Source organism: Citrobacter telavivensis (assembly GCF_041807075.1).
Taxonomy (GTDB): Bacteria; Pseudomonadota; Gammaproteobacteria; order Enterobacterales; family Enterobacteriaceae; genus Citrobacter_A; species Citrobacter_A telavivensis.
This window is the reverse complement of record NZ_JBGUBF010000002.1, coordinates 345,015-460,357: the sequence shown is the minus strand read 5'-3', so window position 1 is coordinate 460,357 and position 115,343 is coordinate 345,015. Positions and strand designations below refer to the sequence as shown.

The following is a 115,343-nucleotide window of genomic DNA, read 5'->3' as shown; positions in this document are numbered from 1 at the left end:
CACCCGCTGACAAAGCCGTGCGACCACGCTCAGATCGTGCGTGATAATGACAATACCCATACCCGATTTTTGGTTAATGTCCTCCAGCAAATCGAGGATTTGTGCCTGAATGGTGGCGTCCAGCGCCGTGGTGGGCTCATCGGCAATCAGCAACGACGGTGACGTCGCAATGGCCATTGCAATCATCACACGCTGACGCATACCGCCAGAGAGTTCATGCGGCCAGGCACCCGCGCTGCGGGCAGGATCGACAATACCAACCTGCGTCAACAGGCTGATAATTTTCTGCTGACGCTGCGCTCGATTCAACGAGGTATGCAGCCGCAGGTTCTCATCAATCTGCAAGCCAATGGTCATCACCGGGTTCAGGCTGGCGAGCGGGTCCTGAAAAATCATCGCCATTTCATGCCCGTTTCGCTGACGGCGCGCTTTCGCCGACAGCGAATGCAATGCTTTTCCTGCCAGCGTTACCTCACCGTGAACCCGACAGGTACGGGGAGACAGTAGCCCCATCAGTGCCTGCGCGGTCACGCTCTTACCGCAGCCGGATTCACCAATAATACCGAGAGTCTCATGTGTGTTAACCCGAAAGGAGACGCCACGCACCGGAGAGACAACGCCCTGCCGGGTAGCGAAATGAACCTCAAGATCCTTCACGTCAAGCAAGATATCAGCCATGGCGACCTCCTTGTTTTAACCGCCGTAACACGCGACGCGGCAGAGGCTTCAGGCTGGGATCGGCATTATCTCTCAGGTCGTCGCCTATGATATTCAGCCCCAGGATCAGCAGGACAATGGCAACCCCTGGAAAAAAGGTCATCCACCACGCGTTAAAGATAACGGCCTTACCTTCCAGTAACAGGTTGCCCAGGCTGGGCATTGGTGCAGGCACGCCGGAGCCGAGAAAGCTCAGCGCCGCCTCGGTAAGAATGGCCACCGAAAATACCCAGCTCACCTGCACGATAAACGGTGAGATGACGTTAGGCAGCAGGTGCAGCCAGATAATGCGCGAAGCGTTCGCCCCCTGCGCGCGCAGGGCTTCGATAAAATTCTTCTCTTTAATGACCATGGCCGCACCGCGGATCACCCGGGCTATCGACGGTACGTAAACCAGCGACAACGCCAGCACCACGTTGGCGATATTCGGCCCCAATACCCCCACAATGGCGATGGCAAGCAACAGAGATGGAAACGCGAACAGACCATCGCAGACACGCATTAACACTCTGTCGACCGGACGATACCAGGCACACAGTAAACCGATGATGATCCCCGTGACGCCTGCAATCAGCGCCACCGCAGCACCCACCGAGAACGACACCCGTACCGCAAGCGCCACGCGAACAAAAAGGTCTCGCCCGAAGTTATCGGTACCAAACCAGTGCTCAACGGAAGGGGGTTTCAGGCGGCTTAACGGATCGATGCTGTAGGGATCGTAAGGGCTCACCAGGCTGGCAAAAAACGACAGCAGTACGATCGCCACCAGTACGGCGGGCCAGATCAACAGCGTCGGATTTCTCGACAGGTTCATTTTTCCCCTCCGTCTATAGACAGTCGCGGATCGGCCAGATAGCTCAGCAGATCCACCGCCAGGTTGATCAACACGTAACAAACCGTGATCAGTAGCACCACGCCCTGGATCACCGTCACGTCACGCCGTTCGATCGAATCCACAATCAGCGAACCCACGCCCGGAATACCGAACACACTCTCGATAACGAGAGTGCCGGTCACCAGCGAGGCGAACGATTCGCCGCAAATGGTCAGAATCGGGATCAGGCTGTTTTTCAAAGTATGCCGCAGCAGCACCAGCCGCTCCGGAACCCCCTTTGCCCGTGCGGTGTTGATAAAAGGCTCCTGCATGACATCCAGCATCACAGCCCGGGTCATACGGGCTATCAGCGCGGCAATGCGCAGTCCCAACGCGAATGCGGGCAAGGTTAAATACCAGACGTTTAACCAGAAAGAGTCGTTGGTGGAGCGATAGCCCACCACCGGAAACCAGCGCAGCTGAACGGCAAAGAAAAAGATCAAAAACAGGCCAAGCAAAAACCCCGGCACCGACATGCCAAACGTCGCCAACATACGAATGATGCGATCCGCGATGCCGCCATGTTGCCAGGCGCTTACCACGCCGCCCGCCAGCCCAAGAATGAGCGCGATGAGCTGGGCGTATAACGCCAGCGCCAGCGTCGGCGTCAGATGCTGTAAAAACAGCGACATGACGCTGGTATTCAAAAACAGTGAATGCCCCAGATCGCCGGTCAGTATCTCGCCAAACCAGCTAAAGAACTGCACAAGCAACGGCCTGTCCAGCCCCATCTGCTGGCGCAGCGCGGCAATATCCTGAGGACTGGCATCGTTCCCCAGGATCACCAGCGCCGGATCGCCCGGCGCCAGGTGAATCAGACAGAACACCACCACCGACACCACCAGCAGCACCGGTAGCAGTGCCAGCAGGCGGTGAAAAAGGTATCTTTTCATCGCCTTTCTCCATCAGGGTTTCGTCACGCTAACGTTCCACAGTACGGGACCTATCAGATCCTGGTAGCCTTTCACATTGCTTTTGATCGCCACCGCATCCGGCGTAGTACGGCCCAGCACGATAACCGGCAGATATTGCCAGCTCAGCGTGTTCAGTTTATCCACCAACGGTTTGGCCGCTTTCAGTGACGACGCTTGTTTAATCTGATCCAGCACGTTGTCAATTTCCGGGCTGTTGCTCAGGCCGGGGAATTTCGCCCGGGAATCCAGGAAAGGATACTGATGCAGTACCTGACGCATAGAGAATTCCAGCGCGCAGAGATCGAAGTTTTTCGGATCCTGGCGGCGTTGCAGCACCGTCGGCCAGTCGTACACGTCCAGCCGCGATTTCACGCCAATCTGTTTCAGCACCTGTTGGGCCACAATCGCCAGGTTATACAGTTCGGCATACTCTTTAGTGGCAATGATCACCACCTCTTCACCCTTGTAGCCCGAGGCCTTCACCAGCGCACGAGCCTCGTCCAGCTTATGTTGATTCCAGAAGGGTTTGCCGGCTTCGCTGTACCAGTCCACCTGATCCGGGAAGCCCAGTGAGGGATCTTCTTTGAAGAAACGCGGATCGCTGTAACCCGCCAGCAGCGTCTGATGAACGTCGAGCGCCAGGTTAAATGCCTGCCGCAGCTTCACGTTGGCGAACGGCCCCTGGTTTTTATTGAACAGGTAGGTAATGAGCGAGCCGCCGCTTTGCGGCTGAAACAGCGACAGATCCGGCGCGCTGCTAAGCGTGTCGATATTGTCCTTCGGCAACTGGAATACCAGATCGTATTCACCGGTCATCGCCCCGGCCAGGCGCGTGGATTCATCGGTTATATAGCGGAACCAGATGTCCTTCACGTCCGCTTTCTTTTCGCCCGACAGGCCGCTCGCCGGTTCGGCGCGTGACTGGTACTGGTCATAGCGGGTCAGATGCAAATAATCACCAGGCTTGAATTCCGCCAGCTTGTAAGGGCCGGTGCCTATCAGCTCGGCGATCGGCTTCTTGCTGCTGTTGGTCTCGTCGACAATGCGTTTCGGCATAATTGCGGCAATGTTCTTCACGTCCGCCAGCACGTTGAGTGTAATGAGCGACGGAGCAGGCAGCGTAAAGGTGACTGTTTTATCATCCACCTTACTGAACTGCACGCCGGGGAGGTTGGCTTTCCCCTGCGTGGACACCGCCAGCCAGCGGTTCATTGACGCCACCACGTCATCGGCAGTCAGCGGTTGTCCATCATGAAAATGGATCCCATCGCGCAATACAAAGGTGTAGGTCTTGCGATCGTCGCTCAGGGTATAGCGTTGCACCAGCTCCGGTACGGGCTCAAATTTAGCGTTGATGGTGAACAGCGTTTCGAAAATATGCCTGTCCACGTCTGAGGTGGCGTTGTTGGTCGTCAGATAAGGATCCAGCGTGCCCGGCCGGTTTCCGTAGGCAATATTCAGCGAAGCGTTACGATCGACGTTCTCAGCCTGCGCGCTTCCCAGGGGTAAAACCGCCGCCAGCAGGAGTGCGGCGGCAGAAAACAGCATTTTCATTGTTATGATACTCCGGCTAAGGTCATGCGGCTTGCGTGGCGGCGGTTTGCCCGGCAAATTCGTCTTTCGCTTCCTGCAGCAGTGCGGCATCGGTTAACAGACGCAGCCCGGTTCGCGCCAGCACTTGTGCCCCCGCGATCAGCGCGTCATATCCCTGCACTGAGTTCGCGGCTTCGCGAAACGCCACGGTGTGTCCAATCAACTCATCGGGGCCAATCTTGATGTACGGATGTGCGGTCGGCACTGCGTGGCTGATATCGCCTGCGTCGGTGGAGCCCAGCCCCTCTTTTTCCTTCAGCTCGACGTTTTCTCCTGCGGCGGTGAACTCGTCCAGCAGCACGCCGTTCAGCGTGTGGTTGATATTGAAATCTCGCGGCCCGACCTGGTGCTCAATTTTCACCGTGGTGCCGGTTGCCAGCGCAACACCTTCCGCAATCGCGCGGATGCGCGGTTCCAGCGCTACCACCTCTTCACGGGTATGGGCGCGGATGTAATAGTGCGCCGAGGCATACTCCGGGATCACATTCGGCGCCTGGCCGCCGTTGGTAATAATGCCGTGAACGCGGATGCCGTCCGGCAGTTGCTGGCGCAGAACGCTGATCCCGTTGTAGAGCAGCACAAGCGCATCCAGAGCATTCACGCCTTTATGCGGCGAGCTGCCCGCGTGGGACGGTTTGCCATAAAAATGGAAGTACAGATGATTGTTTGCCAGCGACGGGCCAGACAGTCGCGTTTTACCCGCCGGGTGGATCATCAGCGCCGCATCGACGTCCTTCAGGAAACCGTGCTCCACGAACCGGGCCTTCACATTACCATTCGGGCCGCCTTTACCCCGCAGTCCGCCCTCTTCCGCAGGCGTACCGAGTACCACTACCTTACCCCCTGTCGTGTCCAGCGTTTCGCTAAGGGCAACCGCTGCGGCGATACTGGTGACCCCAATGATGTTGTGCCCACAGGCATGGCCAATATCAATAAGCGCATCGTATTCCGCGAGGTACGCGATAGTTGGACCGGGTTTGCCGCTCTCCTTTACCGCATAAAAAGCCGTTTCATGGCCGGCGACATTGAGGGTGACAACAAAGCCGTGCCTTTCCAGCAGTTGAGTCAGCAGGCCGCTGGCGTAAAACTCGTTGTTGCCCGTTTCCGGGTGGGCGTGAATATCTTTGGCGATGGCCACATATTCATCCCGGTGCTGTTGAATACTGGTTTCAAGACGGTCTCGTAATTCGCTGTTGCTCATTGCTTCCACCTCAGTCATGACGGTTGATTCATTCCCGACACCGGGAACTACGTTTAAGATAAGTGCCGTTTCGCCTCCTGGCGCACCCGATGCAGAACGTGATGTTTGATCTCGCTGTAGGCGGGGTGTTCGGCAAGCGTTTCGATATCCCGATCGCGGCCAAAGGGCAGAACGATCTCATCGACGATTTTTCCGGGTTTTGCTGACATGATCAGAATGCGATCGGCGAGAAACAGCGCCTCTTCGACATCGTGAGTGACGAAGAGCAGCGTGGTGCCGGTGGAAAGCCAGGCCTCACGCAGCAGTTCCTGCATCATCAGCCGGGTTTGGGCATCCAGTGCGCCGAACGGCTCATCCAGCAGCAGCACTTCCGGGCCGGGAAGCCAGGCACGTGCCAGCGCCACGCGCTGCTTCATGCCGCCTGAAAGCTGCCAGGGGGCGTGATGTTCAAAGCCTTTCAGCCCTACTCGCTCAAGCCATGCCTGCGCCTGTGCGTTGGTTTCATCCTTGTGGTGTTTGCCCAGACGTGGGCCAAAGGTGACGTTTTCCAGCACCGACAGCCACGGGAACAGGTTGGGTTGCTGGAAGATCATCCCGCGATCGGGACCAGGCTGTCGTACCGTTTTGCCGCCAGCCACCACTCGCCCCCGATCCGGTTTACTAAACCCGGCGACCAGGTTCAGGATGGTGGATTTACCACAGCCAGACGGCCCAAGCAGGACCACAAACTCGCCGCTGTTGAGGCTCAGGTTGATATCTTCCAGCACCGTAAACGGCTGCGGTTTCGCCGCAAAAGAGAGCGACACATTTTCCAGGTTAATAGCACTCATTATTCTTTCCCCGCCCAGGGCACCGTCAGGCGCTGTAACCCCAGCAGCAATAAATCCAGGAGATAGCCAATACCGCCCAACAGCAAAATACCAAGCATGACAATATCGGTGCGCAAGTAAGCGCTGGCGTTGATCACCATCCAGCCCAGACCAGAGCTGGCAGCGACCATCTCTGCGGCAATCAGCGACGTCCAGCCGATGCCAATGGAGAGCCTGACGGTGGTAAAGAGATCCGGCAGCGCATCCGGCAACACCACGCGCAGGAAGATTTGCCTGCGTGATGCGCCCAGCGTCTGCGCCACGCGGATGCGCGAACGACCAATACGCTCAACGGCCGCCGATGCACCCACCACCACGCTCAAAAATGTGGCGATGAAAATCAGGAAAAACTTGGAGGCCTCGCCAATCCCCAGCCAGACGACGGCCAGCGGGATCAGCGCAATTTTTGGCAAAGGACGCAGGAACTGCACGAAGGGATTAAGCACCGCCGCCAGGCCATCAGACAGCCCCATCAGTAAACCCAGCGGAATACCGATGATAATCGCCACGGAAAATGCGCCAAGTGCACGCGCGAGGCTCACCGCAATGTGTTCCCAGAGCGGTACCTGGCGATAGCCATCGGCCAAAAGCTCTTCAGTCGTCAAACCGATGTCCGTCAGCGAAGGTAACAGCAGCGGATCGACCCACTGCTGCGTTGCCGCCACCTGCCAGACGATAAAGAAAATCGCCACCGACACCACGCTGATGGCGATATGCTGACTCAATCTCATTGCGCCGCCACCGCCGCATCACGAATGTAGCGGGAATCAATCGCGGTATCCCAGTTGGCGGGAATATCACGCTTGCGAATCTCACCGATGTCGGCAAGGAAGCGGGAGGTTTTGGTCAACGCTTTGCCAATACCACTGTCTGTGGTTTGGGTGCCATTTCCCAGCCAGTCAGCCGTCCCTTGCTGGGCCAACGTGGGATATTCCAACCCGCCCAGCGTATTGGCGGCGGTGGTGACCGGAGCACCCACTTCTTTCGCGACAATGGCTGCGGCACGTTCCGGATCTTTCCTGAACTCATCCACTTTCTGCTGGTGTACGCGCAGGAAGGCGGTCACCGCTTCCGGATACTGTTCGGCAAAGGCTTTACGCACCACATAGTTGTTGTAAATCAGGTAACCCTCTTTCTGCAGATCTTTGGTCGCAAAGACCTGATGGCCACCCGAGGCCTCCAGCTCCTGCGCAAACGGCGCCCAGACATAACCAGCATCAATGTCACCACGTTTCCAGGCCGCCACCATTTCTGCCGGACGCAGCGGCAGCAGCGTAATTTTGCTGCGATCCAGTTTGTTTACATCGATCGCGGCTTCGAGAGCGTACTGTGCCGTTGAATTGGGTGGATAGGCGACACGCTTGCCCTCGATATCATTGATTTTCACAATGCCGTCTTTGCCGATCAGTCGCTCATAGCTGGCAATCACGCCCGAAACGCCAATTATTTCGACCGGTAATTTACGCACAATACCCGCTGTCGCCGGGCTGGAACCAAAATTGGCAATATCGATCGCGTTACTGGCGAAATAATTCAAAGCATCTGCACCAGAGGCAAATTGCACCCATTTCACTTTGCTGTTTAACGCGGTATCCAGAGAGCCGTCGGCTTTTGCCAGCATTAATACCTGGGAACCGCCGCTATAGGCCACACGAACTTCAGTTAGCGTTGCAGCAAAACTTATATTTGCCCATACCCCACCCGCTGCAATTAATAAGCAGAGACTTTTCTTCATTTTATTTTCCCGTGATTGTTCTGAATTTATCGTCCGTTATCGCACCGGACAGCGTTCTAATTAAACTGTGCGTAGGTTTGCCATAATTGTGAACATCGCTCTGCCAGTGCCTGAGCCGGATCCCAGGTGAGATGGAGGAAAGGCGCATTGGCCGCTTCCAGCGCAACCGGCACTTCGGTACAGGCCAGTACTAACTTTTGCGCACCCCGGGCAAACAGTGCGTTGGCCTGCAACGTCAGTAATTCCCCACCTTCATTTAGCGAACCCCGTTTTACTGCGTAGCAGCCCGGTACAAACCAGTGATCCAGTTCCTCAGGGACTGGCACGATTGCCTCAATACCCAGCGCTGCCAGTCGCTCCTGATACCAGCCCGCCTCCAGCGTGCCTTTGGTGGCGATCACCCCCACCCGCTGAGGCTTATCCTCAGCCTGTGACAGCGCATCCAGCGTGGCATCAACAATGTGCAGAATGGGCGCATTACTGGCTTCACTCAGCGCGTCGTACCAGTGGTGCGCCGTGTTGCACGGTATGGCGATATGGCTTGCCCCCGCCTGGTTAAGCTTCTCAACAGCGTAAAGCAACTGCGGCAGGGGCGATGGCCCTTTGCCCGCCAGCGCGTCCTGGCGATCGACAATTTGCGGCACATTCCAGACGACCGTGGGGATCTGCTGTTGATCGCTCTGTGCGGGCGTGACCTCCAGCAGGCGGCGCTGAAAATCCAGTGTTGCCAGCGGCCCCATACCGCCCAGTACGCCAAGCAGGAAAGGCTCAGACATGCTCCAGTACCTGACGATAACCAAACAGACCCGCCGCGCCGCCGGTATGGATAAACACGATGTTTTCATCCTGACGGAAATGGCCTTTACGGATGAGATCGATAAGCCCGGCCATGCCTTTGGCGGAATAGACCGGATCGAGCAGAATGCCTTCATGGCGGGCGAGCAGCGCCAACGCTTCCAGCGTGCCTTCTGTCGGCAAACCGTACCCATCACCGACATAATCACTGTTCGCCACCACCGCATGACGCGACAGTTCCCCCGGCACACCGAGCAGATCCAGCGTCCGCGAGGCCAGATTCCAGACGTTCTCTTCCTGTTTTGTTTTTGGCGCCCGCACGCTAATGCCAAGTACTGGAATATGGCTGTTGGTGGCGGTAAAACCGGCGACTAACCCAGCTTGCGTGCCGGTACTGCCGGTGGCGTGAACCACATGATCGATGCGCAGACGGCGCTCTGATGACTGGTACAACAGCTCTTCCGCGCAGGCCACGTAGCCCAGCGCGCCGATCGGGTTCGAGCCCCCGCCGGGGATGATATACGGCGTGTGCCCCTGTTCACGCAGCGTCGCCGCGTATTCCTCCATCGCCTGTTGCATATCGGTACCGCCCGGCAGGTGGGCGACGATGTCGCCGCCGAGCAGCGTATCCAGCAATACGTTACCTGAACGCTGATAATCTTCACCAAAATCGGTAACGCGTTTTTCCAGCAGCGCCTTCGCTTTCAGCCCGAGACGTGCGGCGCCCGCGATCGTCTGGCGCACGTGGTTTGACTGCGTCGCCCCCTGGGTAATGACCACATCGGCTTTTTTCTCCAGCGCATCCGCCAGCAGGAATTCCAGCTTGCGGGTTTTATTTCCGCCCGTTGCCAGACCGGTTGCGTCGTCGCGTTTAATCCATATTTTAGGTCCGCCTAATAATTTGCTTAAATTATTCAGCGGCTCCAGCGGCGTGGGAAAATGACCAAGTGAAATTCGTGGAAACCGGGCCAGATGCATAAATGCTCCTTGCTAATAAAAAGGGCTTTATAAAAGTGAAATTCACTATACACATCTGCCAGATGGGGCCAATCAAGAATAATAAATAACGATTACCGAAAAATGAATAAGCAGAAAAAGAGTGGCTGACAGGATAAGATATATTCTGTTCTGGAATGGCTTGCGGCAAAAAAGAATAACGCCTTCCTTCCGCAAAGCGTTACAGGAAGGCTTACTTCATAGAAATCATGCGTTGTTTAAAAGGTCAATAATTTAAATGGTCAACAAACAGGGGGACATTCCTCCCCCCTGATGTTTACTTCACTCTTTGACCGGCATCATTAACCACTGTCTCGCCATCTTCTTTCGCGAACGCGCCTTTTTGCGCATCAGGGAGAATATCCAACACCACCTCTGAAGGACGGCACAGACGCGTTCCCAGCGGCGTCACCACAATCGGACGGTTAATCAGGATCGGATGCTGAAGCATAAAGTCGATTAACTGATCGTCAGTAAAGTGATCTTCCGCAAGCCCCAGTTCTTCGTAAGGCTCAACGTTTTTACGCAGCAAGGCCCGGACTGAAATGCCCATATCTGCAATGAGTTTGACCAGCTCATCGCGTGACGGTGGAGTCTCAAGGTAATGAATAATCGTCGGCTCAGTACCGCTGTTGCGGATCATCTCCAGCGTATTACGCGACGTGCCGCAGGCTGGGTTGTGATAAATAGTGATGTTGCTCATATCAGTATCTCATTACAAAGTGAAAGAGAGACGTAGCGCCAGCGCGGCCAGCGTTACAAACAGCACGGGTAGCGTCATGATAATCCCGGTGCGGAAATAATACCCCCAGGTGATGGTCATGTTCTTCTGTGAAAGGACATGCAGCCAGAGCAGCGTTGCCAGACTACCAATAGGGGTAATTTTCGGCCCCAGGTCGCAGCCAATCACGTTGGCGTAAATCATCGCCTCTTTGATTACGCCGGTTGCGGTGCTGCCATCAATCGAGAGCGCGCCAACCAGCACGGTAGGCATGTTGTTCATGATGGAAGACAGGATTGCCGTCAGGAAGCCCGTACCCAACGTCGCGGCCCAAAGTCCTTTATCTGCCAGCACGTTCAGCACAGCGGAGAGATATTCCGTTAGCCCGGCGTTGCGCAGGCCGTAGACCACCAGATACATCCCCAACGAGAAGATGACGATTTGCCAGGGCGCACCGCGCAGCACTTTACCGGTATTAATGGCATGGCCTCGTTTCGCCACCGCAAACAGGATGACAGCGCCAACAGCCGCAATCGCGCTGACCGGAATACCGAGCGGCTCAAGGACGAAAAAGCCAACCAGCAGAAGGATCAACACTATCCAGCCGGTTCTGAAGGTTGCCAGATCTTTAATCGCATTCGCCGGTGCTTTCAGGAGAGCCAGGTCGTAAGTCGGCGGAATATCTTTGCGGAAGAACAGATGCAGCATCACCAGTGTGGCGATAATGGCGGCGATATCCACCGGCACCATTACCGACGCATACTCAGTAAACCCCAGTCCGAAGAAATCAGCAGAAACGATATTCACCAGGTTTGACACGATAAGCGGCAGACTGGCCGTATCGGCAATAAACCCGGCAGCCATAACAAATGCCAGCGTAGTGCCTTTACTGAACCCTAATGCCAGCAGCATGGCGATAACAATCGGCGTCAGAATAAGCGCTGCGCCATCGTTAGCAAACAGCGCCGCGACCGCTGCGCCAAGCAGAACGATATACGTAAAGAGCAAACGGCCATGACCATTTCCCCAGCGCGAAACGTGCAGTGCCGCCCATTCGAAAAAGCCGGATTCATCCAGAAGCAGGCTGATAATAATCACGGCAATAAACGTTGCCGTCGCATTCCAGACGATATTCCATACCACCGGAATATCGCCCACGTGTACAACGCCCGAGATTAACGCCAGCACCGCGCCCAACATCGCACTCCAGCCGATCCCTACTCCCTTCGGCTGCCAGATAACCAGAACAATGGTCAGGATAAAAATAGCACCTGCCAGTAACATACATCCTCCAGACAGGGCGACTCCGCCGCCATGTATATCCAAAAAATTAACCCACTAAATCCCTGAGTTTTTCGATGCCAGTGGGTTCTGAGGCCAGAACCGGAACAAGTGCTATACGGTCAGCATGCTGATGCTTAACAACCTCAATCTGTGGTAGTTCCTGCTGGGCGAGCTGGCAAAGCAGTGGTGAGTGAGTATCGGCAATGGAAAGACTGTTATTGATTATCCAGCCCCAGGGGTGGATCCCCGCGCGTTCCAGATCGGCCTGCAAATTTGCCGCTTCCAGCACAGGTGTGGTTTCAGGCAGAGTGACAAGCAGAACTTTGGTACGTTCCGGATCCTGAAGCTGCATCATCGGGGTGGTAAAATGACCCTTGTCACCCATTTTCTTAGCAATCTCACGGTGATAAGCCCCGGTTGCATCCAGCAGCAGCAGCGTATGCCCGGTAGGTGCCGTATCCATGACCACGAACCGTTTACCTGCTTCACGGATCACGCGTGAGAACGCCTGAAACACCGCAATTTCTTCTGTGCAAGGGGAACGTAAATCCTCTTCCAGTAGCCGTTTCCCTGCTGCATCCAGATCTCTGCCCCTGGTCTCAAGAACGTGCTGGCGATAGCGTTCGGTTTCATCATGAGGATTGATTCGGCTGACCTGCAGGTTTTTGAGGCTGCCATTGAGCGTTGTACTCAGGTGTGCAGCAGGATCTGAGGTAGTGAGATGCACATCAAAACCCCTGTCCGCAAGTCGTACCGCAATTGCCGCAGCCATCGTGGTTTTACCCACCCCGCCTTTGCCCATCAGCATAATCAAACCGTGTTCACTGCGGGCGAGATCATCGACCATGACAGACAGAGACATATTCTCTGGCTTGTATTGTGCGCGCTGTTCAGGAAGCCGTGCTGGCTCAGCGCATTCGTTGAGCAGCCCTTTCAGGGCGGACACGCCAACCATGTTCAGCGGCTGAAGGAATAGCGTGTCTGTCGGCAACTCAGATAACCCGGCAGGAAGATTTGCCAGTGCCTCCTGCTCCCGTTGCCATATCGCAGCGGCCAATACGTCGTTTTCCGTTTCGGTTTTGGGCAGAACACCATTAACAACCAGATACTGATTTTTCAGGCCAATGGCTGACAGTTCATCATGCGTGCGGGCGACTTCCTGCAGCGTGGATTTTTGTAGGCGTGCGACCAGTACCAGGCGTGTGCGTTCGGGATCGGATAACGCCTCAACCGCATGAGCATACTGCTCGCGCTGCTTTTGCAGCCCGGCCATCGGCCCAAGGCAGGAAGCACCCTCCGGGTTACTTTCAATGAAACGACTCCAGGCGCCGGGAAGCTGGAGCAGACGAATAGTGTGGCCCGTTGGGGCAGTATCAAAAATGATGTGATCGAAGCGGGTCAGCAGAGTGGCGTCTGTCAATAAGCCGGTGAACTCATCGAATGCCGCAATCTCCGTCGTACAGGCGCCCGAGAGCTGTTCGCTGATACTGTTTACGACGTCGTCGGGCAGAAGGCCTTTAACAGGATCAACGATTCTGGCCCGGTATTGCTGAGCGGCTTCTTGTGGGTCGATCTCCAGCGCTGAAAGACCGGGCACAGCAGCCACGGGTTGGATCGTATTACCGATAGCCTGATCGAATACCTGACCGACATTGGAGGCGGGATCGGTACTCACCAGCAAAACCCGCTTGCCCTGCTCTGCCAGGCGGATAGCCGTTGCACAGGAAATGGAGGTTTTACCCACGCCGCCCTTACCGGTAAAAAACAGGTAAGGCGGGATATTGTGTAAGAATTTCATATGTCCTCCTGACATACTCAACAACAGGACGTATTACCACCACAACAGCGAGTGGGAGCTACCCCCACTTTCTCCAGCGGAATACCGAACCAACGAGCCAGCTCAGCGCGCTTTGGGTATCGCCCCGCCATCACCATTTCACCGTCCAGCAACAGCAGCGGAAGCCCTTCAGCTCCAGATGCGTCGAGGAATGCTTTCGCCTTCTCGTTCTGAACAAAGCTCATGGGCTGCTGCGCCAGGTTGTAACGTTCAACCTGCACGCCACGCCCTTTCAGCCATTGCACATCCGCAGAAAAATCGACCAGAACCTGATCGACATCGGAACCACAAACGCCGGTACTGCAGCACATCGCCGGATCAAACACCGTTAACGCCTTCATCTTTAACACCTCACATTCGTAAAAACATATATGTACAGGCAAATTTTTTAGATACAAACAGCTTTACCGCTACCAGAGCAGTTAGCCGATGCCAGCTTACGGGCGATGGCCTGCACGTCGTCCTGCTGGCTTAGCCAGGCCTGCTCAATCACCTGCGCAGCCCAGGAAGGAATATGCGGAGATAAGCGGTAATGAACCCATTTCCCCTGCTTGCGATCCAGCAATAATCCACTTTCCCGAAGCATTGCCAGGTGACGGGAGATCTTGGGCTGGGACTGTTCCAGCGCCGTGCAGAGATCGCACACGCACAGTTCCCCCATCTCCCTGAGCAGCAACACGATGCCCAGACGGGTTTCATCGGAGAGGTTTTTGAAGAGTTGTATTGATGATAATTGCGGCATAAGCCCTCCTGCTTCTGTCTGGCAGTCTCTCTCTGTAACCATAAAATGTCAAAATTATATTTGAATTTTCATATGTGAAATGAGAGATGATTGAATACGCCGCCACACCGTTGACTGGCCTTTCAGCTAAACCGTACTCCCACATTCAGGCTGATCCTGAGGGAGCAAGAAGGGTTGGACTCAATTGATGAATAGAATTTAATGACTCTTTATTTATCAAGGGAAAGTTGAGAGTGGTGATGTTTTGAGAAACAGAGTCTGGAGCGGGCGACGGAAATCTCCACGCTCCAGACAGCTCGTAATTTCATGGATTTATTAACAAAAGCGCGATGCTTTGTAGGATGCGCTACAACGACTTACACACCCTTTCACTCCAGAACGCTGATAAGCTTAAGCGCATCATTTCTGACAGAATCTTGTATTCGCCCAGAGTCGGCAACCAACGTCAACGCTTCAATACTTAAACCATCCCTGATCACTTTTCGCGCTTTACTGAGACGGGTCCGGCAACTTTTCTCTGTATACCCCTCACGTGAGTGCATTTGCTCAATAATGTCAGCGCTTGATAAATTTGAATCGGCAAAACGATGGTAGTAGTTTACGAAACACTCCATCCCGATAGCCTTAAGGCGGTCTGTCAGCGTAGTGCGGCTTGTTATCCTCTCTTGCTGATTCAAAACGTCCGCCATGGCGTTAAGCGGAGGGTTTTGGGAAGAGACTTCATTTACTGAAACTGAATTGCTGACAATCAAGTTTTCTTTGATGGACATAACGCGGGGATCGGTAAGAATCGCGCCCTTGAGGTTAATGATGTGTGCGTTAACATGAACACTATGCCGAGCATAATCTCGTATTACTTCATGCGGGATTTTGTAACTATCAAGAATGTTGTAATTTTCATCAAAAATAACCGCAATTAAATAATCAAAATCGGCGGCCTCATAGTTTCGCAACGCACTCAGTTGCCGGGAAGGATTATCCGGCGTCACTCTCCTCGCTTTGATCTGCACTTTCATGCCATCAGCATCGATGGCATCAGCCCCCGCTGACGAATTACTGAGAAGAGTCATACCTAGCGCTTTAGAAACCAACCATTCGGCGTAATCACCTACAGGATTATTCTTGGTGCGTATAACCTCTCTCGAACGTAATACTGTCAAAATTTTGGAATGAAGTGACAGTAACTCAAGATTACTCAACGAGGCCAGGTAACCATCTGATATTAAATTTATATTTTTCATAATTTTTCGCCCTGACTGAAGTGAAACGCCACTGTAACGCCTACGTAGCGCATCTGTATTTTGATTTTTTATAGACACTTATAGCTATCAGTTTTAGATAAGGCAGACAATTATTATTCGCACCCGGTATCTGTTTACCCATCCCGTAATTAAAACTCAGAATATGACATCTACTCTATTGTTTCAGCCTATCTTATTTGAGCGCAGATACGATACCTCAATGACCATTGGTATTGGGCCTGCACCGCTTTGCGGTCCCCATACTACGTACAACAGCGACGTGCTAATCCGCACCGTTCAGCAAAAGCTTTCTGACGCATTCCGGTGGCAATGCACAATGCTTTTACTCGTTGTCCAAACAGGGTTCGAAGGGACTTTTTCATCGCTGAATTTGCGCAGATGACCACTAAAGAGCCACTCACTTATCGTGATATTATGAATCAAACGTTTATTATGTTGTTAGAAACACCGCATGGGTGGATTTCGAGGAAAGAACAACATGTTTAAAGAGCAGATTAGAAAAACAGGCTTTATGTGCAAGGCAGCGTTAGGCACTTTACTCATCACAGCGTCAACATCATCCTACGCAACCGAAAGCATTGATCAACTGGCTACACGTATCGGAATGGATCACTTCCGTGAAGCGATAAAAAAGGGCGACCGCAACGCCTACAAAACCCTACCGGCAAAAGGCTATAAAAACGGTTTAACCGGGTTATTGGTTAAAACGAATACTTACGTTAATCCCGAATACAGCTTTGCCGATTGCGACACGGACACGGTGATAGTTTCTGTTCAGGAAAACAAAACGCTGCCCGGTTGCCGAATCTCATTAAAGCTCGCAACCAAAGACGCAGATGGCAGTTATCACGATAATGGCATTCGCATCGAATACGGTATTGCCACTGGCTCCAAAAAGTTTATCGCCAACAATTCAGCGTGGGCGCAACATGTCATTAGTGGTGATAAAGTGCTTGAAGGTGCCCTCCACCCGGATAAAGCGAGTAGCGACAAAGATCAAATGTGCATGGGTATGGCTCAATTTACCGCAAACGTAACCGAAGGCCGAAACGGTGGAATGACCAAAGGAGAATATTATCAGCGTCTCGATAATATGAATGGCAAGTCCGAAGTCACTCCCCAGATGATTACGCTCTATAAGACTTTCGTTGACTACGTATATGAACACCCGAAACAGGATGCTCAGGTTTCAGCGAAATTCATTTACACTAACTGTATGAATAACTTTTAATTCTTTGTTGATGCAATAGTGCGACGATAGTTGCTCTGGAAATATCGTATTCACGCGGTAACGCGCTGTCACTGGCTTCTGGAGCGATTATCAAGGATTTTCCCCGTTTCTTACCTTCGGCTTTTGCTCGTGATAGCCCCACCTCTGCGCGTTCAATCAGCAGATCGCGCGCCATCTGCACAACCGCTACCAACATTGACAGCAGGACCTTACCGGTAGCAGAGGTGAGATCTATCGTACCAGACAGGTGGACGATAAACTTGATATTTCGGTTTGCCAGATTCGGGAACGCTGATAATAAATCACTCTTTAATTTACTGATAGAGAAGACTTTTAAGGCGGTGAAGGAATTAGAACTAACAGCTTAATCAATTGAAAGTAAAATATTATTAAGTAATAAGCTAACTTATCCCCCAAAGCAAAGATGCTTTGAATTCAACCCGTTATCTCGTATCGATAAACCAGAAAATAGCATGAACGCCTATCAAGGGGTGAATGTGAACGGTGATGTGCAAAAGGTAAAGGATAACCTCGCTGTAGTCAGTTTCATGCTGCCGAAAATGCCGGATCCCCGATCCAGGTCATATTCGGCAGGCCGGGCCGACAATTGCCTTCAGTACATCTGACTCCTGTCTGTTGAAGCATTACTTTCTCGCCATTTCAGCGGGACGAAAAAATATATTAGCCTTAGTTATCATATGCACAAAATCAATAATGTTATTTACAAAATCTTACTAATGCCTTATTTTCTAGAACAATTTTCATACAATTTTTTACTTAAGGACAAGCAATGGGCAGGAAGCCAGTACGCGGTTTTTCCGTCGTCACGCGCCTCTTCTGTATCACCATTCTGGCGGTAGCGTGCGTGCGTGCCACAGCGGCTCCACTCTCTCCAGCTGACCGCGATACCATTCAACAGCAACAACAACAGCTGCTTGAACAGAACCAGCGTCAGCGTGATGAACTGGAGCGCAGCACACCGCTACCCCGCTCATCTGCACCTGTCGTGCCCCCGACCACTGAAGGCCCGTGCTTTACCATTTCCCGTATTGAAGTGCGTGATGCCACCCTGCTCTCTCCACGCGACGCCGCCACCGTTACCGCCCCCTGGCTGAATCAGTGCCTGGACATGACCCGGCTGACGCAGGTCACTAACGCCGTCTCTGACTGGTATATCAGCCGGGGTTATATCACCAGCCGTGCCTTTCTGACTGAGCAGGACCTCTCCTCCGGAGTGCTGCATCTGACGGTGCTGGAAGGCCGGTTACAGCAAATCCGCCTGGAAGGTGTACCGCAGCGGACGCTCGCCATGACGTTCTCCGGGCTGGAAGGAAAAATCCTTAACCTGCGCGACATCGAACAGGGTATGGAGCAGTTAAACCGCGTGCGGCAGGTTCCGGTGGAAATTGAAATCCAGCCTGGCGACAAACAGGGCTGGTCAATTGTCAACCTTACCGCCGCCCCGGAATTTCCGCTCAGCGGCTCAGTGAGTTTCGACAACAGCGGGCAGAAAAGTACGGGGACCGGCCAGTTCAGCGGTGCGCTGACCGGCAATAACCTGCTTGGGCTGGCGGATAAATGGTTTATCAGCGGCGGACGCAGCAGCGATTTTTCAAACTCGCATGATGCGCAGAATTTTGCCGCGGGTGTCAGCGTGCCGTATGGCTACGGTCTGCTCGATTACAGCTACAGCTGGAGCAACTACATCAACACCATTGATAACAATGGCTGGCCGTGGCGCTCCACCGGCGACAGCAAAACGCACCGGCTTATCGGCTCATGGGTGGTGTTTCGCAACGGCGATATCAAAACCGGTCTTACCACCGGCATCACCCACCGCATCAGTCGCAATTATCTGGATGACGTGCTGCTGGGATCCAGCAGCCGTAAGCTCTCCAGCGTGATGTTCGGCATCAATCACACGCAAAAAATGTTCGGTGGCGTGGCGACCCTCAACCCATCTTTTACCCACGGCGTACCGTGGCTGGGCGCGGAAGACGATCACGACAAATATGGCGATGTGCCGAAAGCGGAGTTCCGCAAATGGAGCTTCAACGGCAGCTTCCAGCGACCCGTCGCAGCCGATCTCTGGTGGCTCAGCAGCATTTACTTTCAGTGGTCACCGGACCGGCTTTACGGATCTGAACAGCTCACACTGGGTGGAGAAAGCTCTGTCCGCGGTTTTAAAGAACAGTATCTCTCCGGCAACAATGGCGGTTATCTGCGAAATGAGCTGAATTACTCGCTGTTTACCCTGCCGTGGATGGGGCAGATCAGCGCGATGGCGGCGCTGGATGGCGGCTGGCTGAAACAGGACGACCAGGACCCGTATGCCAGCGGCACGCTGTGGGGCGCTTCAGTCGGGCTGACCAGCGCGAACCGCTGGTTTTCGACACAGTTTACCGTGGGAACGCCTGTGAAATACCCGGACTGGCTGGCCCCGGATCATCTCATTATTTATTACCGCATGGCGGTGGCGTTTTAAGGGACAAAAACGATGGATAACAATCAGACCCGTTTTTCTCAGCGTGTACTGAGCTGGCTGCTGAGTACCCTGCTGGCAACGCAACCGCTGCTGCCCGCGGTGGCAGCGACCGTCACCCCCACCGGTAACACGACGATGGACAAGGCCGGAAACGGCGTGCCGGTGGTGAATATTGCCACGCCCAACGGAGCGGGGATATCCCATAACAAATACGGTGAGTATAACGTCGGGAAGGAAGGTTTAATCCTTAACAACGCCACCGGTAAGCTGAACCAGACGCAACTGGGTGGGCTCATTCAGAGTAACCCGAACCTGAAAGCCGGACAGGAAGCGAAAGGTATTATCAACGAAGTCACCGGCGCTAACCGTTCACAGCTTCAGGGTTATACCGAAGTGGCGGGCAAAGCGGCGAACGTGATGGTTGCCAACCCATACGGTATTACCTGTAACGGCTGCGGATTTATCAACACTCCTCAGGCGACACTCACCACGGGTAAACCGGTGATGAACGCCGACGGCAGTCTGCAGGCGCTGGAGGTCACGAAAGGCAGCATCACCATCAATGGCGCAGGTCTGGACGGCAGCCAGTCAGATGCCGTGTCCATCATTGCCCGCGCAACGGAAGTGAACGCCGCGCTGCACGCGAAAGACCTGACGGTCATCAGCGGAGCTAACCGCGTCACAGCGGACGGTCGCGTCAGCACGCTACAAGGTGAAGGCGAGGTGCCGAAAGTCGCCATTGATACCGGTGCCCTCGGCGGGATGTACGCCAACCGTATCCGCCTGACCTCCACCGAAAATGGCGTCGGGGTGAACCTCGGCAACCTCAACGCCCGCAGCGGCGACATTACGCTGAACAGCGCCGGTAAGCTGGTCCTGAAAGACAGCCTTGCCAGCGGCAACACAACGGTCAGCGGGACGGAGGTCACACTGTCCGGGGATAACAAAGCTGGTGGCAATCTTAACGTTACCGGGACAACCGCGCTGACGCTGAATCAGTCCCGCCTGGTGGCGGATAAAAATCTGGCGTTGTCCTCGTCCGGGCAGATTACCTGGAACGGCGGGGAACTGACCGCCGGACAGAACGCCACGCTCAGCGCACAGCGCCTGAACCAGACCTCGGGGGCAGTGAATGCCGCCGGAAATGTCACCCTCACCACCACGGGTGACGCCACGCTGAAAGGCCGCACCGTTGCCGGGAAAACGCTTACCGTCAGCACCGGCAGCCTGAACAACAGCGGCACGCTCGCCGCCGGGGCTGATGCTGCAGTGAATACCGGTGCGTTGACGAACAGTGGCACCGTCCAGGGCAACAGTCTGAAGGTCACAGCCACCGACCTGACCAGCACCGGCAATCTCAAAAGTGCCTCAGCGCTGAATATCAACGCCCGGGACATTACGCTGTCCGGCGAGACCGTTGCGGATGGCTCCGTGACCGTGAAAGGCAACGGTCTGACAACCACCTCCACCGCACTGACCCAGGGCAACAGCATCAGCGTGGAGGTACAGAACGCGCAGCTTGACGGGATACAGGCCGCCAGAGACGGCTTCACGCTGAAGGCCAGTGACAGTCTGACTCACGGCGGAAAATCGTCAGCCTCCGTGCTGGACACTGAAAGCGGCAGCCTCAGCAACAGCGGTACACTGACCGCCTCCACGCTTGCGATCAACAGCACCACGGTTGTCAACAGCGGCCTGATCCACGGTGAACGGACGCTCGCACTGGTCTCCCGTCTGCTGGACAACCGGGAGAACGGTGTGGTGTACAGCCCGGCCGCGCTCTCCCTTTCAATACCTGAGCTGAAAAACGCCGGGATTATCACCAGTGATGCCGCGTTGTCCCTGTCAGGAGCTCAACTGACCAACAGCGGAGAAGTAAGCGGTGCTTCACTCGATGTTGATTACGGCACGCTGAATAACAGCGCGGGTGGTCTGCTGCTGGCACAGGGGGCGAACCGCATCACGGTGCAGTCACTGTCGAATGCCGGCAGCATCGCGGGTGACACGCTGACGCTGACTGCAGACCGTCTCACCAGTTCTGGCCTGTTACAGGGTGATACCACCCTGTCGCTGACTGGCGGAATACTGGATTTACTGGCAGGCTCCCGCACGCTCACGGGCGGGGATCTCACACTTTCAGGCACCACGCTGACCACCGCAGGACAGACTCAGGGGCAGAACGTCAGCGTTAATGTCCGTGACTGGCAGAACAGTGGCAGCGGGCTTGCAACCAGTAACCTTACCGCTTCGGCAGCCGGGATGCTCAGCAATACCGGCGATCTGATGAGTCAGGGCGACATCACACTGAATGCCGCCACAACAGACAACCGGGGCAGCCTGCTTTCGGCAGGCGACCTTTCCCTTTCGGGTCATTCTCTGGATAACCGCGGTACTGTCCAGGGTAACCATGTCACGGTTCGTCAGGACAGTATCACCAACAGCGGAACGCTCACCGGGGTCGCCGCACTCACGCTGGCCTCACGACTGGAGATGGCGGCACCATTGCTGACGCTGGCAAATAGCAGTGGTGGAAAGTTACTCACGACCGGTGATCTGAATATCACCGCAGGCACCACCAGTAACGTGGGCCAGTGGCAGGGACAGCGGATACTGATTAACGCCGGAACACTGACAAACAGCGGTGCAATTCAGGCGTCAGAGCGGCTGGATGCGCAAATCAGCAACAGCCTCACCGGCCTGTCCGGCAGCAAAATCACCTCAAACGGAGAGCTGGCGTTATCGGCACTGACGCTGAGTAACAGTGGACAATGGATTGCGCAAAACCTGACGCTGGATGCGGATTCGCTGACGAACAGCGGTGAGATAACCGGCGTGGATGCGCTTGCGGTCACCCTGAACCAGACTCTGAACAACCAGGCCAGCGGTAAACTGCTGAGTGCCGGTCATCTGACGCTCAACGCGAGCGATATCACGAACGGCGGGCAACTCCAGGGCCAGACGACCTCTGTCACCTCGGGGCAACTGACCAACAGCGGGCGGCTTCAGGGTGAAGCGCTGACGCTGGCAGTCTCCGGGGGACTGAGCAACCATTCCGGTGGCGTGTTACTGAGCCAGAATGCACTGAATATCACCTCAACGACACTGAACAACCAGGGCACAATACAGGGCGGTGGCGAGTCTTCCGTGAAGGCCACCACCCGCCTGCAGAACGACGGCAAAATCCTCTCCGGCAGTAAACTCACGCTCACTGCACCAGAACTGGCGAACAACAGCAGCGGACTGGTGCAGGCCGTCACGCTGTTGCTGGATGTGGTGAACGCCGTGAATGGCGGACGCGTACTTGCAACCGGCAGTGCTGAACTGCAAGGCACATCGTTTAATAACAGCGGCACGCTTCAGGGCGCGGACCTGCTGGTGAACTACCGGACGTTCGGCAACAGCGGTACCACGCTCGGGACAACTGCCCTGACCGTTAAGGGTGATGCGCTGACGCAAGCCGACGCCGGTCGGCTGTACAGCGCAGGTAATCTGTTGCTCGACGAGCGGGACTTCAGCGGACGTGGTCAGGTAGTGGCGCTGGGAGATGCCACACTGAAACTGATTACCGCGCTCACTAACACCGGCACGCTGGCGGCCGGAAGAACGCTTTCCGTCACCTCACAGAACGCCGTTACCAACAACGGTGTGATGCAGGGGAATGCAATTACGCTCAGTGCCAGTGGCGCATTTACCAATAACAAAACGCTCACCACGGGTAGTGGCAGCAGTACCTTCAGTGCGCAGAACCTCCTGCTGAATGCCTCCGGTTCGCTCCAGGCGGGCGGCGATGTACAGCTGACTTCGCGTGGCAATATCACCGTAAACGGTTTTACCGGGACGGCGGGCAGTCTGACGATGACGGCCGCAGGCACCCTGATTAATACTGCGCTGATTTACGCGGGTAACAACCTGAAGCTGTTTGCTGACCGCATTCATAACACGTATGGCGATATCCTGGCCGGAAACAGCCTGTGGATGCAGAAGAATGCCTCCGGCACTGCGAATACCGAAATCATCAACCGTTCGGGCACCATAGAGACCACTCGCGGTGATATCACCATAAAGACAGGGCATCTGCTGAATGAGCGTGACGGACTGACGGTGACGGAAACCAGTACAGACAACAGTTCGCTGATCCCGGGTATGGGGGATGCCCTCCTTTATGTCGATATCAGTCAGCTTAAAGACGGCAGTTACGGACTGAATAAATACCGGGATTATCATGAACAATGTATCGGAGGTGCCAATGGCAATGATCATTGTGTGATAACCGAATGGGACCAGTACTATTACACCATGGCGGAGTCGGCGGCTGAACAACGCTTTATTCAGACGCAGCATCGTATTGATGTGACAAGTCGGGGGGGCGCTTCACGTATTACAGCCGGACGGGACCTGTCAGTCAGCGCATCCAGTCTGAATAACCTCGCCAGTCTGCTGATGGCCGGACGTAATGTGACGCTTTCCGGTAATAAGCTGAATAACCAGTCCTGGCAGGCAGGGACCGATACCGTGTACTGGTTGTACCAGTATGTTCCGTATTCTGACTGGACAGTAAAAAGTCCGGGTTATGCCAATCCGCTACTGGAATTGTCCGCCCCCTGGCCATGGGATGGCGTCGGGAGATCAGTGCGATCCCCTCGGTCTTCCACTATCAGATTTGTTTATCAGGGAAGAGAAACCGAAACGGCTGCCGGAGAAATTTTTCGCTCTGCCATCAGCGCAGGTGGTAATGTCTCTGCAAACTTCACAAATAACATCAGCAACACCACAACCACCGCAAACGCAGGGGGGGTCAGTAACACCATTACTGCGCCTGTGCTGAACACGCTCACACCGGCGAGGGTCGGCGGTGGTCTGAACAGTGAATCACTGACCGATGCCGGCAACGTGAATGTCAGTGCCCCCGGCTGGCAGGATAGCATCGCGGACGGACTGAAAGAAATCACCAGCGGCACGTCACTTTCCGGTCAGAGCGGCAACGGCGGCAACTACCCTTTACCTTCCGGCAACAATGGCTACTTTGTGCCCTCCTCCAACCCCGACAGCCCGTACCTGATTACGGTGAACCCAAAGCTGGACGGTCTCGGGAATGTGGACAACAGCCTGTTTGACGGGCTGTATGGCCTTCTCGGGATGAAACCCGGCCAGGCACCGCAAGCGGATACGCGCTGGAGCGATGAAAAACAGTTCCTCGGCTCATCATACTTTCTTGATCGCCTGGGCCTGAAACCGGAGAAGGATTACCGTTTCCTCGGGGATGCGGCCTTTGATACCCGGTATGTGTCAAATGCGATGCTGAACCTGACAGGTTCACGGTATATCAATGGCCTCGGTTCAGACCTTGAGCAGATGCAGTACCTGATGGACAGCGCCGCCAGCCAGCAGAAGAATCTCGGACTGCAGTTCGGCGTGGCGCTGACCGCTGACCAGGTGGCACAACTCACGGGCAGTATTCTGTGGTGGGAATCCGCGACCATCAATGGTCAGACCGTGATGGTGCCAAAGCTGTACCTTTCCCCGAAAGATATCACCCTTCATAACGGCAGCGTTATCAGCGGGAACAACGTGCAGCTTGCGGGCGGTAATATCATCAACAGCGCAGGCAGCATCACTGCACAGAACGGTCTCTCGCTCGACAGTGCCAGCAATATCGACAACCTGAATGCGGGGCTGATAAGCGCGGGCGGCAGCCTGGACCTGAGCGCCATCGGGGATATCAACAATATTGGCTCAGCCATCAGTGGTAAGACGGTAGCGCTGGAGAGTATCGGCGGCAGTATTAACAATGTGACCCGGACTCAGCAGTGGAGCGCGGGCAGTGATGGTCGTTATGGCAGTGTGCATGTCAGCGGTACGGACACCGGTCCGGTGGCGACCATTAAAAGCACTGATTCACTCTCACTGGATGCAGGGAAAAACATTAACATTACCGGGGCAAATGTCTCGTCTGGCGGCTCCCTTGGAATGTTTGCGGGTAATGATATCAACATTGCCGCAAACCAGATAAGCGGGAGCAAAAGTCAGTCCGGTTTCTGGCGCACTAAAGACAACAGTTCATCATCCACCACCTCACAGGGCAGCAATATCAGCTCTGGCGGAAACCTGGTGATGGTCGCAGACAATAACCTGAATGTCACCGCATCGTCCGTCTCCGCCGGTAACAGCGCCCTGCTTTCTGCGGGTAACGACCTGAACCTGAACGCGACGCGGGAAAGCAACAGCAGTCGTAACGGTAAATCAGAGAGCCACGAAAGCCACGCGACCGTCTCCACGGTGACAGCCGGGAACAACCTGACCCTGGCTGCCGGACGTGATATGAACAGCCAGGCCGCCGGTATTGCAGCGGAAAACAACGTCGCCCTCCAGGCCGGGCGTGACGTAAACCTGATGGCAGAGTCTGCCAGCGCCGGCGACAGCTATACGTCGAAGAAAAAGAAAGCGATTAACGAGTCCGTTCGCCAGCAGGGAACGGAAATCACGTCCGGTGGAAACACCACCATCGTGGCCGGACGGGATGTGACAGCACAGGCCGCTGACGTGTACGCGACCGGTAACACCGCCGTGGTGGCCGGACGGGATATCACCCTCACCACCGCTACTGAAAGTGACTATGAATACCGGGAGAAGAAGAAAACCTCCGGTGGCATGTTCAGTAAAAAGACCACCCACACCATCCACGAGGAAAACCACACCCGTGAGAAAGGCACACAGCTTTCCGGGGAAAACGTGGTGCTCAGCGCAGGTAATAACCTGACGGTACAGGGTTCATCCGTTGCCGCTGAACGCGACGTGGCACTGAAGGCCGGAAACAACGTGACCGTGGAAGCCGCCACCAACACCGACACGTATTACGACATGAAGAAGACGAAGAAATCCGGCATCTTCTCCAGTGGTTCGGGTCTCGGTGTGACCATTGGTTCGCAGTCGTCAAAAACCACCCGCCAGGGCGCGAAGACCACGCAGAGCGATGCACGAAGCATGGTGGGCACTTCCGGCGGTAACGTCATTATCAGCGCAGGAAATCAGGTCACGTTAAGCGCCGCCGACGTCATTGCCGGACGGGCAAAGGACGACACGTCCCGTGCCACCGGGCATATCGATATCACCGGCAGTGACATTGCCATTATCCCCGGACGGGATACGGTCACCGAATCGGTGAAACAGGAGACAAAATCCTCCGGCATCACCGTCAGCGTGAAAGCGCCGTTTGAGGACACGGTACGCAATGTGCGCGACACCGTGCGCGGGAAAGACGGCAGCGGTAACAGCACCGTTGATAAGGTGAAGTCGCTGGGTGCGGAAGGTGCCGCCCTGGCCCTTGATGGTCCGGGACAGATGGTCGCCGTCTCCGCAGGCAGCAGCAAGTCGTCCTCTGAATCACACTACCAGGGCGAATTTAACAGCGGAAGCCAGCTTGCAGCAGCAGGCAATATTCAGATGACCGCCACCGGCAAACAGGGCGGCAACAGCGGCAATATCCTGATTGCAGGCAGTCAGGTGAATGCCGGTGAAGCGGTGATACTGGATGCGAAGCGTGATGTGAACATCACCACCTCCACGGATACCGAAACCTACAGCAACAGCAGCAAAACCAGTGGCTGGAACATCAGCTCAGAAATGCCGACCGCAGGCAGTGCCACCCGTGCCACCACCGGGGGCGGCAAACACGGCAGCCAGCTTCTGCCGGGCGGGATGAGTCAGTCTGAAAGCAACAGCAGCGGTACCCGCACGACGGAAAACGCATCCGTCATTCAGGGTTCGGATATTTACGTCAACAGCCGGGAAGGCAGCGTGAACATCAGTGGCAGCCAGCTGACGGCCACAGAAGACCTGATGCTGTCAGCGGTAAAAGGCGACATTAACGTGACCGCCGGACGTGACACATCTCACAATGAAAACAGCGGCAGCAGCAAAACCATCGGTACGCTGGGGGGCGATGGTTACAGCGCCACGGCAGGCTACAGTCGTGAGAAACACAGCAGCCGTGATGACGCGTCCACCGAAAGCGGACAACGCAGTCAGTTAACGAGCACAAACGGCAACATTATTGCCCAGGCCGGAGGCGATCTGTCCCTTTCTGGTACGGATGTCAGCGCCGGTAAGTCGGTTTCACTCAGCGGCGAAAATGTCCTGTTTGACGTGAGCCGCGACACCCGTGACGGGGAAGCCCACAGCAGCAGTTCACAGTACGGGGTGACCGCCTCTGCCGGTGGCTGGGCTGTTGATGCGGCAAAGGCGGCTGAAACGGCTGCCCGCAGCGCGGAAAACGGCGACGATGCCCGACTCACTGCCATTAAGGCGGGTCAGGCGGGCACCACCGCCGCACAGGGTATGATGACAGACTCGGCTGTTGTGAAGGGCAAGGTTTCCGTCACGGCAGGTTCTTCCTCACAGGACAGCCGGTATCACAGCACTGACACACAGGGCACTACCGTCAGCGCCGGTGAGAACGTCATCATTAACGCCCGTAACGATATCGCCGGTCAGGGCGTACAGATTGGCGGGAAACAGGTGGTACTGGATGCGGGGCGGGATATTCTGCTTACCGCCTCACAGAACACGCACAACAGCCAGAGTAAAAACAGCGGCAACCAGGTCAGCGCCGGCGTGGGTGTCAGCCTCATCGGTTCACAGAACGGTATCAGTATTGAACTGGGCGCCTCACAGCAAAAAGGTAAGGAAAACAGCCAGTCACAGAGCAACACCAACAGCGTTATCCGTGCCGAAGAGCAGCTGACCGTGAACAGCGGACGCGACACCACCCTGAAAGGGGCAGAGCTTGCAGGCAACCGCGTGGTGGTGAACACCGGGCGCGACCTGACCATCAGCAGCGTCCAGGATACCGCCTCTTACGACAGCAAACAGTCCTCTTCCGGCGCGGGCCTGAGCCTGTGCGTCCCCCCCATTTGCTATGGCGCGTCTTCCGGTAACGTCAACACCTCGGGCGAAAACATCACCCAGAGTGGTAAGAGCGTCACTGACCAGAGCGGTATTTATGCCGGAAAAGGCGGTTTTGATATCACGGTCGGAAACCACACCCAGCTTGATGGCGCGGTGATTGCGTCCACGGCAACGGACGACAAAAACAAACTGGATACGGGAACGCTTGGCTGGACCGATATTCACAACGAGAGCAAAACCTCCGGTGACAGCCACACCGTGGCGATTTCGGGCAGTGCAGGCGGCAGCGGAAGCAGTGAAAACCGCAACGTGGCTCCGGCCATCGGTACCGGTCATGCAGAAGAGAGCAGCAGCGGCACCACGTCGTCAGCCATTAGTAACGGCACCATCATCATCCGCGACAAGAATAACCAGAAGCAGGATATTGCAGACCTGAGTCGTGACACCGACAACGCCCACCATGGTGTGGATGTAAACGGTGATGTACAGAAGGTGAAGGATAACCTGGCAGTACAGAGCGAAGGTGCGGCGCTGGCAACCTCTGTGCTGGATGTGTACGGCAAGTATGCAGAGCAGAAGGCGAAGGAATCCAACGCCGCACTGGAAGCGAAGCTGGAAGCCGAAGGCGCGTTCGCGGGGATGTCGGAGGCACAAAAGCAGGCGGCACTGGAGAAAGCGGAAGGCTATCAGAACACTGATTACGGTCCGGGGAGTGAATTCTGGACGAAGGGCAGCGCGGCGGCAGGACTGCTGGCCGGTGCGCTCGGTGGCAACCTGAAAGCAGGCGCGGCAGCCGGTGCGGCCCCGCTTCTGGCCTCGCTGGTTAAGGATGTGGATAACGATGTGGCCCGTGCGGCCCTGCACGGTATTGTGGCAGCAGCACTGACGCAGGCGAGTGGCGGCAGTGGCTCTGACGGCATGAAGGCCGGGGCCATTGGTGCTATCACTGCATCGGCCATGACGGAATATCTGGTACGGGGCCTGTACGGCGATAAAGCCATCAGCGAACTCACCGCCGATGAAAAACGTCTGGTGAGCAGCCTGGTGACGATTGCGGGCGGTCTGGCAGGGGCAGCGAGCACGGATGGTGACCTGTCGATGGCAGCAATTGCGTCGAGCACAGCGAAGGTGGAAGTACTTAACAACTCCACTTCCGGTGATAACGCCCGTGATTCGGTAAAACAAAGTGCAGAACACGTAAAAGACAAAATCCGGGATACGCTGGGTAACGGTACAACTTCATCGATCGCAAACGGAATTGTAAATGCGCTGGCAGATTCAGGCGACTCGCTTATTGGTGGGGCTGATTATGTTGCTGATACAGCAATGGCACTTGCAAGTTGCGCAACTGGCGACAGCTATTGCGATAAAGCACTAAGTGATTTAGCGGGTAAAAATCAGGCTGCCGCGGATTCAGTCAAGGCATTGATGAAAACGGAAACTTGGTCAGCACTGGCCAACAATGTAAAACAGGCATATGGTGGGAATCAAGCTGCGCTGGAAGGTATGGGAGGAATAATCGCAAGTATCTTCCTGCCAGGTAAGAAGCTTCCTGATGTAGGGGGGATAGCCAAACCATCAGTACCAAAAATTACCATTCGGGATCATTATGAGCATCACACCAGCATGGTTACAGATGTAAAAGATCAGCTCACCCAGCAAGGTTATGATGTATCTCTCAGAGAAGCTTCATTTGGTAGTTCCTGTAGCTCTGGAAGGTGCCGCCCTGATATCATCGCGAAATCGTCTGATGGTTCAATCAGAATTATTGAGATTAAAACTGGAGATGCTGATTTAAGTATACGTCAGAGTGAAATTTATCCGCAAATCTCGAACGGAGATTCAATACCACGCGGCAAGGTTGCTAAAGAATTCGGACTAGAAGTTGGTATCCCATTGAAAGATCAGGGTTATCCAAATGGTATTCCTATTGAAATTATACGTTTTCCCGGAGCACAAAAATGACAACGATGCGCGACGTAATCAACTCGTTAACTCATTTGGGATGGAGTCTTAAAAGAGATGAAGTAGGAGACTTGTATGGTATCTTGCAATTCAGGAATCGAACGCTGCAGATCATTCCCACTATACAAAAAAGATCCGATCATTACAGAGTTTTCTGGATGCCCTCAGTATCAACTATTTCGTTTAATAATGCTCGGGGTTTTATAAAGGGCGACGATGACAAAGGGCATGTACCTTTGATCAGAAAAAAAGAACAGGTACATATAGTTAATGATCTTGCTGAAGTCAATACCGAAACGGTTACACAACAACTAATTGAATGGGCAAACGAGCAGGATACAGTTAAGCAAATCGAATTTCTTAGTTCGCTTTCAACGGACTCAAAGGGCACTATGCCTGTTTACCATTTGGCTGCATTAGCTTTACTTGGAAACATTGAAAAGCTTGAGTATTATCTTGCAAGTTTCCATAATGGCAATCGTCTAGGATTTGTACCTTATATTAAAGAAGATATGTTGGAAAGAGCAATACAGATAGCAAAAGAAAATAGCCAAGATTAATAAACTCATACAAATAGGTCTGTTCAGTAGACCTATTATGTATAATATGAAACCATATTGAACAGTTTCTGGTGGTTATAATGAGTTACGACTTAATGGTGTTTGAAGAATCAGTTGCTCCAAAAAACAGAAAAGAATTCATGGAGTGGTATTCTGCCCAGATTAAATGGTCAGAAAAACACGGGTATGATGATCCCTTTGTAACTTCTCATAATTTAAACAATTGGTTTATGGAGGTTATAAAGAAATTCCCCCCCATGAATGGGAGTGGGATTTTACAAGAGGAAATGGATATAATATTTGAAAGCGGTAATGAGTCATATCTTACGGATTACACAATTGGAACAAAAATTATTTATATTAGTTTTTCTTGGACAATAGCCGAAGAAGCTTATGAAACTGTAAAAATGCTTGCAATAAAAAATAGCGTAGGTTTTTTTGATGTCAGTTCTTCTAAGGGTGATATCGTATTTCCTGATGGAATTATTATATGAGCAGATAAACCTGATTTGGTAGTGCCTCCAATCAGTAGAATATGTACTTTTCAATGAAGGAACCGATGACTTTTTCGAGGATCTCGACGGAACGCGAGAAGCAAATCATTTTATGTATCAACCGCTTGATGCGGGTGCGGAGGGTCAGGTTATTACGCTCGATACGTTGCGTGAAGATTTTACCAGAAAGTATATAGACTATCGGATCAACAAAAAAAGAGAGAGGATGCCTGGCCATGAAGACCGGACATCCGGGGATTACGGCATGGCTTACGTTTGATTTAGCGGATGGATTATCTGCCTGATTATTTCGCTCCAACAACATCAGGATGTGCGAACTCATAAGGTGTTACTTAGCCTTCACGGTTTGCATCCAGAAAATCAGCCCACCATTGCAACTATGCAGTTTTGCCAAACGTCCCTTTAATAATAATGTTTCCTGATGCCAGATCATCAATGTTATCAGCGTGATCTCCTCCCAATATCAGAGCCAGGCTAAATCAGAGATCTTCGTCTTTCCGGAGACTGCGGATGAATTCAGCCGGAGTCATGTCATTTAATGATGAATGCGTCCTTTCATGATTATATTCCCTGCGCCAGCTGTCGAGTTTGTCCTGCGCATCTTCCAGTGACAGAAACCAGTGAATATTCAGGCACTCATCCCGCAGACTGCCGTTAAATGACTCAATAAACGGGTTATCTGTCGGCTTCCCGGGGCGCGAGAAGTCCATGGTCACGCCGTGTTCATACGCCCATTTATCCAGATTTTTTGAGATAAACTCGCTGCCGTTATCTGTCTGAATACGTACCGGCAGGCGCTTACCCAGCACCCGCAACCCTTCCATCACACCGACCACATCCTCGCCTTTCCTGCATGGATCGCCAGACACTCCCGACTAAAATTATCGACTACAGTCAGCGCCCGGAAACGCCGTCCGTTAAACAGATTATCCGACACGAAATCCATACTCCAGCACTGATCGATATGGGTCAGGACCGGACGTTGCTGGCGATGTGCTGCACTGACATGTCTGCGGGGGCGCTTTCTGCGCAGGTTGAGGCCTTCCAGACAGTAAATCCGGTGTGTTTTCTTATGGTTAACAAGCCAGCCCTCCCGCCGCAGCTGGATATCAATACGCGGACAACCATACCGTATCCGGGTTTCCGCGATCTCCCGGATACGCAGGGTTATCGCCCGATCGTCACGCCGACTCTGCCAGTGGTAGACAGTTCTGCTTTGCATCAGCAACCCGCATCCCCGGCGGACACTGATACGGTATGCTTCCTGCAGGAAATGTACCGCCTGGCGCTTCTGAGCCGGCCTCAGAACTTTTGTTTCAGTACCTCCTGCAGCATCTCCTTATCCAGACTCAGAACGGCCACCAGTTTCTTCAGCCGCTGATTTTCATCCTCCAGTTGCCGCAGACGCCGCAGTTCCGTCACGCCCAAACCAGCAAATTTCTTCTTCCAGTTGTAAAAGGTGGCCTCAGAAATTCCCATCTTTCTGCAGACTTCCCCGACGCGGGTGCCGGTTTCGGCCTGTTTCAACGCAAACGCAATCTGTTCTTCGGTATAACGGTTTTTTTTCATGGTAATAAGCCTTTCTGTGAGCAGGAAGAAAGACCGGAAACTTCAGTTTAGACTGGTACTGTTTTCAGGGGGAGATCAGGAGTACTATTGAGTTCAATAGACTAATAGAATGCTATAACTGCTGATTTATCAAGGGAAAACTGAGTTGGGTAGACTTCAGGGGAGTTGAGTTTGGAGCGGGCGAAGGGATTAGAACAAGCTGCTCAATAACTTGAAAAATATAGAATTTTCAAGTTATATCTTAACTTATACCCCCAAAGATACCCCCAAAGCACAGAGGCTTTGAATTCAAGTAATTACCTTTGTCGATAAATCAGCAGGAAGCGAGATGATAGCAAATGGCAGGCATACTCGAAAGCAGCGATACCGTTAGCATCAGACTAATTACGATTCATTAAACCCAGATCGCGACGGGCCCTCATGATATCAATAATCGTGAGATATGGCGTTTGTTCTTGCCAGCTAAACCCTCTGCGATCGATACGAACCAGTTCGTACTTTTCCACTAGAAAGTTAATGGCATTAGCGAGAGTGATACCGGCATCGATATGTTCCTGTATGACGGTTTCATCACAGAAAGGTGTATCGTTTAGTGTCAGGCCATAATGCTGTTCCAGCAGACGACTAAGTAGCATTTGCCAGACTGCAACGGGCGACAGACATGGCTCCGCCGCCCGCATGTTTCTTGCAGGTAGAAATTTCATTTTTGCTCTCGTGTATTTAATTAGCGTTGAGTGGGATAAATGGCGATGTATACGTAGCCACAACTACCAAGCGTATCGGCTTCGCAGGTGAGTCCGTTGTGATAGAGGGTGACACAGTGCTGATGGCGGGGGGAGAGTTCTCCGCTGGTGAGTATCAGCTCCAGTTGTTTGAGAATCAACGGAAAGGCCTGATCCAGGTATAGCGCGTCATCGTCGCAGAAAACACCGTTAAATCCGGCCCGATCAGCAAGAAAATGCAGGCGGTCGCCTTCTTGCACCAGCCGAGCTCCAAAACAGGGTGTGATCTTACTCTTTAGCCCCCAATGCTGGCAGGGGGGATTCTCCGGTATGGCACCAGATTCTGAGTGATAGTTCATTATTGTTCCTGATTAAAGTGAAGGATTAATTGAGAGTGACGCTTCGAAGAATGACATAGGGACCATTGCGGTCCTGACGACGTTCAGCAAACACGGCCAGAACGCCGCGTATGTCCTCCACCTCGCGGCCAGCATAATGGCAGATACTGCCTGACCATTTATATTTGCCCGTACTGAAGCGAAACAGTCGGGAGCCAGGATGCTGCCGGTACAGAGCCATGGCCCGGCGTTTACTGATGATTTTCATATCCAGCCTCGCTCAGCAAACGACACAATGCCATCCCGACCGACAACAAGATGATCGAGCGTTTTCACATCGACCAGTGCTAACGCTTCTTTAAGCCTGCCCGTAATGTTGCGGTCGCATTGGCTGGGCTCCGGGTCGCCGGATGGATGGTTATGCGCCAGCACGACAGCGGCAGCATTGAAGCGAAGCGCTGACTTCACTACTTCGCGGGGATGGACCTGGACATGGTTAACTGAACCGGCAAACAGCGTTTCGCTCTCCAGTAAACGATGCTGATTATCAAGATAGAGCACCATAAACACTTCTCGTTCTTGTCCCGCCAGCTGTAACCGAAGCCAGTCACGGGCAGCAGCACTTGAGGTAAAATATATGCCGGGCTGGCGCAGATATTTATCCAGCAGATTGATAGCCCGGCGAATGGTCCGTTGGGCATAGGGTGTCAATCCGGAAGTCGCGGGAAGCAGGCAACCATGTTGAGCCATAACCGCCAGCGGAAAGAGTTCAGGCTGTGATGGCAATGGGGATAACGCGGTACTCATGCTTGGCTCTCCTCAGTCGATGAGATGCATAATGGAGTTGCACTCTGGATGGTTCAGCGCGAAATCGCGTAAGCGATAATAGTGCTCAGTCATCGCATCACACTCGGTGCGACAGGCGTGGTGACTGTAAGTCATCAGACAGGCGACCATCCCTGCAGCTTCACTGGTAAGCTCTGCGCCATTGCCGTTCATGCTGTTGAACAATGTCCACTTCTCATCGTGCTCTGACTCGGGAGCCATAAAAGCGCCGCCGTTGCTGAGCGTCGAAAAGCGCCAGATACCACCGTGGTAATCGGCACACAGCCGATCCATCCAGGCGAAAATGCTAGGTTCAAGGGTTTTCCATTGTGAGATGGAGCCAAAGTGCTGCGGCCAGAAACCGATGCGTAACTCGTCAGGGACCACCAAGGCAGTAATTGCTGCCTGCTCAGCGAACTCAAAGTTTTGTGTATTCATTAAACTATTTCCTTATGCCGGAGCGGTTGTTTAACGCCCGAAAAACTCGAGCATGTTTTCTGCCATAACCCACAGAGCGCGATTGAGCTTCACATCACCATCAATACCGGTAACAGCACGGGTGCGGCTGCTTTTCCCCTGTGCGGTTCGCCCTGACAGACCTCCTTTCATCAGGTTCTCCTGCACGCGCTGGTATACGGTCCACAGGTCATCGCTGTAGTCCTCCCGACGACGTGGGGTCAGCAACTGCGATACCGTGATCGGCTGGTAGTCCTCACCAAAGCGATACTTCAGTGCGGCATTCGCCAGCGCGTGACGAGCCGGAGCTGGCAACGCCAGTGACTGCATTGCATCGCGCCTCTCCTCTACCCGGTCAAACACCCCGAGTACTGCGTAAGCCCCCTCAATCACCTTTTCGACAACATTACCCTTATGCGGCACCCGCACTTCGCCAAATGACTGGCCGCAGACCAGGCCGTTGGTACAGACGCCTCGAAACAGCCCCGGCAACATCTGGTAGCTTGATGAGCCGTCATGGCTGTTAAGCAGAATGATTTCCGGCACCTGATGCCCGGTCAGTTGACTGGCACGACGCAGGCGAAGCATGTGCTTAGTGTGCTCCCGCTTGCTCTGGTCCCGAACCTTCGTCTGGCAGGCAAAGAACGGCTCAAAGCCTTCACGCTGCAGGCTTTCAAGGATGGTGATAGTCGGGATGTAGGTGTACCTGTCTGAACGAGATTCATGTTTGTCACTCCCGAACACGCTGGGGACATGGCTCATCAGCTCTTCGTGGGTCAGAGGCCGGTCACGGCGTATCTGGTTTATACGGCCAAAGCGGCTGGCTAATCGCATGGCTAACTCCTTATCTGATAATGAAATAAAAACAAAAAGGCCATGTTCCCGAAGGAGCATGGCCTGTTGCTATCTGGTGTTGGTATGTTGTGAGGTGGAGAGGTCTGAAATGTAAGTAACTAATCGCTGTAGTGTGTGGTCCGGCACTCACTGAGGTCAGACAGCTCTTTTTGCGTATTCTTCAGCCCCGGACTGAAGGTGCCGACTTTTTTATCGTTGACGTAAACATCAAAATTCGCAGCCTGGCTCAGGGCGTCAATAAATGACACCCAGGCATTGTCACCGTTTCGCCAGCCGAGGAATGACGGTAACGGATACTGACTGTTATCCATGACGACCGTTATTTCCGTCCCGTCGTCATGAGAGCTTACTGATGTTCCATCAGGCAGGGTGAGATCAACACCGTGTTGCAGAATATTCTGCGCATCCGGATTGCCAGTGCAGTTCAGATTAAACACCACCTTATCCGGGCTGGTAATGATATATTCGGTCACGCCCATCCCAAAACCACTCGTCCACATATTGGGAATAGCCTGTGCTGTTGATACAGAAGCCAGCATAGCTAATGTAACTATTACGTAAGGCAGTCGCATAATGTTGTCCTCAAATCATGTAATAAAGCTTTTGTTGTTTAAAACAATAAAGTAATGAAAAAACAGTTGGATTATTTTATTTGTTTGTAGCGAAACGCTTCTTTTCCGGCATAAATCCCGACAAGATCGTCATAACGAGGGTCCTTTTTATTCGGGCGGAACGTTACTTTCATATCGGGACTGCACATATCCTTCATGGTGAGATTGAATTCTTTACCTGGCGTAATGGTATACCCTGTTGCCACATCGTCTTTACTGGGAGTGATCCACCCCCATATTCCCCCCGGACAATCTCTGGAAGGTTTCGAGCGAACAACAATAAACCATCCCATTGAATCCACTTCCGTCGCTGTACACAGTTTTCTGACCTGTCGATGGGCATCACACCAGAATATATTCCCACTTTTATTATTCACTGCCGCAGGCAGGAACCCGCTATAAGGACGTGCTGCGTGAGCATTACCTGCGATAAGTAAGGGAAAAAACATGACTGGCAGTAAAGACATTAATTTCAATTTTTTCATTAGATTAACCTTACATTCAATTGTGGAGACCATCTCTAATCAGTTTGTCCGGATTGCCCCCGACTTTCTGATGGAGAAAATGAATTCAGCGACTGCTGAATAAAACGGAAATGAGGTAAGGCAGAGATAAAATGTTTGTCCTCCGACAGCTGATAGAGAAGCTCACTGCGAATAAATGTTTCCCGCGATGGCCTTACCAGATGAATCTCATCCAGCCGGAAGACACGTAATTGCCTGTTATGTTCAGCGACAAGATACCAGTAACCGTCAAGAGCGATTAGCCGGTAAGGTGCGATGGCCTCATGACGCTCCCCTTCAGTCAGAACGGTGATGCGCTGACATCCCGAAATAGCTCTGACCAGCCTGTAGAAGCAGAGCTTTCCTGCCGGGGGATGAGGTCTGTCCTGATGCCATACCAGACAGGGTCGATCATCACAGTCCAGCAGGCTGCTGATCAGTCGCCGGTCAAAGCCAGGGAAAACCCCGGCCAGCCCCGTGCGGTGAGCAAAGGTCAGAATATCTATTTCCTGCCGCGTACTGTGAATATCCGAGCGCAGACTGCACTGCCCCTGGTAATAATCCAGGTCGAGATACATCAGACGTTCCCGAAAGTCACGACGCAGCGTGCGCTCTGACACCCCAAATTCAGTTGCCAGTTTGCGAATAAACAGAGTTTCACCGGACACCAGGCGGCTGATAATCAACGACAACCTGACAGCAAGCCGGTCATGTCGCCGCTCCTGAAGCGTCATGAAAGATTTCTCCTGAGAAGTTAACTCTCTGAATTAATACTGATTACTTTAAAGGAAGGAGTGGACAGGGTATGGACAACATCGGAACTATTTTTTATGAGCAGTCCAGCCTTGTGGGCGCTCGTCTGACAGACAATGATGCTTCGCCTGATTTAATTGATGATAAAACGCACTGGAAAGGACATGTCCACAATCAACAAATCATTAACAACCAGTTCATCATTCGCAGAGAAAATTGCGATATCAGAAGAATATCCAGTCCCAGACGGCCCGTGCGACCGACACCACCGCATCACGCACGCTACGAATCACCGTTTTCAATGGCGCAGGCAGGAATGACGATGACTCAGCCGTATCGAAAACACGGCCCACAGCGTCACCGAAACTGTCACGGGCCTGCGACTTTACCGGCTCTGTGCAGAGTCTCCCTTGCAGTTGTGTCACCACCGGGCTGGCGGCGCGGTCAGGCAGACAACACATCATGTTTGCCACCATATCCTCAATGCCCCATCCAGTCCTGGCGGACACCACACAGACCGGATGATGCGGTTTAAACATTGCCATAATTGCAGCCTGCTTCGCTTTAAGATTTCCCAGTTGGTGCGGTGAAGGCTTGCTGGTGAGAGTATCCCATTCATGACAGGGTTCGATTTTGTCAGCCTGGTTAATCACAAACAGTACCTTTTGCCTGTAAGGTTGCATCACACCGTGCCAGAACTGCTCGTCCACGGTTAGTGCCCGATCATCGGCCTTAATGACCCACAGCACCAGGTCCAGCTCCGGCAGCATACGACAGTACAGAGCACGGTATTCTTGATCCTGTAGTCCGTTTTCACCTACCCCCGGTAAATCGACAATCACCAGACTGTGACGACCGCTGCGCAATCGGAAGCGCAGTACGTCGCGAGTACAGGCGTTCACGTCACTCACCGGGGACACCTCGCCCCGGAAAAGTTCGTTGCAGAGAGAGGATTTACCAGCACCACTTTTGCCCATGATGCCAATCACCGGCTCGTAATGGGTCAGGTTCTGGATACGTTCAAGAATAAGCTGGCGAAGCATGCGCGGAAGCGACGCGAGCGGTTGTTCAAAGGCCTGAAGGCCGTCAGGTTTATTCATACAGTAGTCTCAGCGTGAAAAATAAAAAACCCGCTTTCCAGTCAGGAAGGCAGGGATTCACGGAGATAATATCTATCTGAAATTATTTGGAATTTTAGATTAACACGTAAAGGAAATTGTGCAGCGCAGAACTAAAAGATGTCTGCTGAGTGCCAATAACGGACGTTGTTAAGCTCATGCAGTATGGATTCACGAAGAACATACGTTATTTTTTGTCCTGATTGACTCGGAATGAAAGCTCCTGATGGCTCTCTTTTCGCTCGCTGTAACGATCTGCAAGATAACCGGTTTGTCCCTTAAGCAGCACTGTGATTTTAAACAGCGCCTCGGCTACATCGACGGAACTAAATGTTTCTCGACTATTCTCTAAGGCAACTTGCGGCCTATACAAAAAAGAGCCGGGTTATACCCGGCTTTTTTTAGCTGATTTCAAAATCTTTTAATTCCCCACCTTCAGCAATCAGATTTGAGATCCGCTTCGGCATTCGCCCCTGACCTGACCATGTTTTTGACTCTCCAGTTTCGTCAGTATATCGATACTTCGCCGGGCGGGGGGAGCGCGTCCTTTTAGACTTACCCGGAGAGCCAATAGCAGCCATAAGTTCGGAGGGGTCGATACCCTCATCAAGCATCATCTGACGAAGTGTTTCCAGTTTATCGCGGCGCTGACTTTCATTTGCAAGACGTAATGTCTCTTCTTCTCGTCGTTCTATAAGAATAATTTTAAACTTTTCCAGAATATCTTCCAGCACATCTAATGACATTTCACGAGTCTGAGAGCGTAAGGTACGGATATTGTTTAACTGTGTAAGAGCATCTGACATAAAGAGACCTTTAAAAATTTTTTCGTTGTTCAGCAAATACCAATATCGACGGTTGCTCATCAACCCGATTTCTCTTACTGAGCATTTTAATCCGATTGGTACATATTGTTATTAACGAGGTTTAGACTACTGATATAAATCTCTTATCGCAAGACAAAATCAAGAAGAATGTGCAAGAACTAAATTCTAACCCCTACGAAATGTCCATGCATTTTTAAAGGTACTTAAAACGATGATGCCAGGAGTCATCCGAAGAGCCTTTTTATACCCTCATAACTTATTGCTTCAGTCATACCTGATGAGTTTTAAATCAGGAGAGACATTTAGTGAATTAGCGCCGCCGCTTAGTAAGTTTTTTCACAAATGGCAAGATGGCACACAGGGGATAGACACCTGTATTTTTTTCAAATGTAAAAAAAAAGCCTGCTGTTAGCAGGCCATAAATTTTTTTAACTCATTTTTTGTTCGATTCTGATAAATAGGGTAAGCATGCAATTAAACGTGAATCAGAGAGCATAACAAAAATGCTATAAATATTTCCTGGCCGCATCAAATATCTCCTGTGACGTTAACTCCCTGTCAGTAGCCACGTAAACAATGCCATGATCGCCAGTTAAGGAAGGAAAACCTGCAGACATAATCCGAAGATGTGTATCTTCACCGTTTGGATATTCCTGCCTGATAGAGGATATACCTTCCAGAACGGTCATGACTTTACAGGATTCAGCATTAAAGAAAACAAGGACTTTAATCATATTCTATTACCCTGTTCTCTTGTGGGTGTTAACTGGCAGATGCCATTAAGGTCAAAGCCATTACGCACTTCTTATTTAACTTGCGGTTAGCTTGTGCTTTTAAAATTTTTATGCATTAGTCCTGCACTTCATAACATCGGTCAGCGCACTCATAATTGTGAAAAGTATGCTGATCAGATATTAAGAATAAACGATTTTCCACTGATTTAAGTTATGGGTCTGTCTACTCAGGGATAATCCTTCATCGTTATCGCAAACCCACATTGATTTATTTATCGCAAAGTATTACGTTTGCAGCAGCAGGACCTTTGTCTCCGATCTGAATGGCGAATTCAACTTTCTGTCCTTCAAATAAAGTTTTAAAGTTGTCGACATTAAGCTTAGGAAAATGGACAACGATATCTTTGCTGCCATCAAGAGGAGAGATGAAGCCAAAACCTTTGTCTTCGTTAAACCATTTTACCAGGCCTGTAATTCTATAGGTCATACTGACTCCAGTTATGCATCATTGTATTGATAGTAAACGTATGGACTCAAAAAGAGGGGATATCAACGATAGCGCCTGGTAATGAGAACTGCCCGGAAAATATCTAACTTTCATTAGTGCATCGAACTGATGGGATTCATTAAGGCACAAGGAATCGTTATAAGAAAATTATATTTTAGCCGTCCAGAGGTCCTGTTGGGAAAATAAAAATGGCTGAATGCCATTTTCAATGTATAGTCTTTACGAGTTTTTAATAAGGAATTGACTTGTCCCATAAAATGACAGGAATTGTCAAAAGCTTTGACATTCTTAGTGGTAAAGGCCTCATCATCCCATCTGATGGAAGAAAAGACGTTCTGCTTCACATTTCATCCGTTAACTCCCGCGAATCAGAATTACTCATCCGTGGAAGGCGCATAGAATTTTGCCGGATAAACGGTCTCAGGGGGCCTGTGGCTGCGAACATTTATCTTTCCTGATTTTCAGTGTGTCAAAATAGATAGATTAAAACTTAACCACATGTGGTACGGTGAAGCTCATTCATTGAAAGGTTAATGGTTATGTCTGTTATCAATTACGCAATGAAATTCTTCAGCAGTGCGTCTACTGCCACAGCTGCCTGTCCTGTTTGTGGCTTAAAATCAGTACAACCGTTGTCAAAAATCCGGCTCAACCAGACCATGCTTTGCCCCGGATGTAAGGCTCTGTTTATCTCCCGACGCTAGCTCGACCAAAACCGCAGAACAGAGCTCATGTCCTATACTTATGTTAGATTCCGGCAGCTGTTAAATCCCTGATGCCTGACGCCCATCCTGAGAGAACGTTTCTGAACTGATTTCGCAACTGCTCCTGCGCGCTAACGTCGCATCAGAGCAATGCTATGAAAATGATCCCCAGAGCGTGGTTTAACCGCTCCCGTATACTGATGAATGCTGCCGAAAACATAACGTTTTCGGCGAACGATCCTGCCGGTGAAAGCTCGCCGCGGTCAGAACTCTTTTCGACCGTCCAGATGGAACGCTACGGCCAGAAGCTGGCGCGGACTCATAAAGTATCACCGGATAAGCATCCTTATTATCTTCTGAAACGGCTTGGCGACAATGAGGCCGTCATTACCCAAAACTGCTATGAGCTTAACGCGGGTAAAAAGACTAGTATCATGCCCGCTGGTGAATGGCTGCTGGACAATTATTATCTGATTGAGGAACAAATCCGCACTGTCCGCCAGCATCTGCCGAAAAGCTTTGGCAAAGGTCTTCCGTCGCTGGTATCGCCGCTGAATTGCCCACGAATTTATCATATTGCATCAGAGGCTATTGCTCACGGCGATGGCCGCTGGGATGCCGCCAGCCTGACCAGCTATCTCACTGCCTATCAACAGGTGACGCCGCTGACGCTGGGTGAAGTCTGGGCGTTACCGGGAATGCTGCGCCTGGCGCTGATTGAAAATCTTCGTCGTATCAGTATGGAAGTGATAAAAGCGCAGCAAGACAGAAACCTTGCCGATACGTGGATAACAAGGATTGTCGAATGCGCAGAGAGTGCGCCTGGTGATTTAATCATGGTGGTTGCCGATATGGCGCGCTCCCGGCCTCCGTTAACCAGTGCGTTTGTCGCAGAGCTGGTGCGGCGCCTGCAGGGGCATGGCAACGCGCTGTCGTTACCTCTGACCTGGGTTGATCAGTGCCTTCGGGAACAGGGGATCACCACTGACGTTCTCATACATAGTTTCAATCAGCAGCTTGCCGCCAGCCAGCTGTCCGTAAGTAACAGCATTGCGGGCCTGCGATTATTGAGTGAAACGGACTGGGCTGATTTCGCCGAAACGATAAGCGTTGTCGAACAGACATTACGCAATGATCCTGCCGGCATCTATCCCCGGATGCACTTCAATACCCGGGATCATTACCGGCACGTAGTGGAGGTTCTGGCCAGAGACAGCGGTCTCAGCGAGCCTGAGGTTGCAGAGAAAGTGCTGGCGTTTTCAGAGGAAAAAGCGCCCGATACACCGGAACATCATGTTGGTTATTATCTTGCGGGCGAAGGTCGACAGGCGCTGGATATTCATCTCCTGGCAGACGCCTCAAGGCTCCTACGCTTGCGGCACAGTTTCAACAGAATAACCCTGCTGTCATGGATTGGAAGCCTGACGCTGCTGACAACCGCAGCGACCGCAGCAATATTGCACGAAACCGCCATGCAGGGCACAGACTGGCTGTTGATCGCGGTGATATTGCCTCTGATTATCGCTTTGACTCAGTTAATGAGCGATTTACTCAGTGATGCAACCACCCGTTTTCGCGTTCCTCGACCCTTGCCGGGGATGGATTTTTCAGCCGGGATTCCCGCTGACAGTGCCACCATGTTAGTCATTCCCTGCATGTTGACCAGCCACGAAAGTTTCAGCCAGCTCCTCACCAGTCTTGAAGTCTGCTGGTTAGGGAATGAAAACGAAAATCTCAGGTTCGCGCTGCTCACTGATTTTGCTGATTCTGAAAATGAACCCTCGCCGGAAAGTCACGCGCTGCTCAGACAGGCTATCGCCGATACGCAGGCGCTTAATCGCCGCTACCCCTCCGGCCGACCACGTTTTTATCTGTTACATCGCCAGCCTGAATGGAACCCCTCGGAAGGAGCGTGGATGGGCTATGAACGCAAGCGGGGAAAACTGGCGTTACTGAACAGCTGGTTGCGCCATCCCGGAACGCAATTCGTCAGCGTTGCAGAGATGCCTGCCCACCTTTTACCGGGTCACATAAAATACGTCATTACCCTGGACAGCGATACGGTGCTCCCGCGCGATACGGCACACAAACTCGTCGCGACGATGGCGCATCCGCTGAATACGCCTGAGTATGATCCGGTACGCCAGAGGGTTGTCAAAGGATTCGGTATTTTACAGCCCGGTCTTGCGGAGGAGATACCACGCAACGGTCAGGGGCGTTACGCAGCCCTGCGCAGCAGCGTACCGGGCAATAACCCTTATTCGATGATGTCTTCGGATATCTATCAGGATCTCTTTGGGGAAGGCTCGTTTGTGGGCAAAGGGATTTACGATGTTGATATTTTTATGCAGGCCACTACCAACATCTGCCCAGAAAATCTGGTACTCAGCCACGATCTGCTTGAAGGATGCTATGCACGTTCGGGTCTGCTGAGCGAGGTATTACTGTACGAACAGTATCCTAATAATTATCTGTCGGATGTTGCACGACGTTCACGCTGGATCCGGGGTGACTGGCAACTACTTAACTGGCTGAAACCACGCGTCAGAAAAGCCGATGGAACCCGGGGCAGGAATCCGCTGACCGCGCTTTCTTACTGGAAATTACTCGATAATCTACGTCGCAGTCTGGTCGCCCCCTCCTTACTGGTATTGCTGTTCTTCACTCTGCTTTGGGTACCCAATCCGGTTTACTGGCTGGGCATACTGTTGCTGATATGGCTGTTGCCAACCATCCTCTGCATTAGCCACGACCTTCTGCATAAACCTCTGCGTCGCCGCGTGAAGCCGCATCTGTTACTGGTGGGGGCGGGCGCGCTAAAGCGTCTGTCAGGTATCAGCCTTAATTTTGCGATACTGCCGCACGAAGCCGGATATTCGCTGAAAGCGATCGCCGTGACGCTATGGCGACTGGGGATAAACAGGCGTCACCTCAGCCAGTGGGTCAGCCACAGTCAGGACAGCAGTCAGGCCAGACCCACTGTTGCACGTTTTTATCAGGCGATGTGGCTGAACGTTGCCGGTGGCGTGGCGCTGACAATACTGACCGGACAATTTGCCCCACAGCTGCTGGGGATTGCGTTACCGATCGGTTTGGTATGGTGTGTGGCACCACTGCTGATGAGCTGGCTGAGTCGCCAGCCCGTGCGTAAGGTTTTTTCGCCTAACCAGGAACAAAAACAGCTGTTACGCCAGACAAGCCGTGAAATCTGGGCTTTTTTTGAAACATTTGCCACAGCAAAAGAGAACTGGCTTCCGCCTGATAATTATCAGGAAATACCACAACCGACGGTGGCACACCGAACTTCTCCTACCAATATTGGTCTTTCACTTATGGCTAACCTGACGGCATGGGACTTTGGCTACCTGCCTGGCGGAGAGGTGCTCCGGCGCGTGTCGCTCACGCTCGACACGATGGATAAAATGGAGCACTACCGGGGCCATCTCTACAACTGGTATGACACCCGTACGCTGGTCCCCCTAAGTCCACGCTATATCTCCAGCGTCGACAGCGGCAATATGGCCGGGCATTTATTGACCCTGCGTGCAGGTCTGTCCGCCATGCGTCATCAGCCTGTTTTAAGCAACCAACAGATACTGGCAGGACTGAACGATACGCTGGATATTCTGGAAAAACAGTGGGGTAAGAACCCACCTGACAGCCTGAGACTGCTGCGCAAGCATTGCCTGAACGCGGTGTCGCTCTCTCCGCAGGCGCTTTTCAGCGAACTGAAAAGCATGCGCACCCAGTGCAACCATCTGACCAGCGCATGTCATCAGGGATCTCCTCTTCAGATGCGCTGGGCTGGACATCTGGAGCATCAACTGGTTCAGCTTTGCCATGAGTGGTCTCTGTTGCTTGGCTGGTTGCCTGCATCCTGGAATGAACAGACGCTGCCGACGCTGAGCGAGCTTGCCCGTCCGACATTAACCGGTACAGGAATGGCTCCGGCGTCAGTGGCGGAGCAGGCCCGAATGCGACTCAATATTATCACCGAGCTGGAACAGCGGCTGGATGAGCATGCCCGGATGGATTTCGCCTTTCTGTACAGTGAAGCAACCAGTCTGCTCAGCGTCGGTTATAACTGTGACACCAATATGCCTGACAAGAGCCACTACGATCTCCTGCCGTCTGAAATCCGCCTGACCAGTTTTCTTGCCATTGCGACTAATCAGCTGCCTCTTAAAAGCTGGTACGCGCTGGGTCGATTGTTTACCACGATTGATAATGAAACTGCCCTGATGTCATGGAGCGGATCCATGTTTGAATATCTGATGCCGAATCTAGTGATGCCCACCTGGCCCGGCAGCTTGCTCGATGAAATGAGTCAGTCGGCGGTTATGCGCCAGATTCACTGGGGGAAAGAACGCGGGGTACCATGGGGTGTTTCAGAGTCTGGCTATCATGCTTTTGATGTTCAGCATAATTATCAGTATCAGGCATTTGGCGTACCGGGGCTCGGTCTGCGCAGGGGACTTGCCGATGACATGGTTGTTGCTCCTTACGCCACGCTGCTGGCCCTGATGGTTTCCCCACAGAGAGCCTGTGAGAACCTGTTCAGGCTGCAAAAAAATGGTGCACGCGGAGAATACGGTTTTTATGAAGCGCTGGACTATACCCCCTCACGTCTTGCAACCGGTCAGCTCTATGCGGTGGTACAGTCCTGGATGGCGCATCACCAGGGTATGGCATTTCAGGCGCTGGCTCATGTGCTGCTTGACGCCCCCATGACTGAACGCTTTATGTCCAGCACGGTATTCCGGTCAGCGAGTCTGCTGTTACAGGAGCGCGTGCCGGATGCGGTCGATCTGTACAGTCCGCGCCGTCATTTTGAATCTCATGAGGGCAGGGTCAAACCCGTCCGCTATGAACCCCGTATTTTCTATAGCGTGGATACTCCCGCCCCGGATATTCAACTGCTGTCCAACGGCCATTATCATCTGATGTTGACTGCGGGGGGCGGTGGTTACAGTCGCTGGAAGGATATTGCACTAACGCGCTGGCGCAGTGATACCACCCGTGATAACTGGGGAGCATTCTGCTACATCCGCGATACCCAGACGGGAGATGTGTGGAGCAATACCTGGCAACCGACAGGCTACACCAGCGGACAAGACGAGGAAGTGTTGTTCACCGATGCGGGGGCAGAATTCAGATGCAGCTTCGGGGGACTCAGCGTCAAAACTCAGGTGGTGATCTCTCCGGAGGATGATGTTGAATTGCGACGGCTCACACTGATTCATCGTGGTCGCAAGCCTCGCTCTCTGGAGCTGACAACCTATGCTGAAGTGGTACTGGCACCTGATGCCAGCGATCTGGCACACCCGGCATTCAGCAATTTGTTTATTCAGACTGAGCTGGCTCCTGAGCGTGACGCTATTCTTTGCCACCGGCGCCCGCGCTCACCGGATGAACCGGGCCCTTGCCTGTTTCACATGATGGTGGTGCATAGCGATAACCGACATAACGTGTCGTTTGAAACGGACAGGGCAAGGTTTATTGGACGTGGCAGAAACCCTGAGAATGCCCAGGCAATAGAGACGGGAGGGATGCTAAGCAACACGTCGGGCTCGGTGCTGGATCCGATACTGGCAATTCGCAACGCCATCATTCTGCAGCCGGGGCAGCCGGTTACGATTGATATCATTTATGGCATCAGCGAGACCCGTCAGCAGAGCCTGGCGTTGCTGGAGAAATATCGCGATTACCCTATCGCCGATCGCGTCTTTGAACTGGCCTGGTCTCACAGTCTGGTGGTATTGCGCCAGATGAACGCCAGTGAAGATGATGCCACGTTGTTCAATTGTCTCGCCAGCGCTGTGCTTTACCCTGTCCAGGAGCTGCGCGCCGAAGGACAGGCGATCGGCCGCAACCGGCGTGGCCAGTCCGGACTGTGGGGCTGGGCAATTTCAGGGGATCTGCCGATAGTGCTGCTGAGTATAACCAGCGAGGAAAGTATCACCTCAGTGACCACACTGATTCAGGCACATCGTTACTGGAGACAGAAAGGGTTGAATGTTGATTTGGTTATCCTGAATAACAGCCCCGGCGGCTACCAGCAGGGATTACAAAATCAGATTATGGAGTTAATTTATGCCGGGTCTGAAGCCAGTCTGCTGGATAAAAAGGGCGGGCTTTTTGTCCGCAACGGTGAGCATCTCTCCGCTGAGGATAAGTTGCTTTTGATGAGCGTGGCCTGTCTTTATCTTGATGACCGCGCAGGGGGTATTATTGAGCAGCTTAACCAGCGTATTCATACCCTGAAATCGCCGGCAAGGGCATTCATTCCGCGTGCTGTGCGCGAGCGTAATCAACATACGGACTGGAGCCCTGATACCAGTCAGTTATGCCATTTCAATGGGTACGGTGGATTTTCTCAGGATGGGCGGGAGTATCAGATCGTCCTTCGGGAAAATGCGCTTACACCGGCTCCCTGGTCGAACATACTGGCAAATTCCCGTTTTGGCAGCGTGATCTCAGAGGCAGGGCAGGCCTATACCTGGTATGAGAATGCCCATGAATACCGGTTGACGCCGTGGGAGAACGATCCGGTGAGCGATCGCAGCGGCGAGGCATTTTACCTGCGCGATGAAGAGAGCGGGGAGTGCTGGTCGCCGACGGCTTTACCTGTTCGCGGACACGGTGATTACCTGACCCGCCATGGTTTTGGCTACAGCGTTTTTGCCCATCGTGAGAGTGGTATAGACAGCGAGTTGACGGTCCTGGTTGCTGAAGAAGATCCGGTTAAACTGGTGCTCCTGACGCTCAGTAACTCTTCGGGACGGACACGTCAACTTTCCGTCACAGGCTATGTAGAGTGGACGCTCGGAGAAACACGAACGCGCTCAGCCCCTCACATTGTGACACATGTGGCCAGAACGCCCGCCGGCTGCGGGGTGCTTGCGAATAACTTTTATGGTGATAATGGTGGCGGCCGAACTGCATTTTTTGCCGTCAGCGGTAATGACTGTTCTCTGACAGGGGACCGCCGGGAGTTTATTGGCCGTAATGGTTCCCTTCACGCCCCTTCGGCCATGAAACTGCAAAAGCTTTCTGGTAAGACGGGGGCCGGTCTGGATCCCTGCGGAGCGGTGCAATCGGCGGTTACATTAATTGACGGGGACCAGAGGACGTTTATTTTTATCCTCGGCGCAGAGGAGAATGATGTTTGTGCTCAGGAGACGCTGGCCCGCTACATGAACGAGGATACGGTCCGCCAGGAGCTGAACCGGATTCATAATCACTGGCACAATGTGCTCGATAAAATCGTAGTTAACACCCCCGACACGTCCGTAAATTTACTGGTTAATGGCTGGCTGTTGTATCAGACGGTCGCCTGCCGTCTTATGGCCCGGAGTGGCTACTATCAGTCTGGCGGTGCATTTGGTTTTCGCGATCAGCTGCAGGATACGCTGGCTCTGAGCCACGCTGCTCCGAACCGGATGCGTGAACAGATAATACTCTGTGCATCACGGCAGTTTATCGAGGGAGATGTGCAGCACTGGTGGCACCCGCCACACGGCAACGGTGTGCGTACCCGCTGTTCCGATGACTATCTTTGGCTGCCGCTTGCTGTTTGCCACTATGTTGAAACGACGGGGGATATGGATGCACTGGAAATACGCATTCCTTATCTGGAGGGACGCTCGCTTCAGCCTGGTGAAGAGTCTGTCTATGACACGCCGGTCATCAGCGGCACCGAAGAGACACTCTGGTTACACTGCGTCAAAGCTATTCACTATGGACTTCGCTTCGGGGAGCATGGCCTGCCGCTGATGGGGGCTGGTGACTGGAATGACGGGATGAACCGGGTGGGTATCGAAGGCAAAGGTGAAAGCGTCTGGCTGGGCTTCTTCCTGTACGACATTTTGCAGCGGTTTGCAGCGCTGGCGGAGCGCAGGCTGGATGAAAGCGTCGCCGCGATGTGCCGTTCACAGGCTCTGCGCCTGCAAAGTAATCTCGAAGCCCACGCCTGGGATGGGGAATGGTACCGCCGCGGGTATTTTGACGATGGTACTCCCCTGGGATCGAAAACCTCACAGGACTGCCGGATTGATGCGATTGCGCAGAGCTGGTCTGTATTGTCCGGCGCCGCGAGCCCGGGACGGTGCGCAAAGGCCATGCAGGCGCTGGATAAGCACCTTGTGGATAACGAAGGAGGGCTGATCAAACTGTTAACGCCTCCTTTCGACGGACACGGTCCAAATCCGGGCTACATACAGGGGTACCTGCCCGGCGTGCGGGAAAACGGAGGGCAGTATACGCATGGCGCCATCTGGGCAGTGATGGCCTTTGCCCGAATGGGGAATGCCGAACGCGCCTGGCAACTCTGGTCAATGCTCAGCCCTATAAATCATACCCTGAATGCGGACTCTGTCGGGATTTATAAAGCTGAGCCTTATGTCATGAGTGCTGATGTCTACAGCGTCGCTCCCCATATCGGACGTGCAGGGTGGAGCTGGTATACCGGTTCCGCAGGCTGGGCCTGGCGTTTACTTACCGAGGAATTACTGGGGATAAAACGTTCCGGCACTGACTTTAGTGTTCATGCCAGGTTACCGGATGAGTGGTCGTCTTTTTCTATGGCATATCAATATGGTGAAAGCCATTATCAGATTAGTGTTTCACGCGGCGATGCAGAATATTGCGTGACGCTGGATGGTGTTCTCCTCCCTGATGACAGAATACCGCTGAAGGATGATGGACAAAACCACACGGTTGAGATCATTCAGAACTGACACTGATCCCGGAGGTGCGTTAACGTCTGCCGTTAATGCGCTGATTATCCCTGAGAACATTAATCGCAGTCTGCATGGCGATTTTGTCATCCCGCCTTTTTTGTTTGTCCTGCATGACCTGAAGGTATTCCAGCAAGGTGCGGGTATTAATCGGTCGGCCCTGTTTACCCACAGCCAGCACGGCTTCGCCAAGAATAATTTTCACAGGCGGTAGTTGTGCCGGATACCAGTCAAGGGTGTCTTCTGATTTCATCTTAAATTTCTCACGGAAGGGTAGTATACCATAAATGAGACGTTCAATTTTCAATATCTGATATCCTGATTCAGACACAACTTAACATAACTCATGCCAGCTATTTTTATATTAAAGCGTATAATAACTACTATATTCCTCAGAGAATTATTTATGTCTTATACAAATGGGCTCAGGTATTTTAAAGAAAGACCGGTTCATGTTGCCTGCCCGGTATGCGCGCACAGAGCCGATCAGAAAGCAGGTAAACTAAGAAAAGATGCGGTTCTTGAGTGCCCTGCCTGCGGACTGTTGTTCAGACCTTCAGAATGCTGGTGTATCGGCGGCTGATCAGCTTCTGCCACTTAACGTCAGTGATGTCGGAAAATGACAACGTTCCTCCTGTACTGCAGTTGTCGAGGGTATGATAATGAAATCTAAAAAATCTGTTTTTATTGAAGGACATATCCTGTCAAACAGCTGTCACGGGCAGGCCGGTCAACCTTTCTGTATTCACCGGGTCAGGTTTAGTAATGGTAAATATGCGATTATCCGGGTGGCATCCGGGATATGTTTCAAACCAGGCGAAATTATTCAACGAAACGATTGTGAGTGGTTTTATAAACTTACCAAAATTCGCCTTCTTTCTTTTGAGTACCTTGATGATGATGAATCAAGAAGACAATTTCTTGAGTATCAATGATAAAATCATGGATTTATAATAGAATAACTTTGCTGGCTTACAATTCATTCCTGACTCTTTAAATTCTTTACCAGTCATTGCAAAATTATTTTTTCTGAATTTAGATGAATTTAAATTGCCTCAAACAAAATGTATCGCCAAAGACGAATTGCCTCATTGTTTTCCTTTTGCGTTATAACCTTCATTAGCATTAAGGAAATTTATGGCACAGACTTTTACTCATAATTTACTTCATCCTCGCCACTGGCTTACCTGGTCTGGTTTGGGTCTGCTGTGGCTTCTCGTTCAACTTCCTTACCCGGTTTTACATATTCTGGGTTCTGGCCTTGGAAAAATATCCAGACCCTTTCTGAAACGTCGGGAAGGAATTACGATTAGAAATATCGAACTGTGCTTTCCCGAGATGACACCGTTTGCCCGGAGTCAGATGGTCAATAAAAACTTTGTTTCTCTCGGGCTGGGACTGATGGAAACAGGAATGGCTTGGTTCTGGAGCGATGCGAGAGTCAAAAAATGGTTTGATGTCGAAGGGCTTGAAAACCTGACCGGTGCGACAAGAGGAGTAATGGTTGTCGGGATTCATTTTATGTCCCTTGAGTTGTGTGGAAGAGTAATGGGGTTATGCCATCCTATGATGGCAACGTATCGCCCACACAATGATCCATTAATGGAATGGGTACAGACAAAAGGGCGTATGCGTTCAAATAAGGCTATGATTAATCGACGTAATTTATCAGGTTTTGTTCATGCGCTAAAAGCAGGTGAAGCCGTTTGGTTTGCACCAGACCAGGATTATGGGTCTAAAGGAAGCGTTTTTGCACCTTTTTTCTCGGTAAAAAAAGCAGCCACGACGAACGGAACGTATGCTCTGTCAAAACTAGCTGGTGCACACTTGATCACACTTAGCATGATTCGACGTAGCGATAAAAAAGGTTATCACATGTATATCAGCAATCCGTTGTCAGGCTATCCAGGGGAAGACAAGGTCGCCGCAGCAGCTTATATGAACAAGATCATCGAGCGTGAAATTCTCCGTGCCCCTGAGCAATACCTGTGGATGCATCGCAGGTTCAAAACGCGTCCTGAAGGCGAAGTCTCTTTATACAAATGAACCACTCTGCTTGTCATGAGCCAGAATCTATCTTTCTTGCCACTGCGTATTTGTAAAAAATTCGATAAGGAATTTCCGATCGGATTCATGTTAACGATGGCTTAACTGACAACCAAGGTTAATCAATTGAACCGGTTCGGATTTGAAGGTCCGTTTTTCGCTCATTGCGGACCTTCAGATCAGCTAGCCTGCACGCTTCGAGCCAGAATTAATCGTTCTAATTTTCATACCTCAGCTATGTACTCTGTACGTAACGGGACAAGAGGGAGTAGTTAGAGAACCCTAGTCGATTCAGATTCATAACAGCACTGAGAAATCAGACGAAGAAACCACTGAGATCACAACGCTATTTAGCAGATCGCCGATAAGATTTCGCCGCCTGCCAGGCATGTTTCATCTTCTCAATAAACTCCAGCTTCTCTTCAGGTTGGACGTTCCACACATCTATAGCCGCAATAATCATGTCATAACGCATAGACGTATTATAAGGGCGAAGATAACCCGCTATTCGTCCTTTTCCTTTGAGATAGTCCCAGAGATAAACTAACTGAGTTTCATCATCACGTGACATCCAGTCAAAATCTGTCAGAAAAAAATCATATTGCTCAAGCCAGCGCTCATGCAGTTTTTTGAAATAAGAGATCTTATCTCCAAGTGAGCATGGAGCTTCATCAATGTATCTCATCACACCATTGATGAGTTCACGCTCAGTTACCGGGGAGGGGTTGTACAGAGCGGTACAAGCTCCCGCGTTCAGATAAAATCGGGAGAAAACGCGTTTCGGTTTTTTCGAAGCAGTGGCCTGTGGATTTGTTATCAGATCCCAATCAATATCATCCAAATCGATATTCAAATTAGAGAAATCAAAATTGGTGAAGATATTATCGTCCATTAAAAGAGAATTAAAACCACCTGAACAACCGGCGTCATTCCCCAACCCACCAAGTGTCAACCCTGCAGGTAATACTGGATATTCAAAAATATAATGGTGAGCAAACCACGATGCTCTTGGTGTACCTTTGAAACAATCAAAATAATCTTTATCAATCAGTTGCAGGTCGGCCCATTCTTTAAGTGTTTTCCGCGCAGCTTTGATTCTGTCCTGATCGCCAGAAAAATGCCGTTCAAGTATCTGAGAGATCAAATGTCGAAACTGATCCGGCGTATCATAAGTACTGCACAGTAACGAGTGATCAGTATTTAAAAACCCATCAAGCGTTTTTAAGTACATTATCTCGTAGCGGATCATATCGTAATGCAACATCGTCTCATCCCTCTGATTCTGGCTTCCGAAAAGAGATTAACATGGACATCTTTTTGGTAGATGGAGGCGAGTCACAGACCTGAAGAATGACTGATTTTTAACTGATATCCTGCTGATTTTATTGTGATAACACTCTGACATTTTACTGCGTTATTCCTGTGGTTTTTACTCTATGAATCCCCTCTGTTCACCTCATTAGAATCGCTCAACAGCAGATATGAACATTTGGGTTTTTAGTATAATTAAGGGGGAACGCCCTGTTTCTATACCACCCTGTTCATAGCACCTTCTCCAACAAGCAACCCTGCCTGTATTCCCCTGGATACACGGTTCCCTTTATCTGCCGTATCCCCACTTCTCTTAAAAATTACATCTCATCCCAATCCTTTGTACTCCACCTGACAAAGGATAAATCAATGCACACACCCTACCCTTTTAATTCCAGATACACGATGAACTGGTTTCTACTTTCTCTACTCAATGACCACCTGAATCAGCTACTGAACCGATACTCCCGAATACAGGCACTCAGACTCGACCTGTTCTATCAGAAAGGTACAGAGCGCTATAAACGTCATTCATGGAACGAAACAGAGCGAGAAGTTCGTGTACTGATTGAGCGCACCCTGCAACACACAAATCTGGCTGGGTATTTCTGGGTACTCGAGAACTCTGTAGACCACGGCTGCCATGCCCATATCGTGTTCTATCTCGACAGGCACCTTAACCAGGCTACCTACCCAATAGCTGAGAGAGTCGGAACAATATGGCGGGAAATAACGCAACGAGAAGGCTATTACAACCGCTGCGAATACAAGTCCACTTATGACGTCAGTATTGATAAGCCAGTGAACTACGATGATACCGAAGCCATCGATAACCTGCGCTACATCATCAGCTATCTCACCAAAGAAGAGCAAAAACACGGTCACTATCACTACGGAGCCAGTGAAGTACCACCGCCAAGCGGACTGGGGCGTCCTCGCACGCTGTAACTCACGTTCTGCACTTTTTTACGTATCAATCCATTGATGTGGAAGAGCTGGTGGTAACGAGTAATCACCCACCAGCTCAGGATAATCCCACACTGGAAGACAGCATCATGACAGAACAAATTTCTTTGCTCGATGATCAACTGGTGGATATGCGGTTCATCACGAAGCTAACGGGGCTGACAGATAAGTGGTTCTACAAGCTGATTAAAGATGGCCTATTCCCGAAGCCAATTAAGCTGGGCCGCAGTTCCCGCTGGAAGCAAAGCGAAGTCGAATTATGGTTACAGCAGCGCATTACGGATTCGCGCGGCCAATGATACAACCCATTCAATTAAGCTACGCCTTTGCCGATACCCCAATCCTTAAAGCACCATTCAGACTCGGTACAATTCAAGCGATATCGTTTATCACCCCTTTCACTAAAGTTCTCCATTCTGAAGCTGAAAAAATGAAGCTCCCCTATCCCCGGCCTATCTGGCATTATGTTGAACCGCTGCCACACGGGCGTTTATTACCTCAGGGGAGCTTAATATTTTAACGATGCGTCAGAACAATCCTGCGCCTGGCATATAACGTTTCCGCAGACAGCTGGAATTCATATTCCGCTGCCTTTAGCTTTCTCGATTTAAGCATCTTCATCGTAACGCCGCTGATCTGCCCTGACTCCAACCCTCTCAGAATTTCACCAGCGCTCAGCATGAGCTGTTGCTTCAAAATCGACAGCAGACTTACCTGAAATGAACGGGAGATCCTGACACTAACGCGAACCCGCTGGTGGGCGGTGATGCTTAACGGCCAGCGCTCCTGAACGGTAAAATCAGGCCGACCCGATAGCTCGGCGTTGTTCCGCTTCAGCGTCGCGATATCACAGGCAAAATGTTGAACCGTGGCGGCATCGTTTGTCATTAGCCGATGATAAAGCTGGCGGTCAATTTTGCTGACGTGCAGACGCGAAAACAGGGAGATATTCCAGGTGTAATCACAGTGTGTGCATTTATAGATACTCCACACGTCCAGCACCTTCTTTTGCGAATTAACCCGAAATGCACCTGACGGCGTGAAGTCCCGTTTAATGTTGCATGAAGGGCATCGTTTCGCGATGCGCTGATACCCCACAGGCGTGACGGTCCATGTAACTTTCATAACGTACCTTTTTTAACCCATACAAAATCGGATCCGTACTGAACGGACCATAAATTTTTATGTATGAAACATATTTAAGACATATTTTTCAGCAGGTTAAAAAAAGATTTCCAACGTTACATTCCTGTAGATGTTCAACGAGATAAGTCGAGATTATCAAAATGGCGCTTTTTAGGTAAATGAGTTCAATCAATATTTATGGTGGTTAATCACGCTACTTAACCCCCCGGGAATCCCCCGCCTAGGATGTAATTGCATTGATGGCTAATCAGAAGCAATTATCTCTCCAGTTCTCATGAGCGCCTATCAATTAGCAGTACTGGATAGTCCCACCTTGTTTATTATTTGAGTGCGTATTATTCGGAAGGCATTATTTAAATAAACGCTAAACAACGATTTATTTATTATGGATATACTGATTTTATCCGTTAACCTGTTCTGGCTAACAAACGAACAGTTATACAGGAGGAAACTGTCAACCCGGAAGGAAAACGGTTAGCCACTTGTGGCTTGTTTTTACCGTTACGTTAGCACCAGGGCAACTAACCTTGCTCACAAGTGCCTTGTTTGTGGAATGATTCTTTTTCATTGTTTAGCAGCCTGTGCAGGCGGCTCTTTTTAAGGAGGCAGCATGCCACTCAATAAAATGAAGCGTCATGCCATACTCCACACGCTCTCTATACCTGAACGTAAACTACGCCCCGTAAAATGGCTTGCTCTTATCTCATCCCTGCTCGTTATATTACAACTGGCAATTGAGAGCCTGGTCATAAGCGAATAACGGAATAGCAATTCCTGTACAAAGACCAATTCTGGAATGATTTTCTGATATCTGTCGGGTTCAGAGCACAAAACTTAATGTATTTTTTTTCCAACAACACAATCATTACGTAGAGTTGTGTCTCTGTTGAGTTTCACAGGTAAAGACCTGACTGACAGAATCTGAATAAGGAAATGAACCATGGATAACTATACGCTGCATCGTGGCAGACTTATCGACCATATCCAGCTCGTGGTAAACAACTTTGCCGCAAGCAAAGCGTTTTACACTGCTGTTCTGGCGGAACTTAAGATCCCCGTGGTTATCACCGATGACGGTTATATCTGGGCTGACGAACTGGTCATTTCGTCCGTAAAAAGTTCGGAGTCTGGAGGGGTGCCTACAGGACGGCACCATCTGGCCTTTCAGGCCACAGACCGTGAATCGGTGAACGCGTTTTACCATGCAGCACTAAATCATGGCGGACGTGATAACGGCGCACCTGCCGAACGAACCTATCATCCCGGATACTATGCCGCATTTGTTCTGGATCCGGACGGTAACAACATCGAAGCTGTTTACCATGGTGAGGGTGATCGCAGTGCCAGCTCTGTAGAAATCAGCTTCACTGTCTGAGAAAACAGGGAGCATATTTTCCCCCTGTAGCTCCCGGTAACCGCAATGGAGAGCTTTATCTATGACCGTTATTCCGGTATCAGCCCTTGAATGCAGCATTACGGAGTTGAGCCGTATTCTTGCAGACAGCTTTAGTGAATCATTGACACCGTTTGCGTTGCCACCAGAAATATTTGCCTTACGTTTCATTTCCGAAGGACTCAGTCTTGAAGACTCGTTTGTCTGGCTGGTCAATGATAACCCGGCGGCAATAGCCATCGTAACCCGCAGAATGGACAAAGCGCGTCTGGCCGCATTTGGTGTGTTACCCGAGTACCGGAGCCAGGGACTGGCAAAACAGATGCTTACTCCTCTGTTTACCTCCTTAAAAGAGAAAAAGTTTTCCAGCGTGAGGCTGGAAGTGATGCGCGAAAATACCCGGGCCATCGCTCTCTATCACGCGCTCGGTTTTCAGGTTCGCCGACATCTGTGCAAATACCGGGGAGATCCACAGTCTCATCTGGAAATATCTTCAGGGGCTATGGAATCCAAGTCTGTTGATGACTTCCTGCGTACCGTCTGGTCTGCACCAGATGATGATCTTCCCTGGCTGGCCAGTCCCCTGCAGCTCTTGTCTATTCCCTGCGACATCCTCAGGGATAACGAACATGCATGGTGTGCTGTCGCGGAGTTCATGGGACAACCTCAGCTCCGCTGTTTGTTTGTGGAACCGGTGTATCGTTACCAGGGACGGGCTAAAACAATGCTTAAGAAAATCAATGCCAGATGGCCTGGCATAGGTACATCAGCCGCGATCCCAGAAACGCTGGCACCATTATTTACTGCGGCGGGTTATCAGGCTGAACCGTTATGCCAGTTTGAAATGGAACTGACATTTTAAACTATCGTTATGCTGCATTCCGCATGACAGGAGAACAATGATGAGTTGCAAGTTTGAATGGATCAATGAGCCCGCCGTATGGTGCTACGAAAATAACGCCCTGTCGGTAATCACAGATGAGCATACTGATTTCTGGTGCCGTACCTGGTACGGGTTTGAGCGTTTTACCGGCCACATCTACGCTACTGATGTAACAGGTGATTTTACTTTTCAGGTCAGGATCCGCGCAAACTTCACCACACTCTATGACCAGGCCGGAATTATGATTCTCTCTGACGAACAGCACTGGCTCAAAGCTGGCATCGAATTCAACGATGGCACACCTGCAATCGGGAGTGTACTCACGCAGGGATATTCCGACTGGGCTACAGGACTCTTTCCTGGGGATCCGAAGGAATTCTGGCTGCGTCTGACCCGTAAGAAAGATGCGTTACGATTGCAGTATTCCTCAGATGGACAGCACTGGCCATTACTTCGCTTATGTCATTTTCCCACGGGCCCAGTAAAAACGGGCGTCATGTGTTGTACACCTCAACGCCAGGGGTTGGAGGTAGAATTTCTTGATCTCAGACTGACTCCTGCGATGGATAAAGAACTGCACGATCTGAGTTGATTAAAATCAAAGGATTACAGAAAACGGAGAACCCGTTTATGAAGCCATTTTCAGGACGCCTTAGCAGACATGGCAGCTTTCTATTATTTCCACTGGCGATGATCATCTACGATTTTTCAGCCTACCTGACAACGGACCTTATTCAGCCGGGCGTCATTAACATTATAAATGAGCTACAGGCGGATGTGACGCTGGCTCCAGCATCAGTCAGTTTGTATATGGCAGGCGGACTGGCGCTACAGTGGCTCCTGGGGCCACTTTCCGATCGGATTGGCCGCCGCCCTGTCCTGCTCACTGGCGCATTGATCTTTTCCCTTGCCAGCCTGAGCATGCTGTTTGTCACCTCGATCGAACAATACTTCGTCGCCCGCTTTATTCAGGGCACCAGCATCTGTTTTATCTCAACCGTGGGTTACGTCTCAATTCAGGAGGCGTTTGGTGAAATGGATTCCATCAGGATCATGGCTGCGCTGACATCTATTGTTCTGCTCGCCCCAGTTATCGGGCCTGTGGCCGGCGCTGCGCTGATGGCGTTCATTCACTGGAAACTGCTCTTTGCCATCATCGGTGTGTTTGGTCTGGTAGCATGGTTCTTACTACTGTACAAAATGCCGGAAACAGTTATATCTCAGGGAAGAGAATTCAGACCGGGTGAAGTACTGTCAGATTTCATCGCGGCATTTCGCCATCCCTTGGTGCTGACCGGCTCACTGGCAGTCGCTTTTGGCAACCTGCCCATCATCACCTGGGTGGCGCTCTCACCCGTGATCCTGATTGAGCATGGGGGTATGTCTCCCGGAACCTATGCCTGGACACAGGTGCCCGTGTTTAGTGGGATCATTATCGCCAGTGCGATCGTAGCGAATTTTATCAAAGACCCGACTTCACCGCGTTTTATCTGGGGTACTGTCCCGATACAGCTTGCTGGCTTGCTGACTTTGCTGGTCGGCAACCTGCTATGGCCACACGTCTGGCTATGGTCAGTACTGGGAACGAGCTTTTATGCCCTGGGTATTGGACTGCTCTATCCGGTGCTGTTTCGCTTCACACTCTTTTCTCATAACCTGCCAAAAGGCACCGTTTCTGCCACGCTGAATATTCTGGCGCTCGGCATAATTGCCCTTAGCATTGAAATAACCCGCTGGGTTTACTTCCATGCCGGCGGAAGGATTGCTTTCCATGGCGCGGCGCTGCTGGCCGGTATAGCCGTCATCATATCAGTTACCCGCCTGCTTAAACTGCGTGAGCAGCATCAGAGCCAGTCAGAATCACCGGCAGGCTGTCAGGAACAATAATACAAAAGTGAGTAAGGAGGGTTTATGTTTTCTTATGTGATGCTGGGTACTAACGATCTACCACGTGCCATCCGATTCTACGATCCGTTGATGGAATTGCTTGGGCATCCTAAGGCAGGCCGGAATGAAGAAGGCGCATCCTGGGGGACGTTCAGCAATAACCATACCATCGGATTGTGCGTCGGCAGACCCTTTAACCAACAACAAGCGGGCGTTGGTAATGGCACGATGGTCGCACTGAATACCCGCTCGTTTGAACACATCCAGCAGTTGTACGAACTTGCTATCAGTCTGGGCGCCAGGGATGAAGGTACACCGGGGCACAGGCCACAATACGGACAGGGATTCCATAGTGCCTATGTACGCGATCCGGACGGGAATAAGCTGGCGTTTGTGTTCTATGCCGATGAGGGTTGAACATCAAACTGACAGTTTTCGTGTTGTGTATGAAAGCGGCGACGCACCGGACATAGTCAGAGAGTAGCCGTCTGGCGGTGACTTTTGTGGTCGCTGAAACTGGGGCAGGAGAATCATTAAACAGGAAGTCTTATGCAAATAATATCGTCAAGATGCATCATTCGACCATTTCAGCCACACGAAATTGATAGTTTTATGGTGTATCGCAATGATGCTGAGTGGATGAAATATCAGGGATTTAAGGGGCTAACAAAAGAGGACTATGAATCAGCATTGCTGGGCGTTCTTACACTGACTCAGGGCATTCAATTGGCCATCGTCAACAAGCGGACGCAGGTTTTGATGGGTGATATCTATTTACGTCAGCAATGCGATGTATTTTGGCTCGGCTATACCATTAGCCCCGCTTATGCTCGCCAGGGATATGCATTTGAAGCCATTACCGCCACGATCGGCTGGATAAAAGAGAACGGTTTTTCACTCATCAAAGCCGGTGTGGATCCGGAAAATACCCCTTCAATAAAATTACTTATCAGGGCTGGCTTCCATTTTTCAGGCATCGAAGAGGGGGAGCATATTTATGCTCTGGATTTAACAAAAGGAGAATAACCTCCCGAGTGGAAAAGCCGATGAGGTCATTTCTGGCGTACTTCAACATGCATTTGTCAGTTTCATCTGCCTTTTTCAGTAAATGGGCTGGCGTTCGATTTCCGAAGTACATCACACTTTTTCTACTGAAACATATCCCTGCTAAAACTACGTGTTACTATTCGCTCCGTAAATACCTTTCAACTCTACCCGAGGCTTTGATGCTGGAGAATGTAATCATCCGATAATCAGCTCCCCGACCTTTTCAGGCCGGACTGATTATCAATGCGCCGAAATCGAATGCGGACACCGCTGTGTGTTTGCACGTTTTGCACATGATGATTAAACAGGTTTTCCAGTATGAATTTATCCCGTCAGGAACAACGTACCTTACACGTTCTCGCCAAAGGTGGTCGTATTGAGTACGTTCGTGATACGTCTGGCCGCGTCACCGCCGTTGAATGCTACACCCGCGAAGGGCTGTTGCTCACCGACTGCACCCTCGCCACCTTCAAAAAACTCAAAACCAAAAAACTGATCAAGTCCGTCAACGGTCAGCCCTACCGCATCAACACCACCGGGCTGAATAACGTTCGCGCACAGCTTGATAACCGCTAAGGAGAGCTTGATGGATATCAGCACCCTTATTTCCGCATCCCGACACATCCAGCTGTCGGCGGAGGAAAGCAAAATCCCCTGGGACGAACCGGCCTTCAGCCAGCGCATGCTGGCGAACCATTTGTCGCAGGATCACGACTGGGCCAGCCGCAGGCAGGAGGTCATTGAGCAGCAGGTCGAGTGGATCGCCAGTCAGTTATCCCCTGGCGCACATATCCTCGATCTTGGCTGCGGCCCCGGGTTTTATACCCACCGCTTAGCGGAGCGTGGATTTCACTGCACCGGCGTGGATTTCTCACCGGCATCTGTGAGCTGGGCACGTCAGCAGGCGCAAGATGCTGATTTGAACATCGACTATGTACAGCAGGATGTCCGCGCATACTGGCCGGATAAATCGTTCGATTTCATCATGATGACGTTCGGGGAACTGAATGTGTTCAGCACGGCAGATGCGCGCTCGCTCGTCAGCCGCTGCGCGCTGTGGCTGGAGCTGGAGCTGGGTAGCAGGCTGCTCGCTGAAGTCCATACTTTCGACGAAGTTAAGCGTCAGGGAATGGCGGAAGCGAGCTGGCAACGCTGTCCGGACGGGCTGTTTCTCGGCGTCCCTCATCTGCTGCTGACGGAACATGGCTGGGATGAAGAAGCACAAACCAGCTCAACGCAGTTCTGGGCCATAGAAGCAAACGGTCAAACCACCCGTTTCGGCAGCCAGATGACGGCCTGGCGCGATGATGAGTACGTCAGCCTGCTCGACAATGCCGGATTTACCCTGCTTCCTCCTCCTGAAAGCCACGACTGGCCAGTCAGCGAGACATTTGAAGGAAAGCTGTTTGCTCTGCTAGCCGAAAAAGCAAAAACCTCAGAGGAACGTCCTCTTAATACTCAACGCAATAAAAGGAATTCCACATTGGATATCCCACGTATTTTTACCATCAGTGAAAGCGAACACCGCATCCACAACCCGTTCACCGAAGAGAAGTACGCCACGCTGGGCCGTGTGCTGCGCATGAAACCGGAGACCCGCATTCTTGACCTCGGCAGCGGCTCGGGCGAGATGCTCTGCACCTGGGCCAGGGATCATGGCATTACGGGGACTGGCATCGACATGAGTTCGCTCTTCACCGCGCAGGCAAAGCGACGCGCGGAAGAACTCGGCGTCAGCGAACGCGTACATTTTATTCATAACGATGCGGCCGGTTACGTCGCCAATGAGAAATGTGACGTGGCAGCCTGCGTCGGCGCGACATGGATTGCCGGTGGCTTTGCCGGGACGGTCGAACTGCTGGCGCAGAGCCTTAAACCGGGTGGGATCATGCTCATCGGTGAACCCTATTGGCGTCAGCTCCCCGCAACGGACGAGATAGCCAAGGCCTGTGGCGTCAGCTCGACGACCGATTTTCTGACGCTACCAGGGCTTGTGAGTGCTTTCGATGAACTCGGCTACGACGTGGTGGAAATGGTACTTGCAGACCAGGAAGGCTGGGACCGGTATGAAGCCGCGAAATGGCTGACCATGCGCCGCTGGCTGGAGGCCAATCCTGACGACGACTTCGCCGCCGAAGTCAGGGCCGAGTTAAACATCGCGCCAAAACGCCACGTAACTTACGCGCGGGAATACTTTGGCTGGGGCGTGTTCGCGCTCATCGCCAGGTAACAACAGGTTCCCGGTATTTCTGACCGGAGATACCGGGGGCTTCGCCTTTGCTTTGATCTGATGCATCACCTGCACAATACATATTCTGTATATTTATCAATCAGGACATCACCATAAGGAGCATCATATGTCACAACATGAACAGTTCTGTCAGGCTTGCGGAATGCCGATGTCCGCACCCGATGCACACAGTGCCAGTAATCAATATTGCGCGTACTGCAGCGACAGCAACGGCAATCTTAAACCTTGGGAAGAGGCGGTATCAGGCCTGGCCAGCTTCCTTGATTCCTGGCAAAAAGTCGGCCCGGAAGAAGCACAGAAGCGAGCAAAACGTTACCTGACGGCAATGCCAGCCTGGGCTCATAAAGCAGATGAATGAAAAACAAAGCCTGAGTGATTTAGGCTGGCTATCTTCACTCCCCTAATTCCATAAAGGAGAGCAGATGTTTTCTTACATTATGCCTGGGACGAATGACCTGTCACGCGCCATTACATTTTACGATCCGCTGATGGATATGCTGGCATATCCTCGCGGCGGCACGGACGAGGGAGCACTAGGCCTGCGTCCGCATTTCGGCGAGGGTTTCTACAGCGCTTACGTCAAAGGCCACGATGGCAACAAGCTAGCATTCGTAAATTACACCGCACAATTCTTAGAACGATAATTCGGGGGCCTTCGCGCCCCCATCTAAAACTGAACCCATCCTGCAGATTTCAGAGAAGCATTGAACGAGTTGATAAATGCCGAGATGTCTGACTGTTTTTATGCCAGAACTCCATAGTATGACAACCGCAGCACTATCCCCCTCTCATCCCCTTTACATTATTCAACCACATGGCTTCTGTGTGCCCTTCAAGGGCGGCTTAGCCTGCGTGTTGTCTGGCAGAAGACTGAAAACATGTTTACCAAATCCTTTTTCGCCCCGATGGTAAAGATCGTCTACCTGCCATTAATGAGACGGCTGCGCTCACGCTGCGTTTTTAATCAGCCCTGCTTTGACGTGACCGCCCGGTTACGGGCCACAATATGTTCATGGCTCAGGGGGGCACTGGCAGACATAAACTCCTGCATGAGGGCGTCGCGATTTAATTGAGCCTGTTTTTTATCTGCAGCCGTCAGGGCAAGCTTCAGTTCCGCAACGCTGAGTTCAGTGCAGTAGGCAGGCGAACCAGGCTGCTGACGCCATGATTCACTCAGGGAACCAGCATCAACAGCATCAAACCCTGTTTCGCTGACCAGTACCATGGCAACCCGTTTGGCTCTTTCGTCATCGCCTGCAACAGGGACCGCTATCCGGTCCGGGGCATTTTCCGGAAGACCCTTATCAGAGAGTGTCTTAGCCAGCAGGGCATTCCACGCCTTGATGACGGGATGGCCGAGGCGCGCGCTGGCCCAGACACTTTCAGGCATCCCGTTTTCAACCTCTGCAATAGACCCATCGCGGAACGGATAATAGTTGGATGTATCGATAACCGGCACGGTATCAGGCAGCGAGCTCAGTAGTCCGGCAAGGCTGTTGTGTGCGGTGAACGGGATGGCAAGAATAACAAGTTCAGCGTCCCTGAGGGCATCTTCACTCGTAACAGCGGTCGCGCCGGCCTTACGTGCGATATCAGCAATGGTTTCTGGGCCTTTGGAGTTAGCCAGTTTTACCGTGTAACCTGCTGCTGAAAGCTTTGTGGCCAGGGTGGCACCAATATTTCCTGCACCGATAATGCTAATGTTCATCTCTTTATTCCTCGTTGTACTGATAACTGATGGTTTATTCTGTCGCCGGGTGGGCAAAATCGTTAAGCGTGTCGCGTAGCTGAGCAAGCTCATCCTTACTGAGTCGGCAGGCCGAGCGGATTTTGTCTGTCACAGCCCAGAGTTCTTCGCGCAGCGCTTCTCCGCTTTCGGTAAGCGTCACCAGAACCCTGCGTTCGTCGCCCGGATCGCGCTGACGGAATACCTTTCCCGAGGCTTCAAGCCGCTTCAGCAGAGGAGTGATTGTGCCAGTATCCATTCCAAGTCTACTGCCCAGCTCTCCCACCGACCGGGGCGTGCCGGCAAACAGCTCAAGCATGACCAGATACTGCGGAAAGGTCAGCCCAAGTGGGTCGAGAAAGGGCTTGTGCATACGGTTCATCCTGCCCGCGGCACCGTAAAGTGCGAATGACAGTTCAGTACCGATCTCACGTCGTTCTTTGTTAGTGGCCATATGTAATATCTGTTGGTTGATAATCTAGCGTGCTAGATAAATTATGACATTTATTATTGCCCGGCAAAGAAAATTCACTTGGTAATTTGTGCGTTAATCCTTACCTGTATTGTTGCCCCTGTGTAACGCTTTGCAGCCCTGTGTGTATGGACATACGTCTGCTTCTGGCACAAAGCCGATCTTCAGCCCTCCCTAAAAATTAATGAACACATCTAATAAACCCTAGCTAATTACCCCATCTAATCGAATAAATCAGTTTGCGTTATGCTTTTCCAACACAACAGCTGAAGGATAACGTCATGCAAACTGTAAAACTGAACAACGGTATTGAAATGCCCCTGCTGGGCTTTGGTGTCTTCCAGATGACGGATGCTGCTGAATGCGAAAGAGCGGTTATTGATGCGATCGATACGGGATACCGCCTGATCGATACCGCTGCGTCTTACCAGAATGAAACCCAGGTCGGGAACGCTCTGAAACAGAGCGGTATCGCGCGTAACGAACTTTTTGTAACGACCAAACTGTGGCTACAGGATACTAATTACGCAGGCGCTAAAGCCCAGTTCGAACGCTCCCTTAATCGGCTGCAACTTGATTACGTCGACCTGTACCTGATTCACCAGCCTTATGGCGATGTCCATGGGGCATGGCGTGCTATGGAAGAACTGCAGCAGGCAGGCAAAATTCGCGCCATTGGTGTCAGCAATTTCCATCCTGACCGACTGGCCGACCTTATCGCCTTCAACAAGGTTGCCCCTGCGGTGAACCAGATTGAAGTTAACCCCTTCAACCAGCAGTTGCATGCCGTTCCATGGAATCAAAGCCATGGCATTCAGCCGGAAGCCTGGGCACCGTTTGCTGAGGGTAAAAATGGCCTGTTCCAGCATCCCGTGTTAACGGCAATTGGTCAGAAGTACGGCAAAAGCGTGGGCCAGGTTGTGCTGCGTTGGATCTTCCAGCGAGGCATCGTTTCGCTGGCGAAATCGGTGCGCAAAGAACGCATGGAAGAGAACATCAACATTCTCGATTTTGAACTCAGCTCTGAAGATATGCTGCAGATTGCTGCCCTCGACACTGCAACCAGCGCCTTCTTCTCTCACCGCGACCCGGCGATGGTGGAATGGCTGACGGGCCGCAAACTTGATGTTTAAGTCGCGATAAAAGAGGTATTCATTCAATGCTAAAACGTTATCTGGGTAAATCCCGACTCGAAGTCTCCGCGCTTGGGCTCGGTTGCATGGGCTTAAGCCACGGCTATGGTCCGGCGACCGATACTCGTCAGGCTATCGAGCTCATTCGCGCAGCGGTTGAACGTGGCGTAACCTTCTTCGATACCGCTGAAGTGTATGGCCCCTTCCTCAATGAAGAAGTTGTCGGCGAAGCCTTAAAACCGTTTCGTGACCGTGCGGTCATTGCCACTAAGTTTGGTTTTACTTTTGGCGACGACAACAAGCAGCAGATTTTAAACAGCCGTCCGGAGCATATCCGTGAAGCTGTGGAAGGATCATTACGCCGTCTTAAGACTGATGTCATTGATCTGCTGTATCAACATCGTGTCGATCCGGATGTACCTATTGAAGATGTTGCGGGAACAGTGAAGGACCTGATCGCTGAAGGCAAAGTTAAACATTTCGGTCTGTCCGAAGCGGGCGCGCAAACCATTCGTCGTGCTCATGCCGTACAACCGGTCACTGCGCTGCAAAGCGAATACTCCATGTGGTGGCGCGAGCCTGAGCAGGAGATCCTGCCGTTGCTGGAGGAACTGGGTATTGGTTTTGTACCCTTCAGTCCATTAGGTAAGGGCTTCCTGACAGGAGCGATTAGGCCAGGAACCACTTTTGGCAAGGATGACTACCGCAGCACCGTGCCGCGTTTCGCCGAGCAGGCGATTGAAGCCAATGAAAAGCTGGTCTCATTGCTGGGTGAACTGGCGGCAGAGAAAGGCGTGACGTCTGCACAAATCGCGCTGGCATGGCTGCTGGCACAAAAGCCGTGGATTGTTCCTATCCCTGGTACCACGAAACTGCACCGGCTGGAAGAAAACCTGGGGGCCGCCGACATCATCCTTTCTCAGGATGACTCGCGAAAGATAACCCAGGCGCTTGAAACGATTAAAATCGTCGGCGAGCGTTATTCTCCTGAGCATCGGGCTCGCGTAGGTCGTTAATACCCGGACGGGTCCGTACTCTATTGCGGACCCTTATTTCGTTTGATTAATCAGGCAGATAACTCAGATAGTTTTGAATCAGATACATATCTGCTAACGCCATAGTGATAGATGCCGCCGGAGAAGTCGTGAATAGACATGCCGGAAACAGATTATCCTGCCTACCCCCGCACCATTTCATGAACCTGTTTGTATTAGCTTTAAATTTGTGATCCATATTGCAAAAACGGTTCAAAAGCCAGAAACAAAAAAACAAACTAAATCAAACAAGTAATTGAGAATTAATCATTCATAAATATGACAAAGGTCACAAAATCACAATCAGGTTACTATTTTTAAGAAAAGGTCACTTTTTTACTATGTCATCACCGTTGCGAACAGGGAAAGATAGCGAGATCGGCAACACATTGACGCGCGAAGGCATTCAGGAGTCGAGATGGCGGTGGTTATAACCTATGTATGTGAGCTTCACGAAGGTGTTCATGCCCGGCCTGCCGGATACATCGCGCGGCTATGTAATCTGTTCCGGGCAGATATCGACTGGGAAAACACCCGTACGGGACTACTGGCAAATGCGAAAAGCGCCCTCTCGCTGATTGCCAGTGACACGCTGGTAAACGATACATGCCGCATCACCCTTTGCGGAGAGGATGAAACGCAGGCCGCAGTCCAGTTGCGCACGCTGCTTTCCGATCTCCCGACTTTTAGCCTTGAACCGGAACCAATAACCACGCAGGGGTATCTGCCCCGCTGCCTGCGCGAGTTGAACCCACAGGTGATTCAGGGAACTCGCATAAATAAAGGCGCAGCCATCGCCAGACCACAGATAATGCAGAGCCTGACTTTCACCGATATTATCGCCCGCAATCCAGGGTATATCGGCAATATTGAAAGTGAAAAAGCCCGCTTTCTTACCGGATTAGATGCGTTACGCGTAGAGCAAGAGGCCGCACTCGGAAAAAACCAGGGTATTGAACACGATCTTATTGCGGCACATCTATCTCTGATAACCGACATCGCATTTCAGGATAGTGCGATCGGTTATCTGAATAACAACATGAATGCCTGGTCGGCCATCGCGCAGGCGTCCCTTGACTTTTGCCATCAGCTTGAGCGCTCGCCTAGCCAGTATCTGCAGGAGCGCGCCCTGGATATTCTTGATATTGCGACGCAGCTCATCAGTGCGATCTATGGCGAACAGGCTCTGGCTTACCACCCACCTTTGCTAAATGAACCGACAATTGTTTTCGCCAGTCATCTGACCCCCAACCAGTTTCTGGCGCTAAACCGCAAACACCTTGCAGGTCTGGTGCTCTCCTCTACGGGGAAAACCTCCCATACAGCCATACTGGCTCGTTCGTCAGGTATCCCAACCCTGGCGGATATCGATTTTTCATCGCTGGATTTCGATGTCGATCAGCTGATAATCATTGATGGTGAGCCGGGGATCCTGATTACCCATCCGGATGAGAAAGTTCTGCGCTACTACCGTCATGAAATTGCCGTCCAGCAGGATATGCAGCAGCGGCTGCGGGAAAATGCTTTAGCACCCGCAAGAACCCGCGATGGGCATCGCGTAGAGGTAGCCGCTAATATTGCAAGCCTGGCCGAAGCGCAGGCGGCCTTTGAAAACGGCGCGGAAAGCATCGGCCTGTTTCGCACCGAGATAACATATATGGGCCGCGATTACCCGCCCTCCTGCGCTGAACTGACAAACCTGTATAAACAGGTTGTTACTCTGGCAGGGGGGAAGCCCGTTATCTTTCGCACCTTCGATATCGGCGGTGATAAACCGGTTGGATACCTAAGCGTCGACAATGAAGAAAACCCGTTTCTTGGTTTCCGGGCAGTGCGTACTTATCCGCAATATCGCGACCTTTTTTCCACCCAACTGAAGGCTATTCTGAGCGCCTCAACATCAGGTAAAGCCAAAATTATGCTGCCGATGATTTCTCGGGTGGAAGAACTTATCTGGTGTCGTGAGGTACTGGAATCGGTTAAACAGGAGATGCGCCACGAGGGTCTGGCATTTGATGAACAGACAGCGCTCGGAATCATGCTGGAAGTACCTTCGGTACTCTTTTCTATGGCAGAGATGGCAGAACATGCGGATTTCTTCAGCGTGGGCAGTAATGACCTGACGCAATACTTTTTCGCCGCAGACCGAGGTAATGCACAGGTAAAAACGCTTTATGACAGTTGCACGCCACCGTTTTTACGCGCCCTGCAATTCGCAGTGAAAGAGGCTCATCGCGCCGGTAAGCCTGTCGGGTTGTGCGGTGAACTCGCTGCTGACGAAACCATTCTCCCACTGCTTATCGGCATTGGCTTTGATGAATTGAGTATGAACTGCACCGCGATTCCGGGGATTAAGCACGCCCTGGGCCAACTCAGTGCCGGAGATTGCCGGTCGCTGACGCAGAATCTTTTGCAAAATCACAACGCACAACAGTTCAAAGCCGCATTACAAAACTCGAGCGTTAGTGCGGCGCAAAAGCCGCTACTGTCGCCGGAGATGGTTTTATGGGGAATTGACGCCGCTGATAAAAACGAGGCTATCAAAATGATGGTTGATAACCTGTGGCTTCAGCAGCGCACCAATACACGTGACAGGCTCTGCAGTGATATCTGGGCTCGCGAAGTGCCTTTTCCTACCGTCGTTGGCTCGGGCTTTGCTATCCCCCATGCCCAAACGGACGCTGTCAGGGATTCCTCCGTCAGTATTGCCACGCTCAGGCAACCTATCGCCTGGGGCGGCGTCATGGTGGATACCCTGTTCATGCTGACGATTAGCAAATCCGCGCAGGATAACGAGCATATGAAGTACTTCTCCAGCCTGGCGCGCATGCTCATGAATGATGAATTTGTCAGCCAGATTAAAGCGGCAAAAAGCCCGGAAGCGCTTTACACGCTGATATCCAGAACTCTGGTCTTCTGAGCAGCAAACGTTACGAGGCTGACATGTTAAAACTATTAAAAAATACTAAACGACATTTTATGACCGGCGTCTCCTACATGATCCCGTTTGTCGTCGCTGGTGGTGTTCTGTTGGCGCTCGCGGTGATGTTTAACGGGGAAGCCGCCGTACCGGACCATGGTTTCCTGAAGGCCATGTCGCAAATTGGTATGGCTGGCTTAACCCTGTTTATCCCCATCCTGTCAGGATTTATCGCGTATTCGATGGTCGATAAACCGGGCATCGCGCCGGGTGCCATCGGCGGCCTGATGGCTTATCAGATGGGCGCCGGATTTTTAGGCGGCATGCTCTCCGGGATTATTGCCGGGCTGGTCGTCTATGTTCTGTTGAACCTGATCGCCCGGCTTAAAATCCCCCACTTCCTGCGCATGGTATTACCGATATTTATTATTCCGCTGATCGGGACCTTCCTCACCGGCATGGCGGTGTATTACATCATTGGCGACCCGATTGCCGGGCTGATGAAGTGGCTTAGCGTCTGGCTTGGCAATATGCAGGGCGCGTCGTTTATTATCCTCGGTACCATCCTGGGCTGCATGATCGCCGTTGACATGGGCGGACCAATGAATAAAACCGCTTTTTTCTTTGCTGTTGCACTGATCTCAACGAACCCGCAGCTGATGGCGGCAGTCGCTGCCGCCGACTGTACTCCGCCTCTGGGGCTGGCGCTGGCAACCTTTCTGTTTAAAGACATCTTTAATGATGTGGAGCGAGAAGCCGGTAAGCCAGCGATAATTATGGGCTTTATGGGGATAACAGAAGGGGCAATTCCGTTTGCGGCGGCGGATCCGGTACGGGTGATCCCGGCAATTATGCTTGGCAGTGCGGTTGCGGCGATCCTCTCACTATGGTTTGGCGCAACCAACGCCGCCCCGTGGGGCGGACTTATCGTATTACCGGTAGTCAGCAACCATTTTGGCTACATCGTTTCGGTGGTCGCCGGGAGCATCACCACCGCCTTTGCGGTGAAAGTCCTGAAGACAGTTATCAAACCTCGGGCATAATATGGCTACATTTATTCAATCTATTCTCAGTGAATTCAGCGCTCAGGGCTCGATAGACAAAGGCGTCATGGTAGCTAACGGCAATACGCAGGCTCCGGCGATGGCCTACCATCTGCACGTTCCGCGCATTGAGTTGACGGTAAAGGGCACACTTCGCATGCTGCTGCCGAAAGGCGTGGACCGCATCGTGAAATATGAACGTCCGGTCGGCACCATCACCTATATCCCCGCCAATAGCTGGAACTCGCCGCTGTGGGAAAGCCCGGTTATTTGCATGTCGATAGTCTTCTGGAAGCAGGACGTCGGTTTCAGCATCAGCAACTGGGATGGCACGCAGTTTAAAGAGGTAGAGAAGTACAATCTGCAAAACTCCAGCAGTACGGTTCGCGATCGGCTTCTCGACCTGGCTGAATCGCTGGCGTGGTCGCAAGATACCACCAGCGAGACCTTTGCCCACGTGGTCTATGCGCTGCTTAACGACCTGCTATATCAAATTACCGATGGCCTGAATAACCAGCGGGCTCCCTTCTCACTGCTGGACGAAATTAAGAGCCATATCGATAGTCACTACCACACGGACATTAGCCGGGAAAGCGTCGCCGAAACGTTTAATATTTCCCCAGGCTATCTGTCGCGTCTGTTTTCGAAGGAGTCAGACGTGAAATTTAACGAATATCTCAAGTTAGCCCGCATTTCACGTTCAAAAACGCTGCTGACCAATACCAATCTGAAAATAAACGAAGTTTCAGAAAAGTGCGGTTTCACAGATACTAACTATTTCTGCAAGGTGTTTCGCGATATCAACGACTGTACGCCGCTTGAATACCGCCGCAAAAATAAAGGAGCAAGATCATGACCACTCGTGCAACAAGAGATGAGATTCAGCCTTTCTCCAGCGAACGTCATCTGCATATTGTGGCGGTGACCGCGTGCGCGACCGGCGTGGCGCATACGTACATGGCCGCAGAGCAGCTGGAAAAACTGGCGAAGCAGTATCACTTTGCGATCAAAATTGAGACTCAGGGCGTACTGGGGCTTAAGAATCCAATTACCGATAAAGATATTTTCGAGTCTGAGCTCACCATCATCGCATCCGATATTACTATCGATAATCCTTCACGCTTTGAGGGTTGCCGTATTCTGAATGTTTGTATTAATTCGCTGTTACTCAAACCAACTGAGGTTATCGCCGCCATTCGTAAGTCTTTAAATCTGCCGCGAGGCAACGTTATTGACCTGTAGGTGGTTTTCCCTGGCTCTAACAGTCCAGTCTCAAAACCGCACAGACACGCCGAACTTCCTCTCCCATTATTGGGAGAGGGTTTAACCCACAAGATTTTTAGCCAGGAAGCGCATAAAGCTCGGCTATCCGCCCCCCGCCGTGCTGTTCCAGAAACGTCAGCACTCGTCGCACAGAGGTATTCAGCACTCTTGATGCTGGAAAATCAGCCTCCACCAGCAGCTGCTGACAGGCGCTAAAGTCCCCCAGAGAAAACGCGCTGTGTGAATCGCTACCCAATGAGAGAAGTCCGCCGCTGTCGCGCACGGCTGCTACAATTTTGCGACAGTTCCCCTCACTGCCCTTACGTGAATGGACGAAAGAGGCGTTATTGACCTCCAACGCCACATGACACTCCTTAGCCGCGGCCACCACCGCCGGGATATCAATCGGATACTCCGGGTTACCGGGGTGGCTGATAATATGCACCTTACCGCTCGCTATTACTGCAATCAGCGCATCGGTATTGGTGGTAATGTCCGCTGGCGCAAACACCTGCTTATGGAATCCAGCAATCACTAAATCCAGCGACGCACGCATTTTGTCACTACAGTCGGTCTCACCACCAGGTTTGATATTGGCCTCAATACCGCGCAGGATCCCCACACCATCGACAACGCGCGGCAGCACACGCAAATTATTAAAGTGAAACGGATGCGGCGCATCAACCATTTCCGGGCCATGGTCGGTAATGGCGATCAGGCGAATATGTTTACGCACCGCGGCGGCGATATAGTCATGAACCGTGCTATAGGCGTGGGTGCTGGCCAGGGTATGCATATGAAGGTCAACGGGATACATGTTATCTCTCCCTTTAATGAAAAGCGGCCCCTTAGCATGTAAGGGGCCGTTAAAGGTTAAGCCAGAAGCGCTTTTGCCTGCTGCAACACCACCTCAACGGTAATGCCAAACTCCTGATAAAGCTGTTCCGCCGGGGCGGACTCGCCGTAGGTCTGCATACCGATAATCGCGCCATTCAGCCCGACATATTTAAACCAGTAATCCGCGATCCCCGCTTCCACGGCAATACGCGCAGAAACCGCCTGCGGCAACACCGCTTCACGATACGCCGCATCCTGCTTGTCGAAGACATCGGTGGACGGCATGGAGACCACCCGTGCCTTCACACCTTCAGCCGTCAGTTGCTGCCATGCGGCTACCGCCAGCTCCACCTCCGAGCCGGTCGAGATAAGGATCAGCTGCGGTTGCCCCTCGCAATTCTTCAGTACATAGCCGCCGCGCGCGATATCCTGCACCTGCTGCCAGGTCCGTTCCTGCTGGGTCAGGTTTTGCCGGGAAAAAATGAGCGCAGTCGGACCGTCCTGTCGCTCAACACCATATTTCCACGCCACCGCCGATTCAACCTGATCGCAGGGACGCCAGGTGCTGAGGTTCGGCGTCATGCGTAGTGAGGCAATCTGCTCGACCGGCTGATGGGTCGGGCCATCTTCGCCCAGGCCAATGGAGTCATGGGTATAAACCATCACCTGACGCTGCTTCATCAGCGCCGCCATGCGCACCGCGTTGCGTGCGTATTCGACAAACATCAGGAACGTCGAGGTGTACGGCAGGAAGCCACCGTGCAGCGCAATACCGTTGGCGATAGCGGTCATACCGAACTCACGCACGCCGTAGTGAATGTAGTTCCCGGCGCTGTCTTCGTTAATCGCTTTAGAGCCGGACCACAAGGTCAGGTTCGATGGAGCCAGATCCGCAGATCCGCCGAGGAATTCCGGCAACAGCGGACCAAAGGCTTCAATCGCATTCTGCGACGCTTTACGGCTGGCGATTTTCGCCGGTTTGGCCTGCAATTTTTCAATAAACGCCTGCGCCTTGCTGGCAAAATCTGCAGGCAGTTGCCCATTCACCCGACGGGTAAATTCATCTGCCAGCTCGGGGAACGCTTTCGCGTATGTGGCAAACTGCTGGTTCCACGCAGCCTCCTTAGCCTGCCCTGATTTGCGGGCGTCCCACTGCGAAGCTATCTCAGTGGGGATAACAAACGGTGGATACGGCCAGTCCAGCGCTTCACGCGTTGCCGCCACTTCAGCCTCGCCCAGCGGCGCGCCGTGGACATCATGAGTACCCGCTTTATGCGGAGAGCCAAAACCAATCACCGTTTTGCAGATAATTAACGTCGGCATGGTGGTAATCGACTTTGCAACATCAATCGCGGCACGGATGGATTCAGGATCATGCCCATCGACTCCGCGTACCACATGCCAGCCGTAAGCCTCAAAGCGTTTGGCGGTGTCGTCGGTGAACCATCCCTCGACGTGACCATCGATAGAGATGCCGTTATCGTCGTAGAACGCCACCAGCTTACCGAGCTTCAGCGTCCCGGCCAGGGAGCAAACTTCATGAGAAATGCCCTCCATCATGCAACCGTCGCCCATAAAGGTATATGTGAAGTGATCGACAATGTCGTGGCCCGGGCGGTTAAATTGCGCCGCGAGAGTTTTCTCGGCGATAGCCATGCCGACCGCATTGGCTATCCCCTGCCCCAGCGGCCCGGTGGTGGTTTCGATGCCCGCGGTGTAACCCACTTCCGGGTGCCCCGGCGTTTTCGAATGCAGCTGACGGAAGTTTTTCAGCTCATCAATCGGCAAATCGTAGCCGGTAAGGTGCAGCAGGCTGTAGAGCAGCATTGAGCCGTGACCGTTGGAGAGTACAAAACGGTCGCGGTTGGCCCACGCGGGGTTATTCGGGTTATGGTTGAGAAAATCCCGCCACAGGACTTCGGCAATATCCGCCATTCCCATAGGTGCGCCCGGATGACCGGAATTTGCCCGCTGAACGGCATCGACACTCAGCATACGGATGGCATTGGCCAGGGTTTTTCGTGATGACATTTAAAACTCCCTCTGAATCTTAAGTAAAAAATCTGCCTCGCCCTTGCGCGTTACGCGCAGGTCGAGGTAGTTATCAATGGTTTTCCAGGTATCGATATCGTGAACTACAGACTGGCGGGTCAGGACTTCAACCACCACGCACCCTGCCTGGGTGGCAGAAAGCAGACCGGCAGTGGAGTCTTCAAAAGCGAGGCAATTAGCGGGAGAAAGACCGAGTCGGGCTGCACCCGTCAGGAACGGCTCCGGATGCGGCTTGCCATGATGAATATCTTCGCTGGTCACCAGCACCGGCGGAACGGGGAAACCGGCTTGTCGGATCCGTGCTGAGGCAACCTTCAGCGACCCGGAAGTCACAATGGCCCAGGGGACCTGCAACTGCTCAAGCTGGCGGAGAAAATCAACAGCCCCGTTAACCGCAGTGATGCCGTCAGTATTGCTCGCTTCAAACTCTTCCAGCGCGAGAAATTCGTCGATGATGATCTGTTCGCTGGCATCGGGCATAAAGTGGCGCAGCGTACTCAAAGCGGGTTTACCGTGGAGATAATGGCATACCGCCCTCGGATCCAGCTCTTTTGTAGTGGCCCATAAACGCCAGGAGGCCTCAACGAAATCCAGCGAGTTCACCAGCGTCCCGTCTAAATCTAGTAATATTCCACGAAAATGCATCGTAATTACCACAACGAAATAAATAGAGTGTGTATTATTTTGTACTCCATTACCCATGACCATTGAATAGAAAGAAAGTCACTTTAATAGCAATTACGTGACCACTGCTCACCCGTTAATAATAGTGCGGCTGCCATCACAATTACTTAAATCATCTCGCAATACACACATCACAGTAATTCTATATAATTTCATGACCTCGATCACAAAATAATAATCAGGCTTTTTTATTCAAGCAAAGGTCACTTTTTTTCTATTCAAAGCTAGCTGAGAACGATGAAGGATATAAAACATGAAAGGCAGGCACTCAAACCTGCAGAAAAAATTAATTAGCCAGGGCTAAAAGATTATCGGGAGCAATGATGTCACAGATAATTACGTATCAATGTGAGCTGAAGGATGGTATTCACGCCAGACCGGCGGGACATATCGAACGATTGTGTAATACCTTTCAATCTGAGGTGTGCTGGAATAATATTCGCAGCGGCATTCAGGGTAATGGTAAAAGCGCTCTCTCGATTGTCGCCACCGATACCTTACTCAACGACGCCTGTGAAATTACCATCAGCGGTAAAGATGCTGCAAACGCGGCTCAGCAGCTGAGTGCGCTGCTTAAAAAACTGCCCTCCTTCGAGGTTAGCCATGCAGATGAAGCCGCAGTGCCTGCGGGCTATCTCCCGCGTTCGCTGCGGGAGACTCAGCTCAGTTTTATTCAGGGTTCACGCATCAGCGGCGGTGTTGCCATTGCCAAACCCGTTCGTATTCAGAGTCTGTCTCTGGACGAAATGCTGGCGCGTAACCCGGGCGGTGAGTATTCCACGGAGCATCAGCAGCGTATTTTTCTGGCGGGTTTAGAGGCGCTTAAGCAAGAGAAGCAGGCTGCGCTGGAAATTAAAAAAGGCGTTGAACACGATATTTTACAGGCGCATTTTTCCATTATCACCGATGCGACCTTTCAAAGCCATATCTCCTCGGCGATTTCCGGTGGTGACAATACCTGGGATGCGGTGATTAAAGCTGCAATGGAATTCTGTGAAATTCTTACTCGCTCATCAAGCAAATACATTAAAGAGCGGACCCTGGATGTTCTCGATATTACCGGACAATTACTTTCTGCGATCTATGGCCCGGGTATATTACCGCAGAACAGTCTTGAATTAACGCAACCATCGATTATTCTGGCCAACAGTCTGACACCAAGCCAGTTTCTCGGGATCAATAAAGAGTTTCTTGCCGGGATGGTATTATCCGCCACGGGTAAAACGTCGCACACCGCTATCCTTGCACGTTCGCTCGGTATCCCGACTCTGACAGATATTGATTTTTCGACCCTACAGCTGAATGCAGACATGGACATTATTATCGATGGCAATCCGGGTATTTTAATTATCGTACCGGATGAGAAAGTTCTGCGCTATTACCAGAATGAAATTGCCGTTCAGCAGAGTATGCAGCAGCAAATGCTGGCTAACGTCTATCAGGCAGCAACCACCAGCGATCATCATAGCGTTGAGATAGCCGCCAATATTGCCAGCCTGGCGGAAGCCGAGGCAGCCTTCAGTAACGGCGCTGAAGGCATCGGACTATTTCGTACCGAAATGTCATTCATGGACCGCGAATCCGCACCGGACTACCACGAACTGGCTGAGCTCTACAGCCAGGTGATACAGGTTGCACAAGGGAAGCCGGTTATCTTCCGCACCTTCGACATTGGCGGTGATAAGCCTGTCGACTATATGAGCATCGGCGAAGAAGAAAACCCGTTTCTCGGCTTCCGGGCGGTGCGAACTTATCCGCGTTATCGCGACCTTTTCGCCATGCAGCTCAAGGCTATCCTCAGCGCCTCGGCTTTTGGCGATGCCAAAATCATGATCCCGATGATCGCCAACGTTGATGAAGTTATCTGGTGCCGTGAAGTCCTCGAAGAGGTCAAAAGTACGATGCGTGATGAAGGGCTGGCATTCAACGACAGCATCTCGCTCGGCGTGATGCTGGAGATCCCCTCCGTTATCTTCGCGATTAGTGAAATAGCGGAATACGCGGATTTCTTCAGCGTGGGCAGCAACGACCTGACGCAGTACTTTTTTGCCGCCGACCGTGGAAATACGCAGGTTGAGGCGGTATACGATAACTATGCTCCGGCATTCCTGCGCGCCATGCAGTATGCCGCCGCCGAAGTCCACCGCGCGGGCAAGTGGATAGGTATCTGCGGAGAGCTGGGTGCCAGCAAAGATTTTCTGCCGCTGTTCGTTGGCATGGGCTTTGACGAACTCAGCATGAGTGGCACCTCTATTCCGGGTGTAAAACATGCGCTGCGGGAGCTGAGTTTTGCCAAATGCCAGGGGCTGGTACAGGATATTGTGGCGTTAAAACGTTCCGCTGATGTCAAAGTCGCGCTGAGTTCACCGGACGTAAAAGCGGTCAGCAAAATGCCGATCCTCGCTCCAGAGTTTATTCTCTGCGGACTACAGGCCAGCGATAAAAACGAAGTTATCAAAAAGATGACCGACAATCTGTGGCTGCACCATCGCACCGATAATCGGGATCAATTAACCGATGATATCTGGGCCCGCGAAGACTCATTCTCCACCGCCGTGGGCTATGGCTTCGCCATTCCGCACACCAAGTCAGACCATATTCACTACTCCACCATCAGTATGGCAACCCTTGCGTCGCCCATTATGTGGGGCGATCAGGAAGTCGAAACCGTATTCATGCTGACGGTGAGTAAATCCGCCGACCCTAATGAGCATATGAAATATTTCTCCACGCTTGCCCGAAAGCTAATGAAAGAGGATTTCCGCAATGAAATAAAACAGGCCGAAAACGTCAACGTACTCTACAACCTGATGGCCAATACTTTGGCCGTATGAAATCAGGATTTATTAAGCAATGTTTAAAACCACAGCCAAATAAAAAATCAGGAGTCACTCATGAAGATTGTCGGAGTCGCAGCATGCATTACCGGTGTCGCCCACACCTATATGGCACAGGAAGCTATCGAGCAGGAGTGCAAAAAAAGAGGTTATGACGTCAAGGTCGAAACTCAGGGCGGCATGGGAATTGAAAATGAATTAAGCGAAGATGAGATTGCCGAAGCGGACGTGGTTATTCTGGCGATTGCTATTGGTATAGAAGGCGTCGAGCGTTTTGAAGAAAAAGAAGACGCCGGACTGGTTATTTCGCTGAACCCGGCAGAAGTGGTTCGCGATCCAGCAGCGATTATTGACCGGGCTGAAAAACTGGTGCAATAAAACAACCCACCGGTCCTTATTTACTTTCGACATTCGGTACCGGTGAATAATAACGTTAATTAAATTTCTGCGAACTCTTTATTTAAATTACGACGCAAACGCGTCCGGGGATGATTGTGCCTGAATATCGCAGTCATCATAAAAATAAAGGGTCCTGGAGGATGAAAATGTCGGAAAAAATGAAAGTCATCAAGGATGATTTAGTTAAAGCATTCAGTACCGGGGTGTCATATATGATGCCGGTGGTGGTGGTCGGCGGTATCTGCCTGGCACTATCCCTGATTGGTGGTGAGCCGGTCGCGGGTAAAGGCATGGTGGTGACCAACCCATTCTTATTAAACCTCGGCGCTATCGGCAGCGCGGGCCTCGGAATGATGATCCCGGTGCTGGCGGCTTATATCTCCTACTCTATCGCCGGTAAACCGGGGCTGACTCCGGGTTTAATCACCGGTTTTATGGCCAGCACGCCGCTGGGCGCAGACCACGTGGTAACCGGTTTTCTGGGGGCGATGCTGCTCGGTATTCTCAGCGGCTACGTGGCTAAATGGGTAAAAGGCTGGAAAGTCGGTAAGGTGCTGATGCCGGTTATGCCGATCATGATTATTCCTATCGTCTCAAGCGTCATCGTCGGCATGCTCTATCTGTATGTACTGATTGGACCCATCGGTTTTGCCATGAAATGGCTGGTTTCCATGCTCTCCCATATGCAGGGAAGCAGTGGACTGGTACTTGGTCTGATTGTCGGGGCCATGGCGGCCTTTGATATGGGTGGCCCGGTAAATAAAACCGCAACGGCATTTACTCTCGCATTAATGGCTGAAGGTATTTATGGTCCGAACGGCGCTTACCGTGTTGCCTGCGCTATTCCGCCACTGGGCATTGCCCTCTCTACTTTTATTTCACCACGTAAATGGGCTGAAGATGAAAGACGAATGGGAACCTCTGCTGCCTTTATGGGGTTAATTGGCATTACCGAGGGCGCCATTCCTTTCGCCGTTAAAAACCTGAAGACCGTTCTGCCATCAATAATTATCGGCAGCGCTGTCGGTGCTGGCCTGGCAATGGTTCACGGCGTTGAATCAATGGTTCCACACGGCGGGTTAATTGCTATCGCAGGCGTCAATAAAGCACCTGTATGGTATGCCATCGATATGGTTATCGGCGTTATTGTCACCGCAATATTCCTATATATTCTGCGCCCCAACATAAGCGAGCCGGTAAAAAAAGAGTCGGTTAAAAAAACAATCACTTCTGATATGAATAAAGTCTGAGGAGTCATCATGAAAAACACAATGAAACAGTACGTCGATTATATTGTTAACGGTGGAAAATCAACAATGCTGGGAATTGGCCCCATGTCTCCGGCATTAATTCAGGCCTGTTTTGAGCTGGGTAAAGAAAAAGACCTGCCGCTGATGTTTATTGCCAGCCGCAACCAGGTTGATGCAGATGAGTTTGGCGCGGGTTACGTTAACAACTGGGATCAATTTCGCTTTGCCGCCGACCTGAAAGCGATGGCGGAAAAAGTCGGCTTCGACGGTGATTACTTCCTCTGTCGTGACCATGGTGGCCCATGGCAGCGTGATAAAGAACGTAAAGACCATATTCCGGAAGCCGAAGCGATGGCGCTAGCGCGCCGCTCTTATCAGGTAGATATGGACGCCGGTTTCGACCTGTTGCATATCGACCCGACAAAAGACCCGTATGTCGTCGGTAAAGTCATTGATATCGAACTGGTGCTGAGTCGTACCGTTGAGCTGATCCGCTTCTGCGAAGAGTACCGTAAGGCAAATAACCTGAAGGAGTTCTTCTATGAAGTCGGAACTGAAGAGACCAATGGCGGCCTGACCGACGTCAGCGCCTATGAAGGGTTTATTATTGAGCTGAATAAGCGTCTTGCTGCCGAATCGCTACCGCAGCCGCTGTTTATCGTTGGTCAGACCGGTACCCTGACCCGCCTGACCAAAAACGTTGGCCATTTTAACGATAAGCAGTCCGCAGAGCTTTCGGCTATCAGCACCCGTCACGGCGTCGGTCTGAAAGAGCATAATGGTGACTATCTTCCGGATGAGATCCTGTTGAAACATCCAGGTCTGGGCATCACGGCAATGAACGTCGCCCCAGCCTACGGCACCATTGAAACCCGCGCTTATCTGAAGCTGGCGGAAGTCGAGAAAGATCTGGCAGCGAAAGGCTTTATCAAGTCAGCATCTGATTTAAAAACCGTCCTGACCCGCGAGTGCGTGCTGAGCCACAAATGGGAAAAATGGATGACCGATGAGCACAAAAATAAGTCCGAGGAACAGATCTTTAACGAGCCGGAATTGTTGAAAGAGATTCTCGAACTCAGCGGCCACTACAACTACGAAAAACCAGCGGTAGTCAAAGAGATGCAGACCATGTTTGCTAATCTGAAGTCGTTTGGTGTCGAACCCGAGCGTTATGTGGTTAATAAAATTAAAGATATGATCCAGAACGAAGCAGAGTGCTTCAATATGCCAGGCCTGACCACCCGCGTCGCGCAGGCAAAATAACCACCTATCCAGCTTAGCAATAAGGAGCGGGCTCTGGCCCCTCCTTGCTATTTGCTGCCCAATTATGAAATACAGGTTTATGCCATGAATCAGCTTGAACAACTAAAGCAGCGAACCACAATTGTTGCCGACAGCGGGGATATTGACAGCATTATGGCTTACCAGCCTGAAGATGCGACCACCAACCCTTCGCTTATTTATAAAGCGGCGCAGCTTCCGCAATACCAGAAACTGGTGAAAGATGCCGTCGCGGCGGTGAAGTCCCGCCAGAATGGAAAGCCGGTACAGCCTGCGGATATTGCCGATTACCTGGCGGTGAGTATCGGGGTGCTGATCCTGAAAAACGTTCCGGGTCGTATTTCAACTGAAGTGGATGCTCGCCTCTCGTTTGATACCCAGGCCAGTATTGCTAAAGCGCGGGAAATTATTGCACTGTATGAAGAGAAAGGTATTGGTAAAGATCGGGTTTTGATTAAGCTTGCTGCCACCTGGCAAGGGATCCGTGCCGCAGAAACGCTGGAAAAAGAGGGTATCCAGTGTAACCTCACGCTACTGTTCTCCTTTGCCCAGGCCAGAGCCTGTGCCGATGCCAATGTTTTCCTGATTTCCCCGTTTGTGGGCCGTATCTACGACTGGTACAAGAAAAACAACCCTGATACCACCTTCACCGTCGAGAACGATCCGGGTGTCGAATCAGTGCAGAAGATCTATCGCTTTTATAAAATGCACGGCTACCGCACCGTGGTGATGGGGGCCAGTTTCCGTACGCCGGAACAGGTGCTGGCGCTTAACGGATGCGATCGTCTGACCGTTTCCCCGGCGTTGCTGGCGCAGTTGCAGCAAACTCAGGGGGCGGTACCAATGCCGCTGACGTATGAAGGTGAAATCCAGGCGAAGCCCACAGCGATGACCGAGGCTGAGTTCTACTGGGCTCATAATCAGGATGCGATGGCAGTGGAAAAGCTCGCCGAAGGTATTCGCCTGTTTGCCGTGGACCAGAACAGTCTTGAGTCACTGCTGAGTCAATATCTGTAAGCTCCCCTTGCAAATATCCTATGCAGGTAGTTGATTCTTAGACGGGTCCGCAGTAAATATCGGACCCATTATTCCACGTAGCGAAGTGCATCGATCATCAGCGCAAAAGCGGGCGGATGCTGCTTACGGCTCGGGTAGTAAAGATAGTATCCGGGGAAAGATGGGTACCAGTCCTGCAGAACCTGAATAAGCTCTCCTGACTTTATATAATCCTGCACCCTGTCTTCAGGTATGCAGGCAATGCCAAAACCAGATAACGCCGCATCAATCCTTTCTGCCTGCAGATTAAACGTGACCTGCCCTTCCACTCTGACCCGTAGCGGTTTCCCTTCCTTCTCAAACTCCCAGTGGTAAAGCCCACCGGCTGTCGGCAGGCGCATATTGATACACCGATGATTTTGCAGCTCGTGCGGCGTTTCAGGTGCAGGATTTGCAGCGAAATAAGACGGCGCTCCTACCACAGCCATTCTCATGTCCGGCCCAATTCTTACCGCAATCATGTCCTTATCCACGCTTTCGCCCAGGCGGATCCCGGCGTCAAAACGCCCCTCAACAATATCGACAAAGCCGTTATCAACCACCAGTTCAACATTGATTTCCGGATATTCCCTGAGGAAGGGTTTTAGCTTCGGCCATACCAGACTTCGCACGGCATGCTCCCCGGCAGATAAACGGATATTGCCGGAGGCAGTGCCGTTCAGCTGAACCAACGATTCCAGCTCCTGCTCCAGATCGGCAATACGAGGTTCAAGACAGGCAATAATTCTCTCACCGGCTTCCGTAGGGGCAACGCTTCGGGTCGTACGGGTCAGAAGACGGATATTCAGCCTTTCCTCCAGGGCCTTCATCGCGTGGCTGAGTGCAGACTGAGAAACGCCCAGTTTGCCCGCAGCTTTGGTAAAACTTCGCTCCCTCGCCACCACAAGAAAGATTTGCAGTTCGTTGAAATTTTCTTTGAGCATCGGCGATTTCCTTATGGAGGCATTCCCTTCATCGCATACTCATGAAGGGTATTCATAGACACAATCATTTTAGCCCTATTACTGACAATAATGATAATTGATATTCTGACCGTATCGAAAATAAGTCTGAATTATCAGAAGGTTTATCATGAAAATACTCATTGCAGGCGCGACAGGAAGTATTGGCCTTCATGTCGTCAATACCGCTATTAAAATGGGCCATCAGCCCGTGGCGCTGGTCAGAAATAAACGCAAAGTAAAATTGCTTCCTCGTGGAACAGATGTTTTTTACGGCGATGTTTCAATGCCTGAAACACTCACCGAATTGCCGAAAGATATTGATGCCATCATTTTTACGCTCGGTTCCGATGGTCAGGGTCGTATTGGTGCCAGAGCAATCGATTACGGCGGAGTACGTAATATTTTACGAATTTTCAAGGATACGCCTGTTCGCATCAGCCTGATGACCACGATTGGCGTGACTGAACGGCTCAGCACCTGGAATCAACGCACTGAGGTTCATGACTGGAAAAGACGCGCCGAGCGTCTGGTCAGGGCCAGTGGTCACCCCTATACCATCATCAGGCCCGGCTGGTTTGATTACAACAATGATGATGAACACAGAATTGTTATGCTTCAGGGGGATCGTCACCACACAGGGACACCGGAAGATGGTGTGATATCCCGTGAGCAAATCGCAGAGGTTCTGGTCAGTGCCCTGACCAACGACGAGGCAAAAAATAAAACGTTCGAGCTGGTGGCTGAACGAGGTGAAGCACCACAGGATCTTACCCCACTGTTTGCAGACCTGCAGACTGATGATCCACAAAAAAATAATGGGGTTTTAGACATAGACAATATGCCTCTCAGGGAAGAACCGGGGTGCATTGTTAACGAGCTGAATTTGTATTCAAAAAATTAACTAATCTACAACCCTGACAATTTTATCATATAGCGGTCAGCCTCATGACAGCTAAGGTCTGTATATTTGAATGTACAGAGGGGGAAAGTTCTCCTGATACGAGTCCAGTTTCAAACATAGATTTTAAAAGAGGTATTAGATATGAAATCACTACTTATTACTTCATTTGTCATGGGATTTATTGCAGTAAATGCCGCATCTGCCGCTCAGGAAATTAACCATGCAGATGGGAAAGAAAAGATTGGTGTAGTCTCAGCCAGCAATGCCTATACGCTTGATGATTTATCGAATGCGCTCTCTCGTAAGGCTGATGAGCAAGGAGCAACATCATTCAAAATTCTGTCAACCGCGGGGAATAACCGGCTGCACGGAGTTGCTGAAATCTATCAATAAAACTTAATTGCGATACTACATAATTTCCATATGGAATAACAATCTATAGTTAAAGCAAGTACCATCGTCATTCACATATTGCATTTATTAATATAGCTAGAAGTTTCAAAGCATTAGATATTTAACATTGCCCATATTCATCAAAAAAAAATAACGCCATGCCATTTAAGTAAAAATCACTAATATTTTTAGATAGTAGCGGCGTTAATTTTTTCATTTTTTTTATTTTTTCTTGCAGGAGGTTTAGGCTTATACGCATTAACAAAAAGTTGATATGAATCCTGTAATGATAATCCGGGAAGGGTATCGTTTTTAGCACTAAATATTGCATAATACTTTTCGAATCGACTTATGTCTTTTTCAAACACCCATGTCCATTCAGAATCATATAGTCTTTCTCCTCCTTTTTCCTTATTTTTATTCTCAACTGTACGATTAATTATAAATTTGAAAACGGTATTATTCAAAGTTCTAATAAAATTCTCAACAATAAATGCGATTTGCTCGAGATCATCATTATTGAGTATTATCGGTTTTTCTAAGTGCTTCATATGTTCAGCCAATCCTAGTCGGATTGCATTTTTCGAGCCCAACTTACCAAATCGATGAACACAACAATGCCTTAACTCGCAAACTTTCATGAATTCGCTTGAGCATTTAATCATTTCGATTGGTCTTTGTCCTTTCATTCCAATGATGTCCTTTAATGTTTCAAAAACATTATAAGGGCTTGCCAATGAAAAATCCTCAAGTAAAGCTTCTGGTAATAACTCCTTTTTATGGTGTTGCGCCGCTGCATAACTAACGGCCTTATCAGAAACTATAGACTGAATATATTCATCATGATTAATTAGATTCCTGATAAGAGCTCGCAAATAACTTTCGGCTGCAGACACATAACCTAATAACAACAGATGACTTAAAGTGTTTGAAATATCACCAGATCTTAACAAGTGAAGTTGCTTCGTATTAGCGATAAAAAGATCTAACGGGGATTCATTACTATCAACAGGTAACTCATTAAATTTTTTGTGAGTCTCAAACGAAAAAACTAGAGCTGGATTACTACATAGTTCAAAAAACTCTCTCCCATCTAAGTTATCATGAGTTGCAGTGACAACTGAGGACACCACATTATGATGAGTGTTCTCTTCATAATCCTCTTTAGATTCTAGATCCATTTTCCCGACTCTTTTTAAATTAAACTTTCCGGATAAGAAAGACACGATTGACAAGCAAATGCCATCAAGATTAAGACAAAAACTCTTCAACATGTAATAACACTTTGTCCATGATTTTATTGGCAATTTTGGGTCCGATTCTGTGAATTTTTCTTAACTCACTCCCAGGATCTTGTAAAGATAATACATCTCCTATAGTTTTTACTTTTTCCAGCCCAGATAGTTTTTGCATTTGCCAGGATGTTAGATGTGGTACTTTTGAAAGTGGAATAGACATGCACTGATTATAGGCAGACTCATCAATCAATTGATTCCCACAATGGTGGCAAAATTTTTGATTGTCAGTCAATCGCGGAGTCTTGCAGTTATTACATGGAGGTAAAGTTAGTTTAAGTCTCGCAAGTTGCTCAGCATTGAATAATGATGAAATATTTCTTCTAACAGGATGCTTAGCATTCTTTCTTAGTATTTTTTGAATAATCTGAGAGGGAGAAAAACCTCTACTTCCTTCGTTAAACACTCTTTCCTTTATCAATAAAGCATAATGAGGTATATATCTTTCATAAGTACGCCCATCGCCATGAGAAATATCAGGAAGATTATAAAAAAGCCCTGTTTCAATTAATAGTTTGGTGAGTCGAGAAAAATAAACATTATCATTTTTCTCTATACCGATTATGACTTGTTTCTCTTCTTTATATTGAGAGTTACTTTCCTTGAGTAATTCGACCACCTTTAATAAAAGTGATTCACCTAATGAAACAATGTCAAACAGTCGAGGTAGCTTATCTTTTAGTGAACTGTATTCGCTGAGTCTAAGCTCAACATATTTTTCAATTATTTTATTGAATTTTTGCTGAGTTGTCTGACTTAAAGTTGTTTGATAATCCCTTAACATCATCAAAAAAGAACGTGGAATACCAAATGCTGAGAATTTTAATAACTCTTTCAAGTCATCCGGGATACCATCATACCCAGGAAATCTTGCCTGCGCTATAGCATCCATCACTGAGGAATAATTAGGGTGCTGTACTGAAATCCAAGCATCAATTGTTTCAGCATCATGAGCAACATGAAACCTTGGGCCATATTCGGTTGTTCCAGGATAAACCGATGCCTTTAAAGCTATTTTTGAGGTTTTTAGACTACGCACAATATCAAAAAACTCGTAAAGATATTCAGGAGTTAAGCTTATTGCAGCATCATCTAATAAAATAATGACTCTTTTACGTTCAAGCCAATCGCATAGTGAACTCAACGAGGATATGACAGAGGAAACACTGATCAATTGAACAATGTTTTCTTGCTCTAATGATGGCGAAAGGCCCTGCTCAAGTCTTACGATTAAATTAATTAAAAACTCTTTATCCGCTATGAGTATCGTTGACAAATCAAGATCTTCAGAATCTTCAATATCGCAAGCAATTTCATAAGCAGAGAGTAATACCTTTGCTAATACCCATTTATGAAAGAGATCAATTGCATTAGGTTTAGTTTTTAAAAGCGGCTCTAACTTAAAATATTTATTAAAGGAAACATAGAGTGGTAATGGTGCGTTATCATCATTTTTACATTCAACCCAAGCATAACGCATCAAATGTGTTTTACCACATCCCCTAGGACCAACTATGAGTTTGATTCCTGGGGATATAAGAGCATTATGTATGATATCGAAAAACTCTCCAGATCTGATAGTATTATTCTTTATCGTATCCTCATCAATATAATCAGCCCGTTCCTCGACAAGAAATTTACTATCTAATTCCACATCAGTCATGTTAAATCCTTACAAGATGTATTTTTTTTAATGCATCCATTGTAATATGTTGTGCAGCTACACCACTACTCGCTCGAGATAATTCCTCTTGCCCTTCTTGAGAACAAAGAAAATCAAATAACTTTTTCTTATCTTCACCAGAGGCTCGTATCAGAAATATACAGTCACTGATATAGGAATATCCGCTCTCAACAAACACTATTTTTTTATAAAACTCTCGCCCAACCCTTGCTATTAATATATCACCAGGCTTAGCAATGACATCTAATTTTGATGGCTGCAATTCTTCTTCAGAGTTGCAATGGAATTTAATACACTTTTCATTACCACTAAACTTTGTCGTATGGAAAATATGTTCCGTAATTTCCTTTGAATTAAATTTCCCCCTGAAAATTAAAATATTTTTCAGCATCCCAATTGTACTAGACTCTTCGTTTTTATTATAATGATAAGAGTAGTCCATTCTCTCAATCGCATCTTCTTTTTTAATTAAAACAGGAGGCGACAATTCCCCATCTTTAGTTATACAATGTAATTGTATTTTCTGATGCGGCACAATTTTTTTATTAAAAATCAGAATATGTGTTTTAGCCTCTGTCCTTTTGAAAATATTCCTAGGCAATTCAATGACTTTTGTAATTGAATGTTCATTCAATAAATATCGTCTTAGCCCTATGAACTTTCTTGCTGTAAATATACCATCAGGTAGAATTATCCCAGCCTCACCACCTTTTTTAAGAAACCTGATGACTTGAGATATAAATATTATCTCTGCGGGGACATATTTTGAGATAGATATATATTTATCTGCCCCAATCTCATTAATAATTTTAGAATAATCATCCCTCCATTTAGGGAGAGTGAATGGGGGATTACATACTGCGACATCAAAATTTCCTTGATGTCGGGCAAGCATTTCAGGAAATGAATGAACAAGAGCATCTGTTACAATATGAGTCAGATTATCACATACCTTTTTTGACATCCGAGATTCTATATCTAAAGAATATGCTTCTGCATTCTTCCATCGGTCTAAAGCGGCATAGGTTAAGCTCCCCTCACCCGAAGCTAAATCAATAATATTATTGACTTTTTCAGCTTTCATTTGAGAAACCAATAATGCACTTATGGATTCTTTTGTATAGTATCTTCCGAGACTATCTCGTTGTGTGAATGGTATATAGTTACTGTTCATTTTTTATACACACTTTAAGTACGCTACCGCCCTAGGCGTTACGGCTACCCAAGAACCAATATCATTAGGCAACTTATTGATATTTATAAACTTACTCTCAACCTTACAGCCCTGAAACCTAAAAAGATAGAAGTGTAGGTAACAAAGGGCTATCGGATCTAGGGCTAATGTTTAAACTAGGTATCAAAATATACGGTTTTAGGTCATTTTCCTAATCAATCCTTTCATCACGTCAAATCTACTTTGTAGCGTTCATCATCAAAGAAATACATGAATTTTGATTAACGTTTATAAGGTCGCCATACCACTGCATCATCTCCCTCCGCCCTTCCAGATACTGAGCATGGTTATACGTCCCCCGAATTGAGTTCTTGTCGACATGAGCCAGCTGTAGCTCGATCCAGGCAGAATTAAATCCCTGCTCATGCAAAATGGTACTCATCGTGTGGCGGAATCCATGCCCTGTAACGCGCCCGGCATAGCCGATACGCCTGACCAACACAGTCAATGCCATATCACTCATCGGTTTCTTAGGATCATTACGTCCTGGGAACAGCAACGCTCCTGCTCCCGTGATGGGTTTAAGCTGATTAAGTAGGTCAATTGCCTGGCTTGATAACGGAACCAGATGAGGGCGGCGCATTTTCATGCGTTCCGCTGGTACATTCCAAACCTTTTTCTCAAAATCAAATTCCTGCCACTCCGCTTGCCTCAACTCCCCAGGCCTTACTCCGGTTAAAATAAGCAATTGCATCGCAATCTTAACAAGCACACTACCAGCATAGGTGTTCAGAGTCCGAAGAAACTCAGGCAATTCATCCTGGGTTAAAAAAGCATAGTGCTCTTTCTCATGAGGACTCACGGCGCTGGCTAAATCAGGTGCCGGATTGTACTCGGCCCTCCCAGTCACAACGGCATACTTCCAGACTTCTCCACAACGTTGACGAACCTTACGTACCTTCTCAGTTGCTCCTCGTGCCTCTATCTTTGAAAGAACAGCAAGCAACTCCATCGGCTTGATATCTTTGATTGGCCGGTGACCGATATAAGGGAATACATCCTTTTCAAAGGTTCTCAGCATTTCTTCGCGGTAGGAGACAGACCAGCGGTCATAGCGACGCTGATACCACTCCCGCGTGATAGCCTCAAATGAGTTTTCTGCGTCTTGTTGACGACTAAGTTTCTCAATTTTTCTTTCAAGAGAAGGATCATTGCCAGCCGCTAATGTTCTTTTAGCATCCTCACGCTTACTTCGGGCTTCAGCTAAAGAAACATCAGGGTAAACGCCAATAGCGAGCAGTTTCTCTTTACCTAGTGAACGGTATTTGAGACGCCAGTATCTTTTGCCATTGGGATTAACCAGCAGGTAAAGACCACCACCATCAGCCAGTTTGTAGGGCTTCTCTTTGGGTTTTGCAGTTTCAACCTGACGAGCTGTCAGCTTCATTGGGGGTACCTCTCAGCAGGGGGTACAATTATACCCCCATCCATACCCCCACATTGAGCTTGACCCTGGGGGAGTACAATTGAGTTCAATAGACTAATAGAATGCTATAACTGCTGATTTATCAAGGGAAAATTGAGTTTGGTAGACTTCAGGAGACTTGAGTTTGGAGCGGGCGAAGGGAATCGAACCCTCGTATAGAGCTTGGGAAGCTCTCGTTCTACCATTGAACTACGCCCGCTTTGGAGTGCGTAAGGCATTATAAACTTTACGCTCTTGTTGGCAAGGGACAGGCCTGCTGACTGGCGATTAATTCGCCGTCAGCATTTTGGTTTGCTGCCCTGCGGTGGCAGGTAACGCTGCGGATCGATGGCCGTCGCACGATAGCGAATCTGGAAATGCAACCGCACCGAGGCCGCATCAGTACTGCCCATCGTGGCAATTTTCTGTCCGGCCTTCACGCTTTGCCCGTTATTCACCAGCATCGTGTCATTGTGCGCGTAGGCAGTAATGTAATCTTCACTGTGTTTGATCATGATGAGATTACCGTAGCCGCGCAGTTGGTTGCCCACGTAGACCACCTTCCCTGCCCCGGCAGCATAAACAGGCGTACCACGGGCAGCGGAAATGTCGATCCCCTTGTTGCCACCTTCCGCCGTGGAGTAAGGCAGGATCACCTTACCGCTGGCAGGCCATTGCCAGCAACGTTGGCCCACCGGTGGCCAGGACGATTGCGGCACAGAAGAGGACGGTCTGACCGCTGCCGTTTTGGTGGACGATTTTTTAGTGGATTTCGCTGAGGCCGTTTTCGATCCACCGAGCTTCAGCTTTTGCCCCACCTCAATGGTATACGGCGGAGAAATGCCGTTCAGACGCGCAAGATCTTTGACGCTGGTGCCGGTAGTGCGTGAAATACGGTAAAGCGTATCCCCCCGTTTAACGGTATAAACGGCGCCAGACCCGGATCCAGAATTAGACGATTTGCTCCCCGAGCAGCCTGCGATCAGCAATCCTGCACAAAGCAGCATGGCAATACCCAGGCTATTTTTCTTCAGGCGTCCTGCGCTCAAAACCGTTCCTCGCTACATTCACAGACGCCATATGATAGCAGTCATAATCCGGATGCCAAATTTATTGAGTCGGTAAGTATCATCACAGACTGCCAGATAAACGCTATCACTGCCACTTACCGTGTATCACAATGAGTTGATTAAACTCATAATGATACGCAAGACATCCGTTTTTCCCGGTCTGTTATCCCTTTCATCAGGTCATATTATTATCTCCGTCACACTTCCCGTCTCCCACCGTTCGACTTTGCGCTTCTGGCGTAATTCTTGCCTGATTTAACGGTTGTTCAGGAACCGAATAGTCAAATCAAGGGGACGTTTATGGATGCGCGGGAAGCAACCGCTACCGGTGAGTCATGTATGCGCGTGGATGCCATTGCTAAAGTGACCGGGCGGGCTCGATATACTGATGATTACATGATGGCGGGTATGTGTTATGCCAAATACGTTCGCAGCCCGATTGCCCACGGTTACGCCACCAGCATCGACTGTGACGAGGCGAAAAGCCTGCCCGGGGTGTTGGCCGTGTTTACCTGGGAAGATGTACCTGATATTCCATTCGCCACAGCAGGACACGCCTGGACGCTGGATGAGAACAAACGCGACACCGCCGACCGTTTACTGCTGACCCGTCACGTACGCCATCATGGCGATGCGGTCGCGATTGTCGTGGCAAGAGACGAGTTAACCGCAGAAAAAGCCGCCCTGCGGGTGAAGGTGGAATGGGAAAAACTCCCGGTGATTACCACGCCAGAGGCCGCTCTGGCGCAGGAGGCAGTCCCCATTCACCCCGGCGGTAATCTGCTCAATCGCAGTGAAATGACCACGGGGAATGTGCAGCAGGCCATGGATGTCGCAGATTATCAACTCCAGGGACATTACCAGACCCCGGTCATTCAACACTGCCATATGGAAAGCGTCACCTCATTTGCCTGGATGGAAGATGACTCACATATTTCCATCGTCTCCAGCACGCAGATTCCGCACATCGTGCGGCGGGTTGTGGGTCAGGCGCTGGATATTCCCTGGTCATGCGTGCGGGTCATCAAACCGTACGTTGGCGGCGGATTTGGCAACAAACAGGATGTGCTGGAAGAGCCAATGGCCGCGTTCCTGACCCGTAAACTGGGCGGTATTCCGGTGAAAGTTTCGCTGAGTCGCGAAGAGTGTTTTCTCGCTTCCCGGACCCGCCATGCGTTCACGATTGATGGACAGATGGGACTCAATCGCGACGGCACGTTGAAAGGCTATCGTCTGGATGTCCTGTCAAATACCGGCGCCTATGCCTCGCACGGACATTCAATCGCCTCGGCGGGCGGCAACAAAGTGGCCTGGCTCTATCCCCGTAGCGCGTATGCTTACCGTTCCACCACCTGCTATACCAATCTCCCTTCCGCTGGCGCGATGCGCGGCTACGGCGCGCCGCAGGTGATCTTTGCCGTGGAATCGATGCTGGATGACGCCGCGACGGCGCTGGGTCTCGACCCGCTCGAGGTTCGGTTGCGTAATGCGGCCTGCGAAGGCGACAAGAACCCGATTACCGGCAAACGCATCTACAGCGCGGGACTCCCGGAGTGTCTGCAAAAAGGCCGCGCGCTGTTTGACTGGGATGCCCGTCGTGCTGAATGTCAGCACCAGCAGGGCAATATCCGCCGGGGCGTCGGCGTCGCCTGCTTTAGCTACACCTCCAACACCTGGCCGGTCGGCGTGGAAATCGCCGGTGCCCGTCTGCTTATGAATCAGGATGGCACGATCAACATTCAGAGCGGTGCCACAGAAATCGGTCAGGGGGCGGATACCGTCTTCTCACAGATGGTAGCGGAAACCCTCGGCGTACCGGTCAGCGATGTACACGTCATTTCGACCCAGGATACCGATATTACCCCGTTCGACCCCGGCGCATTTGCCTCTCGCCAAAGCTATGTCGCCGCACCGGCACTGCGCAAAGCGGCAATGCAGCTGCGCGATAAAATCCTCCATCACGCTGCCGACATGCTGCATCAGTCCGTCATGAACCTGACGCTGACGGCAGGTAGCATCGTCCTTATCGATCGCCCGGACTCTCCGTTGCTGTCATTAAAAGACCTGGCAATGGATGCGTTTTATCACCCGGAACGCGGTGGCCAACTGTCAGCGGAATGTTCCGTGAAAACAACCACCAACCCACCGGCGTTTGGCTGCACGTTTGTCGATCTGAGCGTCGATATCGCCCTGTGCAAGGTCACTATCAACCGCATCCTCAATGTCCACGATTCCGGCCATATTCTGAATCCGCAGCTGGCGGAAGGACAGGTGCACGGCGGGATGGGGATGGGCATTGGCTGGTCGCTGTTTGAAGAGATGATCATCGATGCGGAAAGTGGCCTGGTGCGAAACCCCAATCTCCTCGATTACAAAATGCCAACCATGCCCGACCTGCCGCAACTGGAAAGCGCATTCGTTGAAACCCAGGAGCCGCAATCGGCGTATGGGCATAAATCCCTCGGCGAGCCGCCCATTATCCCGGTGGCTGCAGCCATTCGTAACGCCGTGAAAATGGCCACCGGCGTTGCGATTAATACGCTGCCCCTGACGCCAAAACGGTTGTATGCGGAGTTCCACCAGGCTGGCTTGATTTGAGGATAAGACCATGTTTGACTTTGCTTCTTACCATCGCGCGTCAGGCATTGCCGAGGCTATCAGCCTGTTGGCGCGCTATCCGCAGGCGAAACTGCTCGCCGGTGGAACCGACGTCCTGATCCAACTTCATCATCATAATGCGCGTTACCGCCATATCGTTGACATCCATGATCTGCCCGAGCTCCAGGGAATGACGTTGACGAAGGAGGAGGGGTTGCGCGTCGGTTCCGCCACCACTTTTAGCGAGATTATCGAGCACCCTATTACGCAACGATATCTGCCAGCCCTGTGCGCCGCTGCCGCCTCTATCGCCGGACCGCAAATCCGTAATGTCGCCACCTACGGCGGGAATATCTGCAACGGCGCAACCAGTGCAGACTCGGCGACGCCAACGCTGATTTATGACGCCACGCTTGAGATAGCCTCGCCGAAAGGGGTGCGTTTTACCAGTATCAACGGTTTTCACACCGGCCCCGGGAAAGTCGCTCTTGAGCAAGATGAAATCCTTGTCGCCTTTCATTTTCCCCCGCAGCCCAGGGCCTATACCGGCAGCGCACATTTTAAATACGCCATGCGTGATGCGATGGACATTTCGACCATTGGCTGCGCGGCACGATGCCAACTGGATAACGGCGGTTTTAAAGAACTCCGCCTGGCGTTCGGCGTTGCGGCTCCCACGCCCGTTCGCTGTCAGCATGCGGAGAGCGCGGCGCAAAATGCGCCATTGACCCTGCAAACGCTGGACGCGATCGCTGAATCCGTTCTGCAAGACGTCGCCCCGCGCTCTTCCTGGCGGGCCAGTAAGGAATTTCGTCTGCATCTCATCCAGACGATGACCCGGAAAGTTGTAACTGAAGCCGTTGTCGCGGCGGGAGGAAAGCTGCAATGAATGACACTAACCGAATCACGCTGGAATGCGTCATCAATGGTCACCCTTTTCAGCTCAGCATTCTGGCGGGAATGCCGCTCTCTGAACTCCTGCGCGAACAAGGGTTGCTGAGCGTCAAACAGGGATGCTGTGTCGGTGAATGCGGTGCCTGTACGGTTCTGGTTGACGGTACGGCCATTGACAGTTGCCTGTATCTTGCCGCGTGGGCAGCAGGAAAAGAGATCCGCACACTGGAAGGCGAATCGGCTGGCGGTCAACTTTCGCGTGTCCAGATGGCTTATGCCACATCCGGTGCCGTACAGTGCGGCTTTTGTACGCCAGGTTTGATTATGGCGACCACCGCAATGCTGGCAAAGCCGCGGGAACAGCCGTTGACCATTCTGGAGATCCGTCGCGGACTGGCGGGAAATCTGTGCCGCTGCACCGGATATCAGATGATTGTCGATACCGTACAGCGCTGCACCGGGCCGGAATAAATAATAGACGCCGCCTCTTTCAGATTGCCTCCGGGATGGAGGCATTCACACGTTTGCGTGCCGAGTTAAACGTTCAACAGCTCGTACTTTTTAATCTTGCGATAGAGCGTCGCAATCCCGATTCCTAACTCATCCGCCACCTGCTTTTTGTTGGCGTGGCGGGACAGCGCTTCGCGGATCATCTGCTTTTCCATCTCTTCCAGCGCGGTTCCGCCAGTGTCATCGGACAGCAGCTGCGCCATGTGAGCCACCGCACCAACCGATTCCGGCGCTTTACCGTTGTTGATGAGATTTGGCGGTAAGAGCGTACTGTCTATCACCTCACCCGAAGGAACCACGTTGACCAGATACTCCATCAGGTTGCTGAGCTCGCGCAGGTTGCCCGGCCATTGATGGTGCCTGAGCAGGGTTACCACATCCGGTGCAATACCCGGGTAAACCAACCCTAAGCGGCGAGTATGCAGATGCAGAAAATAGTGCACCAGCAGTTCAATATCGTCCTGTCGCTCACGTAGCGGCGGCAGGGTCAGTGGGATAACGTTCAGTCGATAGAACAGGTCTTCGCGGAATTTACCTTCAGCGATAAACTGCCCGAGGTTCTGATTGGTGGCTGAAATAATGCGGATATCGACCTGAACCGGGCTGCTCGCCCCCAGAGGCAACACCTCTCTCGCTTCAATTGCCCTGAGCAGTTTAGCCTGTAGCATCAATGGCATATCGCCAATTTCATCGAGAAACAGCGTTCCACTGTTCGCCGCCTGAATCAGGCCGGTTTTCCCATTGGCGGAAGCGCCGGTGAATGCGCCTTTGACATAGCCGAACAGTTCACTTTCCAGCAACGGTTCCGGTATCGCCGCGCAGTTGATGGCGATAAACGGTTTATTGCGTCGTTCACTCAGTTTATGAATGGCGCGCGCGACCACCTCTTTCCCGGTGCCGCTTTCCCCCACAATCATGATGCTGGACGGACTGGGTGCAATGCGACTAATCAGTCGCTTAAGCTGGCGCATGACCCGACATTCACCAACCAGTTGCTCAATATGCGGCTCATCGGTGGCAATCGACACTGAGGAGCTGGTATGCGACTGATGGAAGGCCATCAGGAATAACTGCCGCCCCTGAACATGATGCAACTGACCAATAATCAGTTCACTTTTATCATCCCAGGAGACGATATGCTGCATATGCCCGTGGGTGAAATTACTTTCAAACGTTAATGGCCGGAACCTGACCGACTTTCCCATCATATTATTCTGCGCCGCACCGAGAATTTTTAACGCGGTGTGATTCGCGAACTGTACGCGGTTGTCTTCATCAATGACCAACACACCTTGATCCATATTCTCGATCATTGTCGAAAATATTTTACTGATGTTGTCACTCCCACTCTGGTCTTCGAGAAGTTTTGAAACAAAAATGGTGGATATATGGCGAACATAATCTGAAAACTCGCGCAGGTTGTCATTGATATGCTCCTGCTGTTCATGCGTTACGGCAATCAAACTGATCACGCCTACACAGCGGTCCTGCATAATGACCGGCGTTCCCAGAAACGCTTTCTCACGACAGTTCTCCTTGCTATCGCAATCTTCGCACAACGGATCAAAGCGGGAATGCGTCACAACCTTTTCTTTTTTACTTTCCAGTACATAGCGCAACAGTCTGGAGTTACCGCTCAACGGGCGTCCGAGGTATTTACCGTAGGCGCCGGTACCTGCGACGCGGCAGAGGTTGTCGTCGACGATCTCGACTTCGAGTTGCAAAACGCTGGCAAGCATTCTGGCGAAACGCTGAATGGTAGGTTGAATCTGCATCAAAACGGACTGCGTTGTTGCAAGCACCATAGTCTTACCTTCCGGAATCACTTAAATGATTGATCATTGAAGACATTGATGGTTCGTAGAATATAAGGATACTAACTCAGACAAATTTTGCTTTGATAAAAACACCGGCTCTTTATCATTTTATAATGAAAATATGCAAGAGAAATCACATTTCCATATCAATATGAGAATCAGCGGAGTGAGTTTATCAAACTGACGGTATTTACTCCCCTTCCGGGTATTATTCTGCCAGTAATTTCATTGACAGATTGCGATATTTATTAAGCCAAACGTTTTCGTATATTCATGACGAATTACAGATAGCTTTATTCTGTGATCGAAACCACATATTGCCGGATGAATTTCTGTTTATCCGCCGCCGGATTCATTTTGGCACGCTTATTGTTAGTCCCTGGTATATCGGTGATGCCGCTTGTCATTACCGCGAATAAGCCACCTTGCCGTCATTCCACTACCAGGATCTTACAATGAAAACTGTTAATGAGCTGATAAAGGATATCAATTCGCTGACCTCACACCTTCACGAGAAGGATTTTTTGCTTACGTGGGAACAGACGCCGGATGAACTGAAACAAGTCCTGGACGTCGCTGCCGCGCTGAAAATGCTGCGGGCCGAAAATATTGCGACCAAAGTCTTCAATAGTGGATTAGGAATTTCCGTCTTCCGCGATAACTCCACCCGTACCCGCTTCTCCTATGCCTCCGCCCTTAACCTGCTCGGTCTGGCTCAGCAGGATCTGGACGAAGGGAAATCACAAATCGCGCACGGCGAAACCGTCCGCGAAACGGCCAACATGATCTCCTTCTGCGCCGATGCCATTGGTATTCGCGACGACATGTATCTTGGTGCGGGCAACGCCTATATGCGTGAAGTCGGCGCCGCGCTTGATGACGGCTATAAACAGGGCGTACTCCCGCAGCGTCCGGCGTTAGTTAACCTGCAATGCGATATTGACCATCCGACACAGGCGATGGCGGATCTGGCCTGGCTGCGTGAGCACTTCGGCTCTCTGGAAAACCTCAAAGGCAAAAAAATCGCCATGACCTGGGCCTACTCACCCAGTTACGGCAAACCCCTCTCCGTGCCGCAGGGCATTATCGGTCTGATGACCCGCTTTGGTATGGACGTCACCCTGGCGCATCCGGAAGGTTATGACCTGATTCCGGACGTGATTGACGTGGCGAAAAACAACGCGAACGCGTCCGGCGGCAGTTTCCGTCAGGTCACCAGCATGGAAGAAGCCTTCAAAGATGCCGACATCGTCTATCCGAAGTCATGGGCACCTTACAAAGTGATGGAAGAGCGTACTGAACTTCTGCGGGCTAACGATCATGCGGCCCTGAAAGAACTGGAAAGACAGTGCCTTGAACAGAACGCGAAGCATAAAAACTGGCACTGCACTGAAGAAATGATGCAACTCACCCGCGACGGCGAAGCGCTGTATATGCACTGCCTGCCAGCGGATATCAGCGGCGTCTCTTGCAAAGAAGGCGAAGTCACCGACGCCGTATTCGAAAAATACCGCATCGCGACTTACAAAGAAGCCAGTTGGAAGCCCTACATCATCGCCGCGATGATCCTCTCCCGCAAATATCCGAAGCCAGGCGTGCTGCTGGAACAACTGTTGAAAGAAGCGCAACCGCGCGTGAAATAACCCCCTGAGCCGACCTGCCGGTCGGCTCTCCTTTCCGGAGGCCAAAAGGATAGGATATGTCCGTTTTCTCATTGAAGATCGATATTGCCGATAACCGCTTTTACAACGGTGAAACGTCGCCCCTTTTTTCGCAAAAACAGGCCAAAGTAGCTCGCCAGTTCCATCAAAAGATCGCCGGCTACCACCCAACGCCGCTTTGTGCGCTGGATGACCTTGCCTGCCTGTTTGGCGTGAAGAAAATTCTCGTCAAAGATGAATCAAAACGCTTTGGACTCAACGCGTTCAAGATGCTCGGCGGGGCCTGGGCCATCGCCTGCCTGCTGTGTGAGAAATATCATCTTGATATTGAGACGCTCTCTTTCGAACAGCTCAAAAACGCCATCGGCGAAAAAATGACGTTTGCCACCACCACCGACGGTAACCACGGTCGCGGTATCGCGTGGGCGGCACAACAGCTTGGACAACATGCGGTGATTTACATGCCGAAAGGCTCTGCGCAAGAGCGCGTGGACGCCATTCTCAACCTCGGCGCGGAGTGCATCGTCACCGACATGAACTATGACGATACCGTTCGTCTGACCATGCAGCACGCCCAACAAAACGGCTGGGAAGTGGTGCAGGACACCGCCTGGGAAGGCTACACCAAAATTCCCACCTGGATTATGCAGGGATACGCCACGCTGGCCGATGAAGCCGTTGAGCAAATGCGCGCTCTGGGCGTCACGCCAACCCACGTGCTGTTACAGGCCGGCGTTGGCGCCATGGCGGGCGGCGTATTGGGCTATCTGGTGGACGTCTATGGCCCACAAAATCTGCACAGCATCATCGTCGAACCGGACAAAGCGGACTGCATTTATCGTTCTGGCGTGAAAGGCGACATCGTCAATGTCGGTGGGGATATGGCAACCATCATGGCCGGTCTGGCCTGTGGCGAACCTAACCCGCTTGGCTGGGAAATTCTGCGCAACTGCGCCACACAGTTTATCTCCTGTCAGGACAGCGTTGCCGCGCTGGGCATGCGCGTACTGGGCAATCCTTTTGGCCACGACCCACGCGTGATCTCCGGAGAGTCCGGAGCCGTAGGGCTAGGTGTTCTGGCAGCCGTCCATCATCACCCACAGCGTCAGGCCTTAATGGACAAACTGGCGTTAGATAAAGACGCCGTTGTGCTGGTCATCAGTACCGAAGGCGATACCGATGTGAAGCACTACCGCGAAGTGGTCTGGGAAGGCAAACATCCGGTCGCACTGTAATCACCCCCTATTGGACAACGCTCCCCAGGAGATTCGGGAGCGAACACTGGAGAAAAGTCATGGCGAAGCACATTCCCTTTAAACTGATTCTTGAAAAAGCAAACGACTACAAAGAGGACATGACGCGTTTCCTGCGCGACATGGTCGCCATTCCCAGCGAGAGTTGCGATGAAAAACGTGTCATCCATCGTATCAAGCAGGAAATGGAGAAAGTCGGTTTTGATAAAGTCGAGATCGACCCGATGGGCAACATTCTGGGGTACATCGGTCATGGTCCGCGCCTGGTTGCGATGGACGCGCATATCGATACGGTCGGTATTGGCAACATCAAGAACTGGAATTTCGATCCCTACGAAGGGATGGAGACCGACGAACTGATCGGCGGACGCGGCACGTCTGACCAGGAAGGCGGCATGGCGTCAATGGTTTACGCCGGGAAGATCATTAAAGATCTCGGTCTGGAAGATGAGTACACGCTGCTGGTCACCGGTACGGTACAGGAAGAGGACTGCGACGGCCTGTGCTGGCAGTACATCATCGAGCAATCCGGTATCCGCCCGGAATTCGTCGTCAGCACCGAACCAACCGACTGCCAGGTCTATCGTGGGCAGCGCGGACGCATGGAGATACGCATTGATGTACAGGGGGTCAGTTGCCACGGTTCCGCCCCGGAGCGCGGCGATAACGCCATTTTCAAAATGGGCCCCATCCTCAACGAGCTACAGGAATTGTCACAGAATCTGGCCTGGGACGACTTCCTCGGTAAAGGAACCTTAACCGTTTCCGAAATCTTCTTCACGTCACCCAGTCGTTGCGCCGTGGCGGACAGTTGCGCCGTCTCCATCGACCGTCGTCTGACCTGGGGCGAAACCTGGGAAGGTGCGCTGGAAGAGATTCGCGCCCTGCCGGCAGTGAAAGCGGCCAATGCAGTGGTCTCGATGTACAACTATGACCGCCCCTCCTGGACCGGGCTGGTTTACCCCACCGAATGCTACTTCCCGACCTGGAAGGTGGAAGAAGATCACTTCACCGTCAAAGCGCTGGTCAGTGCCTATGAAGGACTGTTCGGCAAAGCGCCGGTGGTCGACAAGTGGACCTTCTCCACCAACGGCGTATCGATTATGGGACGTCACGGTATTCCGGTGATCGGCTTTGGTCCGGGTAAAGAACCCGAAGCCCACGCGCCAAACGAAAAAACCTGGAAATCACATCTGGTGACCTGCGCCGCGATGTACGCCGCCATTCCACTGTCCTGGCTGGCAACGAAATAACAATCCATCTACCTCCCCCGGTTTACCGGGGGATTTCTGGAGTGTGCTATGCGCGTATTGATTAAAAATGGCATCGTCGTTAACGCCGACGGACAGGCAAAACAGGACTTACTGATTGAGAACGGCATTGTTCGCCAACTGGACGCGGAGATCGCGCCGCCTCCCTCTTGTGACGTCATTGACGCAGCGGGATGTTACGTATTTCCCGGCGGCGTGGATGTGCATACACATTTCAATATCGACACAGGCCTCGCCCGTAGCTGTGATGATTTTTTTACCGGCACCCGCGCGGCGGCGTGTGGCGGTACAACAACCATTATCGATCATATGGGATTTGGTCCGAGAGGCTGCCGCTTACGCCATCAACTGGAGGTCTATCAGGAATATGCCGCGCATAAAGCGGCGATCGACTACAGTTTCCACGGCGTCATTCAGCACGTTAATCACGCCATTCTCGATGAGATCCCGATGATGGTGGAAGACGGCATCAGCAGCTTCAAGCTCTATCTGACCTACCAGTACAAACTCAACGATGATGAAACCTTGCAGGCGCTGCGCCATTTGCACAAGTCCGGCGCGCTGACCACCGTCCACCCGGAAAACGATGCCGCTATCGCCAGTAAACGGGCCGAATTCATTGCCGCTGGCTTAACCTCGCCGCGCTATCACGCCCTGAGCAGACCGCTGGAATGTGAAGCCGAGGCCATCGCCCGGATGATCAACCTTGCACAGCTTGCAGGGAACGCGCCGTTGTATATCGTTCACCTGTCCAACGGTCTGGGGCTGGACTATTTACGTCTGGCGAAAGCGAATCATCAGTCCGTGTGGATAGAGACCTGCCCACAATATCTGCTGCTGGATGAACGCCGTTATGACGCGGAAGATGGCCTGAACTTCATTCTCAGCCCACCGTTACGCAATGTTCGTGAGCAGGACAAGCTCTGGTGCGGCATCAGTGACGGAGCCATCGACGTGGTGGCAACCGATCACTGTACCTTCTCAATGGCCCAGCGCCTGCAGATCTCAGGCGGTGATTTTAGCCGCTGTCCGAATGGTTTGCCCGGCGTGGAAAACCGCCTGCAACTGCTCTTTTCTGAAGGCGTTATGAGCGGACGAATTACCCCTGAACGTTTTGTCGCGCTGACCAGTGCGATGCCCGCCAGACTGTTCGGCCTGTGGCCGCAAAAGGGTCGGCTGGCACCTGGCGCTGATGGCGATGTGGTGATTATCGATCCCCGTCAGAGTCAGGAGATCCATCATGCCCGCCTGCACGATAACGCTGACTATTCACCCTGGGAGGGTTTCCGCTGTCAGGGAACGATTGTCAGAACGCTGTCGCGTGGCGAAACGATCTTCGGCGACGGCATCTTTACAGGGAAAGCAGGTCGGGGCCGCTTCTTACGACGTAAACCGTTTACCCCGCCCGGCGTTTGTGAAACAGACAACTGTGTATGATAAGTGAGGAAAAATGAGGAAGAAAATTGTTCTCGCGCTGGGTGGTAACGCGCTGGGTGAGGATCTGGCCGGACAGATGCAGGCCGTCAAAATCACGGCGCAGGCCATTGTGGATCTGATTGCGCAGGGCCATGAAGTTATCGTGACCCACGGTAATGGGCCGCAGGTAGGTATGATCAACCAGGCATTTGAAGCGGCGGCAAAAACAGAAGCGCACTCTCCCATGCTGCCGATGTCCGTCTGCGTGGCATTAAGCCAGGGCTACATCGGCTACGATCTGCAAAACGCGCTGCGTGAAGAATTACTCTCACGTGGGATGCACAAACCTGTCGCCACGCTGGTGACGCAGGTCGAGGTCGACGCCAACGATCCTGCGTTCCTGAATCCCACCAAACCCATCGGTTCGTTCTTCACGCAGCAGGAAGCGGAACAGCTGGAGAAACAAGGCTATACGCTCAAAGAAGATGCGGGTCGCGGTTATCGTCGCGTCGTTGCTTCGCCTAAGCCGGTGGACATCATCGAGAAAGAGACCGTCAACGCGCTGGTTGAGGCCGGACAGGTGGTTATTACCGTGGGCGGAGGCGGAATTCCGGTGATTCGAGAGGGTAATCATCTGCGTGGTGCCAGCGCGGTGATCGACAAGGACTGGGCCAGTGCCCGCCTGGCAGAGATGATTGATGCGGATATGCTCATCATCCTGACGGCTGTCGAAAAAGTCGCGATTAACTTTGGCAAAGAAAATGAGCAATGGCTGGATCGTCTGTCGTTGAGCGACGCGGAGCGTTTTATCCGCGAGGGGCATTTTGCCAAAGGTTCTATGCTACCGAAAGTCGAGGCCGCGGCGTCGTTTGCCCGCTCCCGTCCCGGCCGGGAAGCCCTGATTACGGTGCTGAGTAAAGCGAAAGAAGGGATTGAAGGAAAAACCGGAACCGTAATCTGTCAGTAATCTAATGCGTTTATCCAGCGCGTTTGCCGGGGGGCTTCGCTTGCCCGGCCTACCGTTTACTCCCCGTAGGCTGGATAAACGCAGCGCCATCCGGCAACGCCTTTTACGCCACTTCAAGCACCTCATTCGTTGACTTCACTCCCTGATGCATCAGCATCATTAGCGCTTCCAGCACACCGCCGCCTATCGCTCTCGCCTTGTCGGAGACGCTGGTAAAATCAGCCGTCACGCCGCGTGGATCGATATCGCCGATCTTAAAACCGCCCACCACCGCCAGTCCGTCGCTTAACAGGCCGCGCACCATACCCGACAGCGGCGCTTTGATTTCGTTTTCTCCAATCCAGGCAATCACGTCGCCTTCTTCCACCAGATCGCCTAATTTCACTCTGGCACGCATGATGCCTGCGGCAGGCGCACGGATCACCCGTCGTGCGGTATGCCCCATGATATTGCCAGGAATACCGGTATTTTCCTGCGCGCAACCGGCGTAAATCACCTGTCCCAGCCAGTGTCCGCGATTCGTTTCAATCACCGCATGGCAGTCTTCACCGGCAGTAAACCCTGGCCCCAACGCAATGGTGACGGGCGCCATCTCTTTGCGCATGCCAAGATTCTGTTTTGCCAGGATAGCATCGACCACGCAGACGGGTTTCAGTGCGTCAATCAGCGAACCGGCAGGATCAACCAATATCGGAATGAAGCCGCGCTCGGCTAACGCCGCGGCCTCTGCAGACGAGGTGGCCAACCGGGCCGTCACGCCTTCCACGATCGTTTCGCCATCAAAGACCGCCTGTGCAAACGCGACGCTGCGGCGAATGACGGTCGGTTTCTCCACTTCCAGCATGATCACTTTGAAACCGGCATGAAACAGACGCAGCGCCACGCCGCTGGCAATATCCCCCGCGCCGCGAATCACCACGCGCTGATGACCGGATGGGTGTGCGGCTCGCATCATCAGTCCGCCTGGGGCATTGTTTTTAACCTGTAGGATCTCCGCCAGCACGCTAACCGCAATTTCCTGCGGCGTTTCCGCACCAATGTTGTAACCAACAGGCGCATGCAGACGCGCAATATGCTCTTCACCGACGCCCTTTTCCCGCAACTGACGCAGGAACAACTGCACTTTTCGACGGCTCGCCAGCAAACCCAACCACGCGACGGGCTGCTCGATCAATTTGTCCAGCGCTTCCCGATCCTGATTATTCGTCGCGATGAGCACAAAGTTGTCTGGACGAATCTCCAGCGCATCCACCGCCGCGGAAAAAGAATCGGCATGTAACAGCTGTACCGAAGGGGGGAAAGCGTCCGGATTGACACTCTCGCGATAAACATCCGCCACGGCAATATCAAACCCCAGCAGTGCCGCACTCTGCGCAATCGCCCGGTTCACATGCCCGCCGCCAATTAGCACCAGTCGCGGACGCAGGCCGTGCACGCTAATAAAGACCGACATCGCGCCGCCGCAGTCCGAGCCAACGGCATCGGCACCGTTGCGGGCCATCCGGCCATGGAACATGCGCGGCTTTCTCTCCTGCAACGCCAGCAGCGCCTCCTCGATGACCTTGCGCTCCACCATGCCCCCGCCAATAGTCCCGACGATAGATCCATCCTGATGCACCAGCATCTGTGCCGAATGGCGGGGTGTGGAACCCCGGCTGTCGACAATCTGCGCCAGCGCAAATGGGCGGTTTTGCTCTTCAAGTTTTGCAGCCTCTGTGAAAATATTCATACGAACCTCAATGGATATCCTTTCAGTAACCCGGTGTTCCCGGCGTCGCTATCTCACAAATCTGCGCGCGATTGCAGGTGTTTCCTGTGCATTTCCCAGCCAGATAGCCTCCACATCACCGTCTAACAACGGCTGGATGAGCTCACTTTCATCAATAGCATTCTCAGATTGAGAAAAACGATTGAGAAACCAGACTCGTCGACTGGCAGGCGGTGCATTTTTGAACGCCCCCTGTGGATGCTGAACCAGTCGGATAAGCGCCTTCAGCGGTAAGGGGGATCCCTCCGTCAGACCAGTAATCCCGGCGAACTGCGGCCAGCGATGCACCTGCTCTCCCCCCACGCTTTTCCCCATAAGGTGTCCACCCATAACGGCAATCACGCAGCAACTGCTTTCAGGTATGCAAGGTTCGTGCTCATCTGGCGCTTTGAGCGGCATTCCGCGGGCACCGTCTGCCTCGACGAGAACCACGTCACATTCCGCCCGCCGGGCTAGCGCATCTATGGCATCCGGTGAGAAGCCACACGCTTTTCCCAATGGCGCTTTCCATGACTGAAAGCAGGTTATGATGGGTTGCATTAACGTGTGATATGGCAAGCAAGCGGGTTCCCGACAGAAAAGGGTCGGCCAGGGCTGGTCAGACAGAAACATATGCGTCGTGGTGGTGATAAATACCCGTCGGCCTGATAATTGAAAGCGGCGAGCGAGCCAGAAAAGGGTACTGGTTTTCCCACCGGCACCGACAACCGAAATAACCGTAGGCCGTTTCTGTGCACCCAAATCAAAGAATAAAGAAGCATGACCCGATATACTCATAAGCCTCTCTGAAGTGACGCAACGTCTAATAGACATTATGGAATCGCTATGCCTGTTGTCGACTGTATAATTACTGCTGCTGGGTTATCATCCAGAATGGGGAAATGGAAAATGATGTTACCCTGGCATGGGGGAACAATTCTTGATGCAAGTATCAAAAACGCGCTGCAATTTTGCAACAGAGTGATATTAGTTTCCGGTCATCACGCAACGGAGATACATAATCGCTATGCGAATCAGCCGAATATTATTATTACGTACAATCCAGATTATGCTCAGGGCTTATTTACATCAATTAATGTCGGCGCCGCCGCCGTGCGCAGTGAATATTGCTTCATTACGCACGGTGACATGCCAGAACTGAACCGCGATATCTTTCGTAAAATCTGGGCATTACGCAATGATAGCGCCCTTATCCCCTGCTATCAGGGCCAGCCAGGGCATCCTATTTTACTCTCTAAAAAATGCCTGTTGCAGGCCATATCACAGCCGAATGTCAACAGCATGCGTCAGGCATTGCTGCGCGGGAAACATAATATCGCTGAAATGAACGATCCCCGGATCACTCTGGATATCGATACTCCAGAGGATTTTATCAATGCGCAGAACCGACACAAATAAATAGAGAACCCGTAGTTAAACGATTGCGTTCAAATATTCTCCCGCCTCATTTTCCACTTATCATAATGATAAGAGTCCACCATTTTTGAGAAAATAGAATGCGGCAATGAAATTGCCTTATCGCAATAACTCCCCGGCTGATTTTCATTCTCATTTAGCGTTTGTGAGATATTTCACAAAGCGGACTTAAGATTAGAACCGCTTCACAAAATTATATTTTTATAGCGCTGTTTTGTCAGAGTGGTGCGAATGTTGCTCTATCTCTCCAAACCGCTGGCCTTATTAGTCCCGGTCAACCAATGACATCTATGAACACGCGCTCCTTCCCGTTGCCTTGCAACTTCCTGAAGGAGGTCGAGTAAAGCTAAGGAGAGGGTTATGGGGGATATAATGCGTCCGATTCCATTTGAGGAACTTTTGACGCGCCTATTTGATGAATATCAGCAGCAGCGCTCGATCTTTGGTATTCCTGAGCAGCAGTTCTATTCACCGGAAAAAAGCAAATCGGTAAGCGTCTTCGGTGAAACCTGTGCCACCCCCGTCGGCCCCGCCGCCGGCCCGCACACTCAACTCGCCCAAAATATCATCACCGCCTGGCTGACAGGCGGCCGGTTCATCGAACTCAAAACCGTCCAGATTCTCGATCGGCTGGAGCTGGAAAAACCCTGTATTGATGCGGAGGATGAGTGCTTCAATACCGAATGGTCAACTGAATTTACCCTGCTGAAAGCGTGGGATGAGTATCTTAAAGCCTGGTTCGCACTGCATTTGCTGGAACAACTGCTGCACCCTTCCGGTGCTGGTAAGTCGTTCATTTTTAATATGAGTGTCGGCTATAACCTTGACGGCATCAAGCAACCGCCCATGCAGCAGTTCATCGACAACATGATGGACGCGTCGGCGCATCCTAAGTTCGCGCAGTATCGCGACACGCTGCAGCACTGGCTGCACGATGAGACGTTCCTGGCTCGCCACGGGCTGAACGAACATCGACAGCGTCTACAGGCGCTGCCAGCACGCATTCCCGCAAAACTGGTGCAGGGCGTCACGCTGTCCACGATGCACGGTTGTCCACCGCACGAAATAGAAGCCATCTGCCGCTACATGCTGGAAGAGAAAGGCCTGAATACCTTTGTGAAGCTGAATCCGACGCTGCTGGGTTACCCACGCGCACGTGAAATTCTGGACCGCTGCGGCTTTGGTTATATCGGCTTAAAAGAGGAGTCGTTCGAGCACGATCTCAAACTCACCCAGGCGCTGGAAATGTTGCAACGGTTGATGACGCTGGCAAAAGAAAAATCACTGGGTTTCGGCGTCAAACTCACCAATACGCTGGGCACCATTAATAACAAAGGCGCGCTTCCCGGTGAAGAGATGTATATGTCCGGCCGGGCGCTGTTTCCCCTCTCGATCAACGTAGCCGCCGTGCTTTCCCGGGCCTTTGACGGCAAATTACCCATCTCCTATTCCGGCGGCGCCAGCCAGTTGACCATCCGCGATATCTTCGACACCGGAATCCGCCCGATCACGATGGCGACCGACCTGTTAAAACCAGGCGGTTATCTGCGTCTTAGCGCCTGTATGCGTGAGCTGGAATCCTCGGATACGTGGGGAATGGAACATGTCGATGTCGAACGGCTGAATCGGTTGGCGGAAGAGGCCGTTACGATGGCCTACACCCAGAAACACTGGAAGCCTGAAGAGCGCATTGACGTGGCCGACGGCTTACCGTTGACCGACTGCTACGTGGCCCCCTGTATTACAGCCTGCGCCATCAAACAGGATATTCCGGAGTATATTCGCCTGCTTGGCGAGCAGCGTTATGCCGACGCGCTGGAGCTGATTTATCAGCGAAACGCCCTCCCCGCGATCACCGGCCATATCTGCGATCATCAATGCCAGTACAACTGTACCCGTCTGGACTACGACAGTGCGCTTAACATTCGTGAACTGAAAAAAGTGGCGCTGGAAAAAGGCTGGGAAGAGTACAAACGGCGCTGGCATAAACCTGCAGGCTCGGGTTCACGTCATCCTGTTGCGGTCATCGGCGCGGGTCCGGCCGGGCTTGCGGCCGGTTATTTCCTTGCCCGGGCAGGACATCCGGTGACGCTATTCGAGCGCGAAGCCAATGCGGGTGGCGTGGTGAAAAATATCATTCCCCAGTTCCGTATTCCGGCAGAGCTCATTCAGCACGATATCGATTTTGTCGCCGAACACGGCGTAAAGTTCGAATATGGCTGTGCACCGGATCTGACCGTTCAGGGCTTGAAAGATCGGGGTTTCCACTATGTCCTGATCGCAACCGGTACGGATAAAAATAGCGGCGTGAAGCTCAACGGCGACAACCCCAACATCTGGAAATCACTTCCTTTCCTGCGTGAATACAACCAGGGAACGGCGTTGACGCTCGGTAAACATGTGGCGATCGTCGGCGCGGGCAACACGGCGATGGACTGCGCCCGTGCGGCACTGCGCGTGCCGGGCGTGGAAAACGTCACGGTGGTCTACCGTCGTTCGCTACAGGAGATGCCCGCCTGGCGTGAAGAGTATGAAGAAGCCCTGCACGACGGAGTTGAATTCCGTTTCCTCAACAATCCGGAACGCTTTGATGCGGATGGCACGCTCACCCTGCGCGTCATGACGCTTGGGGAACCGGATGAGAAAGGGCGTCGCCGTCCGGTGGAAACCGACGAAACGCTGACCCTGCACATCGATAGCCTGATTACCGCCATCGGTGAACAGCAGGATAGCGACGCGCTGAGCGCAATGGGCGTACCGCTGGATAGCAAAGGTTGGCCTGCGGTGAACAACAATGGCGAAACCCGTCTCTCCGACGTGTTCATGATTGGCGATGTCCAGCGCGGCCCGTTATCCATTGTTGCCGCCATCAGCTCTGCGCGACGGGCCACAGATACAATTCTCTGGCGGGAAAATATCCGCTCCCACCACGGCGATAAGCGCTGGGGTAACGTCAGTCCCGCTGAAATCTATCAGCGTAAAGGTGAGATAGCGGTCGCGAAGGTCGATAAAGACAACCGTGACGCCTTTGTCGCCCAGGAAGCGGCCCGTTGCCTTGAATGTAACTATATCTGCAGCAAATGCGTGGACGTCTGTCCGAACCGCGCCAATGTGTCGATTCCCGTTCCTGGCTTCCAGAACCGCTTCCAGACGCTGCACCTGGACGCTTACTGCAACGAATGCGGTAACTGCGCCCAATTCTGCCCGTGGCAGGGCAAACCGTATAAAGACAAAGTCACGCTCTTTAGCCTGGCCGAGGATTTCGACAACAGCAGCAACCCCGGTTTCCTGGTGGAAGACGGTCGGGTCAGGGTCCGGTTGAATGACCAACGCTGGACATTGAACATCCGCAGGGATGGGCAGTTCGCCAGCATCCCGCCGGAGCTGGATGACATGTGCCGCATCATCAGCTATGTCCACCAGCATCACCATTACCTGTTAGGCCGCGTGGAGGTGTAATCATGTTGATTCTGAAAAATGTCACCGCCGTACAACTTCATCCGGCCAGCGTGCGCGAAGGCGTGGATATTGCGATAGATAAAGACGTCATCGTCGACGTGGGCAATGCGCTGACGCAGTGCTACCCGCAGGCGCAATGGAAAGAGATGCACGGGCGAATCGTGATGCCGGGACTGGTCTGCGCGCATAACCACTTTTACTCCGGTTTATCGCGTGGGATCCAGGCCAATATCGCCCCCAGCCCGGACTTTATCTCAACGTTGAAGAACCTGTGGTGGCGTCTGGACCGGGCTCTGGACGAAGAGTCGCTCTACTACAGCGGGCTGATTTGCTCGATGGAAGCGATTAAGAGCGGATGCTCTGCAGTTATCGATCACCACGCTTCGCCGGGCTACATACAGGGGTCGCTCTCTACGCTGCGTTCAGCATTTATAAAGGTGGGCCTGCGGGCCATGACCTGCTTTGAAACCACCGACCGTAACGAGGGAATCAACGAGTTGCAGGCCGGCGTTGAAGAGAATATCCGCTTCGCCCGCCAGATAGACCACGCGCGGGAGACCGGTAACGAGTCGTATCTGGTGGAAGCGCACATTGGCGCGCACGCCCCGTTTACCGTGCCCGATGCCGGTCTGGAGATGTTGCGCGAGGCCATCAACGCCACCGGGCGCGGTCTGCACATTCATGCGGCGGAAGACCGCTACGATGTCTCCCACAGTCATCACCTGTACGGTAAAGACCTGCTGGTAAGGCTCGCGGAATACGGACTTATCGACAGTAAAACGTTGGTGGCACACGGCCTGTACCTGTCTGCGGAAGATATCGCGTTGCTGAATCAGCAGGATGCCTTCCTGGTACACAATGCCCGCTCCAACATGAATAACCATGTGGGTTACAACCCCCATCTTACCCACATTCGCAATCTGGCGCTGGGGACGGACGGCATCGGCTCCGACATGCTTGAAGAGATGAAATTTGCCTTCTTCAAACATCGTGACGCGGGCGGTCCTCTGTGGCCTGACAGCTTTGCGAAAGCGCTGGCGAACGGCAACGAACTGTTGCACCGCAACTTCGGGGAAAACTTTGGCCAACTGCAAGCCGGTTATAAAGCCGATTTAACCTTCCTCGACTATTCGTCGCCGACGCCGCTGATCGCTGAAAACGTTGCCGGGCATATCGCTTTCGGCCTCGGTTCAGGCAGCGTGCATAGCGTGATGGTGAATGGTGTGATGGTGTATGAAGACCGTCAGTTCACTTTCGATACCGATTCCATTTATGCGCAGGCCCGAAAAGCCGCCGCCAGCATGTGGCGGCGAATGGATGCGCTGGCATAGCCCATACCCTCTCCTGAACGGGAGAGGGAGTGATGAGGAATGATTGATGATTGAACAATTTTTCAGGCCCGACTCCGTTGACCAGGCGCTGGAACTCAAGCGCCGCTATCAGGAGGACGCCGTCTGGTTTGCCGGGGGCAGCAAACTCAACGCCACGCCAACGCGTACCGATAAGCGGATTGCCATTTCACTGCAGGATCTGGAGCTGGAGTGGATCGACTGGGACAATGGCGCATTGCGTATTGGGGCGATGACTCGCCTGCAACCGTTACACGACGCCCGCTATCTCCCGGCGGCACTGCGGGAGGCGATCGGCTTTATCTACTCGCGCCATTTACGCAACCAGGCAACCCTCGGCGGAGAGATTGCCGCGCACCAGAAAGAGTCCGTGTTACTCCCCGTCCTGCTGGCGCTGGACGCTCAGTTGGTTTTTGGTGATGGCGAAACCCTGCCGCTGGAAAGCTATCTCGCCTCCCCGCACGATCGTCTGATCACCGAAGTTATCATTAAAGATCCCTTCCGCCCTTGCGCCACTCGTAAAGTGAGCCGTTCACAGGCCGGACTCACCGTCGTGACGGCGGCGGTCGCGTTAACCGAACACGGAGGGATTTGCATCGCGCTGGACGGCGTGGCGGACAAAGCACAACGCCTGCGTGATGTGGAAACACAAACGCGCGAAGGTACGGAACTGGAGCAGGCGGTCGCTAACGCGATATTCCCGCAGGAAGATATACGGGGCAGCGCCGCCTATAAGCGCTATATCACCGGCGTGGTGGTGGCCGATCTGTATGCCGACTGCCTGATGGCCGGGGAGGACGTTGTATGATGATTCACTTCACATTGAACGGCACGGTCCGTGAAATGAAGATTAACCCGGGCGAAAACGTACAGAAACTGCTGTTCAACCTCGGTATGCACTCGGTGCGCAACAGCGACGACGGATTCGGCTTCGCCGGTTCGGATGCGATTCTCTACAACGGTCGCATCGTCAATGCCTCATTACTGATTGCCGCGCAGTTGGATCACGCGGAGATCCGCACCAGCGAATCACTCGGTAAATGGAATGCGCTGAGCCTGGTACAACAGGCGATGGTGGATGTCGGCGTTGTACAGTCCGGTTATAACGATCCTGCCGCTGCGCTTATCATCAGCGATCTGCTGGAGCGTATCGCACTCCCCACGCGGGAAGAGATTGACGATGCGCTGTCCGGTCTGTTCAGTCGCGACGCGGGCTGGCAGCAATATTATCAGGTGATCGAACTGGCGGTGGCGCGTAAAAGCGATCCGCAAGCCCATATCAATGTCGCCCCCACGTTCCGCGACGATCTCGCGGTCATTGGCAAGCCCTGGCCAAAAACCGATGCCGCGAAAATGGTCCAGGCCAAGCCCTGCTATGTGGAAGATCGCATCACCCCTGACGCCTGCGTGATTAAAATGCTGCGTAGTCCGCATGCCCATGCGTTGATTACTCATCTCGACGTCAGCAAAGCCGAAGCGCTACCCGGCGTGGTTCACGTTATCACCCACCGTAACTGTCCCGATATCTACTATACGCCAGGCGGGCAAAGCGCGCCGGAACCCTCCCCGCTTGACCGTCGCATGTTCGGTAAGAAACTGCGCCACGTCGGCGATCGTGTTGCCGCCGTGGTTGCAGAAAGCGAAGAGATTGCACTGGCAGCGCTGGCGCTTATCGACGTGAAATATGACGTGCTTAAACCGGTATTGTCGATTGACGAAGCGATGGCGGACGATGCGCCAGTCGTACACGATGAACCGGTGGTATATGTTGCTGGCGCGCCGGAGACGCTGGAAGAAGACAACCGCCATGCCGCCCAGCGTGGCGAGCACATGATCATCAACTTTCCGATTGGTTCTCGTCCGCGCAAGAATATCGCCGCCAGTATTCATGGCCATATCGGCGACATGGAGAAAGGTTTCGCCGAAGCGGATGTGATTATTGAGCGTACCTACCATTCCACACAGGCGCAGCAGTGCCCGGCTGAGCCTCATATCTGCTTTACCCGCATGGACGGCGATCGCCTGATCATTCACGCCTCAACGCAGGTGCCGTGGCACCTTCGTCGCCAGGTCGCCCGTCTCGTCGGCATGAAGCAGCACAAGGTCCACGTCATCAAGGAACGCGTCGGCGGCGGCTTTGGTTCCAAACAGGATATCCTGCTGGAAGAAGTCTGTGCCTGGGCGACCTGCGTGACCGGACGCCCGGTCTATTTTCGCTATACCCGTGAAGAGGAATTTATTGCCAATACCTCCCGCCACGTTGCGAAAGTCACGGTTAAACTGGGCGCGAAGAACGATGGTCGCCTGACGGCGGTAAAAATGGACTTCCGCGCCAATACCGGCCCTTACGGCAACCATTCGCTGACCGTGCCGAGCAACGGTCCGGCGCTCTCGCTACCGCTGTATCCTTGCGACAACGTCGATTTCCAGGTCACCACCTACTACAGCAACATCTGCCCCACCGGGGCGTATCAGGGCTATGGCGCGCCGAAAGGCACCTTTGCAATGACGATGGCGTTAGCCGAGCTTGCCGAACAGTTGCAAATTGACCAACTGGAGATCATCGAGCGCAACCGGGTTCACGAAGGACAGGAACTGAAAATCCTCGGCGCAATCGGTGAAGGGAAAGCGCCAACGTCTGTCCCTTCCGCCGCCAGCTG

General features: G+C 51.8%; 95 protein-coding genes, 1 tRNA gene and 4 pseudogenes (2 of these 100 cut by a window edge). 49 read left to right on the top strand and 51 right to left on the bottom strand.

What is annotated here, in order from left to right:
- The 16 genes from ACERJC_RS13255 to ACERJC_RS13180 all read right to left on the bottom strand — a co-directional run.
- Positions 1 to 678: the 5' portion of an ABC transporter ATP-binding protein gene (locus ACERJC_RS13255; RefSeq protein WP_373671860.1), read on the bottom strand. The gene continues 312 nt to the left of window position 1, outside the view; 678 of the gene's 990 nt are visible here — the first part of the coding sequence; its start codon is at positions 676 to 678; its stop codon lies beyond the left edge, outside the window.
- Positions 671 to 1,531: an ABC transporter permease gene (locus ACERJC_RS13250; protein WP_371895146.1), complete on the bottom strand. Its 861-nt coding sequence runs from the start codon at positions 1,529 to 1,531 to the stop codon at positions 671 to 673. The genes ACERJC_RS13255 and ACERJC_RS13250 overlap by 8 nt, the downstream gene beginning before the upstream one ends.
- The gene (locus ACERJC_RS13245; RefSeq protein ID WP_286632245.1) at positions 1,528 to 2,484 is read right to left on the bottom strand and encodes an ABC transporter permease; all 957 of its coding nucleotides are present in this window, start codon (positions 2,482 to 2,484) and stop codon (positions 1,528 to 1,530) included. Before ACERJC_RS13245 ends, ACERJC_RS13250 begins: the two co-directional genes overlap by 4 nt.
- A 12-nt stretch (positions 2,485 to 2,496) precedes the next feature.
- Positions 2,497 to 4,059 (bottom strand): ABC transporter substrate-binding protein, encoded by a 1,563-nt coding sequence (locus ACERJC_RS13240; protein WP_373671859.1) that lies wholly within the window; start codon positions 4,057 to 4,059, stop codon positions 2,497 to 2,499.
- A 22-nt stretch (positions 4,060 to 4,081) separates the two neighbouring features.
- On the bottom strand, positions 4,082 to 5,299 hold the full coding sequence (locus tag ACERJC_RS13235) for a M20 family metallopeptidase (RefSeq protein ID WP_373671858.1): 1,218 nt from the start codon (positions 5,297 to 5,299) through the stop codon (positions 4,082 to 4,084).
- 53 nt (positions 5,300 to 5,352) lie between these two features.
- Positions 5,353 to 6,129, bottom strand: coding sequence for an ABC transporter ATP-binding protein (locus tag ACERJC_RS13230; protein WP_373671857.1), 777 nt, complete (start codon positions 6,127 to 6,129; stop codon positions 5,353 to 5,355).
- Positions 6,129 to 6,899, bottom strand: coding sequence for an ABC transporter permease (locus tag ACERJC_RS13225; RefSeq protein ID WP_178825182.1), 771 nt, complete (start codon positions 6,897 to 6,899; stop codon positions 6,129 to 6,131). Before ACERJC_RS13225 ends, ACERJC_RS13230 begins: the two co-directional genes overlap by 1 nt.
- On the bottom strand, positions 6,896 to 7,903 hold the full coding sequence (locus ACERJC_RS13220; RefSeq protein WP_373671856.1) for a taurine ABC transporter substrate-binding protein: 1,008 nt from the start codon (positions 7,901 to 7,903) through the stop codon (positions 6,896 to 6,898). The genes ACERJC_RS13225 and ACERJC_RS13220 overlap by 4 nt, the downstream gene beginning before the upstream one ends.
- A gap of 56 nt (positions 7,904 to 7,959) precedes the next feature.
- Positions 7,960 to 8,679, bottom strand: coding sequence for a cysteate racemase (gene cuyB / locus ACERJC_RS13215; protein ID WP_373671855.1), 720 nt, complete (start codon positions 8,677 to 8,679; stop codon positions 7,960 to 7,962).
- Positions 8,672 to 9,676 carry a D-cysteate sulfo-lyase gene (cuyA, locus tag ACERJC_RS13210; RefSeq protein ID WP_373671854.1) on the bottom strand — a complete coding sequence of 335 codons (1,005 nt, stop codon included), beginning with the start codon at positions 9,674 to 9,676 and terminating at the stop codon, positions 8,672 to 8,674. The genes cuyB and cuyA overlap by 8 nt, the downstream gene beginning before the upstream one ends.
- Positions 9,677 to 9,971: 295 nt before the next feature.
- A complete protein-coding gene (gene arsC, locus ACERJC_RS13205; protein ID WP_373671853.1) occupies positions 9,972 to 10,397 on the bottom strand; it encodes a glutaredoxin-dependent arsenate reductase in 426 nt (141 codons plus the stop codon).
- Positions 10,398 to 10,409: 12 nt separating this feature from the next.
- Positions 10,410 to 11,699 carry an arsenite efflux transporter membrane subunit ArsB gene (gene arsB, locus ACERJC_RS13200; RefSeq protein WP_373671852.1) on the bottom strand — a complete coding sequence of 430 codons (1,290 nt, stop codon included), beginning with the start codon at positions 11,697 to 11,699 and terminating at the stop codon, positions 10,410 to 10,412.
- A 46-nt stretch (positions 11,700 to 11,745) separates the two neighbouring features.
- A complete protein-coding gene (gene arsA / locus ACERJC_RS13195; protein ID WP_373671851.1) occupies positions 11,746 to 13,497 on the bottom strand; it encodes an arsenical pump-driving ATPase in 1,752 nt (583 codons plus the stop codon).
- A 17-nt stretch (positions 13,498 to 13,514) separates the two neighbouring features.
- Positions 13,515 to 13,877 (bottom strand): arsenite efflux transporter metallochaperone ArsD, encoded by a 363-nt coding sequence (gene arsD / locus ACERJC_RS13190; RefSeq protein ID WP_373671850.1) that lies wholly within the window; start codon positions 13,875 to 13,877, stop codon positions 13,515 to 13,517.
- Between the two features lie 47 nt (positions 13,878 to 13,924).
- A complete protein-coding gene (gene arsR / locus ACERJC_RS13185) occupies positions 13,925 to 14,278 on the bottom strand; it encodes an As(III)-sensing metalloregulatory transcriptional repressor ArsR (RefSeq protein WP_286632253.1) in 354 nt (117 codons plus the stop codon).
- Positions 14,279 to 14,646: 368 nt separating this feature from the next.
- A complete protein-coding gene (locus ACERJC_RS13180; protein WP_373671849.1) occupies positions 14,647 to 15,519 on the bottom strand; it encodes a DUF6998 domain-containing protein in 873 nt (290 codons plus the stop codon).
- Between the two features lie 499 nt (positions 15,520 to 16,018).
- On the opposite strand from ACERJC_RS13180, the gene ACERJC_RS13175 reads away from it, so the two are divergent.
- Positions 16,019 to 16,771 (top strand): hypothetical protein, encoded by a 753-nt coding sequence (locus ACERJC_RS13175; RefSeq protein ID WP_373671848.1) that lies wholly within the window; start codon positions 16,019 to 16,021, stop codon positions 16,769 to 16,771.
- Here the strand turns inward: ACERJC_RS13175 and ACERJC_RS13170 are convergent.
- Positions 16,749 to 17,075: pseudogene (locus ACERJC_RS13170) on the bottom strand (recombinase family protein); the annotation flags it as partial. The gene ACERJC_RS13175 and the pseudogene ACERJC_RS13170 sit on opposite strands and share 23 nt — an antisense overlap.
- A 486-nt stretch (positions 17,076 to 17,561) precedes the next feature.
- Between ACERJC_RS13170 and ACERJC_RS13165 the strand changes: the two are divergent.
- The 4 genes from ACERJC_RS13165 (at position 17,562) to ACERJC_RS13150 (ending at position 31,179) form a co-directional block, all read left to right on the top strand.
- A complete protein-coding gene (locus tag ACERJC_RS13165) occupies positions 17,562 to 19,256 on the top strand; it encodes a ShlB/FhaC/HecB family hemolysin secretion/activation protein (RefSeq protein WP_373671847.1) in 1,695 nt (564 codons plus the stop codon).
- Between the two features lie 12 nt (positions 19,257 to 19,268).
- Positions 19,269 to 30,125 carry a hemagglutinin repeat-containing protein gene (locus ACERJC_RS13160; RefSeq protein ID WP_373671846.1) on the top strand — a complete coding sequence of 3,619 codons (10,857 nt, stop codon included), beginning with the start codon at positions 19,269 to 19,271 and terminating at the stop codon, positions 30,123 to 30,125.
- The gene (locus ACERJC_RS13155; protein ID WP_373671845.1) at positions 30,122 to 30,685 is read left to right on the top strand and encodes a DUF6990 domain-containing protein; all 564 of its coding nucleotides are present in this window, start codon (positions 30,122 to 30,124) and stop codon (positions 30,683 to 30,685) included. The genes ACERJC_RS13160 and ACERJC_RS13155 overlap by 4 nt, the downstream gene beginning before the upstream one ends.
- An 80-nt stretch (positions 30,686 to 30,765) precedes the next feature.
- Positions 30,766 to 31,179, top strand: a complete 414-nt coding sequence (locus ACERJC_RS13150) for a hypothetical protein (RefSeq protein ID WP_373671844.1) — start codon at positions 30,766 to 30,768, stop codon at positions 31,177 to 31,179.
- A gap of 31 nt (positions 31,180 to 31,210) precedes the next feature.
- Here ACERJC_RS13150 and ACERJC_RS13145 read toward each other — a convergent pair.
- From ACERJC_RS13145 to ACERJC_RS13070, 16 genes and pseudogenes are all read right to left on the bottom strand, one after another.
- Positions 31,211 to 31,369: pseudogene (locus ACERJC_RS13145) on the bottom strand (IS1 family transposase); the annotation flags it as partial.
- A gap of 310 nt (positions 31,370 to 31,679) precedes the next feature.
- Positions 31,680 to 32,769: pseudogene (locus tag ACERJC_RS13140) on the bottom strand (IS3 family transposase).
- A gap of 380 nt (positions 32,770 to 33,149) precedes the next feature.
- On the bottom strand, positions 33,150 to 33,473 hold the full coding sequence (locus ACERJC_RS13135; RefSeq protein ID WP_284923924.1) for a TA system toxin CbtA family protein: 324 nt from the start codon (positions 33,471 to 33,473) through the stop codon (positions 33,150 to 33,152).
- Positions 33,474 to 33,493: 20 nt separating this feature from the next.
- Positions 33,494 to 33,850 carry a type IV toxin-antitoxin system YeeU family antitoxin gene (locus tag ACERJC_RS13130; RefSeq protein WP_284923923.1) on the bottom strand — a complete coding sequence of 119 codons (357 nt, stop codon included), beginning with the start codon at positions 33,848 to 33,850 and terminating at the stop codon, positions 33,494 to 33,496.
- Between the two features lie 25 nt (positions 33,851 to 33,875).
- Positions 33,876 to 34,097: a DUF987 family protein gene (locus tag ACERJC_RS13125; RefSeq protein ID WP_284923922.1), complete on the bottom strand. Its 222-nt coding sequence runs from the start codon at positions 34,095 to 34,097 to the stop codon at positions 33,876 to 33,878.
- A complete protein-coding gene (radC, locus tag ACERJC_RS13120; protein ID WP_112047751.1) occupies positions 34,094 to 34,636 on the bottom strand; it encodes a RadC family protein in 543 nt (180 codons plus the stop codon). The genes ACERJC_RS13125 and radC overlap by 4 nt, the downstream gene beginning before the upstream one ends.
- A 12-nt stretch (positions 34,637 to 34,648) precedes the next feature.
- Positions 34,649 to 35,092, bottom strand: a complete 444-nt coding sequence (locus ACERJC_RS13115) for an antirestriction protein (RefSeq protein ID WP_284923921.1) — start codon at positions 35,090 to 35,092, stop codon at positions 34,649 to 34,651.
- A gap of 30 nt (positions 35,093 to 35,122) precedes the next feature.
- On the bottom strand, positions 35,123 to 35,944 hold the full coding sequence (locus ACERJC_RS13110; RefSeq protein WP_284923920.1) for a DUF932 domain-containing protein: 822 nt from the start codon (positions 35,942 to 35,944) through the stop codon (positions 35,123 to 35,125).
- 119 nt (positions 35,945 to 36,063) lie between these two features.
- Entirely contained in the window at positions 36,064 to 36,537 is a 474-nt protein-coding gene (locus tag ACERJC_RS13105) for a YfjT/YkfB family phage-associated protein (RefSeq protein WP_105495399.1), read from the bottom strand.
- Positions 36,538 to 36,608: 71 nt separating this feature from the next.
- A complete protein-coding gene (locus tag ACERJC_RS13100; protein ID WP_284923919.1) occupies positions 36,609 to 37,061 on the bottom strand; it encodes a hypothetical protein in 453 nt (150 codons plus the stop codon).
- Positions 37,062 to 37,096: 35 nt separating this feature from the next.
- A complete protein-coding gene (locus ACERJC_RS13095) occupies positions 37,097 to 37,813 on the bottom strand; it encodes a helix-turn-helix transcriptional regulator (protein WP_012543038.1) in 717 nt (238 codons plus the stop codon).
- A 243-nt stretch (positions 37,814 to 38,056) separates the two neighbouring features.
- On the bottom strand, positions 38,057 to 38,932 hold the full coding sequence (locus ACERJC_RS13090) for a GTPase family protein (RefSeq protein ID WP_373671843.1): 876 nt from the start codon (positions 38,930 to 38,932) through the stop codon (positions 38,057 to 38,059).
- 205 nt (positions 38,933 to 39,137) lie between these two features.
- Positions 39,138 to 39,299: pseudogene (locus tag ACERJC_RS13085) on the bottom strand (arsenical resistance protein ArsH); the annotation flags it as partial.
- A 52-nt stretch (positions 39,300 to 39,351) separates the two neighbouring features.
- Entirely contained in the window at positions 39,352 to 39,756 is a 405-nt protein-coding gene (locus ACERJC_RS13080; protein ID WP_024195748.1) for an H-NS family histone-like protein, read from the bottom strand.
- 527 nt (positions 39,757 to 40,283) lie between these two features.
- A complete protein-coding gene (locus ACERJC_RS13075) occupies positions 40,284 to 40,511 on the bottom strand; it encodes a hypothetical protein (RefSeq protein WP_032681776.1) in 228 nt (75 codons plus the stop codon).
- Positions 40,512 to 40,779: 268 nt separating this feature from the next.
- The gene (locus tag ACERJC_RS13070; RefSeq protein WP_032681777.1) at positions 40,780 to 40,998 is read right to left on the bottom strand and encodes a cold shock domain-containing protein; all 219 of its coding nucleotides are present in this window, start codon (positions 40,996 to 40,998) and stop codon (positions 40,780 to 40,782) included.
- A 266-nt stretch (positions 40,999 to 41,264) separates the two neighbouring features.
- Here ACERJC_RS13070 and cspF point away from each other — a divergent pair, with 266 nt between their 5' ends.
- From cspF to ACERJC_RS13055, 3 genes are all read left to right on the top strand, one after another.
- A complete protein-coding gene (gene cspF / locus ACERJC_RS13065) occupies positions 41,265 to 41,477 on the top strand; it encodes a cold shock-like protein CspF (protein WP_071993114.1) in 213 nt (70 codons plus the stop codon).
- 75 nt (positions 41,478 to 41,552) lie between these two features.
- Entirely contained in the window at positions 41,553 to 41,723 is a 171-nt protein-coding gene (locus ACERJC_RS13060) for a YnfU family zinc-binding protein (RefSeq protein WP_305955329.1), read from the top strand.
- 155 nt (positions 41,724 to 41,878) lie between these two features.
- Entirely contained in the window at positions 41,879 to 50,461 is an 8,583-nt protein-coding gene (locus tag ACERJC_RS13055; RefSeq protein ID WP_373671842.1) for a GH36-type glycosyl hydrolase domain-containing protein, read from the top strand.
- Between the two features lie 19 nt (positions 50,462 to 50,480).
- Here the strand turns inward: ACERJC_RS13055 and ACERJC_RS13050 are convergent, their stop codons facing one another.
- On the bottom strand, positions 50,481 to 50,714 hold the full coding sequence (locus tag ACERJC_RS13050) for a YnaE/YdfK family cold shock protein (RefSeq protein WP_032682062.1): 234 nt from the start codon (positions 50,712 to 50,714) through the stop codon (positions 50,481 to 50,483).
- Positions 50,715 to 50,807: 93 nt separating this feature from the next.
- Between ACERJC_RS13050 and ACERJC_RS13045 the strand changes: the two genes are divergently transcribed.
- From ACERJC_RS13045 to lpxP, 3 genes are all read left to right on the top strand, one after another.
- A complete protein-coding gene (locus ACERJC_RS13045) occupies positions 50,808 to 51,044 on the top strand; it encodes a YnfU family zinc-binding protein (protein ID WP_216858821.1) in 237 nt (78 codons plus the stop codon).
- Positions 51,045 to 51,123: 79 nt separating this feature from the next.
- On the top strand, positions 51,124 to 51,396 hold the full coding sequence (locus ACERJC_RS13040) for a hypothetical protein (RefSeq protein ID WP_016239704.1): 273 nt from the start codon (positions 51,124 to 51,126) through the stop codon (positions 51,394 to 51,396).
- Positions 51,397 to 51,598: 202 nt separating this feature from the next.
- Positions 51,599 to 52,507, top strand: a complete 909-nt coding sequence (gene lpxP / locus ACERJC_RS13035) for a kdo(2)-lipid IV(A) palmitoleoyltransferase (RefSeq protein ID WP_016239703.1) — start codon at positions 51,599 to 51,601, stop codon at positions 52,505 to 52,507.
- A 346-nt stretch (positions 52,508 to 52,853) separates the two neighbouring features.
- Here lpxP and ACERJC_RS13030 read toward each other — a convergent pair whose 3' ends face one another.
- Positions 52,854 to 53,771 carry a hypothetical protein gene (locus ACERJC_RS13030; RefSeq protein ID WP_032681782.1) on the bottom strand — a complete coding sequence of 306 codons (918 nt, stop codon included), beginning with the start codon at positions 53,769 to 53,771 and terminating at the stop codon, positions 52,854 to 52,856.
- Between the two features lie 416 nt (positions 53,772 to 54,187).
- Here ACERJC_RS13030 and ACERJC_RS13025 point away from each other — a divergent pair, with 416 nt between their 5' ends.
- Both ACERJC_RS13025 and ACERJC_RS13020 read left to right on the top strand, forming a co-directional pair.
- Complete coding sequence (locus ACERJC_RS13025; protein WP_346589795.1) at positions 54,188 to 54,766, top strand: YagK/YfjJ domain-containing protein; 579 nt, start codon at positions 54,188 to 54,190, stop codon at positions 54,764 to 54,766.
- A gap of 107 nt (positions 54,767 to 54,873) precedes the next feature.
- On the top strand, positions 54,874 to 55,083 hold the full coding sequence (locus tag ACERJC_RS13020; RefSeq protein ID WP_212025787.1) for a helix-turn-helix transcriptional regulator: 210 nt from the start codon (positions 54,874 to 54,876) through the stop codon (positions 55,081 to 55,083).
- A 217-nt stretch (positions 55,084 to 55,300) separates the two neighbouring features.
- Here the strand turns inward: ACERJC_RS13020 and ACERJC_RS13015 are convergent, their stop codons facing one another.
- The gene (locus ACERJC_RS13015) at positions 55,301 to 55,909 is read right to left on the bottom strand and encodes a DUF1062 domain-containing protein (protein ID WP_012543048.1); all 609 of its coding nucleotides are present in this window, start codon (positions 55,907 to 55,909) and stop codon (positions 55,301 to 55,303) included.
- Between the two features lie 961 nt (positions 55,910 to 56,870).
- Between ACERJC_RS13015 and ACERJC_RS13010 the strand changes: the two genes are divergently transcribed.
- The 10 genes from ACERJC_RS13010 (at position 56,871) to ACERJC_RS12965 (ending at position 64,035) form a co-directional block, all read left to right on the top strand.
- Complete coding sequence (locus tag ACERJC_RS13010; RefSeq protein ID WP_284923911.1) at positions 56,871 to 57,305, top strand: VOC family protein; 435 nt, start codon at positions 56,871 to 56,873, stop codon at positions 57,303 to 57,305.
- Between the two features lie 61 nt (positions 57,306 to 57,366).
- On the top strand, positions 57,367 to 58,185 hold the full coding sequence (locus tag ACERJC_RS13005) for a GNAT family N-acetyltransferase (RefSeq protein ID WP_155553964.1): 819 nt from the start codon (positions 57,367 to 57,369) through the stop codon (positions 58,183 to 58,185).
- Between the two features lie 40 nt (positions 58,186 to 58,225).
- Positions 58,226 to 58,798: a DUF1349 domain-containing protein gene (locus tag ACERJC_RS13000; RefSeq protein ID WP_072420665.1), complete on the top strand. Its 573-nt coding sequence runs from the start codon at positions 58,226 to 58,228 to the stop codon at positions 58,796 to 58,798.
- A 38-nt stretch (positions 58,799 to 58,836) separates the two neighbouring features.
- Entirely contained in the window at positions 58,837 to 60,093 is a 1,257-nt protein-coding gene (locus tag ACERJC_RS12995) for an MFS transporter (RefSeq protein ID WP_373671841.1), read from the top strand.
- Between the two features lie 24 nt (positions 60,094 to 60,117).
- Positions 60,118 to 60,510, top strand: coding sequence for a VOC family protein (locus tag ACERJC_RS12990; protein ID WP_072420584.1), 393 nt, complete (start codon positions 60,118 to 60,120; stop codon positions 60,508 to 60,510).
- A gap of 132 nt (positions 60,511 to 60,642) precedes the next feature.
- Positions 60,643 to 61,119, top strand: coding sequence for a GNAT family N-acetyltransferase (locus tag ACERJC_RS12985; protein WP_072420585.1), 477 nt, complete (start codon positions 60,643 to 60,645; stop codon positions 61,117 to 61,119).
- A gap of 339 nt (positions 61,120 to 61,458) precedes the next feature.
- Complete coding sequence (locus ACERJC_RS12980; RefSeq protein WP_072420586.1) at positions 61,459 to 61,716, top strand: YjhX family toxin; 258 nt, start codon at positions 61,459 to 61,461, stop codon at positions 61,714 to 61,716.
- 10 nt (positions 61,717 to 61,726) lie between these two features.
- The gene (locus ACERJC_RS12975) at positions 61,727 to 63,370 is read left to right on the top strand and encodes a class I SAM-dependent methyltransferase (protein WP_284923908.1); all 1,644 of its coding nucleotides are present in this window, start codon (positions 61,727 to 61,729) and stop codon (positions 63,368 to 63,370) included.
- Positions 63,371 to 63,497: 127 nt separating this feature from the next.
- A complete protein-coding gene (locus ACERJC_RS12970) occupies positions 63,498 to 63,749 on the top strand; it encodes a zinc ribbon domain-containing protein (protein ID WP_063444322.1) in 252 nt (83 codons plus the stop codon).
- 64 nt (positions 63,750 to 63,813) lie between these two features.
- Complete coding sequence (locus tag ACERJC_RS12965) at positions 63,814 to 64,035, top strand: VOC family protein (protein ID WP_063444323.1); 222 nt, start codon at positions 63,814 to 63,816, stop codon at positions 64,033 to 64,035.
- 320 nt (positions 64,036 to 64,355) lie between these two features.
- On the opposite strand, the gene ACERJC_RS12960 is transcribed toward ACERJC_RS12965, so the two are convergent.
- Both ACERJC_RS12960 and ACERJC_RS12955 read right to left on the bottom strand, forming a co-directional pair.
- Entirely contained in the window at positions 64,356 to 65,192 is an 837-nt protein-coding gene (locus ACERJC_RS12960; RefSeq protein ID WP_137379974.1) for an NADPH-dependent F420 reductase, read from the bottom strand.
- Entirely contained in the window at positions 65,134 to 65,571 is a 438-nt protein-coding gene (locus ACERJC_RS12955; protein ID WP_077202897.1) for a MarR family winged helix-turn-helix transcriptional regulator, read from the bottom strand. The genes ACERJC_RS12960 and ACERJC_RS12955 overlap by 59 nt, the downstream gene beginning before the upstream one ends.
- A 299-nt stretch (positions 65,572 to 65,870) precedes the next feature.
- Between ACERJC_RS12955 and ACERJC_RS12950 the strand changes: the two genes are divergently transcribed.
- From ACERJC_RS12950 to ACERJC_RS12925, 6 genes are all read left to right on the top strand, one after another.
- Positions 65,871 to 66,722 (top strand): aldo/keto reductase, encoded by an 852-nt coding sequence (locus ACERJC_RS12950; RefSeq protein WP_284923907.1) that lies wholly within the window; start codon positions 65,871 to 65,873, stop codon positions 66,720 to 66,722.
- Positions 66,723 to 66,748: 26 nt separating this feature from the next.
- The gene (locus ACERJC_RS12945) at positions 66,749 to 67,738 is read left to right on the top strand and encodes an aldo/keto reductase (protein WP_284923906.1); all 990 of its coding nucleotides are present in this window, start codon (positions 66,749 to 66,751) and stop codon (positions 67,736 to 67,738) included.
- A 436-nt stretch (positions 67,739 to 68,174) separates the two neighbouring features.
- The gene (gene ptsP, locus ACERJC_RS12940) at positions 68,175 to 70,676 is read left to right on the top strand and encodes a phosphoenolpyruvate--protein phosphotransferase (protein ID WP_063444333.1); all 2,502 of its coding nucleotides are present in this window, start codon (positions 68,175 to 68,177) and stop codon (positions 70,674 to 70,676) included.
- Between the two features lie 23 nt (positions 70,677 to 70,699).
- On the top strand, positions 70,700 to 71,719 hold the full coding sequence (locus tag ACERJC_RS12935) for a PTS fructose transporter subunit IIC (RefSeq protein WP_024274694.1): 1,020 nt from the start codon (positions 70,700 to 70,702) through the stop codon (positions 71,717 to 71,719).
- 1 nt (position 71,720) lies between these two features.
- Positions 71,721 to 72,575: a helix-turn-helix domain-containing protein gene (locus tag ACERJC_RS12930; RefSeq protein WP_032729062.1), complete on the top strand. Its 855-nt coding sequence runs from the start codon at positions 71,721 to 71,723 to the stop codon at positions 72,573 to 72,575.
- Complete coding sequence (locus ACERJC_RS12925; protein WP_001515329.1) at positions 72,572 to 72,961, top strand: PTS fructose transporter subunit IIB; 390 nt, start codon at positions 72,572 to 72,574, stop codon at positions 72,959 to 72,961. Before ACERJC_RS12930 ends, ACERJC_RS12925 begins: the two co-directional genes overlap by 4 nt.
- Positions 72,962 to 73,058: 97 nt before the next feature.
- Here the strand turns inward: ACERJC_RS12925 and ACERJC_RS12920 are convergent, their stop codons facing one another.
- The 3 genes from ACERJC_RS12920 to ACERJC_RS12910 are packed head-to-tail and all read right to left on the bottom strand — an operon-like array spanning position 73,059 to position 76,516.
- Positions 73,059 to 73,799 (bottom strand): phosphatase, encoded by a 741-nt coding sequence (locus tag ACERJC_RS12920; protein ID WP_284923904.1) that lies wholly within the window; start codon positions 73,797 to 73,799, stop codon positions 73,059 to 73,061.
- Positions 73,800 to 73,855: 56 nt separating this feature from the next.
- Entirely contained in the window at positions 73,856 to 75,850 is a 1,995-nt protein-coding gene (tkt, locus tag ACERJC_RS12915; protein WP_004105531.1) for a transketolase, read from the bottom strand.
- Positions 75,851 to 76,516: an HAD-IA family hydrolase gene (locus ACERJC_RS12910; RefSeq protein ID WP_024191304.1), complete on the bottom strand. Its 666-nt coding sequence runs from the start codon at positions 76,514 to 76,516 to the stop codon at positions 75,851 to 75,853.
- Between the two features lie 362 nt (positions 76,517 to 76,878).
- Between ACERJC_RS12910 and ptsP (ACERJC_RS12905) the strand changes: the two genes are divergently transcribed.
- From ptsP (ACERJC_RS12905) to tal, 5 genes are all read left to right on the top strand, one after another.
- Complete coding sequence (ptsP, locus tag ACERJC_RS12905; protein WP_373671840.1) at positions 76,879 to 79,389, top strand: phosphoenolpyruvate--protein phosphotransferase; 2,511 nt, start codon at positions 76,879 to 76,881, stop codon at positions 79,387 to 79,389.
- Positions 79,390 to 79,449: 60 nt separating this feature from the next.
- Positions 79,450 to 79,770 (top strand): PTS fructose transporter subunit IIB, encoded by a 321-nt coding sequence (locus ACERJC_RS12900; RefSeq protein ID WP_001515335.1) that lies wholly within the window; start codon positions 79,450 to 79,452, stop codon positions 79,768 to 79,770.
- Between the two features lie 167 nt (positions 79,771 to 79,937).
- Positions 79,938 to 81,041, top strand: a complete 1,104-nt coding sequence (locus ACERJC_RS12895) for a PTS fructose transporter subunit IIC (protein ID WP_047368014.1) — start codon at positions 79,938 to 79,940, stop codon at positions 81,039 to 81,041.
- Between the two features lie 9 nt (positions 81,042 to 81,050).
- Positions 81,051 to 82,304 (top strand): class II D-tagatose-bisphosphate aldolase non-catalytic subunit, encoded by a 1,254-nt coding sequence (locus ACERJC_RS12890; RefSeq protein ID WP_001515338.1) that lies wholly within the window; start codon positions 81,051 to 81,053, stop codon positions 82,302 to 82,304.
- 84 nt (positions 82,305 to 82,388) lie between these two features.
- Positions 82,389 to 83,339 carry a transaldolase gene (gene tal / locus ACERJC_RS12885; RefSeq protein WP_180236883.1) on the top strand — a complete coding sequence of 317 codons (951 nt, stop codon included), beginning with the start codon at positions 82,389 to 82,391 and terminating at the stop codon, positions 83,337 to 83,339.
- 68 nt (positions 83,340 to 83,407) lie between these two features.
- Here tal and ACERJC_RS12880 read toward each other — a convergent pair whose 3' ends face one another.
- Positions 83,408 to 84,301 (bottom strand): LysR family transcriptional regulator, encoded by an 894-nt coding sequence (locus ACERJC_RS12880; protein WP_284923902.1) that lies wholly within the window; start codon positions 84,299 to 84,301, stop codon positions 83,408 to 83,410.
- Between the two features lie 148 nt (positions 84,302 to 84,449).
- Between ACERJC_RS12880 and ACERJC_RS12875 the strand changes: the two genes are divergently transcribed.
- Together ACERJC_RS12875 and ACERJC_RS12870 are read left to right on the top strand one after the other, a co-directional pair.
- Positions 84,450 to 85,223: an SDR family oxidoreductase gene (locus ACERJC_RS12875; protein ID WP_284923900.1), complete on the top strand. Its 774-nt coding sequence runs from the start codon at positions 84,450 to 84,452 to the stop codon at positions 85,221 to 85,223.
- Positions 85,224 to 85,364: 141 nt separating this feature from the next.
- On the top strand, positions 85,365 to 85,616 hold the full coding sequence (locus ACERJC_RS12870; protein WP_284923899.1) for a YdgH/BhsA/McbA family protein: 252 nt from the start codon (positions 85,365 to 85,367) through the stop codon (positions 85,614 to 85,616).
- 188 nt (positions 85,617 to 85,804) lie between these two features.
- Here the strand turns inward: ACERJC_RS12870 and ACERJC_RS12865 are convergent, their stop codons facing one another.
- From ACERJC_RS12865 to actS, 6 genes are all read right to left on the bottom strand, one after another.
- A complete protein-coding gene (locus ACERJC_RS12865; RefSeq protein ID WP_116299854.1) occupies positions 85,805 to 86,890 on the bottom strand; it encodes a hypothetical protein in 1,086 nt (361 codons plus the stop codon).
- A complete protein-coding gene (locus tag ACERJC_RS12860) occupies positions 86,868 to 88,574 on the bottom strand; it encodes an ORC-CDC6 family AAA ATPase (RefSeq protein WP_116299853.1) in 1,707 nt (568 codons plus the stop codon). Before ACERJC_RS12860 ends, ACERJC_RS12865 begins: the two co-directional genes overlap by 23 nt.
- A 1-nt stretch (position 88,575) precedes the next feature.
- Entirely contained in the window at positions 88,576 to 89,769 is a 1,194-nt protein-coding gene (locus ACERJC_RS12855) for an HsdM family class I SAM-dependent methyltransferase (protein WP_116299852.1), read from the bottom strand.
- A 238-nt stretch (positions 89,770 to 90,007) separates the two neighbouring features.
- Positions 90,008 to 91,216: a tyrosine-type recombinase/integrase gene (locus tag ACERJC_RS12850; protein WP_180236887.1), complete on the bottom strand. Its 1,209-nt coding sequence runs from the start codon at positions 91,214 to 91,216 to the stop codon at positions 90,008 to 90,010.
- Between the two features lie 164 nt (positions 91,217 to 91,380).
- Positions 91,381 to 91,454 (bottom strand) — tRNA-Gly (locus ACERJC_RS12845).
- 79 nt (positions 91,455 to 91,533) lie between these two features.
- Positions 91,534 to 92,283 (bottom strand): amidase activator ActS, encoded by a 750-nt coding sequence (gene actS / locus ACERJC_RS12840; protein WP_178826257.1) that lies wholly within the window; start codon positions 92,281 to 92,283, stop codon positions 91,534 to 91,536.
- Positions 92,284 to 92,604: 321 nt separating this feature from the next.
- On the opposite strand from actS, the gene xdhA reads away from it, so the two are divergent.
- Genes xdhA through xdhC form a run of 3 tightly spaced genes read left to right on the top strand, consistent with a single transcriptional unit; the run spans position 92,605 to position 96,267 of the window.
- Positions 92,605 to 94,902 (top strand): xanthine dehydrogenase molybdenum-binding subunit XdhA, encoded by a 2,298-nt coding sequence (gene xdhA / locus ACERJC_RS12835; RefSeq protein ID WP_373671839.1) that lies wholly within the window; start codon positions 92,605 to 92,607, stop codon positions 94,900 to 94,902.
- Between the two features lie 10 nt (positions 94,903 to 94,912).
- Complete coding sequence (xdhB, locus tag ACERJC_RS12830) at positions 94,913 to 95,791, top strand: xanthine dehydrogenase FAD-binding subunit XdhB (protein WP_373671838.1); 879 nt, start codon at positions 94,913 to 94,915, stop codon at positions 95,789 to 95,791.
- A complete protein-coding gene (xdhC, locus tag ACERJC_RS12825) occupies positions 95,788 to 96,267 on the top strand; it encodes a xanthine dehydrogenase iron sulfur-binding subunit XdhC (protein ID WP_178826263.1) in 480 nt (159 codons plus the stop codon). The genes xdhB and xdhC overlap by 4 nt, the downstream gene beginning before the upstream one ends.
- Before the next feature lie 65 nt (positions 96,268 to 96,332).
- Here the strand turns inward: xdhC and ACERJC_RS12820 are convergent, their stop codons facing one another.
- Positions 96,333 to 98,111 (bottom strand): sigma 54-interacting transcriptional regulator, encoded by a 1,779-nt coding sequence (locus tag ACERJC_RS12820; protein ID WP_373671837.1) that lies wholly within the window; start codon positions 98,109 to 98,111, stop codon positions 96,333 to 96,335.
- A 467-nt stretch (positions 98,112 to 98,578) separates the two neighbouring features.
- Here ACERJC_RS12820 and ygeW point away from each other — a divergent pair, with 467 nt between their 5' ends.
- Genes ygeW through arcC form a run of 5 tightly spaced genes read left to right on the top strand, consistent with a single transcriptional unit; the run spans position 98,579 to position 104,691 of the window.
- Entirely contained in the window at positions 98,579 to 99,766 is a 1,188-nt protein-coding gene (gene ygeW / locus ACERJC_RS12815; protein WP_371895132.1) for a knotted carbamoyltransferase YgeW, read from the top strand.
- Between the two features lie 56 nt (positions 99,767 to 99,822).
- Positions 99,823 to 101,019 carry a diaminopropionate ammonia-lyase gene (gene dpaL / locus ACERJC_RS12810; protein WP_152402188.1) on the top strand — a complete coding sequence of 399 codons (1,197 nt, stop codon included), beginning with the start codon at positions 99,823 to 99,825 and terminating at the stop codon, positions 101,017 to 101,019.
- Positions 101,020 to 101,078: 59 nt separating this feature from the next.
- A complete protein-coding gene (locus ACERJC_RS12805) occupies positions 101,079 to 102,290 on the top strand; it encodes a YgeY family selenium metabolism-linked hydrolase (RefSeq protein ID WP_152402185.1) in 1,212 nt (403 codons plus the stop codon).
- A 48-nt stretch (positions 102,291 to 102,338) separates the two neighbouring features.
- Complete coding sequence (hydA, locus tag ACERJC_RS12800; RefSeq protein WP_152402183.1) at positions 102,339 to 103,745, top strand: dihydropyrimidinase; 1,407 nt, start codon at positions 102,339 to 102,341, stop codon at positions 103,743 to 103,745.
- A 13-nt stretch (positions 103,746 to 103,758) separates the two neighbouring features.
- Complete coding sequence (gene arcC, locus ACERJC_RS12795; RefSeq protein WP_152402180.1) at positions 103,759 to 104,691, top strand: carbamate kinase; 933 nt, start codon at positions 103,759 to 103,761, stop codon at positions 104,689 to 104,691.
- Positions 104,692 to 104,794: 103 nt separating this feature from the next.
- Here arcC and yqeB read toward each other — a convergent pair whose 3' ends face one another.
- Entirely contained in the window at positions 104,795 to 106,420 is a 1,626-nt protein-coding gene (gene yqeB, locus ACERJC_RS12790) for a selenium-dependent molybdenum cofactor biosynthesis protein YqeB (RefSeq protein WP_371895126.1), read from the bottom strand.
- Positions 106,421 to 106,468: 48 nt separating this feature from the next.
- The gene (yqeC, locus tag ACERJC_RS12785) at positions 106,469 to 107,236 is read right to left on the bottom strand and encodes a selenium cofactor biosynthesis protein YqeC (RefSeq protein WP_373671836.1); all 768 of its coding nucleotides are present in this window, start codon (positions 107,234 to 107,236) and stop codon (positions 106,469 to 106,471) included.
- Between the two features lie 48 nt (positions 107,237 to 107,284).
- On the opposite strand from yqeC, the gene mocA reads away from it, so the two are divergent.
- From mocA to ACERJC_RS12760, 5 genes are all read left to right on the top strand, one after another.
- Positions 107,285 to 107,857: a molybdenum cofactor cytidylyltransferase gene (gene mocA / locus ACERJC_RS12780; protein ID WP_373671835.1), complete on the top strand. Its 573-nt coding sequence runs from the start codon at positions 107,285 to 107,287 to the stop codon at positions 107,855 to 107,857.
- 378 nt (positions 107,858 to 108,235) lie between these two features.
- On the top strand, positions 108,236 to 111,334 hold the full coding sequence (ygfK, locus tag ACERJC_RS12775) for a putative selenate reductase subunit YgfK (protein ID WP_373671834.1): 3,099 nt from the start codon (positions 108,236 to 108,238) through the stop codon (positions 111,332 to 111,334).
- 2 nt (positions 111,335 to 111,336) lie between these two features.
- Positions 111,337 to 112,665: a putative aminohydrolase SsnA gene (ssnA, locus tag ACERJC_RS12770; RefSeq protein WP_373671833.1), complete on the top strand. Its 1,329-nt coding sequence runs from the start codon at positions 111,337 to 111,339 to the stop codon at positions 112,663 to 112,665.
- Positions 112,666 to 112,711: 46 nt separating this feature from the next.
- A complete protein-coding gene (gene ygfM / locus ACERJC_RS12765) occupies positions 112,712 to 113,491 on the top strand; it encodes a molybdopterin-dependent oxidoreductase FAD-binding subunit (RefSeq protein ID WP_371895123.1) in 780 nt (259 codons plus the stop codon).
- Positions 113,488 to 115,343 carry the 5' portion of a molybdopterin-dependent oxidoreductase Mo/Fe-S-binding subunit gene (locus ACERJC_RS12760; protein WP_371895122.1) on the top strand. Its footprint extends 1,015 nt past the window's final position, so only the first 1,856 of its 2,871 coding nucleotides appear in the window; its start codon is at positions 113,488 to 113,490; its stop codon lies beyond the right edge, outside the window. Before ygfM ends, ACERJC_RS12760 begins: the two co-directional genes overlap by 4 nt.

Coding starts and splice junctions, on each gene's coding strand:
- ACERJC_RS13250 (WP_371895146.1), bottom strand. CDS start 1,531: ATGAACCTGTCGAGAAATCCGACGCTGTTGATCTGGCCCGCCGTACTG.
- ACERJC_RS13245 (WP_286632245.1), bottom strand. CDS start 2,484: ATGAAAAGATACCTTTTTCACCGCCTGCTGGCACTGCTACCGGTGCTG.
- ACERJC_RS13240 (WP_373671859.1), bottom strand. CDS start 4,059: ATGAAAATGCTGTTTTCTGCCGCCGCACTCCTGCTGGCGGCGGTTTTA.
- ACERJC_RS13235 (WP_373671858.1), bottom strand. CDS start 5,299: ATGAGCAACAGCGAATTACGAGACCGTCTTGAAACCAGTATTCAACAG.
- ACERJC_RS13230 (WP_373671857.1), bottom strand. CDS start 6,129: ATGAGTGCTATTAACCTGGAAAATGTGTCGCTCTCTTTTGCGGCGAAA.
- ACERJC_RS13225 (WP_178825182.1), bottom strand. CDS start 6,899: ATGAGATTGAGTCAGCATATCGCCATCAGCGTGGTGTCGGTGGCGATT.
- ACERJC_RS13220 (WP_373671856.1), bottom strand. CDS start 7,903: ATGAAGAAAAGTCTCTGCTTATTAATTGCAGCGGGTGGGGTATGGGCA.
- cuyB (WP_373671855.1), bottom strand. CDS start 8,679: ATGTCTGAGCCTTTCCTGCTTGGCGTACTGGGCGGTATGGGGCCGCTG.
- cuyA (WP_373671854.1), bottom strand. CDS start 9,676: ATGCATCTGGCCCGGTTTCCACGAATTTCACTTGGTCATTTTCCCACG.
- arsC (WP_373671853.1), bottom strand. CDS start 10,397: ATGAGCAACATCACTATTTATCACAACCCAGCCTGCGGCACGTCGCGT.
- arsB (WP_373671852.1), bottom strand. CDS start 11,699: ATGTTACTGGCAGGTGCTATTTTTATCCTGACCATTGTTCTGGTTATC.
- arsA (WP_373671851.1), bottom strand. CDS start 13,497: ATGAAATTCTTACACAATATCCCGCCTTACCTGTTTTTTACCGGTAAG.
- arsD (WP_373671850.1), bottom strand. CDS start 13,877: ATGAAGGCGTTAACGGTGTTTGATCCGGCGATGTGCTGCAGTACCGGC.
- arsR (WP_286632253.1), bottom strand. CDS start 14,278: ATGCCGCAATTATCATCAATACAACTCTTCAAAAACCTCTCCGATGAA.
- ACERJC_RS13180 (WP_373671849.1), bottom strand. CDS start 15,519: ATGAAAAATATAAATTTAATATCAGATGGTTACCTGGCCTCGTTGAGT.
- ACERJC_RS13175 (WP_373671848.1), top strand. CDS start 16,019: ATGTTTAAAGAGCAGATTAGAAAAACAGGCTTTATGTGCAAGGCAGCG.
- ACERJC_RS13165 (WP_373671847.1), top strand. CDS start 17,562: ATGGGCAGGAAGCCAGTACGCGGTTTTTCCGTCGTCACGCGCCTCTTC.
- ACERJC_RS13160 (WP_373671846.1), top strand. CDS start 19,269: ATGGATAACAATCAGACCCGTTTTTCTCAGCGTGTACTGAGCTGGCTG.
- ACERJC_RS13155 (WP_373671845.1), top strand. CDS start 30,122: ATGACAACGATGCGCGACGTAATCAACTCGTTAACTCATTTGGGATGG.
- ACERJC_RS13150 (WP_373671844.1), top strand. CDS start 30,766: ATGAGTTACGACTTAATGGTGTTTGAAGAATCAGTTGCTCCAAAAAAC.
- ACERJC_RS13135 (WP_284923924.1), bottom strand. CDS start 33,473: ATGAAATTTCTACCTGCAAGAAACATGCGGGCGGCGGAGCCATGTCTG.
- ACERJC_RS13130 (WP_284923923.1), bottom strand. CDS start 33,850: ATGAACTATCACTCAGAATCTGGTGCCATACCGGAGAATCCCCCCTGC.
- ACERJC_RS13125 (WP_284923922.1), bottom strand. CDS start 34,097: ATGAAAATCATCAGTAAACGCCGGGCCATGGCTCTGTACCGGCAGCAT.
- radC (WP_112047751.1), bottom strand. CDS start 34,636: ATGAGTACCGCGTTATCCCCATTGCCATCACAGCCTGAACTCTTTCCG.
- ACERJC_RS13115 (WP_284923921.1), bottom strand. CDS start 35,092: ATGAATACACAAAACTTTGAGTTCGCTGAGCAGGCAGCAATTACTGCC.
- ACERJC_RS13110 (WP_284923920.1), bottom strand. CDS start 35,944: ATGCGATTAGCCAGCCGCTTTGGCCGTATAAACCAGATACGCCGTGAC.
- ACERJC_RS13105 (WP_105495399.1), bottom strand. CDS start 36,537: ATGCGACTGCCTTACGTAATAGTTACATTAGCTATGCTGGCTTCTGTA.
- ACERJC_RS13100 (WP_284923919.1), bottom strand. CDS start 37,061: ATGAAAAAATTGAAATTAATGTCTTTACTGCCAGTCATGTTTTTTCCC.
- ACERJC_RS13095 (WP_012543038.1), bottom strand. CDS start 37,813: ATGACGCTTCAGGAGCGGCGACATGACCGGCTTGCTGTCAGGTTGTCG.
- ACERJC_RS13090 (WP_373671843.1), bottom strand. CDS start 38,932: ATGAATAAACCTGACGGCCTTCAGGCCTTTGAACAACCGCTCGCGTCG.
- ACERJC_RS13080 (WP_024195748.1), bottom strand. CDS start 39,756: ATGTCAGATGCTCTTACACAGTTAAACAATATCCGTACCTTACGCTCT.
- ACERJC_RS13075 (WP_032681776.1), bottom strand. CDS start 40,511: ATGATTAAAGTCCTTGTTTTCTTTAATGCTGAATCCTGTAAAGTCATG.
- ACERJC_RS13070 (WP_032681777.1), bottom strand. CDS start 40,998: ATGACCTATAGAATTACAGGCCTGGTAAAATGGTTTAACGAAGACAAA.
- ACERJC_RS13060 (WP_305955329.1), top strand. CDS start 41,553: ATGGTTATGTCTGTTATCAATTACGCAATGAAATTCTTCAGCAGTGCG.
- ACERJC_RS13055 (WP_373671842.1), top strand. CDS start 41,879: ATGAAAATGATCCCCAGAGCGTGGTTTAACCGCTCCCGTATACTGATG.
- ACERJC_RS13050 (WP_032682062.1), bottom strand. CDS start 50,714: ATGAAATCAGAAGACACCCTTGACTGGTATCCGGCACAACTACCGCCT.
- ACERJC_RS13045 (WP_216858821.1), top strand. CDS start 50,808: ATGCCAGCTATTTTTATATTAAAGCGTATAATAACTACTATATTCCTC.
- ACERJC_RS13040 (WP_016239704.1), top strand. CDS start 51,124: ATGAAATCTAAAAAATCTGTTTTTATTGAAGGACATATCCTGTCAAAC.
- lpxP (WP_016239703.1), top strand. CDS start 51,599: ATGGCACAGACTTTTACTCATAATTTACTTCATCCTCGCCACTGGCTT.
- ACERJC_RS13030 (WP_032681782.1), bottom strand. CDS start 53,771: ATGTTGCATTACGATATGATCCGCTACGAGATAATGTACTTAAAAACG.
- ACERJC_RS13025 (WP_346589795.1), top strand. CDS start 54,188: ATGCACACACCCTACCCTTTTAATTCCAGATACACGATGAACTGGTTT.
- ACERJC_RS13020 (WP_212025787.1), top strand. CDS start 54,874: ATGACAGAACAAATTTCTTTGCTCGATGATCAACTGGTGGATATGCGG.
- ACERJC_RS13015 (WP_012543048.1), bottom strand. CDS start 55,909: ATGAAAGTTACATGGACCGTCACGCCTGTGGGGTATCAGCGCATCGCG.
- ACERJC_RS13010 (WP_284923911.1), top strand. CDS start 56,871: ATGGATAACTATACGCTGCATCGTGGCAGACTTATCGACCATATCCAG.
- ACERJC_RS13005 (WP_155553964.1), top strand. CDS start 57,367: ATGACCGTTATTCCGGTATCAGCCCTTGAATGCAGCATTACGGAGTTG.
- ACERJC_RS13000 (WP_072420665.1), top strand. CDS start 58,226: ATGAGTTGCAAGTTTGAATGGATCAATGAGCCCGCCGTATGGTGCTAC.
- ACERJC_RS12995 (WP_373671841.1), top strand. CDS start 58,837: ATGAAGCCATTTTCAGGACGCCTTAGCAGACATGGCAGCTTTCTATTA.
- ACERJC_RS12990 (WP_072420584.1), top strand. CDS start 60,118: ATGTTTTCTTATGTGATGCTGGGTACTAACGATCTACCACGTGCCATC.
- ACERJC_RS12985 (WP_072420585.1), top strand. CDS start 60,643: ATGCAAATAATATCGTCAAGATGCATCATTCGACCATTTCAGCCACAC.
- ACERJC_RS12980 (WP_072420586.1), top strand. CDS start 61,459: ATGAATTTATCCCGTCAGGAACAACGTACCTTACACGTTCTCGCCAAA.
- ACERJC_RS12975 (WP_284923908.1), top strand. CDS start 61,727: ATGGATATCAGCACCCTTATTTCCGCATCCCGACACATCCAGCTGTCG.
- ACERJC_RS12970 (WP_063444322.1), top strand. CDS start 63,498: ATGTCACAACATGAACAGTTCTGTCAGGCTTGCGGAATGCCGATGTCC.
- ACERJC_RS12965 (WP_063444323.1), top strand. CDS start 63,814: ATGTTTTCTTACATTATGCCTGGGACGAATGACCTGTCACGCGCCATT.
- ACERJC_RS12960 (WP_137379974.1), bottom strand. CDS start 65,192: ATGAGCTTGCTCAGCTACGCGACACGCTTAACGATTTTGCCCACCCGG.
- ACERJC_RS12955 (WP_077202897.1), bottom strand. CDS start 65,571: ATGGCCACTAACAAAGAACGACGTGAGATCGGTACTGAACTGTCATTC.
- ACERJC_RS12950 (WP_284923907.1), top strand. CDS start 65,871: ATGCAAACTGTAAAACTGAACAACGGTATTGAAATGCCCCTGCTGGGC.
- ACERJC_RS12945 (WP_284923906.1), top strand. CDS start 66,749: ATGCTAAAACGTTATCTGGGTAAATCCCGACTCGAAGTCTCCGCGCTT.
- ptsP (WP_063444333.1), top strand. CDS start 68,175: ATGGCGGTGGTTATAACCTATGTATGTGAGCTTCACGAAGGTGTTCAT.
- ACERJC_RS12935 (WP_024274694.1), top strand. CDS start 70,700: ATGTTAAAACTATTAAAAAATACTAAACGACATTTTATGACCGGCGTC.
- ACERJC_RS12930 (WP_032729062.1), top strand. CDS start 71,721: ATGGCTACATTTATTCAATCTATTCTCAGTGAATTCAGCGCTCAGGGC.
- ACERJC_RS12925 (WP_001515329.1), top strand. CDS start 72,572: ATGACCACTCGTGCAACAAGAGATGAGATTCAGCCTTTCTCCAGCGAA.
- ACERJC_RS12920 (WP_284923904.1), bottom strand. CDS start 73,799: ATGTATCCCGTTGACCTTCATATGCATACCCTGGCCAGCACCCACGCC.
- tkt (WP_004105531.1), bottom strand. CDS start 75,850: ATGTCATCACGAAAAACCCTGGCCAATGCCATCCGTATGCTGAGTGTC.
- ACERJC_RS12910 (WP_024191304.1), bottom strand. CDS start 76,516: ATGCATTTTCGTGGAATATTACTAGATTTAGACGGGACGCTGGTGAAC.
- ptsP (WP_373671840.1), top strand. CDS start 76,879: ATGTCACAGATAATTACGTATCAATGTGAGCTGAAGGATGGTATTCAC.
- ACERJC_RS12900 (WP_001515335.1), top strand. CDS start 79,450: ATGAAGATTGTCGGAGTCGCAGCATGCATTACCGGTGTCGCCCACACC.
- ACERJC_RS12895 (WP_047368014.1), top strand. CDS start 79,938: ATGTCGGAAAAAATGAAAGTCATCAAGGATGATTTAGTTAAAGCATTC.
- ACERJC_RS12890 (WP_001515338.1), top strand. CDS start 81,051: ATGAAAAACACAATGAAACAGTACGTCGATTATATTGTTAACGGTGGA.
- tal (WP_180236883.1), top strand. CDS start 82,389: ATGAATCAGCTTGAACAACTAAAGCAGCGAACCACAATTGTTGCCGAC.
- ACERJC_RS12880 (WP_284923902.1), bottom strand. CDS start 84,301: ATGCTCAAAGAAAATTTCAACGAACTGCAAATCTTTCTTGTGGTGGCG.
- ACERJC_RS12875 (WP_284923900.1), top strand. CDS start 84,450: ATGAAAATACTCATTGCAGGCGCGACAGGAAGTATTGGCCTTCATGTC.
- ACERJC_RS12870 (WP_284923899.1), top strand. CDS start 85,365: ATGAAATCACTACTTATTACTTCATTTGTCATGGGATTTATTGCAGTA.
- ACERJC_RS12865 (WP_116299854.1), bottom strand. CDS start 86,890: ATGTTGAAGAGTTTTTGTCTTAATCTTGATGGCATTTGCTTGTCAATC.
- ACERJC_RS12860 (WP_116299853.1), bottom strand. CDS start 88,574: ATGACTGATGTGGAATTAGATAGTAAATTTCTTGTCGAGGAACGGGCT.
- ACERJC_RS12855 (WP_116299852.1), bottom strand. CDS start 89,769: ATGAACAGTAACTATATACCATTCACACAACGAGATAGTCTCGGAAGA.
- ACERJC_RS12850 (WP_180236887.1), bottom strand. CDS start 91,216: ATGAAGCTGACAGCTCGTCAGGTTGAAACTGCAAAACCCAAAGAGAAG.
- xdhA (WP_373671839.1), top strand. CDS start 92,605: ATGGATGCGCGGGAAGCAACCGCTACCGGTGAGTCATGTATGCGCGTG.
- xdhB (WP_373671838.1), top strand. CDS start 94,913: ATGTTTGACTTTGCTTCTTACCATCGCGCGTCAGGCATTGCCGAGGCT.
- xdhC (WP_178826263.1), top strand. CDS start 95,788: ATGAATGACACTAACCGAATCACGCTGGAATGCGTCATCAATGGTCAC.
- ACERJC_RS12820 (WP_373671837.1), bottom strand. CDS start 98,111: ATGGTGCTTGCAACAACGCAGTCCGTTTTGATGCAGATTCAACCTACC.
- ygeW (WP_371895132.1), top strand. CDS start 98,579: ATGAAAACTGTTAATGAGCTGATAAAGGATATCAATTCGCTGACCTCA.
- dpaL (WP_152402188.1), top strand. CDS start 99,823: ATGTCCGTTTTCTCATTGAAGATCGATATTGCCGATAACCGCTTTTAC.
- ACERJC_RS12805 (WP_152402185.1), top strand. CDS start 101,079: ATGGCGAAGCACATTCCCTTTAAACTGATTCTTGAAAAAGCAAACGAC.
- hydA (WP_152402183.1), top strand. CDS start 102,339: ATGCGCGTATTGATTAAAAATGGCATCGTCGTTAACGCCGACGGACAG.
- arcC (WP_152402180.1), top strand. CDS start 103,759: ATGAGGAAGAAAATTGTTCTCGCGCTGGGTGGTAACGCGCTGGGTGAG.
- yqeB (WP_371895126.1), bottom strand. CDS start 106,420: ATGAATATTTTCACAGAGGCTGCAAAACTTGAAGAGCAAAACCGCCCA.
- yqeC (WP_373671836.1), bottom strand. CDS start 107,236: ATGAGTATATCGGGTCATGCTTCTTTATTCTTTGATTTGGGTGCACAG.
- mocA (WP_373671835.1), top strand. CDS start 107,285: ATGCCTGTTGTCGACTGTATAATTACTGCTGCTGGGTTATCATCCAGA.
- ygfK (WP_373671834.1), top strand. CDS start 108,236: ATGGGGGATATAATGCGTCCGATTCCATTTGAGGAACTTTTGACGCGC.
- ssnA (WP_373671833.1), top strand. CDS start 111,337: ATGTTGATTCTGAAAAATGTCACCGCCGTACAACTTCATCCGGCCAGC.
- ygfM (WP_371895123.1), top strand. CDS start 112,712: ATGATTGAACAATTTTTCAGGCCCGACTCCGTTGACCAGGCGCTGGAA.